General features: G+C 65.4%; 69 protein-coding genes, 4 tRNA genes and 2 other RNA genes. 34 read left to right on the top strand and 41 right to left on the bottom strand.

Annotation, left to right across the window (positions count from 1 at the left end):
- Positions 1 to 147: 147 nt before the first annotated feature.
- The 14 genes from KF759_RS09520 to KF759_RS09455 form a co-directional block, all read right to left on the bottom strand.
- A tRNA-Thr gene (locus KF759_RS09520) sits at positions 148 to 223 on the bottom strand.
- Positions 224 to 296: 73 nt separating this feature from the next.
- Positions 297 to 370, bottom strand: a tRNA-Gly gene (locus KF759_RS09515).
- An 88-nt stretch (positions 371 to 458) separates the two neighbouring features.
- Positions 459 to 544: transfer RNA gene (locus KF759_RS09510), tRNA-Tyr, on the bottom strand.
- A 739-nt stretch (positions 545 to 1283) separates the two neighbouring features.
- Positions 1284 to 1781 (bottom strand): acyl-CoA thioesterase, encoded by a 498-nt coding sequence (locus KF759_RS09505; RefSeq protein ID WP_291224853.1) that lies wholly within the window; start codon positions 1779 to 1781, stop codon positions 1284 to 1286.
- A 23-nt stretch (positions 1782 to 1804) separates the two neighbouring features.
- Positions 1805 to 2896 (bottom strand): redox-regulated ATPase YchF, encoded by a 1092-nt coding sequence (gene ychF / locus KF759_RS09500; RefSeq protein WP_291224851.1) that lies wholly within the window; start codon positions 2894 to 2896, stop codon positions 1805 to 1807.
- 108 nt (positions 2897 to 3004) lie between these two features.
- Positions 3005 to 3583, bottom strand: a complete 579-nt coding sequence (gene pth / locus KF759_RS09495; RefSeq protein ID WP_291224849.1) for an aminoacyl-tRNA hydrolase — start codon at positions 3581 to 3583, stop codon at positions 3005 to 3007.
- Positions 3584 to 3706: 123 nt separating this feature from the next.
- Positions 3707 to 4381, bottom strand: a complete 675-nt coding sequence (locus KF759_RS09490; protein WP_291224847.1) for a 50S ribosomal protein L25/general stress protein Ctc — start codon at positions 4379 to 4381, stop codon at positions 3707 to 3709.
- A 96-nt stretch (positions 4382 to 4477) separates the two neighbouring features.
- Positions 4478 to 5422, bottom strand: a complete 945-nt coding sequence (locus tag KF759_RS09485; RefSeq protein WP_291224860.1) for a ribose-phosphate diphosphokinase — start codon at positions 5420 to 5422, stop codon at positions 4478 to 4480.
- Positions 5423 to 5501: 79 nt separating this feature from the next.
- Positions 5502 to 5633: non-coding RNA, RtT sRNA (locus KF759_RS09480), on the bottom strand.
- Positions 5634 to 5646: 13 nt separating this feature from the next.
- A non-coding RNA gene (locus tag KF759_RS09475) (RtT sRNA) lies at positions 5647 to 5778 on the bottom strand.
- A gap of 10 nt (positions 5779 to 5788) precedes the next feature.
- Positions 5789 to 5863, bottom strand: a tRNA-Gln gene (locus KF759_RS09470).
- A 73-nt stretch (positions 5864 to 5936) separates the two neighbouring features.
- Positions 5937 to 6821 carry a 4-(cytidine 5'-diphospho)-2-C-methyl-D-erythritol kinase gene (gene ispE / locus KF759_RS09465; RefSeq protein WP_291224845.1) on the bottom strand — a complete coding sequence of 295 codons (885 nt, stop codon included), beginning with the start codon at positions 6819 to 6821 and terminating at the stop codon, positions 5937 to 5939.
- Complete coding sequence (lolB, locus tag KF759_RS09460; protein ID WP_291224844.1) at positions 6818 to 7423, bottom strand: lipoprotein insertase outer membrane protein LolB; 606 nt, start codon at positions 7421 to 7423, stop codon at positions 6818 to 6820. The genes ispE and lolB overlap by 4 nt, the downstream gene beginning before the upstream one ends.
- The gene (locus KF759_RS09455) at positions 7420 to 9135 is read right to left on the bottom strand and encodes a tetratricopeptide repeat protein (RefSeq protein ID WP_291224843.1); all 1716 of its coding nucleotides are present in this window, start codon (positions 9133 to 9135) and stop codon (positions 7420 to 7422) included. Before KF759_RS09455 ends, lolB begins: the two co-directional genes overlap by 4 nt.
- A 162-nt stretch (positions 9136 to 9297) precedes the next feature.
- Here KF759_RS09455 and hemA point away from each other — a divergent pair, with 162 nt between their 5' ends.
- Entirely contained in the window at positions 9298 to 10575 is a 1278-nt protein-coding gene (hemA, locus tag KF759_RS09450) for a glutamyl-tRNA reductase (protein ID WP_291224841.1), read from the top strand.
- 77 nt (positions 10576 to 10652) lie between these two features.
- The gene (gene prfA, locus KF759_RS09445) at positions 10653 to 11735 is read left to right on the top strand and encodes a peptide chain release factor 1 (RefSeq protein WP_291224839.1); all 1083 of its coding nucleotides are present in this window, start codon (positions 10653 to 10655) and stop codon (positions 11733 to 11735) included.
- Position 11736: 1 nt separating this feature from the next.
- Here the strand turns inward: prfA and KF759_RS09440 are convergent, their stop codons facing one another.
- The 7 genes from KF759_RS09440 to map all read right to left on the bottom strand — a co-directional run bounded on the left by KF759_RS09440 (position 11737) and on the right by map (position 19206).
- The gene (locus KF759_RS09440; protein WP_291224837.1) at positions 11737 to 12465 is read right to left on the bottom strand and encodes an energy transducer TonB; all 729 of its coding nucleotides are present in this window, start codon (positions 12463 to 12465) and stop codon (positions 11737 to 11739) included.
- Positions 12466 to 12644: 179 nt separating this feature from the next.
- Positions 12645 to 13370 carry an energy transducer TonB gene (locus tag KF759_RS09435; RefSeq protein WP_291224835.1) on the bottom strand — a complete coding sequence of 242 codons (726 nt, stop codon included), beginning with the start codon at positions 13368 to 13370 and terminating at the stop codon, positions 12645 to 12647.
- Positions 13371 to 13428: 58 nt separating this feature from the next.
- Positions 13429 to 14604, bottom strand: coding sequence for a succinyl-diaminopimelate desuccinylase (dapE, locus tag KF759_RS09430; RefSeq protein WP_291224833.1), 1176 nt, complete (start codon positions 14602 to 14604; stop codon positions 13429 to 13431).
- Positions 14597 to 14974, bottom strand: a complete 378-nt coding sequence (locus KF759_RS09425) for a Spx/MgsR family RNA polymerase-binding regulatory protein (RefSeq protein WP_291224831.1) — start codon at positions 14972 to 14974, stop codon at positions 14597 to 14599. The genes dapE and KF759_RS09425 overlap by 8 nt, the downstream gene beginning before the upstream one ends.
- Before the next feature lie 2 nt (positions 14975 to 14976).
- Positions 14977 to 15792: a 2,3,4,5-tetrahydropyridine-2,6-dicarboxylate N-succinyltransferase gene (gene dapD / locus KF759_RS09420; RefSeq protein ID WP_291224829.1), complete on the bottom strand. Its 816-nt coding sequence runs from the start codon at positions 15790 to 15792 to the stop codon at positions 14977 to 14979.
- Positions 15779 to 18436: a [protein-PII] uridylyltransferase gene (glnD, locus tag KF759_RS09415; RefSeq protein ID WP_291224827.1), complete on the bottom strand. Its 2658-nt coding sequence runs from the start codon at positions 18434 to 18436 to the stop codon at positions 15779 to 15781. Before glnD ends, dapD begins: the two co-directional genes overlap by 14 nt.
- Before the next feature lie 2 nt (positions 18437 to 18438).
- Complete coding sequence (map, locus tag KF759_RS09410; RefSeq protein ID WP_291224826.1) at positions 18439 to 19206, bottom strand: type I methionyl aminopeptidase; 768 nt, start codon at positions 19204 to 19206, stop codon at positions 18439 to 18441.
- A 439-nt stretch (positions 19207 to 19645) separates the two neighbouring features.
- Between map and rpsB the strand changes: the two genes are divergently transcribed.
- The gene (rpsB, locus tag KF759_RS09405) at positions 19646 to 20560 is read left to right on the top strand and encodes a 30S ribosomal protein S2 (protein ID WP_291224824.1); all 915 of its coding nucleotides are present in this window, start codon (positions 19646 to 19648) and stop codon (positions 20558 to 20560) included.
- 178 nt (positions 20561 to 20738) lie between these two features.
- Complete coding sequence (tsf, locus tag KF759_RS09400; RefSeq protein WP_291224858.1) at positions 20739 to 21614, top strand: translation elongation factor Ts; 876 nt, start codon at positions 20739 to 20741, stop codon at positions 21612 to 21614.
- Positions 21615 to 21673: 59 nt separating this feature from the next.
- Here the strand turns inward: tsf and KF759_RS09395 are convergent, their stop codons facing one another.
- Both KF759_RS09395 and KF759_RS09390 read right to left on the bottom strand, forming a co-directional pair.
- Positions 21674 to 22303 carry a trimeric intracellular cation channel family protein gene (locus KF759_RS09395; protein WP_291224822.1) on the bottom strand — a complete coding sequence of 210 codons (630 nt, stop codon included), beginning with the start codon at positions 22301 to 22303 and terminating at the stop codon, positions 21674 to 21676.
- A gap of 116 nt (positions 22304 to 22419) precedes the next feature.
- On the bottom strand, positions 22420 to 23748 hold the full coding sequence (locus KF759_RS09390) for a GGDEF domain-containing protein (protein WP_291224820.1): 1329 nt from the start codon (positions 23746 to 23748) through the stop codon (positions 22420 to 22422).
- Positions 23749 to 24250: 502 nt separating this feature from the next.
- On the opposite strand from KF759_RS09390, the gene KF759_RS09385 reads away from it, so the two are divergent.
- The 19 genes from KF759_RS09385 to KF759_RS09295 all read left to right on the top strand — a co-directional run bounded on the left by KF759_RS09385 (position 24251) and on the right by KF759_RS09295 (position 48233).
- Positions 24251 to 25867 carry a sigma-70 family RNA polymerase sigma factor gene (locus tag KF759_RS09385; protein WP_291224819.1) on the top strand — a complete coding sequence of 539 codons (1617 nt, stop codon included), beginning with the start codon at positions 24251 to 24253 and terminating at the stop codon, positions 25865 to 25867.
- A 129-nt stretch (positions 25868 to 25996) separates the two neighbouring features.
- Positions 25997 to 27238, top strand: a complete 1242-nt coding sequence (locus KF759_RS09380; RefSeq protein WP_291224818.1) for an acyltransferase — start codon at positions 25997 to 25999, stop codon at positions 27236 to 27238.
- 62 nt (positions 27239 to 27300) lie between these two features.
- Positions 27301 to 28026: a UMP kinase gene (gene pyrH / locus KF759_RS09375; protein WP_291224817.1), complete on the top strand. Its 726-nt coding sequence runs from the start codon at positions 27301 to 27303 to the stop codon at positions 28024 to 28026.
- Positions 28027 to 28108: 82 nt separating this feature from the next.
- The gene (gene frr / locus KF759_RS09370; protein WP_291224816.1) at positions 28109 to 28666 is read left to right on the top strand and encodes a ribosome recycling factor; all 558 of its coding nucleotides are present in this window, start codon (positions 28109 to 28111) and stop codon (positions 28664 to 28666) included.
- 115 nt (positions 28667 to 28781) lie between these two features.
- Entirely contained in the window at positions 28782 to 29504 is a 723-nt protein-coding gene (uppS, locus tag KF759_RS09365) for a polyprenyl diphosphate synthase (protein ID WP_291224815.1), read from the top strand.
- 5 nt (positions 29505 to 29509) lie between these two features.
- Positions 29510 to 30340, top strand: a complete 831-nt coding sequence (locus KF759_RS09360) for a phosphatidate cytidylyltransferase (RefSeq protein WP_291224814.1) — start codon at positions 29510 to 29512, stop codon at positions 30338 to 30340.
- Positions 30337 to 31533 carry a 1-deoxy-D-xylulose-5-phosphate reductoisomerase gene (locus KF759_RS09355; protein WP_291224813.1) on the top strand — a complete coding sequence of 399 codons (1197 nt, stop codon included), beginning with the start codon at positions 30337 to 30339 and terminating at the stop codon, positions 31531 to 31533. Before KF759_RS09360 ends, KF759_RS09355 begins: the two co-directional genes overlap by 4 nt.
- The gene (gene rseP / locus KF759_RS09350) at positions 31530 to 32897 is read left to right on the top strand and encodes an RIP metalloprotease RseP (protein ID WP_291224812.1); all 1368 of its coding nucleotides are present in this window, start codon (positions 31530 to 31532) and stop codon (positions 32895 to 32897) included. Before KF759_RS09355 ends, rseP begins: the two co-directional genes overlap by 4 nt.
- 93 nt (positions 32898 to 32990) lie before the next feature.
- Positions 32991 to 35405: an outer membrane protein assembly factor BamA gene (bamA, locus tag KF759_RS09345; RefSeq protein ID WP_291224811.1), complete on the top strand. Its 2415-nt coding sequence runs from the start codon at positions 32991 to 32993 to the stop codon at positions 35403 to 35405.
- Between the two features lie 95 nt (positions 35406 to 35500).
- The gene (locus KF759_RS09340; RefSeq protein WP_291224810.1) at positions 35501 to 35977 is read left to right on the top strand and encodes an OmpH family outer membrane protein; all 477 of its coding nucleotides are present in this window, start codon (positions 35501 to 35503) and stop codon (positions 35975 to 35977) included.
- Entirely contained in the window at positions 35974 to 36999 is a 1026-nt protein-coding gene (lpxD, locus tag KF759_RS09335) for a UDP-3-O-(3-hydroxymyristoyl)glucosamine N-acyltransferase (RefSeq protein ID WP_291224809.1), read from the top strand. Before KF759_RS09340 ends, lpxD begins: the two co-directional genes overlap by 4 nt.
- Positions 36996 to 37463, top strand: coding sequence for a 3-hydroxyacyl-ACP dehydratase FabZ (fabZ, locus tag KF759_RS09330; protein WP_291224808.1), 468 nt, complete (start codon positions 36996 to 36998; stop codon positions 37461 to 37463). The genes lpxD and fabZ overlap by 4 nt, the downstream gene beginning before the upstream one ends.
- Complete coding sequence (gene lpxA, locus KF759_RS09325; RefSeq protein WP_291224807.1) at positions 37460 to 38239, top strand: acyl-ACP--UDP-N-acetylglucosamine O-acyltransferase; 780 nt, start codon at positions 37460 to 37462, stop codon at positions 38237 to 38239. The genes fabZ and lpxA overlap by 4 nt, the downstream gene beginning before the upstream one ends.
- 331 nt (positions 38240 to 38570) lie before the next feature.
- Complete coding sequence (gene lpxB, locus KF759_RS09320) at positions 38571 to 39764, top strand: lipid-A-disaccharide synthase (protein WP_291224806.1); 1194 nt, start codon at positions 38571 to 38573, stop codon at positions 39762 to 39764.
- A gap of 72 nt (positions 39765 to 39836) precedes the next feature.
- Positions 39837 to 41567, top strand: a complete 1731-nt coding sequence (locus KF759_RS09315; RefSeq protein ID WP_291224805.1) for a sulfatase-like hydrolase/transferase — start codon at positions 39837 to 39839, stop codon at positions 41565 to 41567.
- Positions 41554 to 42168, top strand: a complete 615-nt coding sequence (locus KF759_RS09310) for a ribonuclease HII (protein ID WP_291224804.1) — start codon at positions 41554 to 41556, stop codon at positions 42166 to 42168. The genes KF759_RS09315 and KF759_RS09310 overlap by 14 nt, the downstream gene beginning before the upstream one ends.
- 246 nt (positions 42169 to 42414) lie before the next feature.
- Positions 42415 to 45909, top strand: a complete 3495-nt coding sequence (gene dnaE / locus KF759_RS09305) for a DNA polymerase III subunit alpha (protein ID WP_291224803.1) — start codon at positions 42415 to 42417, stop codon at positions 45907 to 45909.
- Between the two features lie 124 nt (positions 45910 to 46033).
- The gene (locus tag KF759_RS09300; RefSeq protein WP_291224800.1) at positions 46034 to 46993 is read left to right on the top strand and encodes an acetyl-CoA carboxylase carboxyltransferase subunit alpha; all 960 of its coding nucleotides are present in this window, start codon (positions 46034 to 46036) and stop codon (positions 46991 to 46993) included.
- A gap of 16 nt (positions 46994 to 47009) precedes the next feature.
- A complete protein-coding gene (locus KF759_RS09295) occupies positions 47010 to 48233 on the top strand; it encodes an acyltransferase (protein ID WP_291224799.1) in 1224 nt (407 codons plus the stop codon).
- A gap of 55 nt (positions 48234 to 48288) precedes the next feature.
- On the opposite strand, the gene KF759_RS09290 is transcribed toward KF759_RS09295, so the two are convergent.
- Positions 48289 to 50502, bottom strand: a complete 2214-nt coding sequence (locus tag KF759_RS09290; RefSeq protein WP_291224797.1) for a M3 family metallopeptidase — start codon at positions 50500 to 50502, stop codon at positions 48289 to 48291.
- A gap of 320 nt (positions 50503 to 50822) precedes the next feature.
- Here KF759_RS09290 and KF759_RS09285 point away from each other — a divergent pair, with 320 nt between their 5' ends.
- From KF759_RS09285 to kbl, 3 genes are all read left to right on the top strand, one after another.
- On the top strand, positions 50823 to 51956 hold the full coding sequence (locus KF759_RS09285; RefSeq protein WP_291224796.1) for a BBP7 family outer membrane beta-barrel protein: 1134 nt from the start codon (positions 50823 to 50825) through the stop codon (positions 51954 to 51956).
- A 10-nt stretch (positions 51957 to 51966) separates the two neighbouring features.
- Positions 51967 to 55842, top strand: coding sequence for a G8 domain-containing protein (locus KF759_RS09280; RefSeq protein WP_291224794.1), 3876 nt, complete (start codon positions 51967 to 51969; stop codon positions 55840 to 55842).
- 117 nt (positions 55843 to 55959) lie between these two features.
- Entirely contained in the window at positions 55960 to 57153 is a 1194-nt protein-coding gene (gene kbl, locus KF759_RS09275) for a glycine C-acetyltransferase (RefSeq protein ID WP_291224791.1), read from the top strand.
- Positions 57154 to 57293: 140 nt separating this feature from the next.
- On the opposite strand, the gene KF759_RS09270 is transcribed toward kbl, so the two are convergent.
- Complete coding sequence (locus KF759_RS09270) at positions 57294 to 58718, bottom strand: hypothetical protein (RefSeq protein ID WP_291224789.1); 1425 nt, start codon at positions 58716 to 58718, stop codon at positions 57294 to 57296.
- 111 nt (positions 58719 to 58829) lie between these two features.
- Here KF759_RS09270 and KF759_RS09265 point away from each other — a divergent pair, with 111 nt between their 5' ends.
- Positions 58830 to 59303 (top strand): hypothetical protein, encoded by a 474-nt coding sequence (locus KF759_RS09265; RefSeq protein ID WP_291224787.1) that lies wholly within the window; start codon positions 58830 to 58832, stop codon positions 59301 to 59303.
- Here the strand turns inward: KF759_RS09265 and KF759_RS09260 are convergent.
- From KF759_RS09260 to KF759_RS09245, 4 genes are read right to left on the bottom strand one after another with little or no spacing between them, the layout of a single operon-like run.
- Complete coding sequence (locus tag KF759_RS09260) at positions 59287 to 60045, bottom strand: pseudouridine synthase (protein WP_291224785.1); 759 nt, start codon at positions 60043 to 60045, stop codon at positions 59287 to 59289. The two genes, KF759_RS09265 and KF759_RS09260, sit on opposite strands and share 17 nt — an antisense overlap.
- On the bottom strand, positions 60045 to 60311 hold the full coding sequence (locus KF759_RS09255) for an acylphosphatase (protein WP_291224856.1): 267 nt from the start codon (positions 60309 to 60311) through the stop codon (positions 60045 to 60047). Before KF759_RS09255 ends, KF759_RS09260 begins: the two co-directional genes overlap by 1 nt.
- A gap of 5 nt (positions 60312 to 60316) precedes the next feature.
- The gene (locus KF759_RS09250) at positions 60317 to 60796 is read right to left on the bottom strand and encodes a TlpA disulfide reductase family protein (protein WP_291224783.1); all 480 of its coding nucleotides are present in this window, start codon (positions 60794 to 60796) and stop codon (positions 60317 to 60319) included.
- Complete coding sequence (locus KF759_RS09245) at positions 60793 to 62082, bottom strand: YihY family inner membrane protein (RefSeq protein ID WP_291224781.1); 1290 nt, start codon at positions 62080 to 62082, stop codon at positions 60793 to 60795. Before KF759_RS09245 ends, KF759_RS09250 begins: the two co-directional genes overlap by 4 nt.
- 93 nt (positions 62083 to 62175) lie before the next feature.
- Between KF759_RS09245 and wrbA the strand changes: the two genes are divergently transcribed.
- Entirely contained in the window at positions 62176 to 62775 is a 600-nt protein-coding gene (wrbA, locus tag KF759_RS09240) for an NAD(P)H:quinone oxidoreductase (protein WP_291224779.1), read from the top strand.
- Positions 62772 to 63131, top strand: coding sequence for a DUF2069 domain-containing protein (locus tag KF759_RS09235; protein WP_291224777.1), 360 nt, complete (start codon positions 62772 to 62774; stop codon positions 63129 to 63131). The genes wrbA and KF759_RS09235 overlap by 4 nt, the downstream gene beginning before the upstream one ends.
- A gap of 296 nt (positions 63132 to 63427) precedes the next feature.
- On the opposite strand, the gene KF759_RS09230 is transcribed toward KF759_RS09235, so the two are convergent.
- The 5 genes from KF759_RS09230 to KF759_RS09210 all read right to left on the bottom strand — a co-directional run bounded on the left by KF759_RS09230 (position 63428) and on the right by KF759_RS09210 (position 67118).
- A complete protein-coding gene (locus KF759_RS09230) occupies positions 63428 to 63889 on the bottom strand; it encodes a hypothetical protein (protein WP_291224775.1) in 462 nt (153 codons plus the stop codon).
- Between the two features lie 354 nt (positions 63890 to 64243).
- On the bottom strand, positions 64244 to 64531 hold the full coding sequence (locus KF759_RS09225) for a HigA family addiction module antitoxin (protein ID WP_291224773.1): 288 nt from the start codon (positions 64529 to 64531) through the stop codon (positions 64244 to 64246).
- 5 nt (positions 64532 to 64536) lie between these two features.
- Complete coding sequence (locus KF759_RS09220) at positions 64537 to 64815, bottom strand: type II toxin-antitoxin system RelE/ParE family toxin (RefSeq protein ID WP_291224771.1); 279 nt, start codon at positions 64813 to 64815, stop codon at positions 64537 to 64539.
- Between the two features lie 124 nt (positions 64816 to 64939).
- On the bottom strand, positions 64940 to 65851 hold the full coding sequence (locus tag KF759_RS09215) for an HNH endonuclease (RefSeq protein ID WP_291224769.1): 912 nt from the start codon (positions 65849 to 65851) through the stop codon (positions 64940 to 64942).
- Positions 65852 to 66122: 271 nt separating this feature from the next.
- Positions 66123 to 67118, bottom strand: coding sequence for a LysR substrate-binding domain-containing protein (locus KF759_RS09210; RefSeq protein ID WP_291224767.1), 996 nt, complete (start codon positions 67116 to 67118; stop codon positions 66123 to 66125).
- Between the two features lie 147 nt (positions 67119 to 67265).
- Here KF759_RS09210 and hemN point away from each other — a divergent pair, with 147 nt between their 5' ends.
- Together hemN and KF759_RS09200 are read left to right on the top strand one after the other, a co-directional pair.
- A complete protein-coding gene (gene hemN / locus KF759_RS09205; RefSeq protein WP_291224765.1) occupies positions 67266 to 68660 on the top strand; it encodes an oxygen-independent coproporphyrinogen III oxidase in 1395 nt (464 codons plus the stop codon).
- A 26-nt stretch (positions 68661 to 68686) separates the two neighbouring features.
- Complete coding sequence (locus KF759_RS09200) at positions 68687 to 69442, top strand: helix-turn-helix domain-containing protein (RefSeq protein ID WP_291224763.1); 756 nt, start codon at positions 68687 to 68689, stop codon at positions 69440 to 69442.
- A gap of 6 nt (positions 69443 to 69448) precedes the next feature.
- Here the strand turns inward: KF759_RS09200 and KF759_RS09195 are convergent, their stop codons facing one another.
- On the bottom strand, positions 69449 to 71113 hold the full coding sequence (locus KF759_RS09195) for an amidohydrolase (protein ID WP_291224761.1): 1665 nt from the start codon (positions 71111 to 71113) through the stop codon (positions 69449 to 69451).
- A gap of 137 nt (positions 71114 to 71250) precedes the next feature.
- On the opposite strand from KF759_RS09195, the gene KF759_RS09190 reads away from it, so the two are divergent.
- The 3 genes from KF759_RS09190 to KF759_RS09180 all read left to right on the top strand — a co-directional run bounded on the left by KF759_RS09190 (position 71251) and on the right by KF759_RS09180 (position 76288).
- On the top strand, positions 71251 to 72867 hold the full coding sequence (locus KF759_RS09190) for a serine hydrolase (protein WP_291224759.1): 1617 nt from the start codon (positions 71251 to 71253) through the stop codon (positions 72865 to 72867).
- On the top strand, positions 72864 to 73688 hold the full coding sequence (gene mazG / locus KF759_RS09185; RefSeq protein WP_291224757.1) for a nucleoside triphosphate pyrophosphohydrolase: 825 nt from the start codon (positions 72864 to 72866) through the stop codon (positions 73686 to 73688). Before KF759_RS09190 ends, mazG begins: the two co-directional genes overlap by 4 nt.
- A 101-nt stretch (positions 73689 to 73789) precedes the next feature.
- Positions 73790 to 76288 (top strand): right-handed parallel beta-helix repeat-containing protein, encoded by a 2499-nt coding sequence (locus KF759_RS09180; protein WP_291224755.1) that lies wholly within the window; start codon positions 73790 to 73792, stop codon positions 76286 to 76288.
- A gap of 58 nt (positions 76289 to 76346) precedes the next feature.
- Here the strand turns inward: KF759_RS09180 and cysQ are convergent, their stop codons facing one another.
- The 6 genes from cysQ to gspL form a co-directional block, all read right to left on the bottom strand.
- A complete protein-coding gene (cysQ, locus tag KF759_RS09175) occupies positions 76347 to 77165 on the bottom strand; it encodes a 3'(2'),5'-bisphosphate nucleotidase CysQ (RefSeq protein ID WP_291224753.1) in 819 nt (272 codons plus the stop codon).
- Positions 77162 to 77722 carry an ADP compounds hydrolase NudE gene (gene nudE, locus KF759_RS09170; protein WP_291224751.1) on the bottom strand — a complete coding sequence of 187 codons (561 nt, stop codon included), beginning with the start codon at positions 77720 to 77722 and terminating at the stop codon, positions 77162 to 77164. The genes cysQ and nudE overlap by 4 nt, the downstream gene beginning before the upstream one ends.
- Before the next feature lie 38 nt (positions 77723 to 77760).
- Positions 77761 to 78549 carry an inositol monophosphatase family protein gene (locus tag KF759_RS09165; protein ID WP_291224854.1) on the bottom strand — a complete coding sequence of 263 codons (789 nt, stop codon included), beginning with the start codon at positions 78547 to 78549 and terminating at the stop codon, positions 77761 to 77763.
- A 25-nt stretch (positions 78550 to 78574) separates the two neighbouring features.
- Positions 78575 to 79342, bottom strand: a complete 768-nt coding sequence (gene gspN / locus KF759_RS09160; RefSeq protein WP_291224750.1) for a type II secretion system protein N — start codon at positions 79340 to 79342, stop codon at positions 78575 to 78577.
- Positions 79343 to 79410: 68 nt separating this feature from the next.
- Positions 79411 to 79902, bottom strand: a complete 492-nt coding sequence (locus KF759_RS09155; RefSeq protein WP_291224748.1) for a type II secretion system protein M — start codon at positions 79900 to 79902, stop codon at positions 79411 to 79413.
- Positions 79899 to 81107: a type II secretion system protein GspL gene (gene gspL, locus KF759_RS09150; RefSeq protein ID WP_291224747.1), complete on the bottom strand. Its 1209-nt coding sequence runs from the start codon at positions 81105 to 81107 to the stop codon at positions 79899 to 79901. Before gspL ends, KF759_RS09155 begins: the two co-directional genes overlap by 4 nt.
- Between the last annotated feature and the right edge of the window lie 603 nt (positions 81108 to 81710).

Below are 81710 nucleotides of genomic sequence, written 5' to 3'. Positions count from 1 at the left end.
GACCGATCGTGCCCACGTTCACGTGCGGCTTCTTGCGCTCGAATTTTTCCTTCGACATGGCATCAACCTCTGATGAGACTCTCTTGGAAATTGCGACCGCAAAAGGTCGCCGCTTGCACCACACGCCCGTCAAGGGGCGCACGAATCTGGTGCTCACGACTGGAATCGAACCAGTGACCTCCTCCTTACCAAGGAGGTGCTCTACCGACTGAGCTACGTGAGCGTGAACTTGAACTGCCTTCCGTGGCGGCAAGGCACCAGCATCCGGGCTGGACCCTTGAACTGGAGCCACTCAATGGAGCGGGAGACGGGAATCGAACCCGCGCTAGTAGCTTGGAAGGCTACAGTTCTACCATTGAACTACTCCCGCGCTGCATTGCGGTTTGAAGCTTCCAGTGCCGGCATCGGTGTTGGGTGGGTCGAATCCACCTCTTTCGATGCCTTGCACATTCTGAAACTGGTGGAGGGAGGTGGATTCGAACCACCGAAGGCGTAAGCCAGCAGATTTACAGTCTGCCCCCGTTGGCCGCTTGGGTATCCCTCCGGAAATCTCTTTCGTTCCTGCCGTTGTCGCCCGTCCTGCCCATCTCCCTGATGTCGCTGCGCGCCACCGGGAGGTGGATGACTCCGGGCTTCCTGCCCTGCGCCCCTTGCGAGGCCGCGCCGCTTTCGCGTCGCGTTCAAATTCGTTCCGGACGAATTTGTCGAACCACCGAAGGCGTAAGCCAGCAGATTTACAGTCTGCCCCCGTTGGCCGCTTGGGTATCCCTCCGGAAACTTTTCAATTGTCTTTGCAGCACCCGAGCTTCCGGCCAACCCTCGGCAGCGCTGCGCGCCGCAGGGAGGTGGATGACTCCGGGCTTCCTGCCCTGCGCCCCTTGCGGGGCCGCGCCGCTTTCGCGTCGCGTTCAAATTCGTTCCAGACGAATTTGTCGAACCACCGAAGGCGTAAGCCAGCAGATTTACAGTCTGCCCCCGTTGGCCGCTTGGGTATCCCTCCGGAAACTTTTCAATTGTCTTTGCAGCACCCGAGTTTCCGGCCAACCCTCGGCAGCGCTTCGCGCCGCAGGGAGGTGGATGACTCCGGGCTTCCTGCCCTGCGCCCCTTGCGGGGCCGCGCCGCTTTCGCGTCGCGTTCAAATTCGTTCAAGACAAATTTATCGAACCACCGAAGGTGCATGCCTCGAGAGTGCCCCGAGGCGAGCCGCGCATTGTCCTGTCTGGGCGACGGCAGTGTCAAGGCTCAACAGGCCTCGAAGGTCATCTCCAGCCATTCGAATCGCTCAGGTCGGAGATGCCGGATCGGCGCGGAATCGGCTGACCTCGGATTCCATCGCCTGCGACAGCTCCTGCAGGCGTCCGGCAAAATCGGCCAGACGGCGATCCTCGTCGCTCACCGGAGTCCATGCAGGGACCGGGGTCGGCTTGCCATCGGGCGCATCCAGAGCCACGAACATCACGATGCAACTGGTTGCCCGACGTGAATGCGTGGTCTTGAGATCCCGCGCGATCACATCCACCGCAAACTGCATGCTCGATCGCCCGGTATGGATGAGTTTGCAGCGCACGGTCACGAGATCGCCGATCAGGATCGGCTCGACGAACTGGATGCCGCCCACCGCCACCGTCACGCAGTACCTGCCACTCCAGCCGACCGCGGCTGCATAGCCGGCCTGATCAATCCATTTCATCACCATGCCGCCGTGAACCTTGCCGCCGAAGTTGACATCGGTCGGCTCGGCCAGGAATCGGAACTCGAGTTCGCGTTGTTGTCCCGGCATGTCAGCCTCCAGATTGCAGGCGATCAGACGTTGAAGCGGAAATGCAGCACATCGCCTTCCTGCACGATGTACTCCTTGCCTTCCAGCCGCAAGCGGCCGGCATCGCGCGCGCCAGCTTCGCCCTTGTACTTGATGTAGTCATCGTAGGCGATGGTTTCGGCGCGAATGAAGCCGCGTTCGAAATCAGTGTGGATCACGCCTGCAGCCTGTGGCGCGGTGGCCCCCTTGCGTACCTGCCAGGCGCGCACTTCCTTCTCACCCGCAGTGAAGTAGGTCTGCAGACCGAGCAGCTTGTAGCCGGCGCGGATGACTCGATTCAACCCCGGCTCGTCCAGCCCCAGATCCTTGAGGAATTCGTCACGATCGGCCTCTTCGAGCTGGGCCATCTCCTCTTCGATCGCAGCACAGACGGGTACGACTTCAGCGCCTTCCTGCGCGGCACGCTCACGCACGCGATCCAGATGCGGGTTGTTTTCGAACCCTTCCTCGCGCACGTTGGCGATGTACATCAGCGGCTTGAGCGTGAGCAGAAACAGGTCGCGCACCTGCGCCTTCTCCTCCTCGTCCAGACCCAAGCTGCGTGCGACACGACCTTCATTGAGCCCGGCAGCCAGCTTCTGCAACACCGGCCTTTTCGCCATTGCTTCCTTGTCATTGGCCTTGGCGGCACGCTCGACGCGCGCCAGCGCCTTGTCGACCGACTCCAGATCGGCCAGCGCGAGCTCGGTATCGATGGTCTCGATGTCGGCGATCGGATCGACCTTGCCGGCCACGTGAACGATGTCGTCGTGTTCGAAACAACGCACCACATGGGCAATCGCATCGACCTCGCGGATGTGGGCGAGAAACTTGTTGCCCAGGCCTTCACCCTTGGAGGCGCCGGCGACCAGCCCGGCGATGTCGACGAACTCGATCGAGGTGGGAATGATCTTGAGCGGCTTGGCGATCCCCGCCAGCGCCGCCAGGCGCGGGTCGGGCACCGGCACCACGCCCACGTTCGGCTCAATCGTGCAGAAAGGAAAATTCGCCGCGGCAATGCCGGCGTTGGTCAGCGCGTTGAAAAGAGTCGACTTGCCGACGTTCGGCAGACCGACGATGCCGCATCTGATGCCCATGCTTGAATTCCGGAAAAGGTGAAGTCGGGAAACGGGAATCGTGGATCGGGAATGGGGCAGATCAAATGGCAGGCAATGCCATGACCATCGCCGCAATCCGAATTCAGACTACCCGCTGGTGTGCAACTGTTTCATTGCCGCATCGAATTGGCCCCGCACCGCCAGCGGCAACACTTCGAGAGCAGCGCCGATCGCGTTCAGGATCGCTTCCTCGTCCATCGCCGACGGCCTGCCTAGTACCCAACTGGTCACGCGATCCTTGTGCCCGGGATGTCCGATGCCAATGCGCAGCCGGTGAAACTTGCCGTGGCCGATATGCGCAAACAGGTCGCGCAGGCCGTTCTGGCCACCATGTCCGCCGTCGAATTTGAGACGGGCGACGCCCGGCGGCAGATCGAGATCATCGTGGACGACGAGCATCTCCTCGGGCTCGATCTTCCAGTAACGCAGCGCGGCGCCCACCGCGATGCCGCTCGCATTCATGAATGTATTGGGCTTGAGCAGCCACACCGGCTCGCCATCGAGCACGAGCCTGGCGGTCTGGGCGCGCAGCTTGGCTTCGATGCCGAAACCCAGGCTTTCGCGTCGCGCCAGGGCATCGACAAACCAGAAGCCCGCGTTGTGGCGCGTGCGCAAGTGGTCGACGCCGGGATTGCCAAGGCCGACGATGAGGCGAAGGGGCGCCATGACGTGCGAGAAAACCAACCGGTCGGATCACATGCCGGATGCGGCGGCGAAAACGGCGCGGAACCGGTGGTTCCGCGCGTCCGGACATCGCCGGCAAACGGCATGCGCCGATGCCGGCAGGAATTACTTCTTCTCGTCCTTTTTCGCCGGAGCCGCCGCCGCGGCCGGAGCCGCCGCTGCCGCATCACCTTCGGCAGCTGGCGCCGCCTCGACTTCCTCACGCATTTCCTTGGCCACGACCACGGCGTGGTCATGTTCCTTGCCAAAGCGCAGGTCGGGGATTTCCACGCCCTTGGGCAGCTTGAGATCGGACGTGTGCACGATGTCACCGACCTTGAGTGCAGACAGGTCGACTTCGATGTACTCCGGCAGGTCCTTGGGCAGGCAGGAGATTTCGATGTCGGTCAGCTCACGCATGATCACCACGCCCGAGGTCTTGCCCGCTGGCGAGACTTCCTGATTGAGGAAGTGCAACGGCACGCGCAGGCGCAGCGCTTCATTCTCGTTGACGCGCTGGAAATCCAGATGCATCACGATCTGCTTGTATGGATGGCGCTGCATGTCACGCAGCAACACCTTCTGCACGTCGCCGCCCAGGCTCAGGTCGAGGATCGACGAATAGAACCACTCGTTCTGGCTCGCGTGCCAGACCGACTTGTGCTCGATCTGGATGCTGACCGGAGCCAGTTCACCACCGTAAACGATGGCGGGAACGAAACCAGCGCGACGCAGGCGGCGGCTCGCACCCTTGCCCTCGTCGTTGCGCCGTTCAACCTTGATTTCATGAGTCTTGGCCATTTCAAATTGCCTTCTTGCAGTAAAACCGCCTCGCGGCGGCGATGATGCTCCCCCGCGACCAGGAGAGCGGTTGAGAGCCGGAAAAACCCGGCTCCGTCAATCCACGTACAACGAACTCACCGACTCGCCGAAGGCGATGCGCCGGATCGTTTCCGCGAGCAACTCGGCAACCGAGAGCTGGCGAATGCGCGTGCAGTTGCGTGCATCCTCACGCAACGGAATCGTGTCGGTGACCACCAACTCGTCGAGCACCGAATTCTCCAGGTTGGAGATTGCTGCGCCCGACAGCACCGGATGCGTGCAGTAAGCCACCACCTTGCGCGCCCCATTCCTCTTGAGCGCCGCTGCCGCCGCACACAGGGTGCCGGCCGTATCGACGATGTCATCGACAAGCACGCACACCTTGCCCTTGACCTCGCCGATGATGTTCATCACCGTCGCCTCGTTGGCACGCGGACGGCGCTTGTCGATGATCGCCAAGTCCGCATCGTCGAGCCGCTTGGCGACCGCGCGTGCACGCGCCACGCCACCGACATCGGGCGACACCACGATCAACTCACCCTTGGCGTAGTAATGCCGCCAGATGTCGGCGAGCAACACTGGCGAGGCATACACGTTGTCGAGCGGCACGTCGAAAAACCCCTGGATCTGATCCGCATGCAAGTCGACCGTGAGCACCCGGTCGGTGCCGACCACGCCGATCATCTGCGCTGCGACCTTTGCCGTGATCGGCACGCGCGCCGAACGCGGGCGCCGATCCTGACGCGCATAACCCAGATACGGAATCACCGCGGTCACACTGGCCGCCGAGGCGCGCTTGAGCGCATCCACCAGCGCCAGCAATTCCATGAAATTGTCGGCGGTCGGTGCGCAGGTCGACTGGATCACGAACACGTCCTGCAGACGCACGTTTTCCTCGATCTCGATCTGCACTTCGCCGTCACTGAAGCGCCCGACCAACGCCTTGCCCAGCGGCATGCTGAGCTTCTCGCAGATCGCACCTGCCAGCGCGCGATGCGCATTGCCGGCGAAGACGAGCATTCCCGATGTATCCACCTTGGTCTCCATCGCAGCGCAACGCTGTCATCGATTTCAGCAATTAGAAAAGACCAAGCAAACTTGGCTGGGGCGGCAGGATGACTTCGGGCTTCCTGCCCTTCGCCCTTCGGGCCAGCGGCTGCGCCGCTGTTTCCAATCCGCTCCTGCGGATCAGTCGAACCTGCGTTCTCATCCTGCCATCCAGGCTCTTGCTGCTCCATCAAGCTTGGCTGGGGCGGCAGGATGACTTCGGGCTTCCTGCCCTTCGCCCTTCGGGCCAGCGGCTGCGCCGCTGTTTCCGATCCGCTCCTGCGGATCGGTCGAACCTGCGTTCTCATCCTGCCGACCAAACTTGCCATTCCTTCGATTTGGCTGGGGCGGCAGGATTCGAACCTGCGAATGCCGGGATCAAAACCCGGTGCCTTACCACTTGGCGACGCCCCAATATCCGAGCTGATCCGGGCTTCCTGCCCGGCCTGCATGCAAACGGTCACGGCAAAGCCGCGCCACGTCTGTCTCACTGCCCCTTGGCCTGCCAATCGCGAAGGCAGGTCATCAAGGGTGATTCATTCACGCCACACGCAGCGATGCCACGCATTCCCGCAGGAACCTCGTTGACGATTCGCCGCGCCGCCTCTTCACTGTTCACTGCCGTGAAGATGCAGCCGCCCGAACCACTCAGTCGTGCCTGACCATGCTGGCCGAGCCAATCCAGAGCGCTTGCGACGCGGGGATAGCGCGTGCGCACGACCGGCTCGAACGCGTTGACGGTCGATTCGCCTGCAAGGAAACGGGGAATTGTCAGTTGCGGCGCAGCACGTGTCAATTCCGGGGCCGCAAAAAGTTCAGCGGTTGGCACGCTCGCGCCGGGGTCGACGATCACGTACCAAGGCTCCGGCAAGGCCAGCTCCGTGAGCGCTTCGCCGATGCCTTCGGCCCAGGCGCTGTGCCCACGCACGAACACCGGCACGTCGGCTCCGAGGCCAAGCCCGATGCGGGCCAACGACTCTGCATCCAGGCCGCAGCCCCACAGCGCATTCAGGCCAACCAGAGTGGTGGCAGCATCGGAACTGCCACCGCCGAGGCCGCCGCCGAGCGGGATCCGCTTGAGGATGCCGATATCTGCCCCGAGTCTGCAGCCGCTGGCCTCGCGCAGTGCCTGAGCAGCGCGGACCACCAGATCGGCTGCTTCGGGAATGCCGGGCAAGGGATCGTGGCGATGGATCTGCCCGTCGCTGCGCACGCGCAGACTGATTTCATCGCCCCAATCGAGCAACTGGAAGGCAGTCTGCAGCAGGTGGTACCCGTCGGCACGCCGACCCACGATGTGCAGGAACAGGTTGAGTTTGGCCGGCGCCGACCACGTGCTCCAGGCATCGCCGGCCGTGCTGACGCGAGTCATGGCTGCCAGCGACGGATCGCCAGGCGCACGCGCCGTTCGCCCTGACTGGCAAACACGCGGCGCGGCAGCGGCGGCGACTGCGCCAGATCGTAATCGCCATAGCGGATCGTCCAGCCGTCTTGCTCGATCTGCGCGGGCAGTCCTTGCGCGTCGAACTGCATATTCGCCGTACCCGGCGCACGTACGGCGCGCACCCAGTCGACGAGTTGGGCGAACGGCACCTGCCAGCCGACTTCGCGCCGCAACAATTCGGCCGGATCGCCGCCACGAATGGCCGCGTCGCGCAATCCTTCCAGCTCGGCGCCCTGCGCATCGCCCGACAGCACCCAGGTCTTGCCCGTGACCGGCGCGTGCACGGTGAATCGAAAGACCGCGCCGTCCTGCTGCCACTGCAGCGAGCCACTGCCGCTGTCGCGCCCGTCGCTGACGCCCAGTCGCCCTTCCAGCGTCCAGCGCGTGTGCTGTGCCAATGCTTGTTCGCGCAACTCCTGCGCAGCCAGCATCCGGGCGTTCGCGGGAATCTGACGCGTGGGCGAGGTCACGCAGCCGGCGAGCAGCATGATTCCGATCGCCGCCAACAACCGAATTGACCATCGCTTCATCGGGTCAAGCGCTCGATGGTTTCGACCAGAACCTTGCTCTTGGCGTTCTTCTTGCGCGCTTCGTCCCAGATCCGCCGCGCTTCGGCGTGCTCACCCTTCATCCACAGCACCTCGCCCAGATGCGCGGCAATGTCGGCATCGGGCTGCTTCTTGTAGGCGCGCCGCAGCTCGCCGAGCGCGGCATCGAGATCACCAAGGCGATAGCGCACCCAGCCCATGCTGTCGATGATCGCCGGTTCTTCGGGTTTGAGCTCGAGCGCGCGCTTGATCAGCTCGAAGGCCTCACGCTGGCGACTGGCATCGTCCTTGGAGTGATCGCTGATCGTGTAGCCCAGCGCATTGAGCGCCTCGGCGTTGTCGGGATGCTGCTGCACGATCGCACGCAAATCGCGCTCGCCAGCGGCCACCTCGCCGTGCTCGATCGAGAACAGCGCCCGCGCATAGCGCACGCGCGCATCGTCGGGCAGCGCCGCGAGCGCCTGCGTGTAGACCGCCAGCGCATCGGCCGTGCGGTCACGCTTTCCAAGCAGATCGGCTTGCAGCAACCAAACCTCGCGCTGCTGTTCAGGCTCGCCATTGACCGTCGTCGCCAGACGCTGCAGCACCTTGAGCGCCTCGTCCAGGCGATCGGACTGCTCGAGCACGATCGCCAGCCGCTGCTGGGCTTCGAAATAGTGGTCGTCGCGCTCGCTGATCGCCCGATACCAATCGATCGCGGCGGGGCGCTTTTCCATGAGTTCGGCGAGCTGCCCCAGAAGCAGCAGGCGTGCGCCATCGCGCGCCCCCTTGTCGGCAAGCACTTCCCGATACAGGGCGCCGAGCAAGGTCTTGTCGTCGGCCCGTGCGGCATAGGCGGCACGCGCGGCGAAGGTCGTCTGATCCTGCGGTCCGCCGGCCAGGATCAGGGCGGCGCCCCGCGCATCTTCGGCCTTTCCCAGCACCGCCGCGTAACCGCTGCGCAGGCGCTTGCTCGCGGGAAAACGCGCAATGGCTTGCGCAAAGACCGTGCGCGCACGCGGCAGGTCGTCGCTGGCTGCGGCAAGGCTGCCGCTCCAGGCATAGGCATCTTCACCATGAAAGCGGTCGACGGCCGCATCGGCCAACCGCCGCGCATAGGACTTGTCACCGAGCTTGAAGGCAAGCTGGCTCACCGCGACGGCATTGCTTTCCTTGCTCCCCACATGGTCGGCCGGAGCCAGTCGCGCCAATACCACGGCCGCCGCGAGCTTGTCGGGCGCATTGAGCAGGGTCTGCGCGATCAGGCGCCAGGCCTTGTCGTCACCGCTGGCAAGCAGCGCCTGCAGGTCCCCGACCGCATCGTTCGTCCGCCCTTCGCCCAGTGCAATCCAGGCCTTGGACTGGGCAATCCCCGGCGCCTGCGGCGCGAGCACCTGCCAGCGCGCCAGTGCGTGCCGGGCCAGGGCCCAATCCTTGTGAGCGAGCGCGAGCTGGGTCGCTTCCTCGGCCAGAGCCGGGTCGTCCGACAGGGTCGCAGCATCGGCAAACCCCGCCGCAGCGGTGGCGAGGTCATCGTTCTGCAGGGCGAACTGCGCCGCGAGCAGCTTGGCGAGCAGGTCGTGCCCGGAATCCACCGGTTGCATGAGCGACTGCGTCGACGCCGGCGCCACCGCATCGGACCGCGTGGGCGCGTGACTCGCACAGGCTGCAAGGGTCGACAACGCAAGCACACAGGCGCCGCGCGACAGGGTCATCAGGGAAGGAATGAATCGCATGCAAAGCCTTGTCTTGCTTGATATCGGAGTCCCGCAACCGCACAATTCGAACTGCTGTCGCAAGCGCTGTTAGCTTAGCCGATCCAGCGCGGTCGTCTTGGCGCGAGCCAAAGCGCCGCAGCGCATCACACAGACCCACTCATGGCGCTGATTGCCCTCGGACTCAATCACCAGACTGCCCCCGTCGCCCTGCGCGAGCGCGTGGCCTTTGCGGCCGACGCGACCGGCGCGGCGCTGGTTGCACTGGCCGCGCGGCCCGGGGTCAGCGAGGCGGCGATTCTGTCGACCTGCAACCGCACCGAGCTGTACTGCACGGTCGAAGCCGGCGCCGAGCACGTGCCCGGCGACTGGCTCAACCAGCACCACAACCTGACCCGCGCGCGCATCGACGAGTTCCTCTATCGCCACGCCGATGCCGATGCGGTGCGCCACCTGTTCCGCGTTGCCACCGGACTGGAGTCGATGGTGCTCGGCGAGCCGCAGATCCTCGGCCAGGTCAAGGACGCCTGGACGCTCGCCCGCGATGCGCACACGCTCAAGTCGCCGCTCGACCGCCTGTTCCAGAACACCTTCTCGGTCGCCAAGCGCGTGCGTTCGGATACGCGCATCGGTGCCAATCCGGTGTCGGTCGCGTTCACCGCGGTGCGTCTGGCCGAACGCGTATTCGCCGACCTCTCGCAGGCCTGCGTGCTGTTGATCGGCGCCGGCGAAATGATCGAACTGGCCGCACGGCATCTCGGCGAGACGCGCGTGCGGCGCCTGATCGTCGCCAACCGCACGCTCGACAACGCGCAGACGCTGGCCACTCGCTGCGGCGGTTACGCGATCGCGCTGGCCGATCTCGAAAAGCACCTTGCCGAAGCCGACATCGTGATTGCCTCGACCGCGAGTCGCGAGCCGATCCTGCAGCGCGCACAAGTGGAAGCGGCCATCGCGCAGCGTCGCCGCAAGCCGATGTTCCTGGTCGACATCGCCGTACCGCGCAACATCGATCCGGCGGTGGCCGAACTCGAGGACGTCTACCTCTACACCATCGACGACCTGCGCGGGATCATCGACGACAATCTGCGCTCGCGGCGCGAAGCCGCGCGCGAAGCCGAAGCGATGATCGAACTCTCGGTCGAGCATTTCATGAACTGGTGGCGCGCGCACGACGCCCACAATCCGGTCGCCGAGCTGCGCCGCAGCGCGGAACTCGATCGTGACGAAGCCTTGGCCAAGGCGCGCGCAATGCTGGCGCGCGGCAAGTCGCCCGAAGACGCGCTCGCCTTTCTCGCCCACGCACTCACCAACAAACTCATGCACGCACCCAGCGCCAACCTGCGCGCGGCCGCACTGCGCGGCGATGAGGAACTCTTGCAGGCGGCAGGCCGACTGTTCGATCTGTCAGCTCAAACCGGCAGCGGGCGCGAACGTTAGCGGCGCTGCCATTCTCGCCTGCGCCGCGCAGGCCGGTTCCGCCTGCATCCCTTCGTCCTGAGTCTTCGCGCCGACCCATGCTGCCCTCGATCCAACGCAAACTCGAACAACTGGCCGAGCGCCACGAGGAACTCGAATACCTCCTGGCCAGCGCCGAAGTGCTCGGCGATGCCAGGCGCCTGCGCGAAATCTCGCGCGAGCATGCCCAGCTCACGCCACTGCGCAATGCCTTGCGCGCGTGGAACGCAAACGAACGCGCGCTGGACGAAGCACAAGGGATGCTTGCCGATCCCGACATGAGGGAACTCGCGCAGGCCGAAATCCCCGCACTCCAGGCCGAGCGCGAGCGCCTCGAACAGGAATTGCACCGCGGGCTCGTACCCAAGGATCCGCGCGACGAGGGCAATCTGTTCCTGGAAATCCGCGCCGGCACCGGCGGCGATGAAGCGGCGATCTTCGCCGGCGACCTGTTGCGCATGTACCTGCGCTACGCCGAGCGCTGCCGCTGGAACGTCGAGATCATCTCGACCAGCGATGGCGAGCACGGCGGCTACAAGGAAGTCATCGCCCGCATCGAAGGCGAAGGCGCCTACTCGCGACTCAAGTACGAATCGGGCACCCATCGCGTGCAGCGCGTGCCGGCCACCGAATCGCAAGGGCGCATCCACACCTCGGCGGCGACCGTGGCGATCCTGCCCGAGCTCGACGAGATTGACGAGGTGCCCATCAGCGACGCCGACCTGCGCATCGACACCTTCCGCTCTTCGGGCGCGGGCGGCCAGCACGTCAACAAGACCGACTCGGCGATCCGCATCACCCACCTGCCCAGCGGCATCGTCGTCGAATGCCAGGACGAACGCAGCCAGCACAAGAACAAGGCACGCGCGATGGCCCTGCTGCGCGCGCGCCTGCTCGACGAGGCGCAATCCAAGCAGAGCGCCGCGCAGGCGGCCTCACGCAAGCTGCAGGTCGGCTCGGGCGATCGCAGCCAGCGCATCCGCACCTACAATTTCCCGCAGGGGCGCATCACCGACCACCGCATCAACCTCACGCTCTATCGCCTGCCCGAAATCATGCAGGGCGAGCTCGACGAACTCGTCGACGCGCTCACACAGGAAGATCAGACTGATCAGCTCAGGCTGCTGGCCGAGGAACGCTGAATCACAAAGCGTGCCCCGCGACATCGGACTTGAGCGAGACGGCCGGATCGAGTGCAACCGCTTCATCACCCGAGACTTTCAGCCCGTCGCTGCGACGCGACCATGTGCAGTCCCGCGGATATCTTGTACCTCGCATCGGGTTGAAGCAGAGCGGCACGAGAGCCGCGCCGGCCCGGGGGTGGCCACCGATGACCTCCGGCGCGAATTCCCAGTTCCGGACCGCATTGATGGATGCTTGCACAAAGGCTGGCGCAACTTCGGGTGCATCATCGGCAAGTGCAGCATCAAGCACCTTGCCGTCGGCACCGTATCGCACCTTGAGCACAACATAACCTTGCCGACGAGATTTCACGAACGCATCTGGATAGCGCGGCATGACGATCTTTGCGTAATAGGCACCCGTGTTCGCCTTGACCACTTTGAGCGTGTATCCATCGCCATCGTTTGGCGTGGCCTCCAGGGTGAGGCGTAAGGTCGATTCACTGGCAGCGGGTACACCATTGACCTTGCCTGGCTGAAAATACCAACTGCGAATCTCGCGCTCGATCCGATCCTGAACTTCGGCCAGCTTCGTTTCGCCGGTCCAAATGCTCGTGATCTGCCCCTGCGCATCGACCGAGATATGCCACGCCATGCGGATATGGATCGGCTCAGGTTCTTTCGCCAACGCCGCCGTGGAGAGCACCGCGAAAATCACGCTCAACATCTTGAACATTACGCCTGATTTCATGCTGATCTCCATTCCCTCGAATTCCACTGGGAAAGCGTACCAGAGTCGCGCCTCGACACGATCGAGTCCAGGTCCGCGCAGCCGATGAACACGCGTCTCGATTGCCGAGCGATGGGGGTACACGAGCGAATCCGGGCGTGATCGCCCACCCGCCCGGCACGCAATCAACGCGGGGGATCTCAGAGCCTGCGCGCAGTCACATCAACCCTGAGCTTGGCAGCGGGATCGGCGGTCACCGCGCCTCTGATCGCCGCCTTTCCGCCCGCAGGCACCCAAGGCGCGCAATCGGGCGCTTCGGAGCGGCGACTCGCTGCGGAAAAACAGATCGGCACTCTCACGGTCGCCGCGATGCCGCGACCACCCACTTTCTCGGGCAGGAACTTCCAGCGACGTACGGCATCGACCGCCGCCGTGTCGAAGTCGCGCGCGACACGCTGTGTTCCGGGCACCGCGTGCGCCGAGACCACCTTGCCCGAGGCGTCGTAGTTCGCCTCGACGACGACCAGTGCGGCAGTGTTATCCCGCAGTTCATTGATCGGGAATCTGGGTGCTCCTTGAGACCCGATGTGAATGCCACCGCCGGTGCGCACGTCATCCACACGCACCGCATATCCCTCGGCTTGCTCGTCCAGACCCACGGTGAGGTAGAGGGTGGTTTCGGTGACGGCCGGTTTGCCGTCGATCTTGCCCGGCTCGAACGTCCAGCTGCGAATTGCCCTTGCCAAGGGCTCGGCCAAGGTCGACTTGAGCTTGGTTTCCTGTTCCAGAGCCGTCACGCTGCCATCGGCAGCCAGCGTCACTCGCCAGGTGCTGTCCACGGTCGCAGGAATTTTCGAATCCGCCTGCACCTGCATGGCGGCAATGAGAACGAAGGTGGCAAGTGCAGTGGAAAAGTGCGGACGCATGGATCCTCCTTGATTCGCGAAATGGTGCGGCGAATCCCGACACTCGGCAACTCGCGTGTCAGGCGATGCTTTCGTGCAAGCGCGCCGCAATGGCACCGTAAAGCAATGGCAATCGTACCAATTCGTCCAGCGCCACGCATTCATCCACCTTGTGAATCGTCGCGTTGCAGACACCCAGTTCGACGACTTCCGCGCCGAGCGGCGCGATGAAGCGGCCGTCGGAAGTGCCGCCGCCCGTGCTCTGCTCGGGTTCGATGCCGCAGTGTTCGCGGATCGCGGCGAGCGTGGCGCGCCGCAGCGGGCCGTCCGCGGTGAGGAAGGGCTCGCCCGAGAGCCACCAGTCGATCGTGAAGTCGAGGTCATGCGCCTTGAGGATCGCTTCAGTGCGCTCGCGCAGCGACTGCGCCGTGCTCGCGGTGCCGTAGCGGAAATTGCACACCGCGCGCAGCTCGCCGGGGATCACGTTGTCGGCGCCGGTACCGGCAGTGAGGTTGGACACCTGAAACGAGGTCGGCGGAAACGCCGCATTGCCCTCATCCCAGCGCGTGGCCACGAGTTCGGACAAGGCCGGCGCGAAACGATGGATCGGGTTGTCGGCCTTGTCCGGATAGGCGACATGCCCCTGCACGCCATGTACGGTCAGGCGCGCTGTGAGCGAGCCACGGCGGCCGATGCGGATGAGATCGCCGAGTCGCTGCTTCGATGAAGGCTCGCCAACCACGCAGGCGTCGATGCGCTGGCCGCGTTCGCGGAACAGCTGCGCGACGCGCCGCACGCCGTCGACGGCCGCGCCCTCTTCGTCCGAGGTCAGCAGCAGGGCGAGCGTGCCGGCATGCCCGGGATGCTCACGCACGAAGGTTTCGAGCGCGACCACCATCGCCGCGACGCCCGACTTCATGTCGGCCGCGCCGCGCGCGAACAGTTTCCCGTCGCGGATCGTCGGTTCGAACGGCGGCGAGGACCACGCCTCGACCGGCCCGGTCGGCACCACATCGGTGTGGCCGAGGAAGACCAGCACCGGCGCGCCGCTGCCATGCGTGGCCCAGAGGTTGTCGACCGCGCCGAAGCGCAGAGGCTCGATCGCGAATCCTGCGCGTTCGAGCCGCTGCGCGATCAGCGCTTGGCAGCCCGCATCCTCGGGCGTGACCGAAACGCGTTCGAGCAGGTTGCAGGTCAGGTCAAGCACCGGCGAAGCCTGTCGCAAGCGCTGCAGTTCCGGATCGATCTCAGCCATGCGTGGCTCCGGACTTCACATCGAACAACTTCCTGAAGCCATTGTCGCTGAATCCCTGATGGACGCGACCATCGGCAAACACCAGCAAGGGCCGGCGTACCAGCGCGGGGTGCTCGCGCAGCAGCAGGGTCCATTCGGCATCGCTCCCCGGTGACTTGCGCGCGGGCGGGAGATTGCGCCAGGTCGGCGAGGCGCGATTGATGAAGGTATCCCAGCCACCGACCTGCGCCGACCAGGCCTTGAGTGATTCGGGCGCGATCTTCTGCGCACGATAATCGATGAACTGGAAGTCGATCTTGAATCGCTCAAGCCAATTGCGTGCCTTGCGGCAGGTGTCGCAATTGTCGAGCCCGTAGACGCGCACGCTCATGCTCAGGCCCGCAGCAATTCGTTGATCGAGGTCTTGGCGCGCGTCTTCGCATCGACCTGCTTGACGATGACCGCGGCATACAGGCTGTGCGAGCCATCGGCAGCCGGTAGCGAGCCGGCCACCACCACGCTACCTGCAGGCACGCGCCCGTAGCTCACCTGCCCGCTCGCACGGTCGTAGATTTTCGTCGACTGGCCGAGGAACACGCCCATGCCGATCACGCTGCCGCGCTCGACGATCACGCCCTCGACCACTTCCGAGCGCGCACCGATGAAGCAATCGTCCTCGATGATGGTCGGATTGGCCTGCAGGGGTTCGAGCACGCCGCCGATGCCGACACCGCCGGACAGGTGCACGTTCGCGCCGATCTGCGCGCAGGAGCCGACCGTAGCCCAGGTGTCGATCATGCTGCCGGCGCCGACGAAGGCGCCGATGTTGAGATAGCTCGGCATGAGCACCGCATCGCGCGCGACATGCGCACCGCGACGCACCAGCGCGCCGGGCACGATGCGCGCGCCGGTGGCGCGCAAGGTGGCCTCATCGCTGCCGGCAAAGCGCAGCGGCACCTTGTCGAATGCGGCCATCGGCCCGCCATCCATCGCGCGATTTCCATGCACGCGGAAATACAACAGCACCGCCTTCTTGATCCATTGATTGACCTGCCAGCCCGCCGCAGTCGGCTCGGCGACGCGCAGCGCGCCCGCTTCGAGCGCATCGAGGATCTCATCGAGCGCGGGGCGCAGCGCCTCAGTGGTGGCGGCATCAAGGTCGGCACGCCGCTCCCAGGCGGCTTCGATCAGGCTTTCAAGTGCTTGCATGCGGACTTCCGTTGGATTCTGTGGTGGAAACGCCGAAGGCGCGCGTCAGCGCCGCGCGCACCGCATCGCGGCCCGCCGCATCGAGCGCGCGGCCGTTGCCGTCGGTGAGCGTGAAGAAATCCTCGACGCGTTCGCCAAAGGTGGCGATGCGCGCATCGTGCACGCGCACCCGCGCCTCGCGCAACGCCTGCGCGATTTGCGCCAGCACGCCAGGGCGGTCGCTGCAGACGATCGCGAGTTGGGTCGCCGCGCCGACGTCGGCAAAGGCCAGTTGCGGCGGACTCTGGAAATGGCGCAGGCGACGCGGCAGATGGCGCCGCACCGGACGCGTGTGGAGATCGCGTGCGCCAAGCACGCGCAGCAGGGTGGCACGCAATTCCTGCGCGCGCTCGGCATCGAGCGTCGCGGAACTGCGTTCGTCGATGATCTCGAAGCCATCGAACACTCGGCCCTGCTCGGACACCAGCAGACGCGCGCGCGCCACGCCGATGCCGAGCTTGTCGAGCGTGGCCATGATCGCCGCGAACAGGCCATCGCGGTCGGGCGCACACACGAACAACTCGCTGCTGCCGCGCGCGGGCAAGGTGAAGACCGAGACGATCACCTGATCGACCGGCTGGCCGGCAATTGCGCGCGCCTGCTCGACGATCTGCTCGGCGCGCAGACGCAGGAAGGCATCATCGGGCAAGTCGGCGAGCGCTGCCGTGAGCGCGGCGGCATCGACCTCGCTTTGCAGCAGTGCCAGCACACGCTCGCGCCGCGCGGCAATCCGCTCGCTCGCATGCTGCGGGCGTTGCAGCCCGGCACGCAGTTCGTAGCGCGCAGCCACGTGCAGGTCGGCGAGCAGGCGCGCCTTCCAGCCATTCCACAATTTTGGATTGGTGCCGGCGATGTCGGCCATCGTCAGCAGATAGAGCAGATCGAGGCGCGTGCGATCGCCGACCGCGACCGCGAAGCGATGCACGACCTCGGCATCGGCGATGTCCTGCTTCTGCGCAGTCACGCTCATCAGCAGATGCTGGCGCACCAGCCAGGCCACCAGCTCGACTTCGTGCGCAGGCAGGCCAAGGCGCGTGCAGAACGCAACGGCTTCGGCTTCGCCCAGCTCGCAGTGGTCGCCGCCGCGCCCCTTGGCAATGTCATGCAGCAGCGCCGCGAGCAGCAACAGTTCGGGCTGCGACAGCGTGGCATAGACCGCATCGGCGCCCGGGAAGCGCTCGCTCGCACTGCCCTCGGCAATCGCGGCCACGTTGCGCAGCACGCGCAGCGTATGCTCATCGACCGTGTAGACATGGAACAAGTCGTACTGCATGCGCCCGACGATGCGTCGGAACGGCGGCAGCAGCGCCGCCAACACGCCGTGTCGGCTCATCCTTGCGAGCGCCTCGACCGCAACCGCACCGCGTCGCAGCAGGGCGAGGAACGCGGCCAGCACCTGCGCATCCTCGGCGAATGCCTCGTCATGTTGCGCGAGCGCCTGCTGCAGTTGTCGCATCGTCTGCGCGGCCAGTCCACGCGCCCGCGGATGATCGAGCTGGAGCGCGAACACTTCGATGATCGCGCGCGGACGATGCAGGAACAATTCGGGATCACGCGGGGCAATGCGTGCGCCAACGGCAATGAAATCCTCGTCGATTGCCGTGATCGGCGCATCGGGATCGAGCAATTCCTGGCAGCGTTCGACGAACTGCGCGCCCAGCCGCTCGACGGTCGTCGCCGCGCGGTAGTAGCCCTGCATGAACAGCTCCACGCCACGGTTGGCGATGCCCTCGTCCTCATGGCCGAGCATCTGCGCAAGGCGACGCTGATAGTCGAACAACAAGCGTTCCTCGGCGCGTCCGGCGCACAGGTGCAAGGCAAAACGGTCGCGCTGCAAGGTGGCTTGCGCATGCAGGAGCGCGTCGCGCTCGGTGGCATCGAGCAGGCCGCGGGCTGTCATCACCTCGAAATCGGCTGCGGCGGCGATGCGTCGGCCGAGCCAGCGCATGAGATCGAGCGTGCGCAGTCCGCCCGGGCCGTCCTTGAGGTTGGGCTCAAGGTTGTAGGCGGTGTCGTTGCAGCGGGCAAAGCGCGCGGCCTGCTCATCGAGCTTGGCCTGCAGATATGCGCGCGGTTGCCACAACGCATCGTGGTCAAGAATCGCGACGAGCCGGGCCGTGCTGCCGGTGAGCGCACGCGCATCGAACAGACTGGTGTAGACACTGGCATCGGCACGCGCCAGCTCGCGACATTGCGCGCTCGTGCGCACGGCATGGCCGGGCTTGAGCGAGATCGCCCACAGGCAGGCGAAGAACGCCTCCAACGCGCGCGCCTGACGCTGCAGTTCGTCTTCGTCGCCGAGCACCAGCAGATCGACATCGGAATGCGGAAACAGCACGCCGCGGCCGTAACCGCCGGTGGCAAACAAGCTGCAGCCAGAAGCATCTCCGAGGCAGGCACGCCAGACATGCAGCACCACCGCATCGACCACCTCGGCGCGTCGTGCAAGCAAGCGCGCCACCACGGCACCTTCGGCAAAGGCCGTCGCGAGCGTGCGCTCGGCATCGCCGAGCAGTTGACGCAAGGCCAGTCGCGCCGATTCGGAAACGCCACTGCGCGGCTGGGCAGGCGGCAGACGCTGCAGCGCGGGCAGCTCGGCCGCCACGCTCAGGCCGCGTCAGGCCACGGCGTGAGGATCTCGAAACCGTCGTCGGTGACGGCGAGCGTGTGCTCCCACTGCGCCGACAGCGAGTGATCCTTGGTGACCACGGTCCAGCCGTCGGGCAACAGGCGCGTGTAGGGCTTGCCGGCATTGATCATCGGTTCGATGGTGAAGGTCATGCCCTTCTGCAATTTGAGGCCGGCGCCGGGATGGCCGTAATGCAGGACCTGCGGGTCCTCGTGGTAGATCTGGCCGATGCCGTGGCCGCAGTATTCGCGCACCACCGAAAAGCCGGCGCCCTCGGCATGCCTCTGAATCGCGTGACCGATGTCACCGAGCGTCGCGCCCGGGCGCACCTGATGGATGCCCGCAAGCATCGCCTCGAGCGTGGTATCGACCAGCCGTCGTGCCAACACCGACGGGGTCCCCACGAAATACATGCGACTGGTGTCGCCGTGCCAGCCGTCCTTGATCACGGTGATGTCGATGTTGACGATGTCGCCATCCTTGAGCAGCTTGCCCGGGTTGGGAATGCCGTGGCAGATGACGTGGTTGACCGAGGTGCACAAGGTCTTGGGGAAGCCCTTGTAGCCGACGTTGGCGGGAATCGCCTTCTGCACCTTGACGATGTGCTCGTAGGCGATGCGATCCAGATCCTCGGTGCTGACGCCGGGTTTTACGTGCGGCACCAGCATTTCCAGCACTTCGGCGGCGAGGCGACCGGCCACGCGCATCTTTTCGATCTGTTCGGGAGTCTTGACGGTAACGGGCATGGCTTGTTCGATTGGGGCGGTAGCGGCTGACCGCAGCCGCGGCGGGTACGAAATCAAGGCAGCGCATTCGCTCCTGCGCTTCGGGGGCAAGGCTTGCGCTGCCGGCCATCGGATGTGCGGAGCATGCTGCCACGAGTGACACGGGTGTCGCAGTCAAGCTATAATTCTACGGTTCCGTGTCAGGACTTTCGCAAGTCATTGACCCGAAACGAAACATGCGGCCGCGCGGGCAATCCGCAAGACCGCTACGGCAATCGTGCCGAATCCGCACACGCATCGTCACCGCGTCCGGGGTGCTCCGCAAGGGGTCGTTCGCGGCGGGTGCGTGGAGGTCCAACCCCGGAATCGCTCGGCGAATCCTTTCGCGCGAGCCCGCACGCGCTGTGCGGGCAGACAAAAAAGGATCCCCGCGCGCTTCCCCGTCAAAGGAAAACCTGCAATGCCTCAAGTCACCATGCGCCAGATGCTGGAAGCCGGCGTGCATTTCGGTCATCAGACCCGCTACTGGAACCCCCGCATGGCGCCGTACATCTTCGGCGCGCGCGGCAAGATCCACATCATCAATCTCGAAAAGACCCTGCCGCTGTTCAGCGACGCGATGAACTTCATCTCGGGCGTGGCACAAAAGCGCGGCACGGTGCTGTTCGTCGGCACCAAGCGCTCCGCGCGCGAAGCGATCAAGGAAGAAGCCGCCCGTTGCGGCATGCCCTACATCAGCCAGCGCTGGCTCGGCGGCATGCTCACCAATTTCCGCACCGTCAAGCAGTCGGTCAGCCGCCTCAAGGAACTCGAGGCAATGGCCACCGATGGCAGCTACGAGCGCCTGGTCAAGCATGAAGTGCTGCGCCTGGTGCGCGAGAAGGAAAAGCTCGAAGCCTCGCTCGGCGGCATCAAGGACATGGGCCGCCTGCCCGACGCGCTGTTCGTGATCGACATCGGCCACGAGGACATCGCAATCCAGGAAGCCAAGAAGCTCGGCATCCCGGTGGTGGCGGTGGTCGATACCAACTACAACCCGGACCTGGTCGATTACGCGATCCCCGGCAACGATGACGCGATCCGCGCGGTGCAGCTGTACGCCGCCGCCGCCGCCGATGCGGTGCTCGAGGGCAAGGCTGCCGCCCCGGCCATCCCGGTCAACGATCGCGACGAATTCGTCGAACTCGACGCCGATGGCAATCCGGTGGTGAAGAAGGAAGCGCGCGAGCGTGACGACCGCCGTCGTCCGTCCGGCCCGCGCAAGCCGGGCGCCGACAAGCGCCCTGCCGGCAAGGGCCGCGGCCCGGCCGCTCCGGGCGCGTCGCGTGCACCGCGTGCCGCCAAGAGCGACGCCGAGAGCGGCAGCGCCGAGTAAACCGCCGTCCAGGATTGCCCCACGCGCAATCCGGCGTTGCCCGCGCAGCGGCTCGGCTCTCGCCGGCCGCTGCCGGCGGTGATGCGCCACCGCGGTGGCGCCTGCCGTGCGCAGCGACGTTTTCAAATCCACCCCCAGTGCGCGCGCCCAGGCGCTGCACCAGAGCCACGAGGACACCATGGAAATCACCGCTTCACTGGTCAAGGAACTGCGCGAGCGCACCGGCGCCGGCATGATGGAGTGCAAGAAGGCACTCACCGAGAACAAGGGCGACATCGACGCAGCCGGCGAATGGCTGCGCAAGCAGGGTCTGGCCAAGGCCGACAAGAAGGCCAGCCGCGTCGCTGCCGAGGGCCGCATCGTGCTCGCCCAGGATGGCGGCAAGGCCGTGCTGGTCGAGATCAACTCCGAAACCGACTTCGTCGCCAACGACGACAACTTCAAGGCCTTCGCCAATGCCGTGGCCCAGGCCGCACTCGCCTCGGGCGCGGCCGACGTCGAAGCACTCAAGGCCGCCAAACTCGCCAGCGGCGAGACGGTCGAGGAAGGCCGTGCCGCGATCGTCGCCAAGATCGGCGAGAACGTGCAGGTGCGTCGCCTCGTGCGCGTCGACAGCGCCAACAACGTCGGCGCCTACCTGCATGGCAGCCGCATCGGCGTGCTGGTCGAGACCAAGGGTGGCGATCTCGAATTCGCCCGCGGCGTGGCGATGCACGTGGCAGCAATGAATCCGCCCTACAACAAGGCCAGCGACGTGCCGGCCGCGTTCCTCGCCAAGGAAAAGGAAATCGAACTGGCGAAGATGAGCGAGAAGGATCGCGCCAAGCCGGCAGAAATCCTCGAGAAGATCATCGGCGGCAAGATCGCCAAGATCGTCAACGAGAACACGCTGTACGGCCAGCCCTACGTACTCGACACCGACAAGAGCGTCGAGGCCGCGGCCAAGGCCGCCGGCGCCGACGTGCTCGCTTTCCACCGCATCGCGGTGGGCGAAGGCATCGAGAAGGTGGTCGAGGATTACGCGGCCGAAGTCGCCAAGGCGATGCAGGTCTGAGTCAGACCGGCCATGCCGACATGAAACCCGCAGGCGACTGCGGGTTTTTTTGGCCGCGATCAGTTCGCCCGCCCGCCGCGCGCGACCGGCAATTGCCAGCCGCGTCGCATGGCAGCCATGCGCAGCGCGAAACACGCTGCTGCTCCCAGCAGCGCGATCGGCGCCGTCGGCAAGGCCAGCGCCGAGCCGACCACGACGATGCTCGCCCCGAGCAGGGCCGCGACGGCGTAGAGCTCGGCGCGCAGCACCATCGGGATGTCGGTGAGCAGCAGATCGCGCGCCATGCCGCCACCAATGCCGGTGAGCATGCCCAGCAGCGCAGACATCACCGGATCCAGGCCGAACGCGAGCGCCTTCTGTGCACCGGCGACCGCAAACAATGCCAGTCCGGCGGCGTCGAACATGCGCACCGGGTTCTTGAGCTTTTCGATCAGCGGCGCCCACCAGAACGTGAGCAGGCCGGCCACGGTCGCGGCCGCGCCATAGCGCCAGTCACCGATTGCAGCCGGCGGGGTCGCGCCGATCAGCAGGTCGCGTACGATGCCGCCCGAATTGGCGGCCGCGAACGCGAGCACCAGCACGCCGAACAGATCCAGCCCGCGCCGCACCGCCGCCAATCCGCCACTGAGTGCAAACACGAAGGTGCCGCACAGGTCGAACACCAGCAGCAAGGTCTTGAGCGTGGGCATCGCATGGCTCGGATCGCGGCACAGGTGCGCACTCTAGCGCCGACACGCACGATGCTGTGCCCCTTTCCCGCCGGGCAAGGTGGCGCGCAGCGCCGGATGAGGGCTCGATCAGGTCCTCAAGCGCGCGCATCACCCGCTTCGATCGGCGCCGCAGCTTCGACGTTGGCATCGCTTGCGCACAGTACCCGATCACGCCCGGTTTCCTTGGCCCGGTAGAGCGCCGCATCGGCCGCACGCATCTGCTGGGTCGGATTGCTGTTGGGTGCATCGGCCACACCGGCACTGATCGTGAATGCCGGAAGGCCGGCGCGACTGCAGGCCATCGGCAATTCCGAACGGCAGCGCTGCAGCATCGCCACGGCGGCGCTTGCGTCGACGCCCGGCAGCACCAGCAGGAACTCCTCGCCGCCATACCGGCACAGCAGGTCGTCGCGGCGAATGCAGCCGCGCAGTACCTCGACCAGGAGCTTGAGCGCGCGATCACCCACTTCGTGTCCGTGGCCGTCGTTGATCTTCTTGAAATAGTCGATATCGACCATCGCCAGCACATAGCCGACCGACTGCTGAACCAGTTCGGCCAGTCGCGCCTCGCCACTGCGACGGTTTGCTGCGCCGGTGAGCGGATCGGTGGCCGCCTCGCGCGCCGAAGCCGAGATCGAGCGCACCACCGCCAGGCGTGCACCGACGTGATGGGCGGCGGTGTTGAGCGATTGCAGCATCCGATACAGCCCCGGATCACCCGCGGGGCCAAGCGCACGCAGGACGCCGACACCGGCTCCAGCAACGGTGATCGGCGTGCAGGCCGCAGCACAATTGCGCTCCATCGGTCCGCGCATGCCCTGGCAGGCGCTGAGAATCAGGCTGTCCTCGAACACTGTGCCCATGCCGCGCCGGACCGCCGGGCATTCGGACGGGCGCTCGATGAAGCAGCGTCCCGCGTCGCTGTCCCAGCCTTCACGCAGGTCGTGCCGCATGACCGACTCGCGGGAATCGGCCAGCAGCATCTGTGTCGGTGCGCCGTCGGTCGCCAGCATCATCGCCTGACGCGCAATGCGCATCACCGAATCCTCGTCCTCGGCCATGTCGAGCGCGGCAGTCAGACGCACATTGAGGTCGTGTGCGCGCAGACGCTCGTGCAAGGTGGCGTTCTCGCGATCGATCGCTTCGCGTGCAGCAATTGCTTCGCTGCGCATCGAGGAATACAGGAAGAACATGGCCGGGGCCACCAGGATCAACAGCAGCGCGGCGTCCATCGCCACGCGCAGTGGCAAGGCGAGGTCGGCCCACGGGGGCACCACCAGTGCCCGCACCACCGCGTAGGTCATTGCGATCAGCGCCAGAATCAGCCAGAACCGCCGATCCAGGCGCAAGGTCGTCGTCGCAGGCGCAGCCGTCACGTTCTGCGTTTCGGCCAGACCCTGTGCCGCAATATCGATCTTGTTCATGACGCCCCCTTGGGACACTCGAACAATCAACGAACGCCCGGCCCCGGACTTTGCGTTGGCGTGACTCGCAAATCGCCTGCATCGGATCGCTCGGTCCCGGCACGCTCGCGACTGTCCACGCAAACCCGCAGGCAACAATGCAAGTTCGGTGCCTGATCAGGGCTTATACGCGCGCCCTTTTGCGCATTTCTTGATCTGGATCAAGCGCGGCCTTGCCACGCTCCGCACGCGCCCCGGCCGCGCGCGAGGCCCGGTTCACGTTGCCAAGGGCGAGCCTGCTCGTTGCCGAGCAGCTGCCATACGCCCCGCTGCGGCTCGAACAAGCCCCGGGATGAGCTGGAACGCCGCTCCCCCTGCGGCAAGCGAGTGCGCCCGCCTGCCCTCCGCGCATGCGGTTTTGCGATCCTGCGCAGGGTCGGCAAATCCGTGTGCATCGCCGCTAAGATGCGTGCGTTCCTGTCACCTTTTGCACTGATCAAGCCACTGGTGCGTCATGATGCCAATGACCGCGCACCTCCTCGATGTTCGCAACGAAGACGCCGCACTCGTTGCCCAGAGCCTTCAGGGCAACCGCGATGCGTTCGCGCGCATCGTCGCGCGCTACCAGTCCCTGATCTGTTCGATCGGCTACAGCGCAACCGGAAACCTGGGCCACAGCGAGGACCTCGCGCAGGAAACCTTCATCAGCGCCTGGAAGCAGCTGCGCGACCTGCGCGATCCGGGCAACCTGCGCGGCTGGCTGTGCGCCATCGCCCGCAATGTGGCCAGCAACGCATCGCGCCGACAGCGACACGAACCATCCAGCGCGGCCGAGCCGATCGACGGGACGTTCGATGCGGCGGACACGGCACCGCCACCGCAAGAGCAGGCGATCAGCGACGAGGAGCAGGCACTGCTGTGGCGCTCGATCGCACACATTCCGCTGGCCTACCGCGAACCGCTGGTGCTGTTCTACCGTGAGCAGCAGTCGATCGAGGCGGTCGCCGCCGCGCTGAACCTGAGCGAAGAGGCGACCAGGCAACGTTTGTCGCGTGGACGCAAGCTGCTGCAGGAGCGCATCGCGCAGTTTGTCGAAGGCGCCCTCACGCGCAGTGCGCCGGGAACCGCATTTACCCTGGCCGTTGTCGCGGCGCTGCCGGCAACAAGCTCATCGGCCTCGGCCGCAGTGATCGGCGCGACTGCAGCCAAGGGCGGCACACTGGCCAAATCGGCCGGGTTCGCTGCCGTGCTCAGCACCCTGGCGGGCCTGCTTCTCGGCTTCGCCGGAACCTATCTGGGCTACCGCATCGGCAGTGAAACCAAGCGCACACCACGCGAGCGGGCGTTGCTGCACCGGCAGATGCGCGACGTTGCCCTGGGCCTGGCGGTCTTCCTGCCGGCGCTGTTCGCATTGATCTTCGCCGGGTCATTCTGGGCCGGTCACGCGACCTTCCTTTTCGTCGCCGCAATCACTCTGCCGCTGGCCTTTGGCGGCTGGATCATCTGGACGATCCTTTCCTCGCAACGCGCGACCGCCGCATTGCGCGAAGAAGAACGCGCGTTGCACCCGGAACTGTTCGCCGGCGACGACGCCGTCGCCAATCAGGGTTACAGCGAATATCGCAGCAAGGCCTCGCTGCTTGGCCTGCCACTGCTGCACGTTCAGTTCGGCCTGCCGCCACGTGCAGCGGGCCCGGCGCGCGGCTGGATCGCGGTTGGTCCGGCCCACGCCATCGGCGTCCTGTTCGCGATGGGCACGACCAGCATCGGCGGGATCAGCGTCGGCGCGCTGTCCGCCGGCATCGTCAGCGTCGGCTCGGTCAGCATCGGGGCGATCTCGCTGGCAACCATCGCCTTGGGCGGCTTCGCGCTGGGTGGTATCGCCATCGGCGGCTGGGCGATCGGCGGCTTCGCCGCGGCATGGCACGCCGCAGCCGGCGGTCTGGCGGTGGCGCATGAGGTCGCGGGCGGCGGTTTTGCGATCGCTGCGCATGCGAATGATCTCGTCGCCCGCGACTTTTTCTTGCGCCACCGCTTCGATCTGCTGTTCGACTCGGCGCTGGCCGCCCTGGCGGTGCTGCTCGCCGTGCCCGGTGCGCTCTACGCCCGCGCCCTGCGCAGGCGACGTCTCGCGCACTGACCTGCAGCGCCCCAGCCGCGTTTTTCCCTTCCAACCTTTTCCATCGAGGAGCCAAACCGTGCACGACCGTCAATCCGCACCGCTTGCCGGCACCGCCCGCAACCACGCTGCACGCAAGGGGCAGGCGTGATGCCGACGAGCGCTTCCGCAAACGCCCCTGCATTGCCGGCCATCGGCTCGATCGATCACGGCCATCGCACCGGGCCGCGTCTTGTCGCCATCGACTACCTGCGCAGCTTCATCACCCTGCTGGTCGTCGCCCACCATGCCGTGCTTGCCTACCATCCGTATGCGCCCTCGCCGGCGAGCTTCAGCGGCGAAAACCTGCTTTGGAGCGCGTTCCCCATCGTCGATGCACGGCATTGGGCCGGAGTCGATCTGTTCGTTGGCTTCAATGACACCTTCTTCATGTCGCTGATGTTCCTGCTGTCGGGCCTGTTCGTCTGGCCGGGGATACAGCGCAAGGGAGCCGGGGCGTACTTGCGCGAGCGCGGCCGACGACTGGGAGTGCCATTTCTGGTTTCCGTGCTGGTGCTTGCTCCGCTCGCCTATTACCCGGCATGGCTGCAACGAGGCGGCGCGCCGGGCCTCGGCGGATTCGCACAGGCTTGGCTCGGACTCGGCGTCTGGCCGGCGGGGCCGGCGTGGTTCCTCTGGGTTCTGCTCGCCTTCGATGCGCTCGCTGCGTTGCTGTGGCGGATCGCACCGGGCGCGGTCGGGGCTGCAGGCAAATTCCTCGCGACGCGCTCGCCGGCGGCCTTCTTCGGCTGGACCGCGCTGATCGCGGTCGCCGGCTATGTGCCACTCGCCGCCAGTGTCGACACCTCGGCATGGTCGAGCTTCGGGCCGTACTTCGTGCAGACCAGCCGCATCGCGCTGTATCTGGGCTTCTTCGCGATCGGCGTCGGTGTCGGCGCGTGGGGCGTCGAACGCAGCGTGATCGCCGCAGACGACGGCCTTGCCCACCGCTGGCTGTTGTGGTCGCAGCTTGCTCCGGGCGCATTTTTCCTCTTGGTCGCCCTCTTCATCACCTTGCTGACCCTCGGTGCCAGGGGACAGTCGATCACGGGACTCGAAACCGCAACCTCGATCGCCTTCGCGGTCTCCTGCACCGCCTCCTCGATCGCCTTCCTGTCGCTGTTTCTGCGCTTCGCACGCAAGCGCCGTGCGGTTTTCGACAGCCTCGCCCGCAACGCCTACGGCATCTACCTCGTGCATTACGTGGTGGTGACCTGGCTGCAGTTTTCCCTGCTTCCGGCCGACTGGCCCGGCGCGCTGAAAGGCAGCGTTGTCTGCATCACGGCATGGGCTTCGAGTTGGGCCATCGCCGCGACCTTGCGCCGCATCGGGTGGATCGCTCGCATCATTTGAAGCGCAGCGCTGCGCGCGTGCACTGAGCTACAATGCGCGCGTTTTGCCTGCCGGAAATTCCCATGCCCAGCGATCTCAAGCACAAACGCATCCTGCTCAAGCTCTCCGGCGAGGCACTCATGGGTGAGGCCGATTACGGCATCGACCCCAAGGTGTTGCACCGCCTCGCGCGCGAGATCATCGAGGTGCAGAAGGCCGGCGTGCAGGTCGGCGTGGTGATCGGCGGCGGCAACATCTTTCGTGGTGCCGGATTGGCTGCCGCCGGCATGGACCGCGTCACCGCCGACCACATGGGCATGCTGGCAACGGTGATGAATGCGCTGGCGATGCAGGATGCGATCGAGAAGGCCGGCGGTTATGCACGCACGATGAGCGCGATCAAGATCAACGAGGTGTGCGAGGACTTCATCCGCCGCCGCGCAATCCGTCACATCGAAAAGGGCCGCATCGCGCTGTTCGCGGCCGGCACCGGCAATCCGTTCTTCACCACCGACTCGGCGGCGGCGCTGCGCGCGATCGAGATCGGCGCCGACCTGCTGCTCAAGGCGACCAAGGTCGATGGCGTCTACAGCGCCGATCCGGCCAAGGATCCGACTGCCACGCGCTACGAGCGCCTGAGCTATAACGAGGTGATCGAGCGCAACCTGCAGGTGATGGACACCAGCGCGATTGCGCTGTGCCGTGACAACAAGGTGCCGCTGCGCATCTACGACATGTCGCGCGAAGGTGACCTCATGCGCATCATGCGCGGCGAACCGATCGGCACCCTGGTCAGCGTGCGCGGCTGATCGCCGCGGCCGACGGCCTGTCCGGCGGGTGCCCGCTGCTATACTGCGGGCCTCTTTCCCGACCGCCTGCCGAATCCGCACCATGCTCGACACGATCAAGAAGGATGCGCAGACGCGCATGCACAAGAGCGTCGAATCGCTCCGTCTGGAACTCACGCGCCTGCGCACCGGCCGCGCCAGCACGGCCCTGATCGAACCCCTCAAGGTGCCTTACTACGGCAGTGACACGCCGATTACCCAGGTGGCCAGCGTCGCCATCGCCGATGCGCGCTCGATCACCATCACGCCTTACGAGAAGTCGATGGTCGGGCCGATCGAGAAGGCGATTCTCGCCTCCGACCTGGGACTGACCCCCACCACTGTCGGCCAGGTGATTCGCATCAATCTGCCGCCGCTCACCGAGGAGCGCCGCAAGGAGCTGTCCAAGCACGTTTCCCACGAAGGCGAGAATGCCAAGGTTGCAGTGCGCAACGTGCGCCGCGACGCGCTGCATCAGGCCAAGGAACTGCTCAAGGAAAAGAAGATCAGCGAGGACGACGAGCATCGCGCCGAGGACGAGATCCAGAAATTCACCGACAAGTTCGTCAAGGATGTCGACGCGGTGGTCAAGGCCAAGGAAGACGAACTGATGTCGATGTGAGAGGCCGGGATTGGGGAACCGCCCGGCTCCTTGCATCGCCGGCGTTCGCCATGTCCCGGTGCCCCGTACTTCGCCACCGCTTGACGACTTCAACGCCACCGACTTCCGGTACTGCATGTCCATTCCGCGCCACATCGCCATCGTCATGGACGGCAACGGTCGTTGGGCCCAGCGCCGGCACCTGCCGCGCAAGCTCGGTCACCGCGAAGGGCAGAAGGCGGTGCGCGCGACGGTCGAACACTGTCGCCAGCGCGGCGTCGAATCGCTCACGCTGTTCGCGTTCTCGAGCGAGAACTGGAGTCGGCCCGACGAGGAAGTCGGCGCGCTGATGCAACTGTTCGTCAAGGCGCTCGACAGCGAGGTGGACGAACTTCACCGCAATGGCGTGCGCCTGAACTTCGTCGGCGATCTCGAACGCTTCGATGCCGAACTGGCCACGCGCATGCGCGCGGCAATGGCGCGCACCGCGGGCAACACCGCGTTGCGCCTCAACATCGCGGTCAACTACGGCGGACGCTGGGACATCAGCCAAGCCGCGCGCACGCTCGCCGCGGCGGCGCTGCGCGGCGAAGTGGCGATCGAGGCGATCGACGAGGACCTGCTCGGCCGCCACACCTGTCTGGCCGAGCAGGCGCCGGTCGACCTTTTCATCCGCACCGGCGGCGAAGTACGCGTGAGCAACTTCCTGTTGTGGCAGATCGCCTACGCGGAGCTGTATTTCAGCCCCGTGCTGTGGCCTGATTTCGATGCTGCCGCACTCGATGCGGCGATCGACACCTTCGCCCGACGCGAGCGCCGCTACGGCCAGACTTCCGCGCAAGTGCGCGCCACCGGCTGAATCCCTTGCTCAAGCAACGCACGATCACCGCCCTCATCCTCACGCCGCTGGCAATTGCCGCAGTGCTGCTGTCGCCGACCTGGGTGTTCGCGCTGATCGTCGCCGCGTTGTTCCTGGGTGCGGCCTGGGAATGGTCGGCCCTGGCCGGACTGCAAGGCAGCGCACTGCGCTTGGCCTTCGTGCTGGCGAGCGCAGCGCTGTTTGCGCTGGCCTGGTCGCTGCATGGCCACGCGGCGGCAGGCTACGTGATCGCGGCCGGCGTGGGTTTCTGGCTGCTGACCCTGTTGTGGCTGCGCCATTTCAGCTGGGCGGCTGCGCCCACGCGTGAAAACCTGCTGCTCAAGCTGCTCGCCTGCGAACTGGCGATCATCCCGGCCTGGCTCGCACTGATGCAGCTCCACGCGCAGACGCCGCATGGGCCATGGTGGACGCTGTTCGCGGTGATGCTGGTATGGGCCGCCGATACCGGCGCCTATTTCGCCGGCGTGCGCTTTGGTACCACCAAGCTCGCGCCGCGCATCAGTCCGAACAAGACGCGCGCCGGCCTGTGGGGTGCGCTCGGCCTCGGTGGCGCGGTCGCCTTGGTTGGCGGCTGGCTGCTGGGCTGGCGCGATGGCTGGCTGGCGGCCTTGTTGGTGCTGGCGCTGCTGGTGGTGCTCGCCTCGGTGGTCGGCGATCTGATCGAAAGCCTGCTCAAGCGGCAGGCTAGCGTGAAGGATTCGGGCGCACTGTTTCCCGGCCACGGCGGCCTGCTCGACCGCGCCGACAGCCTGCTCGCCGCGCTGCCGGTGTTCGCTGCGGGCAAGGCCCTCCTCGACCTGCTGCGCCAGTCATGAGATCCCTCTCGGTACTGGGTGCCACCGGCTCGATCGGTGCAAGCACGCTCGACGTGGTCGCGCGCCACCCCGATCGCTTCCGCATCGGTGCCCTCGCCGCGCACCGCAATGCCGCGGCACTGGCCGCCTTGTGCGCGAAGTTCCGGCCCGAACTCGCGGTGATCGCCGATCCTGCCTGCGCGACCGAACTGCGTGAGCGCCTGCGTGCCGATGGCACGCACTGCCGCATCGAAAGCGGGCCGCAGGCGCTGATCGAGGCTGCCGCCGGCAGCCATTGCGACACCGTGGTCGCGGCAATCGTCGGCGCCGCGGGGCTCGAATCGACCCTCGCCGCGGCGCGCGCGGGCAAACGCCTGCTGCTGGCCAACAAGGAAGCGGTGGTGATGGCCGGCAGTCTGCTCAAGGCTGCGCTGCGCGAAGGCGGCGGAGAACTCCTGCCGCTCGACTCCGAGCACAACGCGGTGTTCCAGTGCCTGCCGCATCGTGGCGGCACGCTCGCCGCCGCGGGCGTGCGCCGCATCGTGCTCACCGCCTCGGGCGGGCCATTCCGCGGCCGCAGCCGCAGCGCCCTTGCCGCCATCACGCCCGATGAGGCCTGCGCGCACCCGAACTGGCGCATGGGTCGCAAGATCTCGGTCGATTCGGCGACACTCGTCAACAAGGGACTTGAAGTCATCGAGGCCCACCACTTGTTCGAGGCCGCGCCCGACTGCATCGAGGTGGTGGTGCATCCGCAGAGCCTGATCCACTCGCTGGTGGAATACATCGACGGCTCGCTGCTGGCCCAGCTCGGTCAACCCGACATGCGCACCGCGATCGCCTATGCGCTGGGCTGGCCGCAGCGGATCGAGGCGGGCGTGGCGACACTCGATCTCGCCCTCGCCGCACGTCTTGATTTCGAGAAGCCCGACCTCGACACCTTTCGCGGCCTTGCCCTGGCATATGCGGCGCTGCGCGCCGGCGGCAGCGCACCGATCGTGCTCAATGCCGCCAACGAGGAAGCGGTGGCCGCGTTTCTCGCCGGGCGCCTGCCCTTTCTCGCCATCGCCGAAACCATCGAGCGCTGCCTCGAAACCGCGCCGCCACTCGCCGGCAATGACCTTGCCACGATACTTGACGCCGATTTAACTGCGCGCAGGCAAGCGCACCGTATCATCGACACCCTCTCTTCGCGCACCCCTGCCCATTCATGAGCGCATTTTTCGGTTCGGTCTGGTGGCTGATCGTCACCTTGGGCCTCCTCATCACCTTCCACGAGTACGGGCATTTCGTGATCGCCCGCCGCTGCGGCGTCAAGGTGCTCAAGTTCTCGGTCGGCTTCGGCCCGGCGCTGTGGTCGCGCTTCGATCGTCACGGCACCCAGTTCGTGGTGGCGGCGATTCCGCTGGGCGGCTACGTCAAGATGCTCGACGAGCGCGACCCGGATGCGCCGGTCGCACCCGAGGATGTGAGCGCCTCGTTCAATCGCAAACCGGTCGGCCAGCGCATGGCCATCGCCGCGGCAGGGCCGGCCTTCAACCTGATCTTCACGTTGGCTGCGTTCTGGCTGATGTTCGTGATCGGCAAACCCGACTACCAGCCGATCATCGGCCACGTCAGCGGGTTGGCGGCCGAAGCCGGCCTCAAGGCCGGTGAGCGCATCACCGCGATCGATGGCAAGCCGGTCGAAAACTGGACTGGCGCCGGCGATCGTCTGGTCGCGGCGGGCATGTCGCGCACGGACGTTCGCGTCAGCGTGAGCAGTGCCGACCACGGCAGCAGCGAACACACTTTGGCGCTCTCGCATTTGCCGGCCGACATCGACCAGCAAGTGATCTACGAACGCATCGGCCTGACCCCGCAACAGCTGGCCCTGCCGCCAGTCATCGGCAAGGCCGTGGCCGATGGCGCGGCCGCGCAGGCCGGCCTGCGCGAAGGTGACCGCGTGATCAGCATCGGCGGCCAGTCGATTGGCGACTGGCGCGAAGTCTCCAAGGCGATCCAGAGCCATGCGCCGCAAGGACAGGCGTTGGCGATCGTGGTCGACCGTGACGGTCAGCGCCTGGCCGTCAGCGCCCGGCCCAAGGCCAATCCCGATGCCGGCCACTCCGGAGCGCCCGCATGGCTGCTCGGCATTTCACCGCAACCGATCAGCCCGCATTACGACGCCACCCTGCGCTACGGCCCGCTCGATGCGATTCCGCAGGCGCTGTCGACCACCTGGACCCAGACCCACCAGACCTTGACGATGCTCGGCCAGATGGTGATGGGACAGGCCTCGCTCAAGAATCTCTCGGGGATCATCACGATTGCCGAAGCCGCCAATGCCTCGGCAAGCCTGGGGCCCGCATGGTTCCTCAATTTCCTTGCCGTGATCTCGCTGAGCCTGGCAATCCTGAACCTGTTGCCGATCCCGATCTTGGACGGCGGCGCACTGCTGTATTACCTTATCGAGCTGGCAAAAGGCAGTCCGGTCAGCGAGCGCGTGCAGATCGCCGGTCAGTATGTGGGTTTGGTGCTGCTGGTCGCCCTCATGGGTCTGGCGCTCTACAACGACATCCTGCGGCACGTCTCCTGATCTGGCTTTCGCCAGGCACCCACAACAACAAGACCCGAACAGGCCGCGGCGACGCCCGCCGCAGGCCCTGAAACGCCCTGACGGAAAGTGACGATGAAGCGTATTGCCGCCCTCTACCTCCTGGCCTTCCTTGCCGCAAAGAGCGCGATCGCGTTCGACCCCTTCACGGTGTCGGACATCCGCATCGACGGTCTGTCGCGCATCGCGCCCGGCACGGTATTCACCTACCTGCCGATCGAGAAGGGCGACGCGCTCACCAGCGATCGTGCCGAGGCGGCCGTGCGCGCGCTGTACAAGACCGGCTTCTTCAAGGACGTGGCGCTGGCACGCCAAGGCGACATCCTCGTGATCACGGTCAAGGAGCGCCCGCAGATCAGCAAGATCGCGATCCGCGGCAACAAGGACATCAGGGAAGAAGACCTGCTCAAGGGCCTCAAGGGCATCGGCCTGGCCGAGGGCGAATCCTACGACCCGCTCAAGCTCAGCGAAGTGCGCGACGAGCTCACGCATCAGTACTACAACCGCGGCAAGTACAACGTCTCGGTCAAGACCTCCACCGTCAATCTCGACCGCAACCGCGTCGAGATCGCGATCAACATCGCCGAGGGCAAGGCGGCCAAGATCAAGCACCTCAACATCGTCGGCAACTCGGTCTACAGCGACAGCGAAATCGAGGGCGAATTCGAATCTTCTCCCTCGAACTGGACCTCCTGGTACAGCAAGGACGACCAGTATTCGCGCGAAAAGCTCTCGGGCGACCTGGAAAAACTGCAGTCCTACTACATGGACCGCGGCTACGCCGACTTCAACGTCGAATCGACCCAGGTCAGCATCAGTCCCGACAAGCGCAAGATGTACGTGACCGCGAACATCGAGGAAGGCGAGGTCTACAAGGTCACCGACGTCAAGCTCACCGGCACCCTGGTGCTGCGCGAGGAAGATTTGCGCGGACTCATCCAGATCAAGCCGGGCGAGACCTTTTCGCGCAAGAAGATCGAGCAATCGGTCGATGCGATCACGGCAGCGCTGTCCAACATCGGCTACGCCTTCGCCGAGGTCAACCCGCTGCCCGCGATCGACAAGGACAAGCGCGAGGTCGAGCTCAACCTGTTCATCAATCCGGGCAAGCGCGTCTATGTGCGGCGCATCGTGTTCAAGGGCAACCTGCGCACCAAGGATGAGGTGCTGCGGCGCGAGATGCGCCAGCTCGAAGGTTCCTGGTATTCACAGGCGGCGATCGACCGCTCGCGCATTCGCCTGCAGCGCCTGGGCTATTTTTCCAAGGTCGAAATCGAGACGCCCAAGGTTCCCGGCAGCGAAGATCAGGTCGACGTCGACGTCAATGTCGAGGAGCAAAACTCCGGCCAGTTCACCTTTGGCCTGGGTTACTCGCAGGTGCAGGGCCTGATCATCAGCGCCGGCATCACGCAGAACAACTTCTTCGGCACCGGCGACCGCATCTCGGTCAATGCCCAGCGCAGTTCCTACCTGCAGCGCTATTCGCTGTCGTATTTCGAGCCGTACCTGACCGATGACGGCATCGGCATTGGCTATGACATCCAGCACAGCAAGTTCGACGCCGGTCAAAGCAACCTCGCCGCCTACCTCAGCAGCACCGATTCGTTCGACATCTACCTGGGTTTCCCGATCACCGAATCGGACACGATCAACACCCAGATCGGCGTCAACAAGACCCTGATCACCGGCAGCGCCTATCTCGGTACGCCGCAACCGATCATCGACTACCTCGACAACCTCGGCCACCGTACTTTCCACACCTGGAACGTGCAGCTGTCGTGGGCACATGACACCCGCAACCGCTTCTGGAATCCGACCCGCGGTTCGCTGCAATCGGTTTCGCTCAATGTCACCCTGCCCGGCTCGACCGTGCAGTATTACAAGTTCGCCTACCAGTTCGCGCAGTATCTGCGGATGACCGATTCGCTGACCTTCTACGGCCATCTGTCGGTCGGCTATGGCGACACCTGGAAGGATCCCGAGAGCGTGCTGGCCGACCCTGCGGCCGTCGGCCATGATCGCTACATGGCCAATCTCGGCGGCCTGCCCTTCTTCGAGAACTTCTATGCCGGCGGCGTTTCCGACGTGCGTGGCTTCCGCGACAACACGCTCGGCCCGTTCTTCGTCTTCAACCCCGATCTGTGCCCACCGACCGACAAGAATTGCCGTTGGCCGCTTGGCGGCTCGCTCAAGACCACCGCATCGGCCGAGATCATCTTCCCGACGCCTTTCGTCAAGGAGAACAACGACAGCACGCGCCTGTCTGCCTTCATCGACGTCGGCAACGTGTTCCGCAACAACCTGTGCAGCGGCACCCTGTGCCGCGACTATCGCTCATGGGATGCCAGCCAATTGCGCGCCTCGATCGGTTTGGCGTTCCAGTGGCGTGCGCCAGTCGGCCCGATCGTGATCAATTTCGCAAAACCGATCCGCAAGCAGAAAGGCGACGACACTGAAACGATCCAGTTCATGTTCGGAAACACGTTCTGATCGTCGTACCATAAGCCAGCGTCGGCAACGAGGACAGGCCGGTGGCGCAGCCCGCCCCAACAGCCCGCCGGATTTTCGCAGCATGGCTCGCCGCCATGCTCGTCGGCATCTGCAGCGCGTTTGCGCAGGCGCCCTCGACGACGAAAATCGGCTACGTCGACATGAAGCGCCTGCTCGACAATGCGCCGCAGATCGTCGCCGGGCGCAGCAAGCTCGAAAACGAGTTCGCCGGCCGCGACGCCGCCCTCAAGGCCGATGAAAAGCACCTCGCCGACTTGCGTGGCAGCGTGGCCCTTCAGCCCGACGAGACCCGCCAGCGCGAAATCGACGCACTCGAGCGCTCGATCAAGCGTCAGCGCGAAAAGCTGCACAACGAGCTCAAGGCGCGCAGCGATCAGGAACTGGACAACAGCTGGCGCGAGATCAACGACGCCGTGGTCGCCTTCGCCCGCGAACAGGGCTATGACCTGATCGTCGCCAGTCCGGTGGTGTTCGCCAGCGAACGAGTCGATGTCACCGACAAGATCCTCGACCGCCTGCGCCGCCAGGCAAGCAAGGGCGCCAAGCCATGACTGTCGCGGTCACGCTCGGGGAAATTGCGCAGCGCTTCGACTTGCGGCTGGTCCACGGCGATCCGGCACTGCCGATCCGCGGCGTTGCCACGCTCGCCCACGCCGAGGCGACGCAGGTCGGATTCCTCGCCAATCCACGCTACCGCGCACAGCTCGACGGCAGCCGCGCGGCGGCGGTGATCGTTCGCGAGGCCGATGCCGCCGGCATGACGCGCAGCTGCCTGGTTGCGGCCGATCCCTATGTCGCCTTCGCCAAGGTGGCCACGCTGTTCGAGCGCCTGCCCGCGGCAGCATCGGGCATCCATCCGAGCGCGAGCGTCGATGCGGGTGCGCAAATCGATCCGGCCGCCAGCATCGGCGCGTTCTGCGTGATCGAAGCGGGTGCATGCATCGAAGCCGGTGCGGTGCTCGGACCCCATTGCATCATCGGCCGCGATTGCGTGGTCGGCGCGCAATCACGCCTGGTCGCGCGCGTCACCCTCGTGCAGGACGTGCGCCTGGGCAAGCGCGTCTTGATCCATCCGGGCGCGGTGCTCGGCGCCGATGGTTTCGGGCTGGCCTTCGATCGCGACCACTGGATCAAGGTGCCCCAGCTCGGCGGGGTGATCATCGGCGACGATTGCGAAATCGGCGCCAACACCACGATCGATCGCGGCGCCCTCGGCGACACCGTGCTCGAAGAGGACGTGCGCCTGGACAACCAGATCCAGATTGCCCACAACGTGCGCATCGGCGCCCACAGCGCGCTGGCCGGCTGCGCGGCAGTGGCCGGCAGCGCGCAAATCGGCCGCTATTGCCTGATCGGTGGCAGCGCAGGCATTCTCGGCCACCTGAGCATTGCCGACCGGGTCACGGTGACGGCGATGAGTCTGGTCACCCATTCGATCCGCGAACCTGGCGAGTATTCGTCTGGAACGCCGATCCAGCCGAATCGGCAGTGGCGCCGCAATGCGGCGCGCTTCAAACACCTGGATGAAATCGCGCGTCGTCTCGGCGCCGCGCGCAAGGAAAACCCGCAATGAGCCAAAGCACCCCGCTGCAACTCCCGGTTGGCTACGAGCAGATCGCCGCGATCCTGCCGCATCGCTATCCATTCCTGCTGCTTGATCGCATCATCGCGCTCGATCCGGGCAAGCATGTCACCGCAATCAAGAACGTCACCATCAACGAACCGTTCTTCCAGGGCCATTTCCCGGGGCATCCGGTGATGCCGGGCGTACTCATCATCGAGGCGATGGCTCAGGCTTCCGGCATGCTGACCAAACTTTCCGAGCCCGGCGCGGGCGGCGGCCGTTCGATTTTCTATCTGGTCAAGGTCGACAAGGCCCGCTTCAATCGCACCGTGGTGCCCGGCGATCAATTGCGGCTGGAAGTCGAACACAAGCGTCGCATGCGCAACATGAGCCTGTTCCACGGTCAGGCCTTCGTCGACGACAAGCTCGCCGCCGAAGCCGAAGTGCTGTGCGCCGAGGTTCCGGCCGAATGATCCACCCGACCGCGCTGATCGACCCGGGCGCCCGTCTCGACGCAGGCGTGAGTGTCGGCGCCTACAGCGTGATCGGTGCCGGGGTCGAGATCGCCGCGGGTACCACGATCGGCGCGCATGCAGTCATCGAAGGCCCGACACGGATCGGCCGCGACAATCGCATCTTCCAGTTCGCTTCGCTCGGAGCCGAGCCACAGGACAAGAAATTCCGTGGCGAGCGCACCGAACTGGTGATCGGCGATCGCAACACGATCCGTGAATTCACCACCTTCAACCGTGGCACCGGCGACGGCGGCGGAATCACACGCATCGGCAACGACAATTGGTTTCTCGCCTACACGCATGTCGCCCATGACTGCACGGTCGGCAATTCCTGCGTGTTCTCCAACAACGCCACGCTCGCCGGCCATGTCACCATCGGCGACTACGTCATCCTCTCGGGTTTCGTCGGCGTGCATCAATTCTGCCGCATCGGCGCGCATGCCTTCATCGGCATGGGCGTACTGCTCAGTGGAGACGTGCCGCCCTTCCTGATGGTTGCAAGCGATGCCGACACCCAGGGCCGACCCCGCGGCATCAACAGTGAAGGCCTCAAGCGGCGCGGCTTCGATGCCGAGCGCATCGCCGCGATCAAACGCGCCTACCGGGCACTCTACGTCGGCTCGAATTCGCTCGATGAAGCGCGCAGTGCACTCGCGCAACTTGCAAGCGAAAGCGCCGACGTGCGCGCCTTCCTCGAATTCATCGAAGCCGGCGAACGTCCCTTGCTGCGCTGAAGCATGCTCCGATCCACGACGGCGGTGGTGTGCTTTTGTAGAGCCGAACTTGCTCGGCTCCGCTCCACGACGGGGGGTTTTGTAGAGCCGAGCTCGCTCGGCTAGCGGCGCCCATTCGCGGCACGAGCAAGAGCAGCGGAGCAAGCTCCGCTCTACGACGGCGGCGGTGTGCTCCTGTAGAGCCGAGCTCGCTCGGCTCGGGGCGTGCGATTGCGGCGCAAGCAAGAGCAGCGGAGCAAGCTCCGCTCTACGACGGCGGTGGTGTGCTCCTGTAGAGGCGAGCTCGCTCGGCTCGCGGCGTCCACTCGTGGCGCCGCGGTATGATCGGATGATGCCCGACCCCGCCGCCACGCCATCGCCGCCCTGCTTCGTGCTCGTTGCCGGCGAGGCATCGGGCGACCAACTCGGCGCGGGCCTGATCGAAGCCCTTCGCGCGCGCTTTCCGCAGGCGCGCTTTGCCGGCATTGGCGGGCAGCGCATGATCGCTGCGGGTCTGGTGAGCTGGCATCCCATGCAGGCCCTATCGGTGATGGGGCTGGTCGAAGTCCTGCGCCACCTGCCGCGCCTGCTGGCGATTCGCCGCGACGTGGTGCAACGTGCCACGGCGCTGGCACCCGATGTGTTCATCGGAATCGACGCGCCCGACTTCAACCTCGGCGTCGAGCGCCGTCTCAAACAACGCGGCATCCGCACCGTCCACTACGTGAGCCCCTCGGTGTGGGCCTGGCGTGAACAACGTGCGGCGAAGATCGGGCGCAGCGCCGATCGCGTGCTGTGCCTGTTTCCGATGGAACCGGCGATTTACGCCAGACATGGCGTGGATGCGCGCTTCGTCGGGCATCCGATGGCCGATGAAATGATCATGCAGCCGGATCGGGCGGTGGCCCGTGCGACGCTCAAGCTCCCCGCCGATGCGCGCTTGCTTGCGATGCTGCCGGGCAGCCGCCTCGGCGAGATCGCGCGGCTTGCACCCGATTTCCTTGAAGCCGCACGCCTGCTTGCCGCGCGAATCCCCGATCTGCGCGTGATCACGCCGATGGCCAATACCGCCTGCCGCAAATTGTTCGAGCAACGCCTGCACGAAGCGCACGAAGCCGATGGCGGGCATGGGCAACTGCCGCCGATCGATATCGTCAATGGTCTGGCCCGCGAGGCGATGATCGCGGCCGATGCCGTGCTGCTCGCTTCGGGCACCGCGACGCTCGAAGCCCTGCTCGCCAAGCGGCCGATGGTGGTCGCCTACCGCATCGCACCGCTCACCCACTGGATCGTCAAGCGACTTGGCCTGCTCAAGGTGAATCGTTACGCCTTGCCGAACGTGCTGGCCGGGCGCGATCTCGTGCCCGAGCTGATGCAGCATGACTGCACGCCACAAGCCTTGGCGCAAGCGCTGTTGCCGCTGCTGCAGGACGATGTGGCCAAGTGCGCGCTGCACAGCGACTTCGAGCGCATCCATCTGCAGTTGCGCCGCGATGCCAGCAACGCGGCCGCCGATGCAATCGCCCAACTCGTGAAACTTGCCTGAGCCGCTCATGCACTGCGCATTGACGCCCATGCCGCCGCTGCGCACGATGGCGCCCATGAGCGAACCCGAGACATGACCAGCGCCGGCGCACGCGGCACCTTCATCCTGCGCGCACTGGCCGTGATCCTGTTCGCCGCGCTGGTGGTGTTCGGCCCGCTTGCGGAAAACACTGCCGACGAGAAGGTATTCGCCGCGACCGCGATCCTGCTGTCGCTGCTGTTCGTGCTGATGGCCTCGGCGCGCATTGCCTTCGCCCTGATCACCGTCTCGCTGCTGTTCGGCGCGATCGAAATCGCCGGCCGTCTCAAGTTCCTCTACCTGCAGACGCCACTGCTCGCGCCCGATCTGGAGTACTTCCTCAACAGCGGCACGCTCGAAGTGTTCAGTCACTACCCGCTGCTGCTCGGGGTGGGCATCGGCGCCGTGTTGCTTGTCCCGGCGCTGCTGGTGTTGTCCTGGCGCGGCGAGCGCGCGGCCCTGTTGCCGCAGCGGCCGCGCTGGGTGCGCGTTGGCGTGCGTCTGGGCGGCACCCTCGCCGCCGCCTGGGGGCTGGCGTGGATCCTCACCGCGAACGGCCCCTTTGGCAGCGTGTTCAACAAGCCGATGTGGATCACGATCAACGACAAGAGCTTCATCACCGACTTTCTCACCTCGTTCAACGACACCGTCATCAACGAACCGGTGATTCCGGCCGATGTCGACCGCAGCATCAATTGGAAGCTCAATCGGCCGATGCAGGCACCGGCGCAGCGTCCCGACGTGGTGATCGTGCTTGAAGAAAGCACCTTCGATCCACGCATCCTCAAACCCTGCACGATTCCCCTTTGCCGCGTGGCGATGTTCGAGGCCGACAAGCAGACGCGCGCGCATGGCCTGATGACCGTGCACACCTTCGGCGGCGGCACCTGGACCAGCGAGTTTTCCGCGCTCACCGGCCTCGCCCACACGCTGTTCGGCAATGCCGGCCTGTATGCGCCCTACAACCTCGCGCCGCGCGTCGCCTACACCCTGCCACGCGCGTTCCAGCATGCGGGCTATCGCGCGATTGCGCTGTACCCGATGAGCGGGGATTTTCTCAACGCGCGCAATGCCTACGATTTCTACGGCTTCGATGCCTTCTACGACGGCACCGAACACGGGCTCGGTTGGGAGAGCCACGACGCCGACCTGCTCGAGGTGTTCAAGCGCATCTACGCCGACGAAAAGCGCGACCACCCCGACCAGCCGCTGTTCGTATTCATGCTGACCCTGCACCAGCACGGCCCGCACATGACGCCGCTGGACAAATTGCCCGCCCCTTTCAACAAGCCATTGTTCGCCGGCAAGTTCAAGCCCAAGGCGCTCGATGACTGGCTCAACCTCAACCTCGGCAATTACCTGCAGCGGCTGCGTGCATCCAACGCCATGCTCGCCGACCTGCAGGCCTTTCTGCTCGGCGGTCCCACGCCCGCGGTGCTGGTGCATTTCGGCGACCATCAGCCTTCGTTCGATGGCGCGATCAACGAAATCCCGAAAGTCGTCCCGAAACTCGCCGGCCCGGTCAAGCACTGGGTGACTTACTACATGATCAAGTCGAACTTCCCGGTGCGCGCACGCTACGACTACCCACTGCTCGACATCGCCTTCCTCGGCTCACTCGCGCTCGACGTGGCCGGCGTGCCCAAGGACGCGTTCTATCAGGCCAACACCTTGCTGCGCGAACGCTGCAACGGGCGCTATCTCGACTGCAAGGATCGCAAGATTGTGGCGTCCTATCACGACTACATCTTCAGCACGCTCGGCGATCTGCATGAAAGCCAGTGAACGGGCGGCGATCCTTGCCGATGCGCGCATCGCCGGCGTCGATGAAGCCGGTCGCGGTCCGCTTGCCGGGCCGGTGGTGGTCGCCGCGGTGATCCTCGATCCACAGCGCCCGATCGACGGCATCGACGATTCCAAGGCACTCAGTGCGATGCAGCGCGATGCACTCGCCCCGCTGATTCGCGACTGCGCAATGGCGTGGTCGGTGATCGTCGTCGAGGTCGATGAGATCGAACGCCGCAACATCCTCGGCGCTACGCTCGCCGGCATGAGCCGCGCGCTGGCCGCACTCGCGCCTGCGCCGACACTCGCCTTGATCGACGGCAATCGCCTGCCACGCGAGCTGCCGTGTCCGGCGCGCACGATCGTCGGCGGTGATGCCAGCGAAGCCGCGATCGGCGCTGCCTCGATCCTCGCCAAGACCACGCGCGATGCCTTGATGATTGAGCTCGATGCCGTGCATCCGGGCTACGGCTTCGCCCAGCACAAGGGCTATCCCACGCCCGAGCATCTCGCCGCGCTCGAGCGCCTCGGCCCCTGCCTGATCCATCGGCGCGGGTTTGCGCCGGTGCGCCGCCTGCTCGGGCAGACGGACTTGTTCTGATGTCAGGTGCGGGCAGGAAGCCAGCGCAATCTTCTTCTTGATTCCCTCGGGTCGCGGGGACGCGGGACGAACCGATGCGGGCATGCATCGCCTTTTCACGCTGCGGGCCACGCCAGCACCTTGCCCGGCGCGTGGCCCACGCCGACGCACCCGCTGCGCGGCAAGGCCGCGCCGCAGATCATCGCCACGTCAAGCCTTGTCCCACGCCCCCGGGGAAACTACGCTGGGACTTGATCCGGCGTCGCCATGAATCCCTCCTTCGTCCACCTCCACCTGCACAGCGAATACTCGCTGATCGACTCGACGATCCGCATCGATGCGCTGGTCGAGTCCTGCGCGCGCACGGACATGCCGGCGGTTGCCCTGACCGATCAGGGCAACCTGTTTGCGCTGGTGAAGTTCTACAAGGCGGCGCTCGCGGCGGGGATCAAGCCGATTGCGGGCTGCGACCTGTGGCTGCCCGACACCGGGGACCGCCACCGGCCGCAGCGTCTGACCGTGCTGTGCCAGGACCATGCCGGCTATCTCACGCTGTCGCGACTGCTTTCGCGCGCATTCGCCGAGAACCGCCACAGTGACCGCGTGCTGGTCGATCCTGCCTGGCTCGACGAGGCCAATCACGGCCTGATCGCCTTGGCCGGGCAGGACAGCGATCTCGGCCGCCTGCTCGTCGCCGGCCGCGAAGAGGCCGCACGCGAGTGCGCGCAGCTGTGGCGCTCGCGCTTTGCCGATCGCTTCTATCTCGAAGCCACGCGGATCGGCCGCGCCGATGAAGAAACCTTCCTGGCCGGCGCGCTCGACCTCGCTGCGCAGTTTGCCTTGCCGGTGGTGGCGAGCAACGACGTGCGCTTCCTGGAACGTGACGACTTCGAAGCACACGAAGCGCGCGTGTGCATCCACTCCGGTCGCGTGCTGGCCGATCCCAAGCGCCCGCGCGATTACAGCGGCGAGCAATACCTGAAATCGCCGCAGCAGATGGCGCAGGTCTTTGCCGATCTGCCCGAACTGCTCGAAAACAGCGTCGAGTTGGCCAAGCGCTGCAATCTCGAACTGAGTTTCGGCACCTATTACCTGCCTGCATTCCCGGTGCCGCCCGGCGCGACACTCGACAGCCACATCCGCGCACAGGCGCAGGCCGGACTCGAACGGCGGCTGGCCAGTCATCCGCCCGCGCCCGGCTTCAGCCGCGAAGACTACGATCAACGCCTCGCGCGCGAAGTCGACGTGATCGTGCAGATGGGCTTTCCCGGCTACTTCCTGATCGTCGCCGACTTCATCAACTGGGCCAAGGACAACGACATCCCGGTCGGCCCGGGTCGCGGTTCGGGCGCCGGCTCGCTGGTCGCCTGGGTGCTGGGCATCACCGACCTCGATCCCTTGCGCTATGGCCTCTTGTTCGAGCGCTTTCTCAATCCCGAACGCGTGTCGATGCCCGACTTCGACGTCGACTTCTGCATGGATCGACGCGACGAGGTGATCGACTATGTCGCGCGCAAGTACGGGCGCGACCGCGTCAGCCAGATCATCACCTTCGGCACGATGGCCGCCAAGGCGGTGCTGCGCGACACCGGCCGCGTGCTCGGCATGCCCTACGGCCAGGTCGACAAGATCGCCAAGCTGTTGCCGCGCATGCCGCTGGATCTTTCGCTCGAGGATGCGCTGGGACGCTCGGAGAAGTCGCGCAAGGAACCCGATCGCGTGGTCGGCGAGTTCCGCTCGCTCTACGACAACGACGATGAGGCGCGCGAGCTGGTCGACCTCGCGCTCAAGCTCGAGGACCTCACGCGCAACGCCGGCAAGCACGCCGGCGGCGTGGTGATCGCGCCCGGTCCGCTGCCTGAGTACGCACCGCTGTACTCCGAAGGCGGCGAGGGCGTGGTCACCCAATTCGACAAGGACGATGTCGAGGCAGTGGGCCTGGTGAAGTTCGACTTCCTCGGCCTGCGCACCCTCACGATCATCGACTGGGCGGTCAAGGCCATCAATGCGCTGCGCGAGCACAGCGGCGAAGCGCCGCTCGACATCCTGACGATTCCGCTCGACGACCCCGCGGTATTCGAGCTGCTGCGCAATGCGCGCACGATCGCGGTGTTCCAGTTCGAGTCGCATGGCATGCAAGGCGCGCTCAAGGACGCCAAACCCGACCGCTTCGAAGACATCATCGCATTGGGTGCGCTGTATCGACCCGGCCCGATGGACCTGATTCCCAGCTACTGCGCGCGCAAGCTTGGCCGCGAGGCCATCGAATATCCCGATCCGCGCGTCGAGCCGGTTCTGAAAGAGACCTACGGCATCATGGTCTACCAGGAACAGGTCATGCAGATGGCGCAGATCGTCGGTGGCTACACCTTCGGTGGCGCCGACCTGCTGCGTCGTGCGATGGGCAAGAAGAAGGTCGAGGAAATGGCCAAGCACCGCGCGATCTTCCGCGCCGGTGCCGCCGACAACGGCGTCTCCGAGGCCAAGGCCGATGCGGTCTTCGACCTGATGGAAAAATTCGCCGGCTACGGTTTCAACAAATCGCACGCGGCGGCCTATGCGCTGGTGTCCTACCAGACCGCCTGGCTCAAGGCGCATTACCCTGCCCAGTTCATGGCCGCGGTGTTGTCCTCGGACATGGACAGCACCGACAAGGTGGTGAACTTCCTCGGCGAGGCACGCGCACTGGGCCTCGACGTGCAGCCACCCGACATCAACGCGTCGCAATTCATGTTCGTCGCGATCGACGCAAGCACCCTGCGCTACGGCCTGGGCGCAATCAAGGGTGTGGGCCGCGGCGCGGTCGAGAGCCTGGTGCAGGCACGCGAACACGGCGGCGCTTTCCGCGATCTCGCCGATCTGTGCGCCCGCGTCGATTCGGGGCGCTTCAACAAGCGTGTGTTCGAGGCCCTGATCCAGTCGGGCTCGATGGATGCACTCGGTGCCAATCGTGCCAGTCTCGCCGCCTACCTGCCCGAGGCGATGCGTGCGGCCGAGCAGAGCGCACGTGACGCCCAGACCGGACAGTTCGACATCTTCGGTGGGAGCGGCGCCAACGGTCCAAGCCGCGCACCGAGCGCACCAACCATTGCCGAATGGCCGCTTGCCCAGCGTCTGGCCGGCGAGCGCGATACGCTCGGTCACTATCTCTCGGGGCATCCGACCGATGCCTGGCGCGAGCTGTTTGCGCGCCTGACCACCTGCGCGATCGGCGACATCGAAAAGCGTTACAAGCCGCCGCGTGATGGACGCCTGCGCAACTCCGAGCTGCCGCAGTTCACGCTGGCCGGCAGCGTGGTGGCCTTGCGCAAACAAGGTGACAACCGTGCCTACGTCACGCTCGAGGACAGCAGTGGCCGGATCGAGGTCACGCTGTACCGGGAAAGCTGGATCGAATTCGGGCCGTTGCTCACGCGTGACGCCTTGCTGGTATTTGAAGGCGGCATCGCCATCGACGATTTCACCGGCGGCTTCCAGATGCGCATTGGCAACATTGCCACCATCGACGAGGCCTGCATCCGCCGCGCGCGCCTGCTGCATCTGCGCCTCGACGGCATCGACGCGGATTTCAGCACGCAGTTGCGGCGCACACTGGACAACCATCGCGGCGGGCGCACGCCGGTGCGGCTGAGCTATCGCAACGCCGGCGCGATGGTCGATGTCGAACTGGGTGAGGCCTGGCGCGTGCATGCCAGCCAGACACTCGCGCAGACCCTGCGCGAACTCGAGGGCGTGGTCAGCGCCGAACTGGTGTTCCAGTGAGGCCGCAGGCGCGCCGCGCCACGCCCGCAAGCGCCCTGCCTGTCCCCAGCCGAGCCGCTATACTTGCGCCCTTTGCGTCGCCGGGACGGCGGCACCGGGCCCGCCCAGGCGACGTACGCATTCAATGAATCCGAACTTTCTCGATTTCGAACAACCCATCGCCGACCTGGAAGCCAAACTCCAGGAACTGCGCAGTGCCAGCCGCGGCCATGCCCTCGACATCGATGCCGAGGTCAGCACGCTGCAGGGCAAGTTGCGCGCCAAGACGGCCGAAATTTTCCGCAACCTCACGCCTTGGCAGATTGCCCAGCTTTCGCGTCACCCGGCGCGGCCTTACACGCTCGACTATGTCGGCGTGATCTGCGAGGAGTTCCACGAGCTCGCCGGAGATCGCGCCTATGCCGATGACGCCGCGATTGTCGGTGGCATCGGCCGCATCGATGGCCGCAGCCTGGTCATCATCGGTCATCAGAAGGGACGCGACACCAAATCCAAGATCCGCCGCAACTTCGGCATGCCGCGCCCCGAAGGCTATCGCAAGGCGCTGCGCCTGATGCAGCTCGCGGCACGCTTCAGGCTGCCGATCCTCACCTTCATCGACACGCCCGGCGCCTATCCCGGCGTCGGCGCCGAGGAACGCGGCCAGAGCGAGGCGATCGCACGCAACCTGCTGGAAATGTCGCAACTGCGCGTACCCATCCTGTGCAGCGTCGTGGGTGAGGGCGGCTCGGGTGGCGCGCTCGCGATCGGTGTCGGCGATGTCACCAACATGCTCGAATACAGCACCTACTCGGTGATCACGCCCGAGGCCTGCTCGTCCATCTTGTTCAAGACCGCCGATCGCGCACGCGATGCCGCTGGCATGCTCGGCATGACCGCACCGCGCCTGAAGGAACTGGGACTGGTCGACAAGGTGATCCGCGAACCGCTCGGCGGCGCCCATCGCAATCCGCGCGGCATGGCGATCCGCCTCAAGGCGATCCTGCTCAACCAGCTCGATGAACTCGCGCGCATTGGCGAGGCGGCGCTGATCGAACGCCGTTACCAGCGCCTGCGCGGCTACGGCGCGTTCATCGGCGGCTGATCCGGACGTCGACGCCGTGGCCGCCAACCCCGGCAAGCAGCCACATTCGGGCATCGGCGAGCTCCCCGTCCTCACCGGCGTGCGCGGCTTTGCCGCATTGTGGGTGCTGGTCTACCACGTCTGGGTCGAAGCCACGCCGCGCCTGATGATGCTCGGACCACTCGACTTCACGCCGCTGTTTTCGGTGGGCTGGGCCGGCGTGGACATCTTCTTCACGCTGTCGGCCTTCCTGCTCACCCTGCCCTATGCGAGTCGCCAGTTGGCCGCTGCGCCGGCGCCTTCGCTGCGCAATTACTGGTTGCGGCGCGTGCAACGCATCCTCCCGGCGTATTACGCGCAGATGCTGGTGCTGGTTGTGCTCGCCGCGCTGTGGGGTATCGGCAATGTGCCCGGCATCAAGCAATTCGTCGGCAACCTGCTGCTGCTCAACAATCTCGGTCCGTTCGGCGTCGAACCGATCAACCCGGTGACCTACACGCTGGCGATCGAGTTCAGTTTCTATCTCATCCTGCCGGTTCTCGCGCTCGCCCTGCGTCCTGGCCGCTGGCCGTGGCTGGCGCTCGGGGCGATTGTCGTCACCCAGATCTGGCGCCATTGGATGCTGCCGCTGGTGATCGCCGAGCCGGTGCCGCTGCGCGTGATTGCACTCGAGCAATTGCCCGGCCGCCTCGACCAGTTCGTCGCCGGCATGCTCGCCGCCTACGCTTACAGCATCGCGGTAGCGCAGGGCCGGCTGGGCGATGCCAGGCGCAATGATGCCTTGCTGCTGGCGGCTCTCCTGCTGTTCGCCTTGCTGCTGTGGGCCATCCATTACGCAAGCAGCCAGTACTGGGATGGCCATCCACTGCTGTTTGTCTGGCATGGCCTGGCTGGCCTGGCGACCGCGACCATCCTCTACGCAAGTGCATGTGGCAGCCCGCTCGCGCGGCGGCTATTCGACAACATGCCGCTGCGCTGGCTGGGACTGGTGAGTTTCGGCGTCTATCTGTGGCATCTGCCGATCCTGCACTGGCTGGTCCAGGCCGGAGTGCTGCGGGCTATTGGCGGTTACGGCCTGCCGTGGCTGCTGCCGCTGGTGCTGGCGCTGTCCTGCGCGATCGCCGCGCTGTCGTATCGCTGGATCGAACTGCCGTTCCTGCGCCGCGGTCGACCGCGCGCCGCACATCCGCAAGCGAGCACCGAAATGATCCTGGCGGGCGACTCGCGCAACGGCGACGTCGCGCGCGAGAGCACCAAATGAAGCCATGAAGAGGGTCGCGCCCGAAATGGAATCCGGGCGCGACCATCCACATCGATCAGGGCTTGGTCTTGCCGCCCTTGGTTGGCACCACGCGCAGGCCGCGCCGCTCGAGCAGCGGCTTGATGTCGGGATCGTGGCCGGTGAAATCGCGGAACAGCTGCATCGCATCCTTGCTGCCGCCGCGCGACAGCAGGGTGTCGCGGAAGCGGTCACCGTTGGCGCGCGTGAGCCCACCGTGCGCCTTGATCCAGGCCACCGTATCGGCATCGAGCACTTCCGACCAGATGTAGGAGTAGTAGCCCGCCGCATAGCCGCTCATGATGTGGCTGAAGTACGGCGTGCGGTAACGCGGCGGCACCGGCGGGTAGTAGATGCCATCGCCCTTGAGCGCGGCGGTTTCGAATGCCATCACGCCATCGGCCGCGGGCACCTTGTCGACGCTGTCGATCTGATGCCAGTTCTGGTCGAGCATCGCTGCGCCCAGGTACTCGGTGGTGCGGAAGCCCTCGTTGAAACGCGCCGCCGCCATCACCTTGTCGAGCAGGGCCTTGGGCATCGGCTCGCCGCTCTGGTAGTGCCTGGCATAGTTGGCGAGCACGCTCGGCCAATCGGCCCACATCTCGTTGACCTGCGACGGGAACTCGACGAAGTCGCGCGGCACGCCGGTGCCGGCAAAGTAGGGATAGGTCACGTTCGAGAACATGCCGTGCAGGGCATGGCCGAACTCGTGGAACATCGTATTGGTTTCGTCCCAGGTCATCAGCGTCGGCTGACCTGCCGGCGGCTTGGGAATGTTGAGGTGGTTGGCGACCACCGGCATCGTCCCCAGCAGCTTGTTCTGGCTGACGTAGGCGTTCATCCACGCGCCGCCACGCTTGCTCGGCCGCGCGTACATGTCCTCGAGGAAGATCGCGAGCTGGGTGCCATCCTCGTTGAACACGTCATAGACCAGCACATCGGGGTGATAGACCGGCAGGTCGGTGCGCTGTTTGAACTTGAGGCCGTAGAGCTGGCCGGCCGCGTAGAACACGCCGTTCTCGAGCACGTTCCTGGCTTCGAGATAGGGCTTGATCTGCGCCTCGTCGAACGCAAACTTCTGCTTGCGCACCTTCTCCGCGTAATAGGCCCAGTCCCATGGCTGCAACTTGAAGCTCGGCTGGCCCTTGGCCTTCTGCTCCGCATCGATGAGCTTTTGCAGCGCAGCGGCTTCGAGCTTGGCGTTGGCGACCGCAGGGGGCGCCAGTTGCCCGAGCATCTTGTTGACCGCCTCGGTGGTCTTGGCGGTCTGGTTGGCCAGGCTGTAGGCCGCGTAGGTCGGATAGCCGAGCATCTGCGCGCGCTCGACGCGCAGCTTCATGATCTGCGAGACGATCGAAGTGTTGTCCCAGGCATTGCCGCGGCTGCCACGGGCGACCGAGGTCTCGTGGATGCGCTGGCGCAGCGCGCGATTGGACAGATAGGTTTCGGGCGGCTGGCCGGTGGTGTTCTGCAGCGCGAGCACGAACTTGCCTTCGAGCTTGCGCGCCTTGGCCGCCTCGGCAGCCGCCGCGATCGCATCCTCGGGCAGGCCCGCGAGCTCCTCGCGCGTGTCGACGATGATCGCCGAATCATTGACCTCGGCGAGCACGTTCTGGCCGAACTTTGTGCCCAGCGAGGCGAGTTCGCCATTGATCTGCTTGAGGCGCGCCTTGTCGGTATCCGAGAGCTTGGCGCCATCGCGCACGAAGTCGTCGTAATAACGCTCGACCAGACGCAGTGACTCGGCATCCAGACCCAGCTGCGCACGCTGCTCGTAAAGCGACTGCACGCGCGCGAACAATTGCGGATTGAGGAAGATCGCATCGCGATGCGCGGCAAACTTCGGCGAATACTCGACCTGGATCTTCTTGCGCGCATCGTTGGTGTCGGCGCCGACGAGGTTGTAGAACAAGCCGGTCGCGCGGCGCAGCGTCTGTCCGCTCTTCTCCATCGCCACGATGGTGTTGTCGAAACTCGGCGCCTGCGGATTGGCGGTGATCGCCGCGATTTCCTCGAGCTGCGCGGCCATGCCGGCATCGAAGGCGGGACCGAAATCGGTGTCGGCGATCTTGTCGAACTGCGGATACTGCAGCGGCAGCGGGCTGGGTGTCAGCAGCGGATTGGCGGGCGGCACTGGCTTGGCCGCCGGCGCAACGGTGGCCTGCGCATCGGGTTTGGTTGGCGCATGACAGGCGCCAAGCGCCAACGTGGACAGCGCCGTCGCCAGCGCCAGTGCAAGGGGGTGTTTCATGGCTACTCCCGGGATTCTGGAACCCGCAAAGGTACAACATCGCCACGCAGAAACCGCATGACGAAAGCCATGGGCCGCCTTGGGGCCGCGAGCGCGGTTGCAGGCAATTGCGAATGCGGCGCACAATCAGGCACACCATCGCGACGATCGCATTCAGGGGTTCAGGCATGCGTCGCGCAGGGCGTCCTTCGATGCCCCGCCCGTCTGCCGCCACACCTGTCGGCCACCAAGGTCGCAACGCGTGCCCCGATCGGGTCGGGTGCAAGATGCCTGTCTGGCGCAGGCATGCGATGGACTGTCGACAAGAATCAGGGGGCTGCATGCGTCGTTGTGTTTTGAATCTTGCCTTGCTCGCTGGCTGCGCGTTTTCGGCATCGCCCTCGGCGGCTCCCGCCACTACCACAGCCGACTGGTCCCTCTCGCTCGACGCATTGTCGTGGGAGAGCCGCGACAGTCCGCTCGGCATCCCATTCATTTCGACCGGCACACTGGGGCAGCCCGGGACGCAGATCGTGTTTGGGCCGCGCGCCGCTGAATTCGGCAGCCGCCGCGGCGCACGCCTGAGCCTGAGCCGCGCGATGTCGGAGTCGAGCGCGCTGGAGTTCTCCGCATTCGGGCTGCAGCACGGCAGCTACGGCGCAGGCATGTTTTCGGACGCACTGCCTGGATCATTGCATCTGTACATTCCCTACATCGATCCGCAAACCGGGCAGGAAACCTCGACCGACTTTTCCGTGCCAGGCCTCTACAGCGGCGCGGCAAGCCTGCGCAGCAGCGAACGCCTGCGCGGCGCCGAGCTCGATTACCGCTGGCAACTGCCGATGGCACGCGCATTCGCGCTCGATGCGCTGATCGGCGTGGCCGTGCTCAACCTTGACGAATCGATGACGCTCGACACCGCCAGCCCGCTGCTGCCCGAGTGGGGGCCGGATGTGTGGGAAACCCATGACGCATTTTCCACACGCAACCGCTTCCACGGCCTGCAAGTGGGCTTGCGTGCACGCGCCGAGCGCAACGGCTTTTACGGCAGTGCCGACTTCAAACTCGCAGCCGGCTGGCTGCGGCAACAGGTCGACATCAATGGCGTGCTGCATACCGACGACTACACCGAGTTCGAGACGGTCGAGCAATTTCCCGGCGGTTATTTCGCCTTGCCGAGCAACAGCGGCCGCCATCGCCGCAACACCTTCGGCGTGATGCCGCAGGCGGAGCTCGAGTTCGGCTACCGTTTCAACGCGTTCCTGTCGGCGCAGATCGGTTACTCGGCCATGTACGCCACGCGCATGCTGCGCCCGGGGCCGCAGGTCAACCGGCGCATCGATACCAGCCAGAGCACCTCCTACACCGAGGTCCCGATGCCGCAACCGGTGGCGGGCGCGCAACCCGCGTTCGCATTCGAGGACTCCAATTACTTCGTGCACGGCATCCACGCCGGCATCACCCTGACTTTCTAGGCTGACCGCCATGACCAAGACCAAGACCCGCAGCATCCGGTTCGCCCTGACCACCGCGCTGTTTGCCCTGCCGCTCGCGTCGATCGCGCAGGCCGCCTGCACCGGCGAGCCACTCGCGCCAACCACCAGCGGCGACGAGCTGCTGGTCGACAAGGCGGTGTGCGTGGGCGCCGGAACCTACAAGTACAAGGACGTGCATGTCATCGACGGCGGCACGCTCGAATTCGAAGATGCCCAGATCGATTTCTGGGCCAACAACATCCTCGTCGAGAACGGTGGCACCCTGCGCGCCGGCACGCCGGAAGCGCCGATCGGCACCGCCGGTGGCGAACTGGTGATCCATCTGTGGGGCGAGGACCGCATCAAGGGCAATCCGAACGCGAATGCGCTCGGCGTGATTTGCAAGAGCGATCCCAAGGGTCATTGCGGAATTCCCGATGCGGTGTGGAATTCCAATCTCACGGCCGACGGTCACATGAAGCCGGTGAGCCAGGCGCAATCCATCGCCGCCAGCGGCCTCACCAGCGTCTATCCCAATGCCGCGCAGGATCCGCGCATCGCCGCGGACTACTTCTATGCCTACATGCCGATGGAGTTCGAAGGTGGCTCGGACGAGCAAAGTCGCCAGGGCTACTTCGGTGACAAGGTACTCGGCATTTCCTATGGCGCGACGGTGCAGTTGTTCGGCCGCAAGGGCGCAACCTATGCCAGCGGCGGCGAGTGCAGCCCGACGTTTCCATCCAGCAGCAACAGCAGTTGGGTGCGTCTGGCCGATTCGGTGACCAAGGGGGCGACGTCGATCAAGATCGACCGCCCGCTGTCGTTCAAGGGCGGCGACCAGATCGTCCTCACCGCCACCGACTACCTGCCCGGCCATTCCGAGACCCTGACGGTCGCCAGCGACGTGCAATGCGCGACCACGATTCCGCTGCAGGACGCCGTCGCCTTCGCCCACAACGGCATCCGCGCCTCGCTCGGCCAGACGCCATTGACGATCGGCCCCACGCGCAGCAGCAATGTCGAAGCGGTGGAAACGCGCGCCGCGGTCGGCGTGCTCAGCCGCTCGATCCGCATCGTTTCCGCGGGCGACACCCGCGACGACGACTTCCCTGCCGAGTCGACCCACTACTACAACGGCGGCCACGTCGTCATCCGCCAGGGCGTGCGCGAGCTCAAACTGCAGGGCGTCGAATTCCGCCAGCTGGGGCAAGGCGGCACGATTGGCCGCTACCCCGTGCATTTCCACCACGCGCGGCATGTGCCCGATGGCACCTTCCTGCGCGACTCAAGCATCAATGAATCGATGACACGCTGGGTGGTGCTGCACGCCACGCACAACGTGCATCTGGAACGCAATGTCGGCTACAAGTCGATCGGGCACGGCTTCTATCTCGAAGAAGGTACCGAGATCGACAATGTGCTCACGGCCAACCTCGGCGTGTTCGCACGCGCCGCAGTCGACAATGTCCAGAATCCGCGCAAGGTACCCGGCATCCTCGCCGCACCCAACACGCTCGACAGCGATGCCGACCAGATGCCGTTCAAGTCGGATGTCGACCATCCCACCGTATTCTGGATCATGAACGGCTGGAACGATTTCAAGGACAACATGGCGGTTGGCGCCGGCACCTGCGGCGTTTGCTACTGGTTGCTGCCGGGCATCAACAGCGGCATGTCCAAGGCCATGAAGTGGACGTCCTACGCCTCGATGCAAAGCTCGCTCGATCGCGCGGGGATGACGCCGCTCAAGTCCTTCGACGGCAACACCTGCTCCACCGCGATGACCGCATTCCAGACCGTAACGGGAACCGCCGCCTGCCACGGTGTGCAGCGTGGGGGTGATCCGAGCATGCCCAAGCTCGAGCCAATCCCCAATCCGCTCGCGCCCGCAATGCCCAACGAACATTACTATCCTTCGCTCGATCCGGGTGGCGGCCGCTTTGCCACCCGCTGCACCGCCGATGATTGCAGCGTGACGCCCCCGCGTTGTGCCGCCGGCACGCTCGACAATTGCATGGTCACCGTGCTGTCGCGCTTCAACACCTCGTTCAACTGGGCGCCCTTCAATTTCGCCGCAATCTGGTTGCGACCGCAGTGGTTCCTCGTCACCGACAGCGCGATCACCGATGTGCAGCAGGCGGGCCTCACGATGGTGACCGGCGGCGGCTACACCGAATCGGACGTGGTGCCGGGCCACTGGGCTCTGGTGCGCAAGACCGCCTTCATCGGTGCCACCCAGCCCGATAACCCATTCGCATCTGATGGCGGGCCGTTCAATCCGGCGGCGTTGGCCTGCGCGACAATGAGCAATGGCAGCCGCCCAGGCAGCTATTGCCTGTCCAAGGACGAAGGCATCAGCCATCAGGTCGACAACTTCGGCATGTACCAACGCATGTTCAGCGTCTACGACGGCCCGGCCTTCCAGGCTTCCAATGCGTATCTGGACATCCACCATCGCAAGATCGACGACTGCACCCCATTCACCGACAAGCCCAACCTGGTTGGAGAATGCCGACCCGGCGCGGGCGGCCAGAGCCGCTGGCTGGCCGGCACCGTCAAGGGCCTGCAGCGCGACAAGGCCAGCAACACCTGCTTCATGCCCAATGCCGCGATCGGCTGGAAGCAACCCAATGGCTTCTACTATCCACCGGCCTTCCACTCGCAGGATCTTTATTTCGAGAACGTCGAAACGCGGCACTTCGTGCTCACGCCCTTCTTCAAGGAAGGCACGCTCGAAACCGATTACGAAAAGCTCGCCAATGAGTATTGCGTGTGGGACAAGACCACCTTCAATGGTTTCACCAGCATCGATCGCCAGACCGTGCTCAACGACAACGACGGCACGCTCACCGGCTTCGTCAACACCACGGTGGTCAACAATGACGAATTCTTCGCCGGTCCGATCGATTCCACCGAATGCAAGTCGGCCAACTCCTCGCGCACCAGTCCGTACCACTACGTGACCACCACGCTCTATCCCGACTGCGCGCGCACGCGCACGTGTGCCGTCAAGGGTCAGATCAACAGTGGCGACTGGAACAGTGCCTGCACCAATGAAAACTGCTATGGCGTCCCGCTGCTGCGCCAGGACAAGCTGCCGATCGCCGACAAGGGCGTGACCCGCGCGATCCGCATGATGGGCCAGGACACCGGCCAGCGCAGTTCGTTGACCGTCAACGGCGGCACCTACTACATCGACACCACCGTTTCCAAGGCGACGCAGATTGCCGAAAACTGCAACCCGCGCAACGGCAACAAGGTCGATTGCGCGGTCAACGAATTCAAGGCCGGCCAGACCTACCACGTGTTCCTGATCTTTGCCGACGAAAAGACCGAGCAGACCTATCGCTTCTTCGTCGGCAAGGACACCGACTTCAATCCGGCCAGCATCACGCTCACCCAGGTCGAAATCGGCAAGGACCCGCCAGAGTTCCACACAGTGCAGAATCTCAAGCCGCACTTCGCGGGTTGGTATGCCAATGATCCGGAGTCGGGCATCGTCGAGGTTCGCATCGCCACGGCCGATTTCGGCCAGCAAGAAACCCTGCAATCGTTCGCGCAGGCGCGCAAGGAACACTGCAAGCCCGCATCATTCTGCAAGCTGAGCGGCTCGCAGTGCGTGGGCGTGGACCCGGCCAACGATGCCGTGTGCTCATGGACGCAGACGCCACCCGACTGCCCCGTCGGCGGCTGCATCGGTTTCAGTTTCACCCTGCCCGCGGGCTTCAAGACCGCGTCCAGCACCCAGTTCAAACCCTTGCATCCACCGGCGACCTGCGTGCAGCGACAGGCCCCGTGGAACACTCCGCTGGTGCCGATCGCGGTGCCGTTCGACGGCTGCCCCAACACGGCCGATCTGCATCCCGAGGATTTCTGCGCCAACTGATCGGCGCCGCCTTCCGCGACGATCGACGCGAGCCTGCGCCACTCCCGGCGCAGGCTCGCACCTGCAGGCGCGGGCGCGATCGGCGACAATGGCGCCCTTTGCGCCGGAGCCTCTGCCATGACCTACACCGCCCGCACCCGCCTTGAAGGCGAGCTCGATTCGATCCGCGAACAGGGCCTGTACAAGACCGAGCGCGTCATCACCACGCCGCAGTCAGCGGCGATCCGCACCGATGACGGCCGCGAAGTCCTCAACTTCTGCGCCAACAATTACCTCGGCCTGGCCGATCATCCCGAGATCATCGCGGCGGCCAAGGATGCACTCGACACGCACGGCTTCGGCATGGCCAGCGTGCGTTTCATCTGCGGCACCCAGGACCTGCACAAGCAGCTCGAAGCGACGATCGCGAAGTTCTTCGGCACCGACGATGCAATCCTCTACACCAGTTGTTTCGATGCCAACGGCGGCCTGTTCGAAACCATCCTCTCCGACGAGGACGTGGTGATTTCCGATGCACTCAACCACGCCTCGATCATCGACGGCATCCGTCTGTGCAAGGCCGAACGCCGCCGCTACGCCAACAGCGACATGGCCGAACTGGAGAAACACCTGCAGGAAACGCAAGGCAAGCGCACGCGCCTGATTGCCACCGACGGCGTGTTCTCGATGGACGGCTACATCGCCAAGCTCGATGAAATCGTCGCGCTCAAGAAGAAATACAACGCCCTGCTGATGGTCGACGATTCGCACGCCACCGGCTTCGTCGGCCCGAACGGCCGCGGCAGTGCGGAGCTGCATGGCGTGATGGACGAAGTCGATGTGTTCACCTCCACGCTGGGCAAGGCGCTGGGTGGCGGCTCGGGCGGTTTCACCACGGGGCGCCAGGCGATCATCGACCTCTTGCGCCAGCGCTCGCGCCCGTACCTGTTCTCCAACACCCTGCCGCCACCGCTGGTGGCCGCCTCGATCAAGGTGTTCGAGATGCTTTCGGGCAGCGCCGACCTGCGCCAGCGCGTGAATGACAATGCCGCCTATTTCCGCCAGCGCATGAGCGAGGCCGGCTTCGAGCTCAAGCCCGGCAAGCATCCGATCGTGCCGGTGATGCTGCACGATGCCAAGCTCGCGCAGTCCTTCGCCAGCGAACTGCTCGCCGAAGGCATCTACGTGATCGGCTTCTTCTTCCCGGTGGTGCCACAGGGACAGGCGCGCATCCGCACGCAGATGAGCGCGGCGCACAGCCGCGAGCAGATCGACCGCGCGGTGGCCGCGTTCACCAAGGTCGGCCGCAAGCTCGGCGTCATCAAGGGCTGATCGAAAGTGGCGCAGCGTCGGGCTGCGCACCGCAGCACGCACTCGGCCATTGGGCGGATTGAATCGGGTGGCGTTGGCGAAGTTCCTGCGTGGCGCCGCTTGCTCGATCGAAGACGCGTTTGCCGATGGCCCGCGTTGCCTCAGTTCTTGCTCGGCGCGCTGCGCGCGGCCTCCATCGCATCGACATCCCAGACGTTGTAGCCCGCCGCGAACAGCAGGAAGTGGCGCGCCGCCGCCTGCGCAGCGGGATCGCCCCCGGCGTCGCGCTCGATCGCTTCGGCGGCATGCGTGAATACGTCCAGATCACGCTTGCGATCATTGCTCGCGTTTTCGGAGAGGGTGCGCAGCAAGCGGGTCTGCTCGGCGGCTGGCATCGCCAGCACCTGTGCCGTGGCCTGCTCGCGCAATGCAGCGAGCACGCCTTCGGCCGTTGTCGGCGAGGGCTGCGGTTGAACGAAACGGATGCGACCGAAGGTCTGCGCGTACTCCCCCTTGTCGAGGTGCCAGGTCAGGCGCTCGCCGCGTTCCAACGGCAGCTCGCCCGGCGCAGCGGCAATCACGCGCGTCGTGCGGGTGAAATCATCGAGCATGCCCTGGCTGAGCACGGCCCAGTCGGAGTTCGCATGCCGCAGCAGCCGCGGCAGCACGTTGCTCCACCAGGGCAGGCCCAGCAAGCTCGCGAACGTGATCACCAAGACCACGCGCGAGGACAAGCGCCCGAACAGCAAGACACTGATGCCCGCGCGCCAGAGCATGAATCCCGGCACGGCAATGACAAGCACGATCAACAGGTTCCACGGACTCCAATGCCCGCTGTCGAAGACGACCTGCGCGGGCATCGCCAGTTCGGGATGGGCCGGGTCATAGCGCAACGGGAACGAGGGCACTGGCGCGGTCCAGCTCAGCGCGGCGACTTCGACTGGCCAATCGAACTGCTCGCGCAAGGCAGCCAGCGCGGTTTCCGGTTTGGGCTTGGACAGCATGAAGGTGTGATTGGGCGGATGGCTCGAGATCCAGTCGAGCGCGGCCTTGTCCATGCGCACTTCCTGCACCTCGAAGCCACTGGAATCGCGCAGGAACGTGAACGGAATGCCCGCCTGCAATTGCTCGGTCCAATCATGGAGGCGGAAGTCTTCGCCAAAGTCCATGCGCATTCCGCAGTAGCCGCGCTGCACAGGCGCGGCGTCCGGGCGGGTCACGTACTCGACGCGCACGCAGCGCGAGATGTGCGAAACCGCCTGCCAGTACAACTTGTCGCGCGGGAGGTCGGCCGGATCGAATTCGATCGCCGCCCAACTGTCCACGATCCTGCCCTGCACAGCGGCCGTGTAGGGCGCGTAGCGGTGCGCATTGACCATCGGCTGCGCCCCGAACTGCCAAGCCGTGCCGAGGAAAAGGCCACCGCCGAGCAACAGTCCTCCGGCGATCAGGCCAAACAAGGGTGCGAGCAGCCAGCCCCCGAACGCATCGGTGAGACGCGCGAAGTACGACGACTTCAGCAGATCGCGCAGCCACTCCGGGCGGGCCTTGTCATCATCGCCTGCATTCGGCACCTGGTCGCTCATTGCCCCCCACCCGCAGCACGGTCGCATGGTACCCCCGCACGCCACAGACGGCACACGGCGCGCCCGCTGGTGCTAGAGTCGGCCCGAGACGCGGCAGTCAAGGAGCGAGCCATGGCCAATGCGCGCACGCATTTCGATTTCCTGTCGTCGTACCTGCAGCGTTACAGCGAAGCCACCCGTGGGACGCTGGCCGGCCGTCCCTGCATGTCGTGGCACAACACCCCGTTCATGACCTTGTTCGGGCAAAGCGTCGCGTTCCGTCTCGCCGGCCACGGTCTCGTGCGTGCACTGGCCCTGCCCGGCGCCAGCGGCTTCGACCCCTTCAAACCCGATGAACCACCGCCGGGCAAGCCCGGCTGGGTGCTGGTTCCGGCGACCCATTGGGCGAGCTGGGATCGCTGCGCTCTGGATGCGATCCGCTGCCTGCGCCTGGCCCAGTCGCAACACGTGTCCTGGCACGTTCCACCTGCTCCGCCGGAACCGCCGCCCGCGCCACCGCCATCGACGCCCAAATCGCTCGCCGAGCGCGTGGCGGCGATCATGAAGTCGGGTTTCAGCTTCGGGCTGGTCAAGTCCGACCGTTGACGCGCGCCAGGCACGCGATTTCATCGGCTTCGAGATGGCGCCACGCGCCCTTGGCAAGCCTGCCCAGCTGCAGCGGCCCGATCGCCACGCGGATCAGGCGCAACACGCCGATGTCGAACGCGGCGAGCACGCGGCGGATCTGCCGGTTGCGGCCTTCATCGAGCGCCACTTCGAGCCAGGCATGACGCTCGCCGCGCCGCAGTTCGCGTACCGACTTGAGCGCGAGGCGTTCACCGCCTTCCTCCACGCCACCGCGCAGCGCCGCAAGCAAGTCGCCGTCAGGCAGGCGATCGATCTGCACGTGATAGGTCTTGTCGAGTTGGCTCCCGGGCGCGGTGATTGCCGCGGACCACACGCTGTCATTGCTCATCAGGAGCAGACCCTCGCTGGCCTTGTCCAGCCGCCCGACCGGCGCCAGCCACGGCAGGTCCGCGCCTTCGAGCAAGGCATACACGGTCGCACGTCCCTGCTCGTCCGCCGTACTCGTCACCAGGCCGCGTGGCTTGTTGAGTGCAAGATAGACGCGCTGCCGTGCCTGCAGATCGACACCATCGAGTGCGATGCGCTCGCCTTCGAGCGTGGTCGCACGCTCGGGATCGCGCACGATTCGACCATCGACGCTGACGCGTCCCGCCTCGATCCAGCGCGCCGCTTCGCTGCGCGAGGCGATGCCGAGCTTGGAGATCACCCGCGCGAGGCCATACCGCACATCGCCGGTTCCGCGTGCCGATGTCCGCCGCATCAACGCACCATGAAACCCGTGAACGACTGCGCCTGGATCGCTTCGCGCCGCACCACATCGACGCGCGCGGCAGGCGGCCCGCGCTGCAACCAGTGCTCGAGCTGATCAAGCGCCTGCATCTGCCCGCAGGCGATGACTTCGACGCGCCCATCCGCCAGATTGCGCGCCTGTCCCTGCACGCCGAGCGCAAGCGCCTGCTCGCGTGTCGAGGCGCGAAAATACACGCCCTGCACGCGACCGGAAACGAGGAAGCGCGCGCAGACCATCGTCATCACTTCGCCGCTGCGGCGCCGATTGCCTTGCTCAGATCATCGACCGTGATCGGCCCGACGAACTTCTTCGCCACCCGACCATCGGGCGCGATGAGATACGTGGTTGGCAAGCCACGCGGCGTCTCGAAATCGGCCGGCATGTGGTCATAGTCGATCTGCGCGAGCGGATAGCTCACCGGATGCTTCTTGGCGAACGCGAGCACTTCCTCGCGCTCGGTGTCCTCCCAGGCCAGGCCGATCGCGGCGACGTCCTTGCGTGACGACACGAACGCCGACAATTCGGGCATTTCCTTGATGCAGGGCGTGCACCAGGTCGCCCAGAAATTCACGATCACCCACTTGCCGCGCTGCGCGGCGAGATCGAATGGCTGCCCATCGAGCGTGGTCACCGCCAGTGACGGTCGCTCGGCAGTCGCCCCTGCGGCCCAGTGGACAGTCGACGCGATCAGCACCAGCACGACGAACACGACAGGTTTCATGTGGACTCCACCGAATTTTCAGGATTCCCGGCGCGCGGCGGCGCTGGATACAGATCGGCAAGGCTGGCCTGGAGTGTCGATCGCGTCGCCGCGCCGACCCGTTCCAGCAGCGGCGTAGCCGCGCTGCCCACCAATGCGCACGGCTCAGGATTGCGCAGCGGCACGCGATAATGGCCTTCCTCGTACAGCTGGGCCAGCGTGACCGTGCCCAGATCGCGCGCCACCACCCATTCGCCGATCTCGCTGCGCCGAATCACGCCGGCGCGCTGCAGATCGTCGAGATAGCGCTGCAGCAGGTCGTCGGTGAGAAACGGCTCGGCGTGCAGCAAGGCATCGCGGCGCAAGCCATGACCGGCGCGCTGGGCGCGGGCGAAATGACCGAGCAGGCGCAGCAGGCCCGCAAATTCGTGTCCGCGCGGAAGTCGCTGATCGCGCGGCCGATATTCGAACGCACCCAATGACGCGGTCACCGAGGCGCCCAGCAGGACGATCGTCCAGCTCAGGTACACCCAAAGGAAAAAGATCGGCACCAGCGAAAGCGTGCCGTAAACCTGCTGATAACTTGCGTTCTGGCTCGCATACAGCGCAAAGCCGCGCTTGGCCAGCTCGAACAGCATTGCCGCAAGCAGGGCTCCGATCAGTGCAAAACGCAAGCGCACGCTGCGGTTCGGAATCACCACGTAGGCCGCGACCAGCGCGGTGAACACGATCAGGAACGGCAGCAATGCCAGCACGTGCGCCTTGATCGAGAACTGCGCCTCGGCCGCATCGATGAACGGCAACGCGAACGCATAGGAGCTCACCGCGAGCGCCGCCACCAGCAGCAGCGGCCCGGCCGTCAGCGCCGCCCAGTAGACGAGAAAGCGCGCGCTCGCGCTGCGCGATACATTGACGCGCCAGATGCGGTTGAACGCGTCTTCGATGCTCATCATCAGCGAGATCGCGCTCAGCAGCAGCACCAGCACGCCAACCACGGTGGCCTTGCTGGCATTGTCGGCAAATTGCGTGATGTAGCCCTGCACCGCGCCGCCAGCCGCAGGTACGAAATTTTCGAATACCCAGCCAGTGAGTTTTTCGCGCCAGCCGGCAAAGCCGGGAAACGCTGCCAGCACGCCGAGGCCGGCGGCCGTGAGCGGTACCAGCGCGAACACCGTGGTGAACGACAAGGCGCCCGCAGTTGCCAGGCAGCGGTCCTCGACGAAACGTCGCCAGGTGAAGCGCGCGAACGCGAACATGCGCTCGCGGTCGCGCAGGATTGCGGAGAGTTTCGCCAGAAGTTCACGCATCGCTGCGAGCGTAGCAGATCACCGCCACGTGCCGCGCCCGCGGTAGCATGCGCACCGTCCCACCTGTTCCGCCCAGCCGACCGGATCCCGACGATGGCCGAAATCCTCGTGCTCTACTACAGCCGCAGCGGCAAGACCGCACAACTCGCGCGGCTGATCGCGCGCGGCGTCGAAGAAGTCGACGGCATGCAGGCGCGCCTGCGAAGCGTGCCGCCGGTGGCGCCGGTCACCACCAGCGCAGCGCCACCCGAACCCGACGAGGGCGCACCCTATGTCGTTGCCAGCGACCTGGGCGAATGCGCGGGACTGATCCTCGGCAGCCCCACGCGCTTCGGCAACATGGCCGCGCCGATGAAGTTCTTCCTCGATTCGACCGGCGCGCAATGGGCCTCGGGTGCGCTGGTCGGAAAGCCGGCGGGGCTGTTCACCGCCACCCACACCATGCATGGCGGACAGGAGTCGACCTTGCTCTCGATGATGTTGCCCCTGCTCCATCACGGCATGCTGATCGTCGGCCTGCCCTTCACCCTGCCCGCAGTCACCCAAACGCGCACGGGTGGCACGCCGTATGGCGCGAGCCATGTCGGCGGACCGAGCGGTGAGAACACGCTGAGCGAGGACGAGCGTGATCTCGCCCGTGCGCTCGGCCAACGCGTCGCCACCGTGGCCGCACGACTGGCTCGAAACGCATGAACGGCGAGCGCCTCGCGGTGACGGCCTGGGCGGCGCTGATCGCGCTGCAACCGGCCTGGTACCTGTGGCTCGCGGTGCCGGCCAATGGCCGCGCCCTGCTCGCGCTCGCCCTCGTGTTGCCACCCTTGCTGCTGCCGCTACTCGCGCTGCGCCGCGGACTCGGACGTGCGCTGGTATGGATCGGCATCGTCGCGCTGTTCTATTTCTGCCACGGCGTGGTCGCGGCCTGGGTCGTGCCTGCCGCGCGCATCCCGGCCTTGATCGAAGTGATGCTGTGCACGGCGCTGATCCTCGCGCTGGGCCTGCGCACGCGTGCGCTCAAGCGCGCGCGGGCGCGGGCTGGTCAACCCAGCTAATTTCTGCCGCGAGGGAATTCGCCGGTGCCTGCGCCCGGAAGTTGGCCGACAACTGTGGCGCCACCCGTCTCATGCCTGGAATTGCCGCGCACGGCGAAGCAACCGACCGCAACCAAGATGACCGGAACTGCAAGCGCGACTTGCATTTCCCGTGGCCCCCAACCCTTGAAGTAGCCGGCAGGCAGCCCGCGCAATGGGTTGGCGCCCGGTTGGCTGACTGTCATGCGGCACACCGCGAAGCCACTCGCGCCGGATCACTGCGTGGCGGGCTTGGCGGGGGAGCCCGCACGTGAAGGTCAGGCTGCATGCTCACGAAGGTATGCAACCACTGTTGGCCAGTCCGGAAAGCGATCTGTGCCGAAATGAACGTGCTGGCCGTCAAATCGGTCAACGCCATTCTTGTTGCGGTCGTCGATGATGAAGTCGCCGCGATTCAAGTGCTTATGGTGTGAAAGGATAAGGCGCTTGTAGGCACCCTGACCCAAATGCGCCTTGACCCAGAGGAGCTTGTCCGACCATGCGCTTGGATTTTCCCAAGGTGCCGTGGAAAGCAGATAGGTGTCGAACAGCCCACAAAGCTCGTTGAATGCCGCAATGGCGCCGGGAATCGGCACCATCTTGGAGAAGATGCCGGGAACCTCGTCCAGGCGATCCTTGTAGTGGTCGAGGTCGCTCTCGGATAGGTGAGGGAACGCGCTGGCGAAGTCGACCAGAACGTTATCCATGTCAATGTAGAGCGTGCGACGAAAATTGTTCATGCAGCCTGACGCCTGAGTTCAGCCGCGCCGCGAAGCAGCGGCGGCTTGAATGATCCAATGGACCCCCCGCGCGTCCCACGGTCTGGATGAGCCAGACAAGAGCATGGTCTCCGGACACCGGATCACGAGAGGAGCCCGCCCTGAATGCTACGCTCAAGTACCCTGCGGTGACCACGGACGCTGTCGATCTCGCCAAGGAGATCTTCGAACTCGCCTTTGCTGATGCGTCCGCTCGCATTGTGGCCAGGCAGCGGCTCAAGCGCGAGTCGTTTGGAAAAGGAACAACACACCGCGATGTCACTCGCGCCGGATCACTGCGCGGCAGGATTGACGGGGGGGTCTCCTGCAGAATTGTCAGGCCGCTGCCAGCCTGAGCTTGCTCACGCTCTGCAAGTCAACGTGTTGCCGTGCAACCCACAAGTCGTGGGCGTCCTGCATGGCGAGCCAACTCTCCGGGCTGCGTCCGATTGCCTTGGAGAGACGTAGCGCCATTTCAGGAGTGACGCGACTGGAACCGTTGAGAACGCGGCTCAGCGTGGACGCGGCAACACCAAGCTTGTCCGCAAGCTCACGCCCGCTGATGTTGTTGGGTTCAAGGTAGATGCCGGAGATGAACTCACCGGGGTGCGGCGGATTGTGCATGCTCACTAGTGATAGTCCTCATAGTCCAGTACGTATGCGTTTCCGTCCTTGAACTCGAACGTGACGCGCCAATTCCCGTTCACGGTGATTGACCAGCGTCCCTTCATTGCTCCTTTGAGCGCATGAAGCCTGAATCCCGGGATGTCCAAGTCTTCAACGACGTGAGCCGTATCGAGTGCAGAGAGTTGAAGGCGAAGGCGCTTGACGTGACTTGCTTGAACGCCGGATGCACTCCCTGTCTCAAACAGACGGCGAAGGCCCTTGTGCCGGAAGGACTTGATCATGCGCGACTGTATCACGTTGCGCACTACGCAACAAACGGCCTAACGCCTGAGCTCAGACGCCGACAGACCGCGTAGCGGGATGGCGGTCGGCTGCAGCGATTTGTTGGGCGGCAACACGTAGGTTTTACCCAAGGTAGATGTTTTCATTGTGCCACCGGAGGTTTTCCACAGACGGTGCGTAGGCTGGGTTCTTTGGCACACGAAGCATCTTTCCGTGAAGCGCATAGAATTGGTGGCCGTTGTTGAACTCCTCTCGAAGGCGGGAGCTCACTTCAAGGTGCCTGTTCTCCGTGACAGTGAGGTAGCCACGATCGTAGAGGGTATGAAGGTCGCTACGAAGCAGTAACCCGTTGTTCAACGCGTGCTCTCCGCCAGCGGCATACGGATGGATGTGCGCAGCCTCGAGGATTGGAAGTATCGGCTCCGAGGTAACGCTACACTGACGGTCGTATGCATCGGTTACCAGGATCCGAAATGCACCTTGACCCAGCCGGGGGCGAATCGTGGTTGGCGCTCCGTACTTGACCTCGTCGAGCTCCCGAACTTGGGACGCCTGCAGCGCACTTTGAAGTTTTCGATAGATTGTGGCACCCGGCTCGGATGTGAGATCGTACGACTTGCCTTGAACAATGTTTCCGCTCCAGTTGGAAGGCATCGGAATCCATCGCTCTTCCGGCAGGAAAAACGGCTGTGTGAGCAGAATGCAGCCAACCGTGAAATCGCGGTACTCCGGTGTGACCGTGCGCCTGTACTTGAGCACGCGCCGGCGCATTTCTTCGAGCGATGTGACGCCATTGCCGGCGCCAAACGATGCCCACGCAAGGCTGATAGGCAAGAGCGACGAATGCACGAACACGCCGCCACCGACAATAAAGTTTTGTGGTGCGTGCAGCTTGAAGAGAAACAGCTCTCCGACGGACAACGCACGAAACTGGCGCGAACCGCCCGGCTGCCAGAAATTGACTTCCGCAAAGTCTTGCCGGTTACGAAGCAGATCGAACCAATCAGTGTCCGTGATTCCGACGTACGCCTTCACCGTTTGCCCTTACGTTTGATTGCCGCCCAACTACAAGTAGACCCCAAAAGTGAGGCGTCGCACCGATCCTGCGGCAGGGGTCGGTTACGGTCAAGCCGTTTTCCCGCACGGAATCAAGCTCTTGGCGATGGCCTTGGCGCGGTGAAATGCTGAACATGCCGCGCTATCACCCGCCGCTGAGGGCGTAATGAATTGCGGGCGCGAAAACAGGGGCGTAACCGGTCTGCGCCGGGCATCACCCGCCCGCGCCTGCTCCGCTGTCGAAGCAGGGTCAATCCGGGACAGGCTTCGCGTCCCGCCGACGCGGGGCGCCTGTCGCTGTCGGCGCGGCCTGCGCATGCTGCTCGGCGGCCACGCGCGGCAGGTGTTCGGCGAGGAACTCGACCAGCGCGCGCACGCTGGGCAATTGCCCGCGTCGGCTCGGGTAGATCAGGTGCATGATGCCCTGCGGCATGCTCCAGCCCGGCAGTACCACTTCGAGCTCGCCGCGCGCGATCGCCGCGGCGCAGACCGACTCGGGCAGTGTGGCCACGCCGACGCCGCGCAATGCCGCCTCGTGCAGCACGGCGAATTCTCCGCAGACCATGCGCGCCTGCATCTCCACCATCGCCTTGCCGCCGCCAGCGTCGAACAGCTCGAAGCGCTGCGTGCCGTCGATCTCGATCATCGACAACAACGGCAACGCGCCAAGCTGCGCCGGCGTCTGCGGCCTTCCGTGCGTATCGAGGAATGACGCGCTGGCCACCAGCAGCACGCCCGATTGGCCGAAGGTGCGCACGATCATCGAGGCGTCCGTGTCGAGCTTCTCGCGCACGCGGATCGCCAGGTCATAGCCCTCACCGATGAGGTCGACACGGCGGTTGCTGGCGAGCACCTGCACCTGCACCTGCGGGCAGGCCAGCAGGAATCGGGGCAGCACTTGGGCGAGAATCGTCTGCGCGAGCGACACCGGGCAGCTCATGCGCACCACGCCGCGCGGTTCGGCACGCAATTGGTCGACCACGTCCTGCGCCGCCTGCGCCTCGTCGAGCACGGCGCGGCAATGGACATAGAACCGCTGACCGATGTCGGTGACCGCGAAGCGCCGCGTGGTCCGCTGCAGCAGACGCACGCCCAACCGCTCCTCGAGTTGGGCGATGCGCTTGGACAGGCGTGACTTGGGCGTGCCCAGCGCGCGCCCGGCCGCGGAGTAGCCGCCATGCTCGACCACCGCGGCAAACAGACGCAGGTCATTGAGGTCGTGCAGGGCAGCAGCCGTACCGTTCATGCATTGCCTCCAGGCGCGAAGCCGCCACATTGTCGCGGACTTTGGCGGCGCGTGACCATGACCGGCGGAAACGACGGCCGCGTGCCGACACCGCGGCATTTGACCGGGATCAAGGCAGCTGCGCACGGCCCCGCACAAGATGCGGCCATGACCGCCGCCCGCACCAGTCCCGTATTCGATCGCGCCCTGGTCGCGCGTTACGACGTCAACGCACCGCGCTACACCTCGTATCCGACCGCGCCGCATTTTCGCAGCGAGTTTGGCGAGTCGCAGTTGCGCGAGACGATCCGCGCCTCCAACGAGGACCCGATTCCGCGCGACATTTCGGCCTACCTGCACATTCCGTTCTGCCTGTCGCCGTGCTTCTACTGCGGCTGCGCGCGCATCATCACCCATGACCAGGGCAAGGCCGGGCCGTATCTCGTGCGGCTGTATCGCGAGATCGAAGCGGTCGCCGCCCTGTTCGACCGCGATCGCTGCCTGGCCCAGCTGCATTTCGGCGGCGGCACGCCGAACTTTCTCAGCGCCGACCAGTTGGTCGAACTGATCGAAACGCTGGGCCGGCACTTTTCCTTCAGCCGCAAACCCGACCGCGAGTTCGGTGCCGAGCTCGACCCGCGCTTCTGTGACGGCGACTACGTGCAGCGCATCGCCGCCGCCGGCATCAACCGCATTTCGCTGGGCGTGCAGGATTTCGACCCGCAAGTTCAGCGCGCGGTCAACCGCATCCAGAGCGTGGAACAGACGCGGGACGTGATCGAAGGTGCCCGCCGCGCCGGCGTGCGCTCGGTCAACCTCGATCTCATCTACGGCCTGCCCAGGCAATCCACCGCTACCTTCGCGCGCACGCTCGAGCAAGTGATCGAGCTGCGCCCCGACCGTATTGCGGCCTATGGCTACGCGCACCTGCCCGAGCGCTTCAAGGCGCAGCGCCAGATCGACAAGTTCGACCTCCCCGACGCCGGCACCCGGCTGGGACTCTTGCAGCAGACCGTCGAGGTACTCACCGCGGCGGGCTATCGCTACATCGGCGTCGATCATTTCGCCCTGCCCGGCGACGATCTTTCGCTCGCCCTCGACGCCGGTACCCTGCAGCGCAATTTCCAGGGCTATTCGACCCACGCCGCCTGCGACCTGGTCGGCTTCGGCATGAGCGCCATCAGCCATGTCGGCGCCAGCTTCAGCCAGAACGCCAAGGATCTCACCGGCTACTACGCCATGCTCGACAACAACCGCCTGCCGGTGGCGCGCGGCCTGCGTCTGAGCGACGACGACCTGCTGCGTGCCGACCTGATCGGTCGGCTGATGTGCGCGGGATCGCTCGATATCCGTGCCTTCGAGGAACGCTATCTAGTAGACTTCGCCAGCTACTTCAAGCGTTCACTCGATCACCTGCGGCCGCTGGAAGCCGATGGTCTGGTCACGTGCTCGCCGAGCCACATCACGGTCACTGCGCGCGGCCAGTTCCTCATGCGCAACATCGCAATGTGCTTCGACAGCTACGCTGACATTCCGGACATCCGCTACTCGCGCGCCGTGTGAGATCGATCCGCGGAGATTGATCGCGCATGGGTCATACGGTGCCTGGGCGGCTGCAGCCGCTCAACCCGATCGCCGACGACGGCGACGAGTACAACTTCTGCTCCACCTGTGCCTTTGGCTCGGTGTGCCTGGGCAGCGGCGTGGAGAAATTCGCGCTGCGCGATCTGCACTGCCTGGTCGAGCACGTCGGCAATTTCCGCTCCGGCCACACGATTTTCCGCACCGGCGAGCGCTTCACCGCGCTCTACGCAGTGCGTTCGGGCATGGTCAAGACGCGCCTTGTCGATATCGAGGGTCGCGAACTCGTGCTCGGTTTCTACCTCCCGGGCGAGCTGGTCGGGCTCAACGCAATCCACCCCGAAACCTATCCCTGCGATGCGATCGCGCTCGACACGGTCGAAGTCTGCCGCTTCTCGTTCCCCGCGCTGGCGACGCTGGCCACGCGCATGCCCGGCATCCAGCAGGAACTGTTCCGCCGCCTGAGCAAGGACATCGGCAACGCTGCGCTGCTTGCCGGTGATTACTCGGCCGACGAGCGCCTCGCTGCCTTCCTCATCGACCTCGCGCGCCGCTACGCCGAGCGCGGCTTCCCGCCCGATGCCCTGCATCTGGCGATGTCACGCGGCGACATCGCCAACTACCTGCGGCTGGCCGCCGAGACCGTGAGCCGCGTACTGCGGCGCTTTCAGGACCGCGGCCTGATCGCGGTCGAAGGCCGCAACGTCACCATCGCCAAGCCCGACGAGCTGTACGCCCTCGCCAGACCGATCCTGCAGCGCTGAGGCACCTCAGGGCTTGGCGTAGACGCGCTGGCCGCCCACCCAGGTCTCGAGGACCACGGTCGACCAGATCCGCGCCGGCCTGTCCTTGAAGATGTCGCGGTCGATGAGGATGAAATCCGCCCATTTGCCCGGCTCGAGCGTGCCGCGCGTGGTTTCGGCGTGACTCGCATAGGCCGCATCGAGCGTGAACGCACGCAGCGCCTCGGGCAAGCTCATGTCCTGCTGCGGATACCAGCCGCCCGGCGGCTTGCCCTCGTGATCCTGGCGCGTGACTGCCGAATACAGGCCATAGAACGGATTGGGTGATTCAACCGGAAAGTCCGAGCCGCCGGCAATCCGCGTGCCCTGCTTGAGAAAGGTACGCCAGGCATAGGCACCACGCATGCGCGCCTTGCCGATGCGATCCTCCGCCATGTTCATGTCGGATGTCGCATGGGTCGGCTGCATCGAGGCGATGAGTCCCAGCTGCACGAAGCGCGGAATGTCGCCTGGATCAACCACCTGCGCGTGCTCGATGCGATTGCGCAGCTCCTTGCCGCCTTCCTGCTTGAACACCGCGGCGTAAGCGTCGAGCACTTCGCGGTTGGCGGCATCGCCGATCGCGTGCACGCCCACCTGGTAGCCCTTGCCGATCGCCTTGGCGATCTTCGCCTGCATCTGCGCGGGTGTTTCGAACAGCAGACCCTTGTTGTGCGGATCATCGGAATACGGCGCGAGCAGTGCCGCACCGCGACTGCCCAGCGCGCCGTCGGCAAACAGCTTGACCGCGCGCACATCGAGGAAATCGCCGCCATAGCCCTTGATCGGCCCGTCCTTGGCGAGGTGATCGAAGTCTGCACCGGTGCCGCCGATCATCGCGTAGATGCGCGCCGTGAGCCTGCCCGCGTCGGCATAGCGCTTGTACAGCGCGACGGTGTCGGCGCTCACGCCCGCATCATCGACACCGACCAGGCCCACGCGCGCCATCTCGGCCAGCGCGGCATCGAGCATGCGCGCCGATTCCTGCGCATCGGGCGCGGGCACCTTGCTCGTCATCAGCGCCATTGCCGCATCGACCAGCACGCCGGTCGGCTGGCCTTGCGCATCGCGTTCGATGCGACCGCCCGCGGGATCGGGCGTATTGCTGTCGATGCCGGAGAGCTTGAGCGCGGCCGTGTTGGCCCAGCCGGCGTGGCCATCAACGCGTTCGAGCCAGGCTGGATGATCCGCCACTGCGCCGTCGAGTTCCTTCGCGGTGGGGAAACGACCGAGCTTCCAGATCTCCTGATTCCAGCCGCGGCCAAGCAACCACGCGGATTCGGGATGTGCATTGGCATGTGCCTTGATGATCGCCAGTGCCGCATCGAGCGACTTCGCGGGCGTGAGGTCGATCTGGCGCAGCGCCTGTCCGAGACCCATCACGTGACCATGCGCATCGATCAGGCCGGGCATCAAGGTGCGACCCTTGCCATCGAGCACCTGCGCATCGCCCGCACGCGGCGCCAGCGCTGCGTGACTGCCGGTCGCGACGACCTTGCCCTTCTCCACCAGCATCGCCTCGAAACGCTGCAACTTGCCCTTGCCATCGAGCGTGTAGCCATTGACGTGGTCGACGAACAGGTCGGCGGCGCGCGCAGACGATGCGCACAGTGCGGCGGCGAACAGCAGCGACAGGCCAGACAAGCGCAGCATGGCCATTTCTCCCGCGGAACAAGGCGCGAGAATAGCATTCGACTGACAGCAGCACGCCGACAAGGTGCGCAACAAGACGCCCTGCCCATCTTTTTTGATACCTTCCCGACCGCGCCATCCGGCGCGGGAGCATGGACATGACCAAGACTGGCCGCGCCAAGGGAATCGTCCTTGCCATCTTGCTGGCCGCCGGGAGCGGTGCCTCCGCAGCGCCGGTCTTGACACGGGCAGATGTCGAGCGCGCGATCTCGCAGTTCAAGCCGGTCATTGCGCATGCCCTGCAGGATTCGGGACTGCCTGGTCTTGCAGTGGGCGTGGTGTTCGAGGATGAGGTGTTGTGGATTGGAACCTACGGTGTGCGCGAGGTGGGCAATCCGGCGCCGATCGATCGCGACAGCCTGTTTCAGCTGGCTTCCATATCCAAGCCGATCGGCTCGACGCTGATCGCACGTCTGGTCGGCGAAGGGCGTGTTTCCTGGGAAGACCGGATGATCGACTACAGCCCGGATTTCAAACTGGCCGATGACTGGACATCGCGCCATGTGACCCTGGCTGACCTGTACTCGCACCGCAGCGGACTGCCTGATCATGCCGGCGAGGAACTGGAAGAATTCGGCTACACCCAGCAGCAGATCGTCGAGCGTTTGCGCCTGGAACCCTTGCAGGCGTTTCGCGCCGGCTTCGAATACACCAACTACGGCCTGACCGCAGCGGCCGAGGCCGCAGTGTCGGTGACGGGCAAGAGTTGGGAGGATGCTTCCCGTGACCTTCTGTACCTGCCGGCAGGCATGAATTCGACCACCTCGCGCTTCGATCAGTACCTGGCGTCACCCAATCGCGCGGTGCCCCATGTGCGCCACCCCGATGGCCACTGGTCCGCGGACTTCCAGCAGGATCCCTCGCGGGCCTCGCCCGCCGCGGGAGTGGCGTCCACGATCAGCGACATGACGCGTTGGCTGCGTCTCCAGCTCAATGGCGGCGTCATCGACGGCGTCCGCATCGTCGATGAAAAGGCATTGGCGCAAACCCATGCGCCCTACATGATGCTGGCGGCACCGGCCACCTACACGGCACGCACGACCCACTACGGCCTCGGTTGGTTCGTCTACAGCGACGATTTCGGCCAGATGCGCTGGGCACATGCAGGTTCATTTGCGCTTGGCGCGGCAACCAATGCCGCAATGATTCCCGCGCGCAAGCTCGGCATCGTCATCCTCACCAATGGTTTTCCGATGGGCATCCCCGAAGCACTGACCGAATCGTTCTTCGATCTGGCGATGACCGGCAAGGAGAGCCGGCCCTGGTACGAGCAATACCGTGATGACTATGCGCGCGTGTTGTATCCACAGGTTCAGATCGACTATCGCCGCCCGCCCGCCGACGCCATCCCGCCGCGCCGTCTCGATCGCTATGTCGGCACCTACAGCAATGCGTTCTTCGGTGATGTCGAGGTCGCGCACGAAGGCGATCATCTGACGATGCGCGTCGGACCGTGGCGGCGCCCCTTCGTTCTCGGGCATTACTCCGGCAACACCTTCTGGTACATCCCGCCGGGCGAGTTTGGCGTGGTGCCTTCGCCGGCGACATTCTCGTTCGACAAGCAAAGGGTCAATCTGATCTGGGGCAGGCGGCAAGCCGATGGCTCCTTCGCCGACGACCCACATGGGCCGCTGGTGCGGACGCTTGCTTGCGCAAGTGAGCCTCTGGACCAGCAGAACAGGGGCTCCTGCCTCCCCGCGGGCGCGCCCCGATGAGCAATTCGCTGGCCGCCCCCCCCACCATCGATGACCTGCTCGCGATCATGGCGCGCCTGCGCGACCGCGAACGCGGCTGCCCATGGGACATCGAACAGAACTTCGACACCATCGCGCCCTACACCATCGAGGAAGCCTACGAAGTCGCCGATGCGATCGACCGCAAGGACATGCCCGACTTGCGCGATGAATTGGGCGACCTGCTGCTGCAGGTGGTATTCCATGCGCGCATGGCGCAGGAAGCCGGCCACTTCGCCTTCGCCGACGTGGTCGCGGCGATCTGCGACAAGATGGTGCGCCGGCACCCGCATGTGTTCGGTGATGCCTCGTTCGACTCGGTGGCTGCGCAAACCGCAGCCTGGGAAGCGATCAAGGCGGATGAACGCAGCGCCAAGGGCGCAGCGGACGACAGCGCGCTGGCCGGCATTTCGCGCGGCCTGCCCGAGTGGCAGCGCGCGTTGAAGCTGCAGAAGAAGGCCGCGCGCGTGGGCTTCGACTGGCCTGATGTCACGCCCGTGCTGGCCAAGCTCAGCGAGGAAATCGAGGAAGTGCGCGCCGAGTTCGCCAAGGGCAGCGACCACGCGCGCCTCACCGACGAGATCGGTGATGTGCTGTTCGTCTGCGTCAATCTCGCCCGTCACGCGCAGGTGGATTTCTCGCAGGCGCTGCGCCACGCCAACGCGAAGTTCGAACGACGTTTCCGCGCCATGGAAGCACTCGCAGCACATGCCGGGGAAACGCTGGCTGGCAAGTCCCTGGCCGAGCAGGACGCCCTGTGGGATGCAGCCAAGATGCAGGAGCGGGGACAAGACCCTGCGTGATCCCCGGCGACCGGGCCTGAGCGCAGGGACGCCCGCCGACGTGGCCCCTGAGACGGGCGTTTTCCGTGAATGGCAGCAACAGCCCCACTCCGGAGACGTTCATGAACAGCCCCGCGCTTCGCATCTGCTTGCTTGGCCTGTTTGGCCTGGCCGCATTTTCCTCGCCGGTCACTGCCGCCACGGAGTACTGCGTCGGCACGTTCGGGCAATTCCAGGCTGCGCTCAATGATGCCGAAGTCGATCTCGACGACAGCCTGATCAAGGTTCGCGCGGGCACCTACACTCTTGACGATGACCTGAGTTACGCGGCCGATCTGGAGTACATCCTGCCCGCGGGCCGTCTGACCATTCGCGGTGGCTACGATGTCGGCTGCAACAACTATTCGCTGACGCCGGGTGCAACGACCCTGGTCAGCAGCAACCAGTCACAGCTGCTGATCCGCACCAGCACCGGCAGCGCAACGGTGGCCGGCATGACCTTCCAGGGAACACATCTGAGCATGTTCAGTCCCGTGCTCAGCGACTGCCCGTCGCAGCGGCGCACGCTGTCCCTGAGCCGCGTTCGCATCGACCAGGCGATGTTCGAGGCGATCGGGTGGTGTCACGACGTCATGGTGGAGAACTCGCTTTTCAGCAACGGGGTGACCACACCCGATACCAGCTATGCAGCCGGCACGGGCGTGGGCATCTACCTCGCATTCGACGACGATGCCTATGACGCGGCCTCGACGCTGACCATGGTCAATTCATCCGTGATCAATGGCCGCATGGCTCTGGTCAGCAACAAGAGCCAGGGCTTGGGAACGGCCTTCCTTTACAACAACATCTTCAGCCGTGACGCGGGCAACGACATCACGGCCGAGGCGAATCTGTTGGCCGTGAACAATCGTTTCGACGGCATCACCTTCGCAAGTGGCGGCATGCTGCTGCCGGGCTCGAGCGGCAACCTGTCGGCCGCGCCACAACTCGATGCGACCTACGTGCCGCAGCCGGGTTCGGCGATGATCAATGCCGGCACGGCGATCGTGCCCGACGGACTGCCCAGCGTCGATCACGCCGGCGGTGATCGCGTGGTCGGTTCGCGAGTCGACATCGGGGCACTGGAATCGGCAGTCGACGGCAGCGGCACCTTCACCGTCACCAACACCAATTCCGCGGGCGCTGGCTCGCTGGCAAAGGCGCTGGAGAATGCCAATCTGGCACCCGGCTTCAACCGCATCGCCTTCAACATTCCGGGCAGTTGCCCGCGGATCATCGCCCTTGCGGGCGCGCTGCAGGTCCACGAGAGCGTGAGCTTCGATGGCCGCTCGCAACCGGGCTCGCAAACCAACAGCAGCGAAAACGGATTCAACGCCGTGCCTTGCGTGGTTCTCAGCGGCAGTGGCGGCATCGGCATCGAAGCGATGAGCAACATCGGCAGTGGCTACATTGCCGCCAATGGATTGGCCTTCGAGGGCTTCGATCTCGCGATTGCCCTGGCATTCGGCGAGGGGCATTCAATCTATGGCAACCAGTTTGGCGGCCGCATCGGCAGCAGTGGACCGCTGCTGTCGGGCAATGCCCAGGCAATCGGGCTGGTTGGCGGCGGTCTCACCGTCGTCGGCGGCAACAGCCTGGCCTATCGCAACCTCATCGGAGGATCCAGCGATGTCGGCGTCCTGATCACCACCTTCCTCGGCGCGGGCGGCGACAACAATCGCGTCAGCGGCAACCTCATCGGCCTCGACAAGGACGGCAACGCGGCCCTGCCCAATGGCACCGGCATCCGCATCAACGGCGGCTTCAACCGCATCAGCGGCAACCGCATCGGCGGCAATGCAGTGGACGGCATCCTGCTTTCGGGCGCTTCCGCGGAAAGCAACGAAATCACAAACAACAGCATCGGCGGCGGCGTGGGCGCCTTGAGTTTCACCGCAGGCAATGGCCGCATGGGCGTGATGGTGCAGGCCGACGCGCATGACAACCAGATCACCGACAACAGCATCGGCCGCAACGGCGATGATGGCGTGCGCATCATGGCGAACGCTGGCGGGCGCAACCGGATCGCCGGCAATCGCATCGCGCGCAATCCGGCGCTGGGCATCGATCTGGGCAGCAATGGCGTCAGCAACAATGATCCCGATCCGCAATTCTGCGACCCCACGCTCGGCTGCGCCGGCAATGGCGGTCAGAATTTCCCGGTGATTGAAAGCGCCCAATTGCGCAGCAGCGGTTTCATCCCCGCCGGTCGCCCGATCCGCGTTCAGGGCACCCTGCGTTCGACGATCGGCGGACCGTATCGGCTCGAGGTATTCGCCGGCAGCAGCTGTGATGCCAACGGTCATGGCGAAGGCCAGACACCGATCATGGCGAGCTTCCTCACCATCGACAATGCGCCCTATTGCCCGGGCGGCGGACCCATCTGCCAGGTTTGCGATGCGTTCAATTGCACGGCCGCTTTCACGGTCTGGCTGCCCGAAGCCGACGTCGCAATCGGCGACACCCTCACCATGACCGCGACCAGCGCCTCGGGCAGCACCTCGGAGTTTTCGGCGTGCGTCAGCGTGACCGAGGAAGAGCCGGACAATGACCTGATTTTTGCCAACGGCTTCGAAAGCTGAAAGCCGGTACCGGAAGCATCGCGTCGGTGCTTCCGGTCTTCGCGGCAATCGCGGCGACTCAGCTCATGTGCAAGGCCGACCAATCCGCATCACGCGCGCCGACGGCGAAAAAGTCGCCATTGATCAGCGACTCGCGCGCGTTGTAGCGCAGCGGCTGGCCATGCAGGTCACGCACCGCGCCACCCGCTTCCTCGAGCACGCATTGCCCGGCCGCAGTGTCCCACTCCGAGGTCGGGCCAAGCCGCAGGTAGAGGTCAGCCTCGCCTGCGGCGATGCGCAGGAACTTGAGCGAGGAACCCAGCGGGACTTTTTCGCTCGGTCCGAGCAACGCAAGCATTTGCGCTTCGCGCTCGGACGCATGCGAGCGGCTGCCTGCGACCACCAGGGACGAGGGCCGCGAGCGCGTGTGCAGGCGTCGCGGCACAAGCGCGGCTGCGGGATTCGACAACCACGCGCCGCCACCGCGCCAGGCGCAGGCGAGATCGCCGCTGACCGGCGTCTGCACCACGCCGATCACCGGCTCGTGCGCGTCGATGAGCGCGATGTTGACGGTGAATTCGCCGTTGCGCTTGACGAATTCACGTGTGCCATCGAGTGGATCGACCAGCCAGTAGCAAGGCCATTGCGATCGCTCGCTCCACGCCACCGCCGCCGATTCCTCGGAGAGCACCGGCAGTTCCGGCGTGAGCACGCGCAAGGCCGCGACGATGATGCGGTTGGCAGCAAGATCGGCCTCGGTCAGCGGCGAACGGTCGTCCTTGCTCTCGACTGCAAACTCCGACTCGTAGACTTCGAGAATCGCCTGCGCCGCCCGCTGCGCAATCTCGCCCGCTGCCTGTGCAAGCGCGCGCAGATCGCCCCTGTCCACCGCGCTCATGGCTGCGGCCGGTAGCGACCGGCGAGGTATTCACGCGCCATGAACAGCGCGGCGATCGAACGTCCGTCAGTGACTTCGGCATGTTCGAGCAGGCGGTGCAGTTCGGACAGCTTCCACGGCACCACGTCGAGCGGTTCCGGCTCGTCGCCATCGAGTCTTTCCGGATACAGGTCGCGCGCAATCACCACTTGCGTCATCGCAGTCATGTAGCCGGGCGAAACCGACAGGGTTCCGAGCACGTGCAACTCGCGCGCGCCGAGACCGATTTCTTCCTTGAGCTCGCGGTCGGCGCCCTGCTTGACCGTCTCGTCGCGATCGAGCCGCCCCTTGACCAGCCCCAGTTCATAGCGATCCACGCCGACTGCGTATTCGCGCACCAGCAGCACGGTGTCATCGTCCTGCACCGGCACCACGATCACCGCGCCAAGACCCGAACTCAGCAATCGCTCGAAGGTGCGGCGCTGGCCGTTGGAAAACTCCAGGTCGACCTGCTCGGCCCGCAGGAAGCGGCTGGCGTCGACTTGGCGCACCGCGAGGATGTGTGGGGGTTTGCGCATCCGCCGATTGTAGCCTGCGCCGATGCGGCGCGGCCTCATCAAGCGGGATTGAATGCCGCCAAGGCCTGTGCGTGCAGGGCCGGCGTGCCGGCCAGCGCACTGCGGCTATCCAGTCCGATCGCCTGCCCATCGAGGTCGGTGAACACGCCGCCGGCCTCGCGCACGATCAGCACCAGCGGCGCGATGTCGAGGATGTTGAGGTCGGATTCGACCACCAGATCGATCGCACCACGCGCGAGCAGGTGGTAGTGCAGGAAATCGCCATAGCCGCGAATGCGCCCGACCTTGCGCACGAGCCCGGCATAGGCCTGCCAACGTGCGGCATTGGCTGCGAGGGACTTGAGATTGCCGGTGGAAATTGCCGTCTGCGCATCGAATCCGCACGCGGTCGATACCTGCAGTCGCCTGGGCTGGTCATCGCCCGCGCGCAGGTAGGCGCCGCCGCCGCGCAGCGCCCACGCGCGTTCGCCGTAGACCGGCGCGTCGGACACGCCCAACACGAGTTCGCCGCGATGCATCAGCGCAATCTGCGTCGAGAACATCGGATAGCCGCGCACGAAAGCCTTGGTACCGTCGATCGGATCGATCAGCCAGAGGAAATCGCCCTCGCCTTCGCGGCCTTCCTCCTCGCCGTAGAACGCATGCGCGGGAAAGGTCGCGCGCAACACCTGCTTGATCGCCGCCTCGGCCGCGCGGTCGGCGATGGTGACGGGCGTGAGATCGGCCTTGGTGACCACCTCGAAATCGCGTGCCTGCCAATGCGGCAAGACCACCGCGCGCGCGGCATCGGCTGCGGCATGCGCAACCGCCAGCGCCTCATCGAGCATGGCCGGATCGGGTTCCACGGGCGCCTCAGAATGTCCGCAACAAACTGCCCTGCACCTGCACCCGGGTCGACCCATCGGCCTGACGCTCGCCGACCCCGGACAGCAACTGCTCGACCTGCGCATCGGCATGCCGCGCGCGCAAGCTCGCCTGCGCCTCGTAGTTCGGCCGGCGCAGCACGAAGCTGCCGTTGACTTCGAGTGCACCGCTGCCGTCATCCTTGAAGCTGCCGGCAATGCTGCCATCGTCCTGGCTGGAAAACTCCGCGCTCAAACCGCTGAACTTGACCTCGCCTTGCGCACTGGCGATGTCGACATCGCGCCACTGCGCGTCGCCGCGTACCTGCGCAAGTCCTGCGCGCGAGAGCGTGGCAGCGGCGAGATGGCCCCTGACCGCACCGCCGAGCCGGATCCCGGGGTTGTCAAGCAAGCCCTGCAACCACGCCGCAGGCACGGTGAAGCGCAGGTCCTGCACGCGCAAGGCGCCATCGCGTCGTTCGACCACGCCCGCCAGATCCAGATCGCTGCCGGCAATGCGCAGTTCCACCTGCGGCTTGCCCGCCAGCAGCGAGACCTTCGACAGGTGCCAATCGAGTGCGCCCAGGTCGTTGCCCAGCACGCTCACGCCATCGGCATGTCCATCCCATGCCGTGCCGTGCACGCCACTCAGACTCGCCGGAGCGATGCGGCTGGCGATCAAACGGTAGCCGGTCTCGGCTGGCAGGAACCACAGATACAGGCCACCGCCGAACAAGACCAGCAGCAACACCAGCAGGAACATCCGCGACTTGCGCATCCGGGACTCATCCAACATCAAGGGAAAGGTTCAACGTCCGCTCGCAGCGGTCGGCCATCAGCCATGCCTCAAGGTGCATCCTGCAGCGTCACGCGCGCGTTGACCAGACCGATGCCGTCGGCGCGGTCGGCCGACAGCTCGCTCGCTTCGACGCCATAGCCGCGCGAGAGTGCTTCCAGCCAGCCGATCAGGGCATCGAAATTGGCGGCGTCCAGACTCAACTTGACGTGCCGCGAGCCTGCAGGTTCGATCTGCTTGATCGCCTCGCCCAGGCCCGCATCACGCGCACTCGCATCGGCCAGCGCAAGCAGCGACTTGCCGGCGCGATCGCCGCGCGCGCGTTTTCCCAGCGCATGCTGTTGCGCGAGCAGCGCGGTGCCGCGTTCGACCGCGGCCAGCTCGTCGCGTCGCGTGGCCACATCCTGTTCCAGCGCGGCGCGTCGTTGCGCCAGCGGCGACCACACCAGCGCCCAGAACAGCATCCCCGCGACCACCACTGCCCCCACCCGCAGCGTGCGGCGATCGCGTTCGGAAACGCCCTGCCACCAAGTCTTGATCATCGCCGCACCGCCTGCGTCTGTGCGCCGATCTCGATGCGAACACGGCCATCGACGCCATCAGCACCTGGATTGGCCGCGGTGAGCTCCGCCTTGCAGCCGGGCAGCATGGCGATGCGCTCGCGCACCAGATCGAGCGCATTGAGATCGGGTGCGCGCAGTGCCAGTTCGAGCACATCGTTGCGATAATCCAGGCCGCGCACCTGGATGCGCGTGCCGCCATCGGCCAGGACCGGACCGATCCGTTCGAGAACCCCGAGCACGCCCTGCGCCGCGGTCTGGCGGTCACCACCGATGCGTGCAGCCACCAACTGTGCCGGCGTCATGCGCTCGAAGACCTTGGCATCCAGATCAGGCAGCGCCTTGAGCACGGCCTCGCGGGCGGCCTGATCCAGGCGCGCCGCCTCACGCGACAAGCTCCACACCTGCAAGCCGAGCGTGAGCAGCGCGAGCACGACCACCGCCGCAGCCAGCGCGGCCGCGACGCGCCACCAGCGGGCGCCATCACTGCGGCGACGTCGCCGCGATGCGAACTCGCCATCGAGCAGATTGAGCGGCAGATCCGCTGACTGCGCCGCGAGCAGTGCGAGCGGATCGCGAACCACTTCCAAACTCACCGTGCCGGGCAGCCCCGGCGTCGCAGCGCCCGCGCCACGCGCATCGTGGACGAGGCAGGTGCCCGCAGGAGGCAAAACCGTGAACCACTGCGCCAGCTCATCGGCTGCGCAGGCGAAGGCCGACCACAGCCCCGTGCGTGCAAGTGCGCCGTGCGCATCAAGCAGCACGCGCACACCGCCCTCGAGCGGCGCCAGCGCCAAGGATTCCGGAACCAGCACATCGGCGACGATGCCATCGGCCGCGAGCCGATCGAGCCAGCCCTCGAGCGTCGCCCGCGCCACCACCGCCACACCGACCTTGCCCTCGTTCGGTGACGCGGCCGCAAAGTGCAGGCTGTCCACCGGCGCCAGCAACAGATCTTCGACGGCGAACGGCAACGCCTTGAGCAGGGTCGCGCGATTGCGCGCGGTGAGCGAGGCCTGGGCAAGCAACACATCGCTCGCCGGAATCAGCACGACCACCTCGCGCGCCTGCGCCAGCACCTGCGCCGGCGGCACACCCGGCACCGCCCGCACCGGCGCCGACACGCCCGCACGCAGCCAGCTCAGGCTGCCATCAGCGGCAAGTCGCAGGAACAATCGATCAGACATCGGCTCGGGTCAGGGGTCGAATCGCGGTGATTGTACGCGACACCCGCGCTCGGCTGGACGCCCGCGGCTGCGCGTTGTCGTGTTCGTCTTTGCGAAACCCGCCTGACGTCCGTGCCGGTTCGTCCCGCATCCGCGCGCTCGGGCGCTGCGGCTCGCGCCGAGGTTTTGCGTTGTCCTGGTCGTGTTCGCTTGCACGAGAACCGCCTGACGTCCGCGCCTGTTCGTCTCGCATCCGCGCCACTGGAGATTTCGGCTGCCGCCGTAATCGCTGGGTCATTTGGGTTTGTGGGTTTGCGCGACAACCGACTCACGTCCGTATGGGTTCGTCCCGCGTCCCTGCGGTCGGGGACTCGGCGTGCGCCTTGGTCATGTCTTTGCCTTGTTCGGCTCGTCGAAAACCGACTGGCGTCCGTGCCTGTTCGTCCCGCATCCCTGCGGTCGCGGACTCGGCGTGCGCCTTGGTCATGTGTCTGCCTTGTTCGGCTCGTCGAAAACCGACTGGCGTCCATGCCTGTTCGTCCCGCATCCCTGCGAGCCGGATACCCTTCTTTGCTTGTCCAAAGAAGGGTATCCCCAAGAAAGGACACCCCCGGCAGCGCCGCC

The organism is Dokdonella sp., assembly GCF_019634815.1.
Lineage (GTDB): Bacteria > Pseudomonadota > Gammaproteobacteria > Xanthomonadales > Rhodanobacteraceae > Dokdonella_A.
The sequence above is the reverse complement of the archived record's forward strand: the minus strand, read 5'-3'. Positions and strand labels throughout refer to the sequence as shown.

What these genes read in the sequence shown, in the direction of transcription:
- KF759_RS09505 (WP_291224853.1), bottom strand. Translation starts at nt 1,781, where the DNA reads ATGCCGGGACAACAACGCGAACTCGAGTTCCGATTCCTGGCCGAGCCG.
- ychF (WP_291224851.1), bottom strand. Translation starts at nt 2,896, where the DNA reads ATGGGCATCAGATGCGGCATCGTCGGTCTGCCGAACGTCGGCAAGTCG.
- pth (WP_291224849.1), bottom strand. Translation starts at nt 3,583, where the DNA reads ATGGCGCCCCTTCGCCTCATCGTCGGCCTTGGCAATCCCGGCGTCGAC.
- KF759_RS09490 (WP_291224847.1), bottom strand. Translation starts at nt 4,381, where the DNA reads ATGGCCAAGACTCATGAAATCAAGGTTGAACGGCGCAACGACGAGGGC.
- KF759_RS09485 (WP_291224860.1), bottom strand. Translation starts at nt 5,422, where the DNA reads ATGCTCGTCTTCGCCGGCAATGCGCATCGCGCGCTGGCAGGTGCGATC.
- ispE (WP_291224845.1), bottom strand. Translation starts at nt 6,821, where the DNA reads ATGACTCGCGTCAGCACGGCCGGCGATGCCTGGAGCACGTGGTCGGCG.
- lolB (WP_291224844.1), bottom strand. Translation starts at nt 7,423, where the DNA reads ATGAAGCGATGGTCAATTCGGTTGTTGGCGGCGATCGGAATCATGCTG.
- KF759_RS09455 (WP_291224843.1), bottom strand. Translation starts at nt 9,135, where the DNA reads ATGACCCTGTCGCGCGGCGCCTGTGTGCTTGCGTTGTCGACCCTTGCA.
- hemA (WP_291224841.1), top strand. Translation starts at nt 9,298, where the DNA reads ATGGCGCTGATTGCCCTCGGACTCAATCACCAGACTGCCCCCGTCGCC.
- prfA (WP_291224839.1), top strand. Translation starts at nt 10,653, where the DNA reads ATGCTGCCCTCGATCCAACGCAAACTCGAACAACTGGCCGAGCGCCAC.
- KF759_RS09440 (WP_291224837.1), bottom strand. Translation starts at nt 12,465, where the DNA reads ATGAAATCAGGCGTAATGTTCAAGATGTTGAGCGTGATTTTCGCGGTG.
- KF759_RS09435 (WP_291224835.1), bottom strand. Translation starts at nt 13,370, where the DNA reads ATGCGTCCGCACTTTTCCACTGCACTTGCCACCTTCGTTCTCATTGCC.
- dapE (WP_291224833.1), bottom strand. Translation starts at nt 14,604, where the DNA reads ATGGCTGAGATCGATCCGGAACTGCAGCGCTTGCGACAGGCTTCGCCG.
- KF759_RS09425 (WP_291224831.1), bottom strand. Translation starts at nt 14,974, where the DNA reads ATGAGCGTGCGCGTCTACGGGCTCGACAATTGCGACACCTGCCGCAAG.
- dapD (WP_291224829.1), bottom strand. Translation starts at nt 15,792, where the DNA reads ATGCAAGCACTTGAAAGCCTGATCGAAGCCGCCTGGGAGCGGCGTGCC.
- map (WP_291224826.1), bottom strand. Translation starts at nt 19,206, where the DNA reads ATGCCCGTTACCGTCAAGACTCCCGAACAGATCGAAAAGATGCGCGTG.
- rpsB (WP_291224824.1), top strand. Translation starts at nt 19,646, where the DNA reads ATGCCTCAAGTCACCATGCGCCAGATGCTGGAAGCCGGCGTGCATTTC.
- tsf (WP_291224858.1), top strand. Translation starts at nt 20,739, where the DNA reads ATGGAAATCACCGCTTCACTGGTCAAGGAACTGCGCGAGCGCACCGGC.
- KF759_RS09395 (WP_291224822.1), bottom strand. Translation starts at nt 22,303, where the DNA reads ATGCCCACGCTCAAGACCTTGCTGCTGGTGTTCGACCTGTGCGGCACC.
- KF759_RS09390 (WP_291224820.1), bottom strand. Translation starts at nt 23,748, where the DNA reads ATGAACAAGATCGATATTGCGGCACAGGGTCTGGCCGAAACGCAGAAC.
- KF759_RS09385 (WP_291224819.1), top strand. Translation starts at nt 24,251, where the DNA reads ATGACCGCGCACCTCCTCGATGTTCGCAACGAAGACGCCGCACTCGTT.
- KF759_RS09380 (WP_291224818.1), top strand. Translation starts at nt 25,997, where the DNA reads ATGCCGACGAGCGCTTCCGCAAACGCCCCTGCATTGCCGGCCATCGGC.
- pyrH (WP_291224817.1), top strand. Translation starts at nt 27,301, where the DNA reads ATGCCCAGCGATCTCAAGCACAAACGCATCCTGCTCAAGCTCTCCGGC.
- frr (WP_291224816.1), top strand. Translation starts at nt 28,109, where the DNA reads ATGCTCGACACGATCAAGAAGGATGCGCAGACGCGCATGCACAAGAGC.
- uppS (WP_291224815.1), top strand. Translation starts at nt 28,782, where the DNA reads ATGTCCATTCCGCGCCACATCGCCATCGTCATGGACGGCAACGGTCGT.
- KF759_RS09355 (WP_291224813.1), top strand. Translation starts at nt 30,337, where the DNA reads ATGAGATCCCTCTCGGTACTGGGTGCCACCGGCTCGATCGGTGCAAGC.
- rseP (WP_291224812.1), top strand. Translation starts at nt 31,530, where the DNA reads ATGAGCGCATTTTTCGGTTCGGTCTGGTGGCTGATCGTCACCTTGGGC.
- bamA (WP_291224811.1), top strand. Translation starts at nt 32,991, where the DNA reads ATGAAGCGTATTGCCGCCCTCTACCTCCTGGCCTTCCTTGCCGCAAAG.
- KF759_RS09340 (WP_291224810.1), top strand. Translation starts at nt 35,501, where the DNA reads ATGCTCGTCGGCATCTGCAGCGCGTTTGCGCAGGCGCCCTCGACGACG.
- lpxD (WP_291224809.1), top strand. Translation starts at nt 35,974, where the DNA reads ATGACTGTCGCGGTCACGCTCGGGGAAATTGCGCAGCGCTTCGACTTG.
- fabZ (WP_291224808.1), top strand. Translation starts at nt 36,996, where the DNA reads ATGAGCCAAAGCACCCCGCTGCAACTCCCGGTTGGCTACGAGCAGATC.
- lpxA (WP_291224807.1), top strand. Translation starts at nt 37,460, where the DNA reads ATGATCCACCCGACCGCGCTGATCGACCCGGGCGCCCGTCTCGACGCA.
- lpxB (WP_291224806.1), top strand. Translation starts at nt 38,571, where the DNA reads ATGCCCGACCCCGCCGCCACGCCATCGCCGCCCTGCTTCGTGCTCGTT.
- KF759_RS09315 (WP_291224805.1), top strand. Translation starts at nt 39,837, where the DNA reads ATGACCAGCGCCGGCGCACGCGGCACCTTCATCCTGCGCGCACTGGCC.
- KF759_RS09310 (WP_291224804.1), top strand. Translation starts at nt 41,554, where the DNA reads ATGAAAGCCAGTGAACGGGCGGCGATCCTTGCCGATGCGCGCATCGCC.
- dnaE (WP_291224803.1), top strand. Translation starts at nt 42,415, where the DNA reads ATGAATCCCTCCTTCGTCCACCTCCACCTGCACAGCGAATACTCGCTG.
- KF759_RS09300 (WP_291224800.1), top strand. Translation starts at nt 46,034, where the DNA reads ATGAATCCGAACTTTCTCGATTTCGAACAACCCATCGCCGACCTGGAA.
- KF759_RS09290 (WP_291224797.1), bottom strand. Translation starts at nt 50,502, where the DNA reads ATGAAACACCCCCTTGCACTGGCGCTGGCGACGGCGCTGTCCACGTTG.
- KF759_RS09285 (WP_291224796.1), top strand. Translation starts at nt 50,823, where the DNA reads ATGCGTCGTTGTGTTTTGAATCTTGCCTTGCTCGCTGGCTGCGCGTTT.
- KF759_RS09280 (WP_291224794.1), top strand. Translation starts at nt 51,967, where the DNA reads ATGACCAAGACCAAGACCCGCAGCATCCGGTTCGCCCTGACCACCGCG.
- kbl (WP_291224791.1), top strand. Translation starts at nt 55,960, where the DNA reads ATGACCTACACCGCCCGCACCCGCCTTGAAGGCGAGCTCGATTCGATC.
- KF759_RS09270 (WP_291224789.1), bottom strand. Translation starts at nt 58,718, where the DNA reads ATGAGCGACCAGGTGCCGAATGCAGGCGATGATGACAAGGCCCGCCCG.
- KF759_RS09265 (WP_291224787.1), top strand. Translation starts at nt 58,830, where the DNA reads ATGGCCAATGCGCGCACGCATTTCGATTTCCTGTCGTCGTACCTGCAG.
- KF759_RS09260 (WP_291224785.1), bottom strand. Translation starts at nt 60,045, where the DNA reads ATGCGGCGGACATCGGCACGCGGAACCGGCGATGTGCGGTATGGCCTC.
- KF759_RS09255 (WP_291224856.1), bottom strand. Translation starts at nt 60,311, where the DNA reads ATGGTCTGCGCGCGCTTCCTCGTTTCCGGTCGCGTGCAGGGCGTGTAT.
- KF759_RS09250 (WP_291224783.1), bottom strand. Translation starts at nt 60,796, where the DNA reads ATGAAACCTGTCGTGTTCGTCGTGCTGGTGCTGATCGCGTCGACTGTC.
- KF759_RS09245 (WP_291224781.1), bottom strand. Translation starts at nt 62,082, where the DNA reads ATGCGTGAACTTCTGGCGAAACTCTCCGCAATCCTGCGCGACCGCGAG.
- wrbA (WP_291224779.1), top strand. Translation starts at nt 62,176, where the DNA reads ATGGCCGAAATCCTCGTGCTCTACTACAGCCGCAGCGGCAAGACCGCA.
- KF759_RS09235 (WP_291224777.1), top strand. Translation starts at nt 62,772, where the DNA reads ATGAACGGCGAGCGCCTCGCGGTGACGGCCTGGGCGGCGCTGATCGCG.
- KF759_RS09230 (WP_291224775.1), bottom strand. Translation starts at nt 63,889, where the DNA reads ATGAACAATTTTCGTCGCACGCTCTACATTGACATGGATAACGTTCTG.
- KF759_RS09225 (WP_291224773.1), bottom strand. Translation starts at nt 64,531, where the DNA reads ATGCACAATCCGCCGCACCCCGGTGAGTTCATCTCCGGCATCTACCTT.
- KF759_RS09220 (WP_291224771.1), bottom strand. Translation starts at nt 64,815, where the DNA reads ATGATCAAGTCCTTCCGGCACAAGGGCCTTCGCCGTCTGTTTGAGACA.
- KF759_RS09210 (WP_291224767.1), bottom strand. Translation starts at nt 67,118, where the DNA reads ATGAACGGTACGGCTGCTGCCCTGCACGACCTCAATGACCTGCGTCTG.
- hemN (WP_291224765.1), top strand. Translation starts at nt 67,266, where the DNA reads ATGACCGCCGCCCGCACCAGTCCCGTATTCGATCGCGCCCTGGTCGCG.
- KF759_RS09200 (WP_291224763.1), top strand. Translation starts at nt 68,687, where the DNA reads ATGGGTCATACGGTGCCTGGGCGGCTGCAGCCGCTCAACCCGATCGCC.
- KF759_RS09195 (WP_291224761.1), bottom strand. Translation starts at nt 71,113, where the DNA reads ATGCTGCGCTTGTCTGGCCTGTCGCTGCTGTTCGCCGCCGCACTGTGC.
- KF759_RS09190 (WP_291224759.1), top strand. Translation starts at nt 71,251, where the DNA reads ATGACCAAGACTGGCCGCGCCAAGGGAATCGTCCTTGCCATCTTGCTG.
- mazG (WP_291224757.1), top strand. Translation starts at nt 72,864, where the DNA reads ATGAGCAATTCGCTGGCCGCCCCCCCCACCATCGATGACCTGCTCGCG.
- KF759_RS09180 (WP_291224755.1), top strand. Translation starts at nt 73,790, where the DNA reads ATGAACAGCCCCGCGCTTCGCATCTGCTTGCTTGGCCTGTTTGGCCTG.
- cysQ (WP_291224753.1), bottom strand. Translation starts at nt 77,165, where the DNA reads ATGAGCGCGGTGGACAGGGGCGATCTGCGCGCGCTTGCACAGGCAGCG.
- nudE (WP_291224751.1), bottom strand. Translation starts at nt 77,722, where the DNA reads ATGCGCAAACCCCCACACATCCTCGCGGTGCGCCAAGTCGACGCCAGC.
- KF759_RS09165 (WP_291224854.1), bottom strand. Translation starts at nt 78,549, where the DNA reads ATGCTCGATGAGGCGCTGGCGGTTGCGCATGCCGCAGCCGATGCCGCG.
- gspN (WP_291224750.1), bottom strand. Translation starts at nt 79,342, where the DNA reads ATGCGCAAGTCGCGGATGTTCCTGCTGGTGTTGCTGCTGGTCTTGTTC.
- KF759_RS09155 (WP_291224748.1), bottom strand. Translation starts at nt 79,902, where the DNA reads ATGATCAAGACTTGGTGGCAGGGCGTTTCCGAACGCGATCGCCGCACG.
- gspL (WP_291224747.1), bottom strand. Translation starts at nt 81,107, where the DNA reads ATGTCTGATCGATTGTTCCTGCGACTTGCCGCTGATGGCAGCCTGAGC.